The organism is Parabacteroides merdae ATCC 43184 (genome assembly GCF_025151215.1).
GTDB lineage: Bacteria > Bacteroidota > Bacteroidia > Bacteroidales > Tannerellaceae > Parabacteroides > Parabacteroides merdae.
In genome coordinates, this window is record NZ_CP102286.1 from 3,402,618 (window position 1) to 3,517,960 (window position 115,343).

A 115,343-nucleotide genomic window follows, 5' to 3' on the forward strand; every position below is an offset into this window, starting at 1 on the left:
CGTACTTTCCGCCATGACATGCAAAGCCCAGAAGGGATGAAGATACTGAAACTCCTGATCGACGAGGTTTGCGAAACGTTCGATGTCCCTTACCTGCATATCGGGACAGACGAGGTGCAGTTCACCAATCCGGATTTCGTACCCGAAATGGTCGCTTATGTCCGCTCCAAGGGGAAAAAGGTGATCTCCTGGAATCCGGGATGGTACTACAAGCCGGGAGAGATCGACATGACGCATCTGTGGAGCTACCGAGGAAAAGCCCAGAAAGGGATTCCGGCGATCGACTCCCGTTTCCACTATCTGAACCATTTCGACACGTTTGCCGACCTCTTCGCCCTCTACAACAGCCGCATCTACAACGAGCTGCAGGGCAGCGATGATCTGGCAGGCACGATCCTGGCAATCTGGAACGACCGGATGATCCAGCCGGAAGCCGATATCGTCAAACAGAATAATTTCTACCCGAATATGCTCGCCATGGCCGAACGTGCGTGGAGAGGGGGTGGAACTGAATATTTCGACAAGCAAGGAACGGTTTTACCATCGGAAGACAGCGAGTCGTTCAAGTCTTTCGCTGATTTCGAGAACCGCCTGCTCTGGCATAAGGAACATTGTTTCGGGGGATATCCGTTCGCTTACGTCAAACAAACGAACGTCAAGTGGCGTATTACGGACGCATTCCCGAACCAAGGCGACCTGACGGCATCATTCCCGCCCGAAAAGGAGTTGAAATCCCACTATACATACGAAAACAAGATGTATGGGACACAGGATGCGATCGGCGCAGGCATCTACCTCCGCCATGTCTGGGGGACGCTTGTTCCAGGGATCTACAAAGAGCCGCAAGAGAACCACACGGCGTATGCCTGGACCTGGGTCTACTCGCCTAAAGCACAGGATGTAGGCGCCTGGATAGAGTTTCAGAACTACAGCCGTTCGGAAATGGACTTGCCGCCACTTCCGGGAAAATGGGATTACCGGGAAAGCCGAGTGTGGGTCAACGACCGGGAAATCCTGCCTCCGGTATGGACGGCAACGCACCGGACCAAATCCAACGAGGTGCTGCTCGGCAACGAGAATTGTGTCGTGCGTCCTCCCATGCCTGTCCATCTGCAGAAAGGATGGAACAAGGTATTCATGAAACTTCCGGTCGGAAAGTTCACCGCGCCGGAAATCCGCTTGCCGAAGTGGATGTTCACATTCGTATTTGTCACACCGGATGGTGAAAAGGCTGTGGACGGCCTGGTCTATTCACCCGATAAGAAACGATAAGCAAATGAAAAATATCCTGCTCTGTTTATTCATCGTATTTAGTGCCACGATCCAGGCGCAAAAGATCAAGGTGGCCTGTGTAGGCAACAGCGTAACGTATGGTCACGGAATTGAGAACCGCGAAAAGAACAGTTATCCCGCCCAGCTCCAACGGATGTTGGGCAACGAATACGAAGTCGCCAACTTCGGAAAAAGCGGGGCGACGCTATTGCGAAAGGGACACCGTCCTTACAACGAGCAGGAGGAATGCAAGGCCGCCCTCGACTTTGCCGCCGACCGGGTCGTCATCCACCTCGGACTGAACGACACCGATCCGCGCGACTGGCCGAATTACCGGGATGACTTCACGAAGGATTATCTGACCCTGATCGATGCTTTCCGACAAGCGAACCCGAAGTGTGAAATCTGGATCTGCCGCCTGACGCCGATCTCCCACCGCCATACGCGCTTCAAATCGGGCACACGCAACTGGTACTGGCAGATACAACAAAACATTGAAGATATCGCAGTACTCGCCCACACCGGACTGATTGACCTGCATACAGAACTTTATGACCGCCCTGACCTCTTGCCCGACGCCTTGCATCCCACAGCCGAAGGAGCCGGAATCATCGCACGGACGGTCTACCGGGCATTGACCGGAAATTACGGTGGTCTCCAAATGCCCGTGATCTATTCGGACAATATGGTACTCCAACGGGAGAAACCGCTCCGGATAGCCGGAACAGCCAATGCCGGAGAAAAAGTGACGGTCAGCATCGCCGGACAGAAAGGTGAAGCGATAACGACCTCGGACGGGAAATGGTCGGTCATCCTGCCACCGATGAAGGCAGGAGGCCCGTACACGTTGAGTATCTCCGCCGAATCAGGGAAACTGGATTATACGAATATCCTGATCGGCGAAGTATGGCTTTGCTCCGGACAGTCGAATATGGCATTTCAGGTGAGCAGTGCCGTTGACAGCCAACGAAAGGCTTTTCTGGAATTTGCCGCAAGGAAACCGCAAATCCGTCTTTTCGATATGAAACCACGTTGGCTGACAAATGCGGTGGAATGGGACATTTCGACACTGGACTCCCTCAACAGGCTCCAATATTACCGGGATACTGAATGGAAGGAATGCAACGAGGAAACGACGAACCGTTTCTCCGCCGTAGCCTTTGCCTTCGGACAGATGTTGTCAGACAGCTTGCAGGTCCCGGTCGGACTTATCCTGAACGCTATAGGCGGTTCACCGGCGGAAGCCTGGATAGACCGCAAAACGCTGGAATTCGAATTCCCCGACATCCTCTACGACTGGAAGCAGAATAATTTTATCCAGGACTGGACGCGGGAACGCGCCGCCCTCAATATCCGTAAATCGACGAACAAACAGCAACGGCATCCTTACGAGCCTTGTTACTTGTACGAATCCGGTATCCAGCCGCTCGAAAAGTTCCCGATACGGGGTATCATCTGGTATCAGGGAGAATCGAACGCTCACAATATGGAAGCACATGAGAAGTTGTTCCATCTTTTGACAAAAAACTGGCGGGAGAACTGGGCGGAAGAATTGCCTTTCTATTATGTGCAACTATCCAGCATCGATCGTCCCAGCTGGCCTTGGTTCCGGGACAGCCAGCGCCGGATGCTCCAATCGATCCCCAACAGCGGCATGGCGGTCAGCAGCGACCATGGCGACTCCCTGGATGTCCACCCGCGCCACAAACGGGAGATAGGGGAACGCCTCGCTCACTGGGCACTCAACAAGACATACGGGCACGAGATCCTTCCTTCCGGTCCACTCTACCGATCGGTGATATTCAAGGACAGCACTGCCTATGTCACATTCGATTACGGAAAAGGCATGCACAGTTCCGACGGCGACAAACTACGTACTTTCGAGATAGCCGAACACGATGGTTTATTCGTCCCCGCGGAGGCACAAATCATCGATGGAAAGACAGTAAAAGTATGGAGCGGCCAAATCCGGAATCCGAAATTCGTCCGTTACGGCTGGCAACCTTTCACCCGTGCCAATTTAGTGAACGAAGCGGGGTTGCCGGCTTCGACATTCCGTTCGGAAGCGGCTCCGGTCAGCTGGTTTCGGCTGCCTGACCTACCCGGCACTGAAAAAAGCCCGTCATTAGGCGTATCTGCTCCGTTTACCGGTGTCAGTGGCGGGCAGTTGTTCGTGGCCGGCGGATGCAACTTCCCCGGCAAACCAGCGGCCGAAGGGGGAACAAAAGAATACTACTGCAATATATATGCATTAGATATAACCGCCCGATCTCATGCCGGATGGAAAAGGATCGGCAAACTGCCAATACCGCTTGCTTACGGGGCATCGGTCACAACCCCCGAAGGGCTCGTTTGGATCGGAGGAAATAACAATAAAAAGGTCTCCCGACAGGTCTTCTTCGTCAACTGGGACGGGGAAAAACAACAATTGCATATCACCGAACTGCCGCCACTTCCCATGCCGTTGGATAATCTCTCGGCCACATACGCCGATGGTTGCCTGTATGTCGCCGGGGGTAAGGGCAAGCCGCAAACGGTCCCAATAGGTCAGGACGGTTCGCAAACCGCCCCTACGAACCCACTCTTTTCATTACAGCTAACACCGTCGCTTCAAAAGGAATGGGTCCGGCTTCCGGATTTCCCCGGACCTGCCCGAATACAGCCTGTCCTCACGGCACAGCAATCCGAGGATGGCATACGACTTTATCTGGCAGGCGGTTTCCAGCCGGCATCCGCCCATCAGGAAGCCATTGTTTGCACAGATATGCTTTCTTATCATCCGAAGACAAAACAGTGGAGAAATGAAGGATTCCTGCCTTCTTTAGCAGGCGGTTCCCACCGTACCGTTACAGGAGGTTGCGCCATCGCATCAGGCGATAGCTCCATCCTGCTGGTAGGAGGCGTGAACTACGACCGTTTCCGCGACGCCCTAAACCACCCCGAGCCGGATTATCTGCTACATCCTGTCGACTGGTATAAATTCAATACCTCCCTGTTACAATACAATACTTTCACAAAACACTGGACCCACTTAGGCAACTACGAAGAACTGGCACGTGCCGGTGCCGGCATCGCAAACAATGCCAACACGGTAATCATAATTGGCGGAGAGTTAAAACCGGGCATCCGCACACCGGAGGTTAATGCGTTTAAACTAACGTGCCATCCCTGATTCACACCAAAGCCAATTTACGAATATTCGCATCCCAAACCGGTTCCGAAAAAATCAGTCCGACAGCTTCGGCCGGGGTAGAGGCGACCGTCCAAAGTGCTGCATGCTGCGGGCGCATGAAATGCTCGTCGACGGCCCGGCGGAACATCTCCAAAAGAGGATCGAAGTAGCCGTTTATATTCAGGATGACAATCGGGTTGAGATACAAGCCTAACTGTTTCCAGGTAATGACTTCCAACAATTCTTCGAGAGTGCCGCATCCGCCCGGAAGAGCGATCACGGCATCCGAAAGATCAGCCATTCGTTGTTTGCGCTCATGCATACTGTCGACTTCGACCAGATCGGTAAGCCCCTTGTGACACCAATCCTGTTCTACCATAAAACGAGGGATCACACCGGTCACAGTCCCGCCGGCAGCCAGCGCAGCATCCGACACGGCACACATCAGGCCTGAATTGCCAGCCCCGTTGATCACTCTCAGGTTCCGTTCGCCCAACAGATGTCCCAACTCGGTCGCAGCCTCCCGATATGCCGAAGCGACCTGCGTGCTGGAGGCACAATACACGCAAACGGAAGTTATCTTATTTCTTTCTCTTTCCATCTTTCTTTTTGCATTATGATTTTAAAACAAAGGGGATTCAACAAGCCATCAACCGAAATCATCAGACTCAGCGCCTTCCAAAACCACTTATTTTCCCTTATTTATATCATATCCGAACAAGGCGAAATCGCCCAGGCAAGGATCATCCGGGAAGATATGCGACAGGGCCTCGGTTATCTCAAGCGCCGTTTTCAGGGTGGCGGTTCGCTGCTGTGTCAAACCAAGTTCCAGTGAAATTTGGTGAACATGCGTGTCCAGCGGAATAATCAATTGGCGGGGATGAAAGACTGTCTGCCAAATCCCGAAATCGACGATTCCATCGGTCCGGACCATCCAGCGAAGGAACATAGCCAGGCGTTTACAGGCAGAAGTGCCGCCCATCACCGGAATACCGTTTATGCCGGAAAAGAGATCCTGCAATTTAAAAACCGGATTCGGGTAAGAGCTTGCAGCCAATGCATCTTCCAATGAATCATACCGCTGATATATCTCTTTCAACCGATCACAGAGGGCACAGAGGTCCGAATGCGTATAAAAGCGATAAAACGTATCGCGTTTGCCGGCTGGGACATCCGAAACCAGTTCCCAGTATCGGCCGGACAATACCCATTCGTAAGGACTTCCACCCATCCGGCTATGTAACCAGTCCGCCTTGCGGAGGATCAGTTCCCTGCGTCCATAAGAGATCCAGGAAGTGATAAAAGCGGATATTTCGATATCCCGTTTCTCCGTAAACCGATGAGGAAACTGAACCGGATCATCGGGTATAAAAGACCTCACATTATAGATCCCGGCCCATTCCTTCAATTTCGCTTTCAGTTGTTCGTCCATCCCTTACTTCATCTTTAAGAAATACTGACGCCGGTCTTCGGGATAATGCTCGATGGCATAGCGAAGAGCCGTACGCGGAAGCTGTGTCGCATAACGTTCCAGAAAGTCGGTGAGGGTATCCCGATCTCTTTTGCCCACCTCGCGGAGCATCCAGCCTACGGCTTTATGCATCAAATCATGTTTATGCGTCATCAACCGTTCGGCCAACGCCAGCGTATCGGTAAAATCCGAACGGCGGATAAACGCCCAAGTACAGACGATCGAAATCCGCTGTTCCCAAAGATTATCGCTGGCAGCCAGTTCATACAGGACGGAACGGTCCCGGTTCACCAAATATTCGCCGACAATATCCCGGCAGGACAAATCCACCAAATCCCAATTATTGCAGCGGCGGGTATTCTTCAAATAGAAACGATACATCTTTTCCCGTTCAGCTTCCGGTGTCTTCTTATCCTGAAAACGGTAGACCAAAACCAACAGGGCGCAAAGACGGGCCTCATGCCAGGGACTATCCAACAAGCGCTGCAATTCATCGAGAGGCATCGCTTTGTTAGCTTTCGCTATACTGCGAGTTTGCGGAACGACAACCCCTAAAAAGCGGTCGCCTTCGCCATATTGCCCCGGTCCGGTCTTGAAAAATCGGCTCAGATGGGCCGCCTTTTCGGGTGAACCGACCGATTGCAGTTCACTCAGCACAAACTCCGCCGTCATGGACGCAGCACCCGTGACACAGGACGGTCGCCTTCCAAGAATCCGATTACATTGTTGCAAACCGTACGCGCCATGATAATACGCGTTTCCAGTGTCTGCGTCCCAATATGGGGCGTAAGGACGACATTTTCCATTTCCAGCAACTCCGGCGAGGGATAATCGCCGAACTCGAATACATCCAGACCGGCACCATGAATCGTCCCGTCTTTCAACGCCTGCACCAAAGCCTTTTCATCGACCAAAGGACCGCGGCCAGTGTTGATCAGGACGGCCGTCGGTTTCATTTGTTTCAATTCGGCTTCACCGATGATATGGTAGGTTTCCGGTGTATAAGGGGCATTCAGAGAGACGAAATCGGATTGGGAGAGGAGCTCCTCCTTGGAAACGTATGTCACGTTCAGCTTTGTCTCTTCTTCGACATACAGTTGCCGACGGTTATGATAGAGGACTTCCATACCACAGGCATTCGCCCGGCGAGCAAGGGCCTTTCCGATACGTCCCATACCGATAATCCCCAATGTCTTCCCAGTCACATTAATGCCTAAATTCTCCAAGACGCCGACTTTCATGCCAAGACCTTCCCGGCGCAGCTTACGGTCGCATTCGGTAATGCGGCGTGCCACATCGAGCATCAGGCCGAGTGCGAGATTAGCGGTAGGGGCCGTCACGGGGTCGGGGGTATTGGCAACCGTGATTCCTTTCTCAAGGCAGTAGGCGACATCGATATTATTGTAACCGACGGCATAGTTTGCCACCATTTTCAGTTTGGAGGCATGGTCGATCAATTCCTTGTTTACCGGGAAATCGAACATCGAGCACAACACGTCATACTCCGGAATCATCTCTAAAACTTCTTCGTACGTGAAATCTCTTCCTTCGGGAAAAGTAACCTCATACTTGCTTTCCAGCTCGGTAAAACCTTCGCGGAACATGTCGTAAGTAACTAATATCTTTGTCATAACTATTCTTTTTAAATTTGCAAAAATATAAAATTATCCGATGTTCACTTCTTTTCATGGTCACGGATAAACCGGACGGCTAAAGGGAAAGCGGCGGCGCACATACTGCCGTGGTCGAAACCGCCCAACTCGTAAAGGGTCACATCAGGATGGCCGAGCAGTTTGAAAAGGCGGTAGAAATAGGCGGACTCTTCGTAACGGCCATACAATTCCTTTTCACGGTCACCGGAAAGGATCAGAATAGGGGCGCAATCATTCCGGACATGGTACAAGGGAGCCGTTTCGTCGATTGTCGGCTGCAAAGGTTTCAACCCTCGCTGGTTGCGGGTTTCGAAATGAGTGATTACCTGGCCGCTGAAAGGGATGATCCCGGCAAGCTTGTCGGCATCTTTCCCATAACGCGCCAACAGCTTCTTATCCAATCCGACCATATCGACCAGATATCCGCCTGCAGAATGGCCGGCAATATAGATGGAGGAGGTGTCGCCTCCGTATTTTCCTATATTATCGAATACCCAAGCAACGGCGGCAGCGGCATCATCGACGATCTCCATCGTCTTCACATGCGGAGACAAACGGTATTCGACACCTACGACTACCATGCCGTCCGTTAATAACCCGGAAGGGATTTCACGACTCCCGCCGGTCAAACCGCCGCCATGAAACCAAACCACGACCGGCGCATTTTGTACATCCGGCTGGTAAGCAATATCCAGACGACACATTTTAGAAGCATATTCATCACCTGTATTTCCACGGTACGGGACATTACGATCATAGGAATAATTAGCAACGATAGCCATCACAGCAAACCAGGCAAGCAGAAAGGTTAATCCGATTTTATTCGTCATATTATACACTAAATTTGAATTGATTAAACACAAAAAACATCCTCCAAATGTAATCAGCTTTTTACAACTAAACAAACAATCTGCCATTTCGCACAGGGCAACCGCATCAAAATCATAAAGCGTCCATCCGTTTTCGCCACCGATACGGACTAATCATATGAATGTTTTTGCAAAAGCAACTATCATACTATCATATCCGCATGTGTATCGGTTTAAACCAATATATTATGTTATGATAGTTACCGTTTTGAACTATCATTCATCTGTCATAACCATCATGGCAAAAAACGATAACGTGCTGTGTATTAATTGTACGATAAAAACAGGGACCGTTCGGGAACAGGTACGAAACCTGTTAAAACGGCTTCTTTTTTCATCAAGACAGGCTTTTCTTTTGTCAAAAACAGCTTGCAAAGCCGCTTGAGACCCGGGTGTACCCATCATGGAGACCCGGGTGCGGGAGAGGTGCAGACCCGGGTCTGTGCGAGACCTTTACGGGGGTGTGGGGATGTTTATCCGCCATGTTAGAAGTGTTTTTATGCCCTGTTTTTGCATCTTTTTCAAGGAAAAAAGTCGTTTTATATTTAAACGGCCCCGTTTTGTCAATGCTATTTTGGTGCGGTTAGCCTGCCATTTCCCGCCTTCTTTTTCCGATAAAGCCGATTATTTCCTATTTTTGTAACCATTAACAAGTATCTTATTACCTGTCAACAACTACTATGGTTCTAAATTATATCTGGATCGCTTTCTTTCTGATTGCTTTCGTGGTGGCGCTTTGCAAATTAGCCATCGGCGGAGACACGGAAGTTTTCACCCATATCATCAACGCTTCTTTTGCTTCGGCAAAGACAGGGTTCGAGATATCCCTCGGACTGACGGGAGTCTTGGCTCTTTGGCTCGGCATCATGAAAATCGGGGAAAAAGGGGGCGTGATACAGGCCTTTGCCCGGTTGACGGCACCCGTGTTCAGCAAGCTCTTTCCGGGAATACCGAAAGACCATCCAGCAACGGGTTCTATCTTCATGTGCATTTCCGCCAACCTGTTAGGCTTGGACAATGCCGCCACGCCGATGGGACTGAAAGCCATGAAAGAGTTGCAGGAGCTGAACACGCAGAAGGATTCAGCCAGCGATCCGATGATCATGTTCCTTTGCATCAATGCTTCAGGACTGACACTGATTCCGGTCTCCATCATGACCTACCGGGCACAGATGGGAGCGGCAAACCCGGCTGATGTCTTCCTGCCCCTCATGCTCGCGACCTTCTCTTCTACCCTGGTCGCCATATTGGCGGTCTGCTTCAAGCAACGGATCAACATCCTGCAACGGAACCTGCTGCTTTTCTTCGGCGGGATGATCGCGTTCATCGGTGGTCTGGCCTTGCTTTTCGGGATGATGAGCCAGCAATCGGTCTCCCTCTACTCCACCCTGTTTGCCAACATTTTGCTTTTCTCTATTATATGCGGATTCATTATCAGCGGTATCCGCAAAAAAATCAACGTATACGACACCTTTATCGAAGGCGCAAAAGAGGGTTTCCAGACTGCCGTGACGATCATCCCCTACCTCATCGCCGTATTGGTTGCCATTGCCGTTTTCCGGGCTTCGGGAGCGATGGATTTCCTGATCGACGGCATCCGCATGGGAGTCTCGGCAGCAGGGCTGGACACGCAGTTCGTGGAAGGTCTGCCTACCATGCTGATGAAACCGCTCAGCGGCAGCGGGGCGCGGGGTATGATGCTGGATGCGATGAACACCTACGGCGCGGATTCGTTCATCGGCCGCCTCTGTTCCATCGTGCAAGGATCGAGCGACACGACTTTCTACGTCGTCGCCCTTTATTTCGGCAGTGTCGGAATCCGCAACACCTACTATACGATCCCCTGTTCGCTACTGGCCGATTTAGCCGGGGCGGTGGCAGCGGTCACTATGACGTATCTGTTTTTTACCTAATATCAAAATGACACTCCTACCCCATGTAAATCGGATTAGTAGTGCATCTATCTTGGAATTAGCATAGCAGATAATTATTTTTAACATATCATTCGGTAAGATAAAACATAAAAAGAATAACAATATGGCAATAGCATTCTACGCGGAAGACACCAAGCTTCCGGCAATCAAAAAGAGAGCGGTCGGCAACTGGGTAAAGGAAGTTGCCGCCACATACGGTAAGAAGGTCGGCGATATCAGCTACATCTTCTGCTCCGACGAGAAGATTCTGGAAGTAAACCGCCAGTACCTCCAACATGATTATTATACAGATATCATCACGTTCGATTATACGAGCGGCGATAAGATCTCCGGCGACCTGTTTATCAGCCTCGATACGGTGAAGACTAATTCCGAAGCCTTCAACACTCCCTACAACGAGGAACTCCACCGTACCATCATCCACGGTATCCTCCACCTCTGCGGCATCAACGATAAAGGACCTGGGGAACGCGAGCTCATGGAGGCCAACGAAAACAAAGCCCTGGCGATATTGCCGGAGGAATGCCGGGAAAGTCAACTTTCCCGGTAAAAAGAAATGTCTGGAGCCGCTTCCTGTTAAGGATGCTACTGAAGAGGTTGTATGATATGTGTGCCTGATAAAAGCCTGCACATGCTCCGGTGAAAACAGAAATTACCGGAGCAATGCTCCCAAAACCGATTACTCACTATCACTACCCAAATACTCATACCAAACGGCTATTTGCTTATTTGCCGGATACTCCCCCGATGTTATCACATAGATTTGGATACCTGGGAACAGGCAAATAAGGGATTGGTAACAATAATAAATGATCCGGCATGAAAGGCACAACTATTTTCTTTCTATCTATTCTGTTAATAACGACAGGTTGTAAAAGACTGGATCAAACGGCAGACGACTTGATCACAGTAGATGTAACCAATAATTCTTTTCCCAAAAAGGAACTGGCTCTTCAAGATTTCATGGATGTAGAATATATCCCGCTGGAAACAAACGATGATTTTGTTAATCAAGGGTTTGTGCAGGCTATAGGTAAAGAATTCATATTAGCAAAGAACTATAGGGATGACGGTGATATTTTTGTGTATGACCGGACCGGAAAAGCCATTCGTAAGATAAATCGTAAAGGGCAAGGAGGAGAAGAATACATCTCTTGTAGAAGTGTTACATTGGATGAAGAAAACAATGAAATGTTTATAAACGATTTCTTGGCAAGAAAAATAAAGGTCTATGACTTGGAGGGAAATTTTAAACGAAGTATCAAACAGAAACAAGATGGTGATACCCAGTTTTATTTGGATATATTTAATTACGATAAAGAGAATCTGATTTGTTACGATGAATGCAATCAAGAGATACCATTCCTACTCGTATCGAAGCAAGACGGAAACATAACCAAAGAGATTAGAACCCCATTTAAAGAAAAGAAGCTATTTCTTCAACTTTTAAGACATGAAGGAGGAACGAGAGCTGCCGGACCGGGCGAATACAGTAGAATAATCCCATTCAATGGCAATTGGATTCTATTAGAACCCTCGTCAGACACGATCTACACATTAATGCCCGATTACAATTTGCGGCCGTTTATCGTGCGAACACCTCCTATTCACATTATGAATCCAGAATCTTTCTTGGTTTTAAAGTTGGTTTCCGATCGTTATTATTTCATGGAAAGTATAAAGAACGTATATGATTTCAGCAAAGAAGAAGGCTTTCCGAGAACCTACTTCGTGTACGATACAGAGGAAAAGGATTTCTTCAGGTATATCATATACAATGGCGATTATTCTTATAAAAAAGAATTCTATATGGTCATGCTGACCCCTATCAATTCCAAAGGTGAATTATGGGCAACTATAAATGCTTTCGACCTTTGCGAGGACTATAAAAAAGGGAAGTTGAAAGGCAAACTAAAAGAAGTCGCTGCAACATTGGAAGAGGATGACAACCGGGTGATTATGTTGGTCAAACACAAAAAGTAATCCTTAGGATATATTAAAATCAAAACCTTTAAACGGCAAAATCCCGTCCTGCCAATTTTTAGAAGCATCGGATCTTATCCGAGATTATAAAGGGGGAAAGCTAAAGGGCTAATTGAAAGAAGTGGCTGCTACAGTAATTCCATCCTTTTCACAAAGTCAGAAATAAAATAAACAATATACAACAAACTTTTATTTCAAATACTCATTCAAAACAACCATCCGCTCATTAAGTCAATAATAAGCGGTCTTTACGGGATATATTTGAAGGGTTATTCAATTATTCATCTTATTTTTACAGGTATGAAAACAACAACGCTCCTATTGCTTCTCCTTTTTCTAGTAAACAGCAGTTCGGCTGAAACGTTCATCCCCTATACCCCCGACTCTTTGAAAAAGGGCGATTGGGTGGAAATCGAGTCCGTCCACTACTATCCCTATGTGGCTCCGGGCATCGAAGAAAAGGTTCCCTGGCGGGCGGAAAACATCCGACGAGTCATCTTTAAGGCGACCGTAACGGATCTGAATGAACGTACCCTCACCCTTGATTATACGTTCAAGAGCCTGTACGATTGCAGGAACGATACCGGGAAGCCCGGTTTCTACTATTTTGACAGCCGTTATCGGCAGGACTTCACATTCGATCACGAGATGGTCGGCAAACGGTTCCTGCGCGTCACATACGATCGGGAAAGCCAGAAAGCACATACTTTAGACAGACAAGAAACGACCTTTTCTTACTCGAAAAACTATGTTCCTTTCGGAGTAAGACAGGCAGGGTTGTCTGCCTATCCGGGAACGACTATCCAGGATTCCTTACCCTTGGACAAACAGCTTGCACCGGCGGTACAGGATATCCTGACCGGCTGGCAGGAAGACGGGATGCCTCGGCTGGCACAAAACATGCGGGTCATAGACGCCTCGTTCTCCCTTCCTCCGAATACGGAATTTACGTGTAGCTATGTCAATTTCGACTTGTCTGACGATTTGACCGTCCACAAAAAGATATTCATTGCCTACCCGACAGAATACAAAGTGGGCAAACGGGTGACGATCCTGCTTACTCCGGGGGATTCCATCACGCAAGACAAAGAATTATTTACCACAACACACAAAAGACGTTATCAGGGACGGGGAAGCGAACAAAACAATTTCCAATACAGCTACCGAAGATTCGCCGACCTGTACGAATCAGACCTTTATATGTACCCTTCGGACCTCGAATCTCCCGATCAAATGAAAAAAGCCTTCCAACTCCGCGAATCTTTGTTCCAAAATGTATTAGCGAAAGATTTTAAAAACATGGATCCTTATTGGCAGATGGTATTCGAACGTTCGGAACAGTATCTTAAAGGGGCGCTTGCCCTTCATCTCTATATGTATGCCAGCGATAAAGAAGTTTGGCACAAAAGCGGCTTGGTCGACTGGCAAGCTCCCTATTTCGTCTCGGTCAATCCACTTATCGATTTTGCATACAGCATGCATCGACCGGAGGTCGCTAATTACTTTTATTTTTTGAATGTTTACACGATGTATAAGAAACAGGAATTGAAAGCAGATAACCTGAACCTAAAAACACAAAAAGCGAAGGAAAAATATTTATTGAATCCGGCAGATGATTATTATCTGAATAAACATATCCTCTCCGGCTTTCCCAAATATCAAGTAAACGGAATGAATTTACAATTTTTAATGCACGATAAAACGTTAGCTGAAACTCAAGAAGATTACAACGATTTTATCCGCTCCTGTCCGGATACCAGCCTGACAAATCAGCTTCGAAGAGCATACGATAAACTATTGCCCTTCGAAGCCGGAAAAAATATCCGGGAAAGCGGCCTTATGATAGCCGATAGCCTGCATCTGGTGAAAGGAAGCGACCGAAAATACATCCTGCTGTTTTTATCAACGAGGGAACAAGGTCTTCCAGCGCCAAGCCTTCAAAATGCACTCGATTTCAAGAAACGCCTCGAATCGGAAGGGCTGGCCTCCATCGTGCAACTCGAATTATATTCAAAATTCCAATCTAACAATGCCAAACGGGTAAAGCCTTTTAAAGCTATTTCCGATCTGCAAATAGAAGAATTAAGGCGTAAGGAACTCGGCACCGTGACTATCCTGATGCGTGAAGACGGGACCATCCTCCATCGGCAATTTACGAATTGGCAATTTGATCCCAGCCCCGCCTTGGAAATCATTCAAAACGACCTGAAACGGGAAGACGAATCTTTCAACGATTTTCTAAAAGGATTCAAAGAAGGAGTATTAGGTACGCTTTTAATCGCGGCAATCATCGGTATCGCTTATTATTCCAGGGTGAAAGGGAAGCAAAAGAAGGAACGTAACCGCCGCCGTATCCGTGAACTCGAACTACGCGCCATCCGTTCACAGATGAACCCGCATTTTATTTTTAATGCGCTCAGTTCGATCCAGAATCTGATCAACCGCTCGGCCAATCAGGAGGCGAATAAGTATTTGATCGACTTCTCACGCCTGTTGCGGAAAGTGCTGGCGACTTCCGAAAAGAAACTGGTCCCCCTCTCTGACGAGATCGAACAGTTGCAGCTCTACCTGAAGCTCGAACAGCTCCGTTTCCCCTTCTCCTACTCGCTGACGGTAGACAATAATATCGAACCGGATGCGATCGAGATTCCGGGGATGCTGATACAGCCTTTCGTCGAAAATGCCGTCAAACACGGAATCGCTCCGCGCGGTACGGGAGAAATCATAATTCGATTATCTTTGCAAGACCAGTTGTTGGTTATCGACATCATCGACGATGGTCCCGGAATGGTAACTGAAACGGAAAGCGGCTTCGGTATCCGTGCCATCAGCAACGAGTTCGAGATATTAAAGGATTTGTACAATACGGAAATCGGCATAACGATCGAAAACAGGCAGAAGAAGGAATCTGTTTCCGGTTGCCATGTCCGGCTATCCATCCCTTTATAAGACAAAATATGGACACCAAAATAACCGCAGCAATCGTAGATGACGAGCAGGGGAACCGGGAGAACCTGCTCCGCATGATCGGGAACTATTGTCCGCAGATCAGGATATCGGCCATTTGCAGCTCCGTCACCGAAGCCCGTACCGTGCTGCCCGAAGCTAAACCGGACATCCTTTTCCTGGATATCCGGTTAGGCGACGACACCGGTTTCTCCCTCTTAGGCAGCCTTCCGGAAATTCCTTTCGAAGTGATTTTCGTTACCGCCTACGATAGCTATGCAATCCAGGCCATCCGCTTCAGTGCGCTCGACTATCTGCTGAAGCCTATCGACCCGGAAGAACTGACGCATGCCGTAGACAAGGCGGTCCAGGTCGTCCTTCGGAAACAGGAGAACAAACGGATGCAGAACCTCCTGCAAAACACGCAAGCATTGGACAAACAAAAGAAAATAGCTCTGTCGGTCGCCGATAAGATAGAGTTTGTAGAAATCGGTTCCATCATCCGTTGCGAATCCGAAAGCAACTACACGACTTTCTATTTGAAATCGGGAGAAAAACTGATCGTATCGAAGACACTCAAGGAGTTTGACGAACTACTGGCCCCTTACCATTTCCTTCGCGTCCACCAATCACATCTGATCAACCTGGATGAAATCAAAAGTTTCATCAAAAGCGACGGTGGATATATACGCATGAAGGACGGAGCCTCGGTCAGCATTTCCCGCCAACGGCGAAACTATGTGATGGAAGTATTAAAACAATTATAAACCAAGCCATCTAAATAACTGCTCATTCCTTATATTTCAAATCGAAACGGCCTTCCGTAATGCGTCCTCCCTCGAAAGTGCCGCTGAACACGCCGTCCGACATACGGGAGATGTAGACCTTGCCATCTTCCATATTTTGATTTTCAAAAGAGAGATTCACATAAGGAAGCGTTTCTCCCTCCTTGGGATCGGCAATCGTAAAACGGATATACGAACCGAGACCGACCTGCGCCGAAACCGTCACGCTGGAACCCTCTTCCCGCTCCAAATATTCCGCAGAAGGCATCCCCCACCGGCCGCTTGTATACACCCAGCCGTCAACCAAGCAACCAAATGTATTCGCCCCGGTCGTAGTAGCTTCGGGCATGATCGTCGGATCGACCGATTCGTTCTCTTCACAGGCCACACAAAACAGCAACAAACAGATAAATAACAGATGTCTCATAACCGTATCTGATTAAAAGTGTAAATTCATACCGAACAATAAGGATAATTGGGAGAAACATCCTCCGCCACCACTCAATTCAGGAGATTCGACCTGCCATTTCTGACCGTGATACCTGACCGAATAGCTCTCAGAGGAGGTAACGATCCAATTCAATTTTGCAGAAATCCCCACCAGCGGAGAAAGACGATACTCGCCTCCCGCCGACAGATTATAGGCCAGTTTATTCATTGACACATCCCGCGGCTTGCCGTACACAAAACTTTTATCTTTATAATGCTGATATCCCACCCCAGTCGATAAAGACAGATTGTATTTCTGCTTCACCATAAACAAGGCAAGCTGAGGCGCGAAATAATGCATCAGGATCTTGTCGGAACTTTCGTCATGAGTGTTTTTATAACGCCCACCCTGATAGATAAGTCCGGGAGCGAGTTTAAACGAACCGAAGATATATTTGTCTCCTAAGAAATAATAATTGGCATCCCAGGCGATCCCATTCCGCAAATCATTCCGATAAGCATCGGAGTTGTTCGTGATCCCGATCATTTTCCCCAAATACCAGGAAGGCCCTGCATGAACGGAGAATATCGACTTCCCGACAGACGTCTCCTGGGCCAAAACCGACACAGCTTGTATCAACAGCCCTAACAAAAGTACATACTTTTTCATATCATTTCTTTTAGACTTATAATCATAAATATAAGATGCTCAAAACCAGTCAAACGTTGCACAGGCTGTTACGACAAGATCGTATTGTTTCTCCTATCCTATCTTCAAAGCATCGCATGGTTCAGATAATGGATAAATTCAGGATCATCGGGTGCAATGATAAAGTTACCACGGCGGGAAGTCGTAATCAGAATACGGTTATCAGAACGCCGGGCAAAAACTTTTACACGTCCGATAGCAGTAGAAGAAAAATATCCGAGATCACCAAACAACCAACCGACACCAAATGAACGGATCATTATTCCTAAATCCAGCCGGTCGACCTCGCGAGCCGAAAGGATTTCCTCTATGTTTATATACGTCTTCCGAAAATACGCATCTATCACCAGTTTTTCTCCATCCACAATAAAACGGTTTGGCATAAATCCTCGAGTAAGCATACAAAGGATCGAACTGACGGCAAACAAACCTAACAAAACAGACAGATTGCCATCCCAAGCCGGAAATATACAGATACCATATAAAAGCAGAAGCATGACAGACGTTTTTATTTTATTGGCATTGTCCATCGAAGAAGAAGATATCCGGGTTTCCATACTCTTATTCCTTTAGTATTACTTAGATATTCCAAGACTCACAAATATAACAAAAATCCCGTACAAACTATTATCTTTGCAAAAGAAACAAAGACAATTAGGACAATGACTTTCAATTACGATGTAATCGTGGTAGGTGCCGGTCATGCAGGCTGTGAAGCCGCAGCGGCAGCCGCCAATATGGGTTCAAAGACGCTTCTCATTACAATGGATATGAACAAGATTGCACAGATGAGTTGCAATCCGGCAGTCGGAGGTATCGCCAAAGGACAGATCGTCCGTGAAATCGATGCCTTAGGCGGATATATGGGAATTGTGACGGACCGGACAGCCATCCAATTCCGTATGCTGAACCAAAGCAAGGGACCGGCCATGTGGAGTCCGCGCTCCCAGAGCGACCGCGCCCGTTTCATCGAATGTTGGCGGGGAATACTGGAAAACCTTCCGAACCTGTACATCTGGCAGGATACCGTACGCGAACTGTTGCTCGACGGAAATACCGTATGCGGCGTAAAGACTTATATGGGAGTCGAGTTCCATGCGAAAAGCGTGGTTCTGACAAACGGGACTTTCCTGAACGGGCTCATGCATATCGGCCGGACACAAATCAGAGGCGGCCGCATAGCCGAGCCGGCGGCAACCGGACTGACCGAACAACTGGTCTCATTAGGCATCAAATCCGAACGGATGAAGACCGGAACACCTGTGCGTATCGATGCACGCAGCGTGCACTTCGATGAAATGGCGGAACAGCCCGGAGAAAACGACTTCCATAAGTTCTCTTATATGGACACTTCGCACCGCGTTTTGAAACAACTTAGCTGTTGGACAACGTTCACCAACGAAGCCTGTCATGCAGTCCTGCGCGAAGGTCTCCCCGACTCCCCGTTGTATAACGGACAAATCCAAAGCATCGGCCCACGTTACTGTCCGAGCATCGAGACAAAAATCGTAACGTTTGCGGACAAGCCACAACACCAACTATTCCTGGAACCGGAAGGTGAAACGACACAGGAATACTACCTGAACGGCTTCTCCTCCTCCCTTCCGTTGGATATCCAGCTACGTGCCTTGCAACAGATACCGGCATTCCGGGACATACAGATCTATCGTCCGGGATATGCTATTGAATATGATTTCTTCGATCCGACGCAGCTCCACCATAATTTGGAAACAAAACTAATCCGCAACCTCTTCTTTGCCGGACAGATCAACGGGACGACCGGATATGAGGAAGCCGGCGGACAAGGATTGGTAGCCGGCATAAACGCACATATCAATTGCCACGGCGGAGATCCGTTCGTTTTAGGACGCGACGAAGCCTACATCGGCGTACTGATCGACGATCTTGTCACAAAAGGCGTAGACGAACCCTACCGTATGTTTACCTCACGTGCAGAATATCGCATTCTGCTCCGCCAGGATGATGCGGACATGCGTTTGACGGAAAAGTCGTATCATCTCGGTTTGGCAAAGCAGGACCGCTACGATTTGTTGAAAGAGAAAAAGGCAAGCCGGGATGCGATTATTTCTTTCGCAGAAAACTACTCCATCAAACCGCAATATATAAACAGTGGTCTGGAGGCGTTGGGCACTACCCCGCTCGCACACGGATGCAAGTTGATCGAACTGATTCCACGTCCTCAGATCACCTTGGAGAATATCGCGGAACTGGTCCCGGCATTCCGGACAGAGCTGGACAAGGTCCCTGTTTCACGAAAAGAAGAGATCATCGAAGCGGCAGAAATATTAATCAAGTATAGCGGCTACATCCGCCGCGAGCAGATCATCGCCGACAAGATAAACCGCCTGGAAAATATCCATATCAAAGGCAAGTTTGACTACAATGCGATCCAGTCTTTGTCTACGGAAGCCCGCCAGAAACTGACACGGATAGACCCAGACACGATAGCCCAGGCAAGCCGTATTCCGGGTATCTCCCCAAGCGACATCAATATCCTCCTGGTGATGCTGGGACGCTAAACGTGGAATGTTCCACGTGAAACATTTACTTTAACAACAATAGCGTAAAAGACTGAAAATAGGATAGAAACAGATGCAAAAGAAATGAGCACAACCGAGGAACATATAAAAAACATCCTTTCCGTCATACCGGAATCGCCAGGCTGCTACCAATACTTTGACGAGAAGGGAACGATCATCTATGTAGGCAAAGCAAAGAACCTGAAGCGTCGCGTTTCCTCCTATTTCAACAAAGAACACGACAGCAACAAAACACGTGTCCTGGTCAAGCAGATACGAGACATCAAATATTTTGTTGTCGACACGGAAGAGGATGCACTTCTTTTGGAGAATAACCTGATCAAGCAATATCGTCCTCGGTACAACGTGTTGCTGAAAGACGACAAAACCTATCCGTCCATCGTTGTCAAGAACGAATATTTCCCGCGCGTATTCCAAACCCGGAATATCGTACGGGACGGTTCGCGCTATTACGGTCCCTACCCTTCCATCTATACGGCAAAGGTCATGCTGCAAATGCTGAAAGAACTGTATCCGCTACGTACCTGCAAATATCCTCTTACTCCCGAATCCATTGCGAAAGGCCGGTATAAGGTATGCCTCGAATACCATATCAAGCACTGCAAAGGGCCTTGTGAAGGATTGCAGACATTGGAGGAATACCAGCAAAACATTTCCGAAATAAAGGAAATCCTACGCGGGAATATCTCGCAAATAAGCAAACATCTGTATGAAGAGATGCAGAAACTGGCAGGAGAATTGCGGTTCGAAGAAGCACAGAAGATCAAAGAAAAGTATGAAGTCATCGAGAATTACCGCTCCAAATCGACAGTGGTCACCCCGATGCTCCACAATATAGACGTATTCTCACTGGCCGAAAACGAGAATTCCGCCTACATCAATTACCTGCATATCGGCAACGGAGCGATCGTGCAAGCCTATACATTCGAATATAAAAAGCGTTTGGACGAGTCGAAAGAGGAGTTGCTCAGCTTGGGGATCATCGAAATGCGCAACCGCTTTAAAAGCACTGCACGCGAAATCATCGTTCCTTTTCCGTTGGATATAGAACTGGAAAACGTTTCGATCACCGTTCCGCAGCGCGGAGATAAAAAGAAGCTGGTGGAATTATCGGAAATGAACGTGAAGCAGTATAAGGTCGACAAGCTGAAACAGGCGGAGAAACTGAACCCGGAGCAACGCAGCACACGTCTTTTAAAAGAGATACAGGAGACGCTCCATCTCCCCAAATTACCGGCTCATATCGAGTGTTTCGACAATTCCAATATACAGGGAAGCGACGCGGTAGCTGCGTGTGTCGTCTTCAAAATGGCGAAACCATCGAAAAAAGATTACCGGAAATACAACATCAAAACGGTTGTCGGCCCGGACGACTATGCCTCCATGAAAGAGGTCGTACGTCGCCGCTACCAGCGTGCCATCGTCGAAGAGACTCCCCTGCCCGACCTGATCATCACCGACGGTGGAAAGGGGCAAATGGAAGTCGTACGCGAAGTGATCCAGGACGAACTGCACTTGGACATTCCGATAGCCGGGTTGGCAAAAGACGGGAAACACCGGACTTCGGAACTCCTGTTCGGCTTCCCTCCCGAAACGATCGGCATGCCGATACAAAGTTTCATGTTCAAATTCTTCACGCAAATACAGGACGAGGTGCATCGTTTCGCCATCACTTTCCATAAGGATAAGCGCAGCAAAAGCCAGACAAAATCCGAATTGGATACGATAAAAGGGATCGGAGAAAAGACAAAAGTATTACTTTTACGTCATTTTAAGAGCGTAAAACGAATACGTGAAGCCGGCTTCGACGAACTGAAAGAGGTAATCGGAGAAGCCAAAACAAAAGCATTATTAAATGGTTTAAAATAAAGATATGAGAACATTGATACAACGGGTACAGCATGCCTCCGTAACCATAGACGGACAGCTGAAATCCAAAATCGGGAAAGGTCTGCTCGTACTGGTCGGTATTGAAGACCGCGACACGCAGGAAGATATCGAATGGTTGTGCAAGAAGATTGCCAACCTGCGCATCTTTGACGATGAAAACGGCGTTATGAACCGTTCTGTCGTCGAAACGGAAGGCGAAGTGATGGTGGTCAGCCAGTTTACCCTGCACGCCTCCACAAAGAAGGGAAACCGCCCTTCCTATATCCATGCCTCCAAACCGGACATAGCCATTCCAATGTACGAGGCTTTTTGCGCCGAGATGGGCTTGCAGATCGGAAAGGAAGTGCAGACCGGCACGTTCGGCGCCGACATGAAAGTGGAACTGGTGAACGATGGGCCTGTCACGATCTGGATCGACTCACAAAACAAAGAATGAAAAGATATGGCAGAAATTACGCTTAAACAGGCACAGGAGCAGGTGGACAGCTGGATCAAAACGTATGGTGTCCGCTACTTCAACGAACTGACGAATATGACCATTCTGACCGAAGAAGTCGGCGAACTGGCCCGCATCATGGCCCGCACATATGGTGAACAATCTTTCAAGGAGAGCGAGAAACACCGCGATTTAGGCGATGAAATGGCCGATGTCCTATGGGTATTGCTTTGCCTTGCCAACCAGACAGGCGTCGACCTGACGGCTGCTTTCGAAAAGAACCTGCAAAAGAAAACGAACCGGGATAAAGAACGACATATAAACAATAAAAAACTATAAGATTATGGTACACGAACACGATCACGAATGTGGATGCGGACATCACCATCATGATGAAGACACCGAACATCTCCACACCAATAAATACCAGCAAGCATTCGCCAAATTCGAGGCGGCCGGCACAACGGAAGAAGTGACCGGACGGGTAAAGACACTGCTCGGAAAACATGGGAACGACAACTTCACTCCCGACGTTTTGAAGCAGATTCACGGTTTCATCGACCTGACTTCCCTCACCAGTATCGACACGAAAGAGAGCATCTGGAAACTGGTCGACAAGGTGAACGATTTCGAAGGAACCCGCCCCGACGTACCCAACGTTGCCGCCATCTGCACCTATCCCCTGTTTGTTGAGACGGTAAAAGAGGCCCTCTCCGCACAGGAGGTAAAGATTGCGTCCGTAGCAGGCGGTTTCCCTTCCTCGCAGACCTTCATGGAAATAAAGATTGCCGAGACAGCGATGGCCGTCATGCAGGGAGCCGATGAAATCGACGTTGTCATGAACTTAGGCTATTTCCTCGAAGAAAATTATGACGAACTTAGCGAAGAAATTCAAGAGATCAAAGAAAGCTGCCGTGATGCCAAACTGAAGGTCATCCTTGAGACAGGTGCTCTCCAGACTCCCGAAAGCATTCAGAAGGCGGCTGTCCTCGCAGTCTATTCCGGTGCGGACTTCATCAAGACATCGACAGGGAAAGGTTATCCGGGAGCCACTCCGGAAGCCGTTTACACGATGTGCCAAGTCTTGAAAAAGTACCATTCCATCACGGGAAAACGTGTCGGTATTAAAGTTGCAGGCGGTGTCCGCACGGCAGAAGAGGCTGTCCGCTACTATACCATCGTCAAGGAAGTATTAGGAAACGATTGGTTGAATAAAGACCTGTTCCGCATAGGAGCCAGCAGTTTGGTGGAAGACATCGAACACCGTCTGGGAAAATAAGAAGAAAAGCAACGGGATATTTCTCACAAACCCATAGTCTTTTCTTCCAAAGATAACGACATAAATTCGGCTACACCCGGATGTTCCCTCCCGCTACACCCGGATCTACCCTAAACGAACACCCGGATGCAGGGATCGCCTACATCCGGGTGTCGTCGTGTTTATATAAGCAGTTCATTCATCTTTTTCCGTATCTTCCGGAAGTTTCTCCAAGGTACTATGCGCATTCAACGGAGAGATATCTTTATTTAGCTGTATTTCAAGCAATAATACTTTAACAAAAGGGGAACATGATGGTATGATAGATAAACATGATAGATGGAAAAGCAACTATCATATCTGAATCAGCTTGATATTCAAAGAATACAAGAAGAAAATGATAGTATGACAGTAAAACGTAAAAACCTATTTACGGCGTTCTACGATGTAATCGGCAAGCAGCAGCAAACCTTCGCGTGCTTCCGATTCAGGAAGTGTCATCAAAACCTCGACCGCTTTGTCATGATATACCTGCATACGCTGTTCAGCATATTCGATTCCCCCGTTCGCTTTCGCAAAATCAATCAGCAAATCTATATTCTCTGTGGTAAAGTCTTTTTCATTTATGATATGAAGGCAATGTTCTGCCTCTTCTCTCCTACCCGTCTGCAACGCGTGCAGCAAGGGGAGCGTGACCTTTCCCTCCCGGATATCGTTGCCGGTCGGTTTGCCGATATTCGCTTCTTTGAAGTAGTCGAAGATATCATCTTTGATCTGGAAACAGTAACCTAAGTATTCGCCGAACTCACGGCATTTTTCCACCATTTCACCGGATGCCCCGGCAGAGATGGAACCGATCTCGGCACAAGCGGAAAGCAGCATGGCCGTCTTTTTCCGTATCACCTGCATATAGCAGGATTCGTCGATGATGCTTTCTTCGGCCGTTTCCAACTGCTTGATCTCCCCTTCCGAAAGATCGCGTCCGAGATTGGAAACAATACCTATGATTTGCAGATTACCTGTCTGGATAGAACGGATCAACGCGGTGGAAAGGACATAATCGCCCACTAAGACAGAAATGCGGTTATCGAATATGGCATTCAAGGAAGGAACCCCGCGACGCTGTTTTGTCTCGTCGATCACATCATCATGAATCAGTGTGGCAGTATGAAGCAGTTCCAACAGAACAGCCGAATTGATCGTATTATCCGTTACCTGCCCACATGCTTTAGCCGTCAAAAGTACTAATAAGGGGCGGACATGTTTTCCGCTCGCATTCAGTATCTGGTCAATAGCTGATTGCAAACGATTCGTTTCGCTTCGCAGCGAAGCAGCAAACTCATCATTAAAACGTTTAAACTCTACGGCAACCGGTTGTTCTATTTTACTTCTATCCTTCATAATTGATCCTAAGATGCGCAAAAGTAACAAAAAGTATCGAGTAAGCGAGTTTTTTCGTACATTTACCGACAATTGTCACACTAAAACGTGTTAAAAGAGATGAAGTTATTCCTCATAGATGCATATGCATTGATTTATCGGTCTTACTACGCTTTTATCAAGAACCCGCGTATCAACTCCAAAGGCATGAACACTTCGGCCATCTTCGGTTTTATCAACAGCCTGGAAGATGTCCTGAAACGTGAAAACCCGACCCATATTGCGGTAGGCTTCGACCCGAAAGGTCCGACTTTCCGCCACGAAGCCTACGAACAGTACAAGGCGCAACGGCAAGAGACGCCGGAAGATATCCGCAAGTCGGTCCCTTTCATCAAAGACATCATAGAAGCCTACAATATCCCGATACTGGAAGTTCCGCGCTATGAGGCCGACGATGTTATCGGCACGGTTGCCAAGCAAGCCGAAAAAGAAGGTTTCGAAGTATATATGATGACACCTGACAAAGACTACGGCCAGCTGGTATCCGAACATATATTCATGTACCGCCCCCGCTTCGGCGGTGACTACGAGATTATGGGCGTACCCGAAGTACTGGACAAATACGGCCTGACATCCGTCGACCAGGTGATCGACCTTTTAGGACTGATGGGCGACAGTTCCGACAACATCCCCGGATGTCCGGGTGTCGGTGAAAAGACCGCCCAGAAATTATTGGCCGAATTCGGAACGATCGAAAATCTTTTGGAGAATACCGACAAGCTGAAAGGCTCCCTTCAAAAGAAGGTCATGGAGAACATGGAGCAGATCCGCTTCTCCAAATTCCTGGCAACAATCAAGACGGATGTACCGATCCGGTTCGATGCTGCCAAATGCATCCGTGAAAAGATGAATGAGGAACGTCTCGTAGAGATTTACACTGAATTAGAATTCAGAACATTTATTAACAGAATGAGCGGAGAGCCGGAAAAAGTCAAAACGGAGTCCAAAACAGCACCGGCGCCAGCAAAAGCCGATACAAGAAAAAAAGCAGCTCCGGCAGGCCCGATTCAAGGCTCGCTCTTTGAAGAATTTGCGACCGAACCTACGGCTGTTCCCAAATATTCGACTCTCGCGAACTTAAAGTCTACTCCTCACACCTATTATCTTGTTGATACAGAGGAAAAAAGAATAGAATTAGGGCGGTTTTTGAACGAACAGGATTTTTTTGCTTTTGACACGGAAACAGATGGTATAGATCCATTGAAGGCCGGATTGGTCGGAATGTCGTTCGCCGTGAAGGAAAACGAGGCCTGGTACGTCCCTGTTCCGGCAGCCCGCGAAGAAGCCGACAAAATTCTTGCCCACTTCTCCCCCGCCCTGCAGAATCCGAAATCTCTCAAGATCGGACAAAATATAAAATTCGACATCCTTGTCGTCCGCAAATATGGAATCCGGATAGCCGGCCCTCTATTCGACACGATGATCGCCCACTACCTTCTGAATCCCGAACTGCGTCACGGTATGGACTACCTCGCCGAAACATACCTTAAATATAAAACAGTACGGATCGAGGAACTGATCGGCCCGAGAGAAAGGAAACAACTTACCATGCGTGACGTCCCGGTTGTCCAAGTAGCCGAATATGCCGCCGAGGACGCGGACATCACGCTCAAGCTGAAAAACTATTTTACCCCCTGTCTGGAAAAAGAAGGACTCGAATCGCTTTTTTATGACATCGAGATGCCTTTAATATATGTATTGGCTGAAATGGAATATACGGGAGTGACGCTTGACACCGTCGCCTTGAAACAATCGTCCGAGGAACTGACGACCGCACTCAAGAAGTTGGAGAAAGAGATCTACGAACTGGCAGGAATGAAGTTCAACATCAATTCTGCCCGCCAGGTCGGCGAAGTCCTTTTCGATCACCTCAAGATAGAAGAGAAAGCGAGGAAGACAAAGACAGGCAGCTATAGCACGAGTGAAGAAATACTGGAAAAAATGCGTTCCAAACATCCCGTCGTGGGAAAGCTGCTCGAATATCGAGGGCTGAAGAAGCTGCTCAGCACCTATATCGATGCCCTACCCGAACTGATCAACCCGGAAACCGGCAAGATCCACACGTCCTACAACCAAGCAGTCACCTCGACCGGCCGCCTCAGTTCCACCAATCCGAACCTGCAAAACATTCCGGTACGCGATGAGTTGGGACGTGAAATCCGGAAAGCCTTTACAGCCGAAAACGAAGACTGTATTTTCTTCTCCGCCGACTATTCGCAGATCGAACTTCGCATCATGGCCCATCTGAGCCAGGATGCCCACATGATAGAAGCCTTCCGCAGCGGAGCCGACATTCATGCCGCCACAGCCGCCAAGATATACGGTATTCCGGTTGAAGAAGTCACTTCCGATATGCGTCGGAAAGCGAAAACGGCCAATTTCGGCATTATCTACGGAATCTCTGTTTTCGGGTTGGCCGAACGGCTGAGCATCCCACGCGCAGAGTCAAAAGAGTTGATCGAAGGATACTTCAAAACCTATCCGGACATCCGTGCATACATGGACGAAAGCATCGAGGTGGCGAAAGAAAAAGGATATGTAGAGACGATCTACAAGCGCAAACGTTTCCTGCCGGATATCAACTCCCATAACGCGATCGTACGGGGATATGCCGAACGAAACGCGATCAACGCTCCGATCCAGGGCAGTGCAGCCGACATCATCAAAGTTGCCATGGTTCGCATCTTCAACCGTTTCGAAACCGAAGGTCTGAAGAGCAAGATGATCCTGCAGGTACACGATGAATTGAACTTCAACGTCTACAAGGACGAATTGGAAAAAGTGAAACAAATCGTGTTGGATGAAATGGAAAATGCAATCAAACTGCAAGTTCCCTTGATCGCCGACTGCGGTGAAGGGGTAAACTGGCTGGAAGCGCATTAACAAAAACACATAAAGTTTATAAATCACAGCATTTATACACTATCTTTGTCGTGAAATTTATTGCAAGGAGTTGCAATATCACATAGTAAAACAGAAGCGTTATCATATTGTCCTTAAGCAAGAAAATCGCCAATTTTTCATCCAGCAAGGACAGTAGACAACAATTGCCTCACGTTTTTTGTATATATATACATAATATATAAACATCAAGCGTGGGCTGTTGTCTATCTGCTGGATAGGTGTTTGGCGATACCTCTTGCTTGGATAGATGGCAGTTCCCACGCTTTTATTATATTTTCCGTCTTAGGGGGACAGATGGAGCAATTGGAAAATTATGTATTTCATATTCCCTGACAATCTTCCGGTATCCGTACAAAAAGCAGCGTTCGAATTCACATCCGGACAGTTCCCCTTGTATCGTTACATAACACCGGATACAGAGATACTGAATCGGGGTATTTCAATCGCTATCCCGGATGAAGCCAGCCACATCCGTTCCATCCGCCTCACGACATCACTGAGCCATTTCACTTACTATTACCCCGAAAAAGGATATAAGATCGCGCAAGGTATCCATCTTCCCCCTTTCCGGGTTCCGGCAGTCGGAGATCTCTATGCAAACGGCGTGATCATACAGGCTGGAGCAGATTCTCCCGGTCAGCATATAGAACCCGATATAGCCCCTTATAAAGGTTCGGTAATGGAGATACGGGAACAGACACTCGATTATTTCGATGCCTTGATCTATTGCGAGTCCATTTCCGAAGGGACCTTAGACAATTGGCATTTGCCGGATATGCTCAATCTGGTATTACTGCACACCAGGCAACGGGAATTCAACATGTTCCTCGCCAAGTATCAAGGAACTTTTTTATACGACGAGGAATACTGGTGCAAAGACAACAGCGTGATCGATCTGGGAGTAGCATTCAATATGGCAAATAGCCGCCTCGCTATATGCCCCAAAAAGGAAAAGCGGCAGGTTCGGGCCATACTGGATTATTAAAAGACTCAAATTCCTCTCCCGCTTATTCGCCCAAACAATATTTTCTATATCCGGTTCGCCTGTATCCGGCAACATAAATACAAAAGATTGTATATCTTTGCAGTCTGGAAACAAAGTTTGAATAAATCATAACAACAAAATAGAATGGCATTACAATGTGGCATCGTAGGACTTCCCAACGTAGGAAAGTCTACTCTTTTCAATTGCTTATCGAATGCAAAAGCACAGTCTGCTAACTTCCCGTTCTGTACGATCGAACCGAATGTCGGCGTGATCACCGTACCGGACGAACGTTTGAACAAACTGGCAGAAATCGAACATCCCCAGCGTGTTATCCCTACTACGGTGGAAATCGTAGACATCGCCGGCCTTGTAAAAGGCGCCAGCAAAGGAGAAGGGCTGGGAAACAAATTCCTTGCCAATATTCGCGAAACAGATGCAATCCTGCATGTACTGCGTTGCTTCGATGACGACAATATTGTTCATGTGGACGGCCGTGTCGATCCGGTTCGCGACAAGGAAATCATTGACACCGAATTGCAGATCAAAGACCTGGAAACCATTGACAGCCGTATTGCCAAAGTGCAGAAACAGGCTCAGACAGGCGGTGACAAGCAGGCTAAAATCGCTTACGAAGTACTTTGCAAATATAAGGAAGCACTGGAACAGGGTAAAAGTGCCCGCACCGTTTCTTTCGATACGAAAGACGAACAGAAGATCGCACACGATCTATTCCTGTTGACCGACAAACCGGTAATGTATGTCTGTAACGTAGATGAAGCAAGCGCAGTCAACGGTAATAAATATGTGGATGCTGTCCGCGAAGCCGTAAAAGACGAAGGAGCTGAAATATTGGTCGTAGCGGCCAAGATCGAAAGCGAGATTGCCGAATTCGACACCTACGAAGAACGCCAGATGTTCTTACAGGAGATCGGTTTGGAAGAATCCGGCGTTGCCCGTCTGATCAAGTCCGCTTACAAACTCCTGAACCTGCAAACATTCCTGACCGCCGGTCCCGACGAATGTCGTGCCTGGACTTTCCATAAAGGATGGAAAGCCCCGCAATGTGCCGGTGTGATCCATACCGACTTCGAAAAAGGCTTTATCCGCGCCGAAGTCATCAAATATGAGGATTATATTTCCTACGGTTCGGAATCTGCTGTAAAAGAAGCCGGAAAGATGAGTGTCGAGGGAAAAGAATATATCGTTCAGGACGGCGATATCATGCATTTCCGCTTTAATGTGTAATTACCTAAAACAAAATACATTATGATTGATAAAACCAGTACAGTATTAATAGTGGCCTTGATAAGTATCTTAGGGCTTACCAGCTGCATACGATACAACGTTGCAGAACCATTAGACCGTTTCAGCAGTCCCGAAATGGGAACTGCCGACGGTAATGAAATAACCGTGACAGCCGGATCGACCTGGTTTGCAGAAGGAGAATATGAGAACTTTATACTTACCGGGCAAGCTCTCACCGGGGAAAATGCGGAAGCGGCCTTGTTGTTCCATCATACCGACGGGAAATCAGGCTATGAGGTAGCATTCCGGAACGGAGCCATCGACGGCACACGTAAAAGCGGCAGCCTCACATCCGTGCGTAACCTCTACCGTTCATTAGCTGAAGACGGGAAGTGGTTCGACTTTGAAATTGCTGTACGCGGGCATAACATAATGATTGCCATAAACGATACGGTAGTAGTATGCTATACCGAACCCGAACACCCCTATCGTACAAAAGAGTATGCCGGGCGCTTGCTCAGCCACGGTTCTATTGCACTAAAAGGTATGAGCGGTGATGTAACCTTTCGTAACCTCAACATGACCCGCTTGAAAAAAGACGCGGTCAATGAGGCAGACACAATGCCACGGATAGACGAACAGAACGATGCTGTGATCCGTTTCCAGCAGCAAAACTTCCCCGTGATAGATTACCACGTGCATTTGAAAGGCGGCCTGACGAAGGAGATGGCGCACGCCATGTCAATGAACTACGGTATCAACTACGGTGTGGCTCCCAATGCCGGTGAGGGTGGCGTAGGCCGTATGCTTGCCGATGACAAGGAAGTGTACGAATACTACAACGAAGTAAAAGACATGCCATTCCTGCGCGGTGTGCAAGGTGAAGGCCGTAAGTGGACAGCCACCTTCTCTCAGAAGGCTTTAGGCGTATTCGATTATCTCTTTACCGACGGAATGACCATTGTGGACCATAAAGGACGTCTGTCAAGGATATACCGCCCCGAAGAGGTACACTACGACGGTGTTACCAAAGAACAATATATGGATCACTTGGTGGACCAGACCGTCAAGATCCTTACCAATGAGCCGGCCGACATCTATGCCAATCCTACCTTCCTGCCGGAAGAGTTGAATGCAGAGTATGCCAAATACTGGACCGATGAGCGTATCGACCGCGTCCTGGATGTATTGAAAAAACATAACATTGCACTCGAAATCAACGCACGCTACAAAATTCCAAGCTTCGACATCATCCGCAAAGCGAAAGAGCGTGGAATCAAGTTCACCTTTGGGACAAACAATGTCGATGCCGATTTCGGCAAACTGGAATATTGCCTGCAAGCCGTCGACGAATGCGGTCTGACAGTAGAAGATCTCTGGTTTCCGACTATGAGCGTACGCGGTACTCGCGAAGTGGTGCTGTATAATAAGTGGTAAAATCTTCTCTTTACAAATAATTTTCATTTTCAGGTGCGCTGTCTATACTTAATCAACAGCACACCTGTTGTTTTATAGATACTCCTATCACATTCTATGGAATATTAGAAAGTGACCAAACTTATCCTCTACAGCAAAGCTGGCCATCTCCTGCTGGACGAACCGTTCAACGGCCTCTCCTATTGCTGCAGAAGAAATACGTATGCACATCACCGAAAGCGCCCGGACAAGAGGCATTATCTTGATAGACCACAATTTCAGGGTAGTGCACAAAATAGTAAACCGCACCCTGCTTCTGGATCAATGCTACCTAAAGAAAACCAAGGAAAAGAAAAAATTAATCTCTTACGGTCATTATCGTCCCGGCTAATTTTAGTATCTTTCAGCGCATATTAATTCTCAATCATTATGAAAACCTGTTGTATGATTCTCTTAGCGGCTTTCACGTCGCTCGCATCCGCCCAACAAAACGACGTAACCAGCATATTGGAAGTACTGGACGTAACAAACGGCAGGCGCACCGTAGTCAAAGAATTCCCCTACCGTGTCGAAGCCCCAAACTGGACACCCGACGGCCAGTGGCTCGTGTATAATAGCGGGGGGAAACTGTACAAACTCTCCCCCGATTCGCCCGGCGAACCTGAAATGATAAACACTGGCTTTGCCACCCGATGCAACAACGACCATGTCATAGCTGCCGACGGCAAGCAGATAGCTATCAGCCACGGGACGAAAGAAGACGGCAAATCACGCATCTATACCCTCCCGATGCAAGGAGGGACACCTCGCTTGATCACCCCGATTGCTCCCAGCTACCTACACGGATGGAGCCCGGATGGACGGCAACTTGCCTATTGTGCCGACCGGAAAGGCAATTATGACATTTACGTTATTCCAGTTGAAGGAGGAGAAGAAAGACAGCTGACGACAGCAGAAGGATTGGACGATGGTCCCGAATATTCCCCTTGCGGAGAATATATCTGGTTCAATTCCGTACGCACGGGTTTGATGCAAGTATGGAGAATGAAGAAAGACGGCTCTGAACAAACCCAGATGACGTTTGACGAAACCCGCAATTCCTGGTTTCCTCATGTCTCACCTGACGGTAAATCCGTTATCTTTATCACTTATTATAAAGGAGATCTGGAACCGGGGCAGCATCTTCCCAATAAGAACGTTGAACTTAGGATTATGCCAGCCACAGGAGGAAAGCCAAAAACATTAGTCAAGTTATTCGGAGGACAGGGCACAATCAATGTCAATTCCTGGGCTCCGGATAGTAAGCACATCGCATTCGTCAGTTACCGCCTCTCCTCTTCTTCATCCAAATAAGCATTCTTGGCGGTGTCAAAACTATTCTACCCCCACGCTTAACGCACCGCCAAGCTTTTACATTATATAGAAAAACATTATTTCTAATAAAAAAAGGAATGCCGTACCGACATTCCCTACCAAACACACATTTACCTCTTATTTCATACCATATTTCTGCATTCCATATTCACCTAATATTTCAAGGCATCTGAGGCACTTTCTAAAAAACTTCTTCATAGCTTCTCTCTTTTTGTTTAAAACGACTCATGCAAAACACACCCGCATTAGTATTGCATAATTATGTTTTACAACACAAAAATAGAGGTAAAACAGATACGTTATTCACCTCAAATGTCTATTTAACATCATTTGTACAAACAGCCGAACAATAAAAAAGCACCTTAGCCTATGATATATTTCGCATGTGGCAACTTACTCACCAGATAAGTAAATGACCATGAACAAATAAAGGTAAGAATGGTCGAAACAGGAACCAAGGCCGGAATAGGTGTTCCAATCCACTGCGCGAACATATAGGAAGGACCGACAAAGAAATAATGCACGCAATACAAGCCAAAACCACATTTGGTCAGATTGGCAAGGGCACGGCAAATAACCGGCGAAGTAATCCGTACTTTCCGTACCAACAAGAAAATGGCTGCCGTCATCAACAATGCGTTAGGCGAACAATAAGTAAAGAACAACTCCATCCCCTCCTCGCTCACGTTCGGATCGGATGTCATATAGCGAAAACCGACTAATGTAATAAAATAGCCAACTAAAAACAGCGGAACCGTCACCGAGAAAGTCTTGCCAAGCGACCAATCCGTTCTTTTCCCTAAATAATGTCCTAACAGCAAATAGCCGTTGAAACCGGCAAAATAATAAAATAGACCGAATGAATTCCATGAGCAGGTTCCGAACTGGTAATGCGAAACAAACTCCGTCAGATAAGGGATAAACAACGAAATAAACCAAAACGCCAGAAACATACGCTTCGCCTTATCCGACGCCTTTTCCACCCATGCGGAAAAGACCGGCATATACAGATAAAGTCCTATCAGCACATAGATATACCACATTGGCGTCGCATAGACCGTAAAGGTTACAGGGATCAAAGCGATCGTCTTCAACGCCTCTACAAACGAGGCCGAAGGGTTCGGTTCCCAAGGGAAAAAGTCCGTCACCAGTTCCGGGCTGCCTCCTATCCACTGGATGAACCAGGGCGCCAGATCAAACAAAACAGACCAGATCAGAAATGGAAACAACACACGTGGAATGCGTTTCTTATAAAAGGCAGAAGCCTCTTGCCTGACCGGCAACAAAAGAAATCCGGTCATCATCACAAAAAGCGGCACACTGGCACGCAGCATGGAGCCATAAACAGAACCCCAGAAATTGAACTCCGGATTGGCACGCGATTCAGGCGAAGCGTTAAACGGATCAGTGCAATGGATGGCAATCACCATCAAGATGGCGACAAGACGAAGAACATCCAGCCAAACAATATGCGGTCTGGCAGTAGTAGTTTGAACAGTGTCCATGATAGAATAAAGATCGTTATGTATTTATTTGTTATTCTTATACTCCGACGGGATCATGCCCGTACACTTCTGGAAAGCCCGCCGGAACGTACTGATCGAATGGAATCCGGAACGTTCGGCAATCTCCTGTATACTGGCATTCGGCTCGGCATCCATCAAGCGCTTGCTTTCCTCGATCCGGAACTGGTTGACATAATCGGAGAACGATTGTCCCAACTCCCGGTTAAACAATTGGGAAAGATAAGAACGGCTGATAGGGAAGATCCGTTGCAAATCCGTCAGACGTAAATCTTCGCGAAGATACGGTTTTTCTCTTTCAAACCATGCACTTACTTCCTCTGCATAGCGTTTACTGAGAACCCTGTGTTCATCATCGTCATTGTCGTCCTCTTGATACGGAAGATCCCATCCGCTTTTAAAAGAATGCTCCAAAACAACTACCTTCAGAAATAGCGCCTTATAAAAAGAAATAATACCAAACGAACAACAGGACTGTTTTGTCGATCACATACATCAATGGTGTATTGGTCAGCAATAAGACAAGATAGAAACCATACAGAACAATCAAAATTATCATGGTTTTCCTTAACCATTCCAAATCATATTCTTCCGGATCGGAAACATTCTCTGCTAAAAAAACATTGAAGTCTTTACTGTACCTTGCTATCAGATAAACGGGCAGAATCATATAAAACAAAGTCAGCAGAAAGACTGTCATACGAAGCAAAACATCCATATTCAAGTATTCGAAAACCTCCCTTATTGAATAGTAGGTATGAATTTCACCTCCCGACAAACGATAAGTCAGGTAAGCCAGTCCACCAAAAACAACCGGACTGATAAATAAGAAAAAACGTTTGCAGGTAAGAAACCCGGGCCGTAAGACCTCAATCACATAACAAGCAAGCGTTGCCGTTACCAAAGCACCCATAATCAATATATCCGGATGGAAAGCCTCTTTCGGTTTATGCAGGTAAAGATTCACAGACAACCTTATGGCAGCCAGAAAAGCCCACAAAAACATACCCCACCCTAATATCCTTTTCGCCCGGTTATCACCGGCCCGGAGCAATAGGGTAGCTCCGCCGAAGATACAGAATCCGATGATCTGTAAGCTTAATAAAAACTGAATTTTGTCCAACATAATATATCCCTCGTATCAAGTAAACAAATTGAAGCATTAAATAGTTGATCTGAACCATTAGTAGACAATTTGATGCCTGTAGATAATTTGCGCCTCGTGGTTTTATACGATTTCATCGTGGTTTTATACCGAATGCACCCTCTACCTCTCCAAACTGACTGATCTTTGTACCTGCAATCACTTCACAAAAATAATACAAAGAATGAATAAATTACTACTATTTATGATAACGGCGGTTAGTATTTTTAGTTGCACAAACGACTACGATCCGGGACTCATTGAAAATTTAGGCATGAAAGAGCAACCTTTAAGAATAATAACAAAGGTGCTGACAACAAAGTCTCCTAATTTTATGCAAGAATTTACAAGAGGATCGGTCATCGGGTTGCATGTCGTCTCGGAAAGTACCGGCAACATCTACGATAGTAATCCGGATTACAAAAACGTGCGGGCTGAAGCCTTTCTGGTAAACTACAAGCTGAACTGGCGCCAGTCACCCGATATTTATCTGAACGAGGAACCAGTCACCGTTTATGCCTATTACCCGTATCAGTCGCAGGTTAATTTCGACCCGGAGAATATCCCGGTCCGCATATCGCCAGACGCTTCCCTGACGAAAGATTACATGTACGGGATACAGGCCAGCGGGCAACGAGCGGTCAACCAGATTTCCCCAGTCGCGTTGCTTAACATGAATCATACGCTTTCGCTCCTGAGCTTCCAACTGCGAATAACACCGGAAGCAGAAGGCTGCTTCCTACTCCATGCGATACAGATCGGAAACAAAGCCGGCGGTACAGCTCTTTGCTTCAAGGGTAAGATGAACATTAAAACCGGAAATATCGGCGGATGTGCCGGAACAAATGCCTCTACCCGACTGAAACTGAATACTCCGCGCATGTTGAAAAAGATACCGGACGAGCCGCAACAACTAATGGTAATTCCCACATCGCGTATCAGAACAGACGGAGATGTGGAAGTGCTCTTCACCATCAACGAAACGACATTCAAATATAAAATTCCCGCCAATACGAAGTGGGAAAAAGGAAAAAGATATATCTACAACCTTCTTTTCAACGGTAAAGACATCACACTCGAAAATGTAAGTACCAGCGAATGGCTTCCTGTTGAAGGGAATATGAAAAATACTATTCTGTAATGTAAGTTTTATTTTATGTTCGGTTATGTCAGGTGTAACAGCCGAATATCGCCACTCAAAAGACATATGAAAGCGCCCCGCCCATTTTATCCCTTCTCAACTTATCGCCAACAACACACCTCTATTCAAATTTAACCAGGACGGGGCCGCTTTTCATCTCACTTCTCATTTACAAAAATATTTATGCATGATGAACTTGTAACTGAATGTATCATATCCCATGCACTCGTCAAGCTACGGAACCCCCAATATGTAACTGTTTGAGCACTCACATCTCCTGATACTAGTCTCTTAAATAAACAAGGGCAGTCCATACATTGTGAACTACCCTTGTTTCATTCTATAATCAATAATATTTTCAGGAAAATAATAATTTATCTCTCACTCCGGTCTCTGCCCTTAACGCTCACCAGCTTAGGCCGGAGCAAGCCTGACGGTTAGATCTTGCCTGACGTTCCGGAAGAAGATATGCCGGTTACAGTGTTGCGATCCGATGTTTTAGAAGCGGAGGACGTTGTTTCAGAAGCTATATTTGTAGCAGTCGCAGCAGTTCCTTCTACCTGTTTGTCGACTTCCCAATGGAACGGTTCAAAGGCAGTATTCGGGTCCACCCAAGACGGTTTTTTGGCAGCATAGATAATGAACGGAGCGGCTACCACCACGATAGCGCCGATAATCAGCACGGCAAACCAAACGGTATTGTTACCTGTAGAAATTTGACTGGGCGGAATAAAACTCAGTACGAAGGCAAGCAATGAACCGCAAAAACCAAGGCCGCCGATAAACCACATCAGACCGTTGCCACTCTTACCGATACGGAACGGACGACCGGCTTTCTTCATCCGATAACGCAATGCGATTGCACCAGAGAACATCAGCATATACATAATCAGGTAAAGGATAACTGTCAACTGTGACAAAATCTGATAGAAACTTTGTACGGAAGGCATAACCACGAACAACAAGCTCAGGAATGTAACAGCCAAGCCCTGAACCAGCAGGATATTTTTCTGCACACCCAACTTATTTGTTTTCTGGAAGAACGGAGGCAGATAACCGGCTTTGCCAACGGCAAAGATACCTTTTGACGGACCGGCCACCCATGTCAATACGCCTGCCAACACGCCGAAAGCCAATGCAACTGCGATAACCGGCGACAGCCAAGAAGCATGAATAAACTTAAAATAGTTGTCAAAACCGACCAACAAACTCTGAGTCAAGTTAATGTCCTTCTGCGGGATAATGATACCTAATGCAAATGTTCCCAACACGAAGATCAACACCGTGATCAGCGCACCGATAAACACGGCCTTCGGATAATTGACGGAAGGGTTTTCGACATCTTTCACATGAATACCGCCCATTTCCATACCGGCATAAAAAAGGAAGATACTGGAAGCAAGCACCAGGTTATCGAACTTCGTAAAGTCGGGGAAGAAATTGCTGTGGAAGTCCATGTTGGAATGACCGCCGGAAGCCAGGTACACGATACCTAAGATAATCAACAAGGCAGCAGGGATGATCGTACCGACGATGCCACCCACTTTAGCCACTTTACCTACCCAGCTCAGACCTTTCAAAGAGATAAACGTAGCGAGCCAGTAAATAATCAATACGACAACCAGCGTATACATTTTGTTTGAAGCCAGCGTCATATCGTGCGCATCGTTCATCCCAATAAAGGCGATGGATACAGCACCGAAAGTCAATACGGTCGGATACCAGATCGTACTCTCGATCCATTGTACCCAGATAGCCAGGAAACCCCATTTCTTTCCATAGGCCTCTCCTACCCATCGGAATACCCCGCCCTGTTTATCCTGGAACATGGCAGCCAACTCAGCTGCCACCAACGAGGTAGGAATTAAGAACACGATTGCCGCAAACAGATAATAAAAGGCTGAACTCAGTCCATACACAGCCTCAGCAGGCAACCCGCGGAGCGAGACGACTGCCGTGACATTCATAATCGCAAGAGTAAATACTCCAAGTTTTACTGCTTTTCCAATATTTGCCATGAATTTTACTATTAAAATGTGAATTTTGTTTTGTTTAGTTTTGCTTGTATTGACAGTATAACAACTCGTTTTTGTGTTAGTTTGTCAACAGGATGTCAAACTTGGTTAATTAACAGACAAGTGTTAAAAACAAAAGGTGTCATTTTGCTGTTTCATCGGATAAAATGTAAATGATGATTTACAAAATAAATACCAAATATTAAAAGACAATGAGAACTGCATTCAATGACTTTTTTTATGAAAAGCGAGGCATTTACGGAGTGCTTCATGTGATGATATTGCTACTCTCGCTTTTCCTGATTGTGGATATTTCGATCGACACGTTCAACAACATACCGTTCATCTCTCAGACTTCGTATCTGAAAACGCAGTTCTGGATCTGCATGTTCTTCATCGCCGATTTCATATTGGAGTTTTTCCTGTCAAAAGATAAAATTCATTATTTGCAAACCCATTTCCTCTTCCTGCTGGTTTCGATCCCTTATCTTAATATTATCAATTACTACGATTTCACCTTCTCGGCCGAAGTGACCTATTTCCTACGTTTCATCCCGCTCGTACGCAGCGGATGGGCACTGGCGATCGTCGTCGGCTGGCTAACTTCGAACCGGGCCTCCGGACTCTTCGTCTCCTACCTGACGATGTTGCTGGCAATGGTCTATTTCTCCAGCCTGATCTTTTTCGTGATCGAACAGAAGGTGAACCCTGAAGTAAAGGATTACAACGACGCCCTCTGGTGGGCTTTCATGGACGTGACGACTGTCGGTTCGAACATCATCGCGATCACGCCTACAGGGCGTATTTTGTCGGTCCTGCTGGCCGCTCTCGGCATGATGATGTTCCCGATCTTCACGGTCTATGTCACGAGCCTAGTACAATCGGCAAACAAGAAAAAAGAAAATTATTATAATCAAACGCATCCCGTCTCCTCCGGACAAGCATCAGAAGCCAAACCGGCCGGTTCCACTCAAACAGACAAATAAATTCAAGACTACTTATTGTAAAAAACAAGTTATTTAACAATTGGCAGGTCTGGCGATGAAAGAATTCAAATATTCTTCTTTTTGAATATAAAACGTACTTTTCCCATTTATTTGCCGATCTATTACCATGAAGACGGTCGTCATCGCCAAAATACTGCGCAACTCTTTGCTTTTCCTACTCAGGCTGACAAAACAGAAGCAATAACCGGACAAGTTGCCTATCACATACTTTCTGTTGTCAAACAAAAACCGTCAGGCCGAACAAAATGCAAGATTAAAATGAACTGGAATCTCAAATGAAAAACTATTCCCGCAAAAAACAAGCCTCCCGTCTCCCTATTATTTCAGGGGAGTGGAGGCTCGTCAACTAAAAGAATAAACCGTTTTAACCGGTGATTGTAAACCGGGTACTGCCAAAAATGGAGAGCCCCAGTTTATTCATTATATATTTGATCGCCAATTGTGCTTTCACCGAATTGCCGGAGCTATCCAATGGAGGCGCAAAGGCGGAGATTCCGAAGTGTCCGGGCATGATCCCCATGACACCGCCGCCAACACCCGTTTTGGCAGGAATACCGGAAGTGAACAACCAGTCTCCCGTACGTTCATAGAAACCGACCGTAGCCACTAAGGATGTGATTTTAGGCGACAAAGAAGCGTCAAAGATAAGTTTCTTTGTAACCGGGTTCACGCCATCGTTGGCAATCGTTGCTGCGGCGATGGAAAGTTGTTCGGCTGTGATACCCAACGAACACTGGCGAGTATACAGGTCGAGCGACATATCCGGATCGTCATAGATACGGTTGTAATTCTTCAGTAACCAGGCGATAGAACGGTTATTGAAGTTGGTGGCAGTCTCTGACTTGTACAGTTCATCGATCAATTGCGGAGCACTCCCGCAAAGGTCGGTGATGTTGGAAACGATGGCTTCCCACTTCTTGTCGGACTTACCGAGCGGCTGTACCATACTGCAAGCCGTGATCGCACCAGCATTTACCAGCGGAGTGGAAGGATGGTCATTTTCCAGCAAGATCGCCATGATGGAGTTGAAAGGAAGACCGGTGGCATCGGCACCGATCATCTTCAGCACTTTCTCGGCTCCGTACTGGCGAAGTGCCAGGATAGCCGTATGTACTTTCGAAACGGATTCGATCCCGAAACAGTAGGAAGAGTCCCCTAACGTAATGGTTCTGCCATCCAACAGGCAGATACTGATACCGAACAAGTTCTTGTCAATATTAGCCAGATAAGGGATGTAATCAGCATTCTTGCCACCCGTATTATCCTTGAACTGCTCGTAAGCCTCCTGTGCCGCTTCTTTTATCTGTGAAACGGAAATTGTTTTACTCATGATCATTTCTTTTTATGGGGCATACCCGTATGAGTAAACACAGAACCTTTCACTTCCTGATTCTTATCCTGTGCGATACGGGTAGGAGTCGGATATTCCAGTTTTTCAAGTTCCGCAACAGCTCCTGTGATATCATTCAGCAACTGGTCAGCCATGTCGCGACTAAATCCCTGACGGGCAACGATACGCATCACGACATGGTTTTCAAGATTGTTTGGCAATGTATAGGCAGGAACCATCCAACCGCTTTGTTTCAGTTTATCCTGCAGGTCGTACAGGGTCCATTTCGCTTTTTTCGCATAGTCCGGTTTCAGATACCAGATAAACAACGGGTTCACGACTTCGTTGCTGTAGTTCACGAACGGAGCCATCTTACCAATCTGATCATGTAAGTATTGGGTAACCGCCATGCTGTTTTCCTGAACTGCTTTATACCCTTCGAACCCGAGACGGATAAATTGGTAATATTGTCCGAGGATCTGGGCGGCAGGACGGGAGAAATTCAGACCTACCTGTGTGATATTGGCTCCCAAATAATTTACACTGAATGACATGGAGTCGGGCAAATATGACTTGTCTTTCCAAACAACCCAACCCAGGCCCGGATAAACCAGACCGAACTTATGTCCGGACGTACTGATGGAAAGAACCCATTTCAAACGGAAGTCCCACTTCAATTCCGGTTTCAGGAATGGGAGGATAAAACCGCCGGAAGCAGCATCCACGTGAATTGGAATATCGTAGCCGGTCTTTGCATTGTAGGCATCGAGTGCCTTATCCAAAGCCTCCACATCATCGTTCAGACCTGTCCATGTAACCCCTTGGATCGGCACAATACAGATTGTATTTTCATCACACATCTTCAATGCTTCTTCGGGATCGAGCGTAGTCTTCTCCAATGTCAGAGGCACCTGGCGCATTTCGATCTGCCAAAGCTGGGCGAATTTTTCCCATACAACCTGAAATCCGGTAGAAATAACGAAGTTCGGCTTATCCACAGGCTTACCGGCGGCTTGCCTTTTCTTACGCCAGCGCAACCAAGCTGCGACACCTCCCAACATACATGCTTCGGACGAACCGATAGCCAATGCACCGGCTTTCCATTTTGCCTGTTCGGGAGTATTCCACAAATTGGCTACGATGTTGATACATTTGGCGTTCATAACGGCAATACGCGGATATTCCGTTTCATCGATATAGTTGATGTTGATCGCCTCGTTCATAAGTTTGGTTGCATAGTCGTCCATATAGGTAGTTACGAATGTCGCCAGGTTCAAGCGGGGCTGTGTCTGTGCAAACGTTTCGTCTTTAACCATCTGATACGCGATTTCCGGGGTGGTAGGACCATCAGGGATTTTGTCTACAGGAGAGGCTTGTAGCATCTTTTCCGAGCCAAAGATTGCTGTCTTGGCATCACCTTTTCTGAAATTAGAATCTTCCATGTCTTTTTGTTTTTAATTAATAATGGCGCTATCGACTTGTTTCGGCCGATTGTATGGCAAAAACAGCTACTATCCGCAATTGTTCTGCGTTTTTCGTTAAACATACGATATTTGGGGTTTATTAAAACAATGAACTTTCACTATTCGGGATTGTTTCAATACAATAAAAAATGATGTAACGAAACGATTATGCGAATACAGACCGGACAGGGGACGATTCCTCTTATCACGCTAATAGGCATATGGTCGATATCGGCACTGAATGCACTGCCCGGCCTGGCTGTCTCCCCAATCTTAGGAAGACTTTCTGCAATCTTTCCGCATTCCACAGAACTGGACATACAGATGCTTTCATCACTTCCTTCCCTCTTGATCATCCCTTTTATCATCCTGTCGGGCAAACTGACGGAAAAGATCAATAATGTCCTTCTGTTGCAAGTGGGACTGGTGATCTTCTCGTTGAGCGGCATCCTGTACATGCTTTCCACAAAAATGTGGCAACTGATAACAGTCAGCGCATTATTGGGGATCGGTTCCGGATTGATCGTGCCGCTTTCCACCGGTTTGATTTCCCGCTTTTTTACAGGAACATACCGTACGAAACAGTTCGGGCTCAGTTCCGCCATTACGAATATAACGTTAGTGCTGGCCACCGTTCTGACGGGGTATCTGGCAGAGGTGAACTGGCATTTGCCGTTTATCGTCTACCTGTTTCCGCTGATCTCGATCGTTCTCTCGTTCTATCTGAAAAAGAATATTTCACCGTATCCCGGTATAGGCATAAACACCACTAGCCGGAGAACGGAAAGGCCTGCCGATAGCAGTTTCGGGAAGTTCGGTATACAGATTCCCCACCTGATGCAGATCATGTCGTTCTATGGGTTGGCTACTTACTTAGTGATCATCATCAGCTTCAATCTTCCTTTCCTGATGAAAGAATATCATTTTACCAGCGGTAATTCGGGTATTATGATCTCGCTGTTTTTCTTGGCTATCATGTCGCCGGGATTTATACTGAATCAAATTGTCTCCTTCTTCGGCAAAAAGACCAAATTTGCCTGTATGGTCTCGATCTCTGTCGGAATGGCGCTTATACTCGTTTCCCGCACCGAATGGTTGATCGGGCTGGGTTGTATCTTTGCCGGATTAGGCTATGGTGTCATACAACCGATAGCTTACGACAAAACGACCCGCACGGCTATTCCTGAAAAAGTGACGCTTGCACTGGCATTCGTTATGGCCATGAACTATCTGGCCATTCTTCTTTGCCCTTTCATTATAAACATACTCAAGGATATGCTCCATATCGAGACACAGCAGTTCGCTTTCATCTTCAATATGGCCATTGCCCTGATAGCTGCCGCATGGGCCTACCTGAAACAAGATTCGTTCTTGTTCGACGACCGCATCAAACAAGTATAACATAAAATCCCAAGCATCGTGAAAAATAAAATAAGAGAAGCCAATATTTACATGATTATTTCCAAAACTTTCAGCGGGTTGAATATGAATGCGTTGAAATATCTCCTACCATTATGGATAAGTCCGCTGACGGGTGTAACCCTGCGCTGTACGTTTGCCGCCCTCGCGTTTTGGATTATCAGCTTGTTCACCCAACCGGAGACTTCCACCCGCCGGGAAAAGATTCTCTTATTTCTGTTGGGGGCGCTCGGCATTTATGGCTTTATGTTCTTTTACTTGCTGGGATTGAGCAAAACGACCCCTGTGTCAAGCTCCATTTTCTCCAGTTTACAACCTATCTGGGTATTCATTCTTTCTGTCATCTTCTTTAAAGAAACAATCACAAAGATGAAAATAACCGGTATTCTGATCGGATTAGGTGGCGCATTGCTCTGCATCCTGACCCAGAAAAACGATGACCTGGCTTCCGATGCCTTCACCGGAAATCTGCTTTGCCTGCTAAGTTCCATGGCTTATGCAATCTATCTGATTGCAAGCAACCGAATATTGAAGCATGTAGGAGTTATGACAATGCTGCGGTACACCTTTTCCGGTGCGGCTTTCTCCGCCATCATCGTTTCCGGATTTACAGGATTTGAAGCAACACTTTTCACGTTCCCGATCCATTGGAAACCGATGGCAGTCTTGGCATTCGTCCTGATTTTCCCGACCGTTATCAGTTACCTGTTAATACCGGTCGGACTAAAATATCTGAAAACCACACTGGTGGCCATCTATGGTTACCTGATCCTGATTGTGGCAACCATTACCTCGCTGGCATTAGGACAAGATCGCTTCAGTTGGTCCCAATTAATAGCTGTCCTCCTGATTTGTTCGAGCGTTTATTTCGTTGAAATAGCAGAAAGTAAGGAAAAATCATAAATTTTTCTCTTTCTTTGTAACAACAGCTTTTCCGTTCCCGTCTACTTAATGAACGCTCTCCAATAGCGCGCGTTGAAGAGCCGGAACTAACGGAATAAGTAACGATTAATACATTAGAAAGATGAAAAAATACATCGCAATCCTGATCCTCATCCTATTCTGCCAAGCAGGATATAGCCAGAGCATGGACAAGCTGTTCAACGACTTTGCCAAGCAAAAAAACGTAACCCACGTAACAGTCGGCCCGTTCCTGATGAAAATAAGCAGCCTGTTCACCGAGACGATGGGTGTAAAAAGCATCGAAGTCCTTTCTTTCGAGGAATGCGGCAATACCGTCAAAGACGATCTCCGCGCTGCTATCAAGAAACTGAAAGACCCGAATTACGAAACAATGGTCAATGCCAACGAAGAGGGCAACCGCACGAAAGTAATGGTACGTATTGACAAAGACATCATCCGCGAACTGGTAATCTTGACAACCGATGGAGGCGACGATGCCCTGATCCGCATCAAAGGAAAGATCAAACCATCTGACATCGAAAAAGTAATAAACGACCACAAAGATGGATGTTGAGAACTTTAAAAGGCTGTTCCTTCCCCTCCATCCCAAGCTCTTCCGGATTGCTTATGCGCTGGTCGAAAACAAGGCCGATGCCGAAGATATCCTGCAAGATGCCTACTATAAGTTGTGGAGTCGGCGGAATGAACTGACCGATATCCAAAATCCGGAAGCTTTCTGCGTGACGCTGGTCAAGAACCTCTGCCTCGATTTCCTTCGCTCACCTCGTGCTAACAGGCGCGACGCAGATGTCACCGAAGCCGTCACTCTTTCTACCGCTTCTTCACCGGACGAAGAGTTGGAAAGACAAGACAAAGTACAGCAAATCCGCCACCTGATCGACCGCCTGCCGGAAAATCAGCGGCAAGTTCTCCGGTTGAGAGGGATCGAAGACTGTTCGATGGACGAGATAGAACAGATCACCGGCCTGAGTGCCGTCAACATACGGGTGCTACTCTCCCGGGCACGAAAAATAATCCGGGAACAACTTGAAAAATATTATACATATGAATATGGACGATAAAAAGATAGATGAACTGATCAATAAAGCCCTTCAAGAGGAACAAGCTTTACCCGAAGGACTTTCCCGTAGACTGGAAAAGCAGATCGACACCTGGGCTTCCACGGAAGAAAAGAAGACCCGTTCATTGACCCGTAGACGGACTTTATATTGGTTAAGTGGAGTTGCCGCCTCCATCCTGTTGTGCATCAGCTTTTTACAATACAAATCGTCGTATCACGCTCACGACCGGCTCAGCGACACTTACACCAATCCGAAAGATGCCGCCGCCGCTGCCGAAAAGGCTTTACTCCTACTCTCGCAGAACCTCAACAAAGGCATCAGCCAGGTGGATAACGCCGGGCAGGAGATAGATAAAGTAAACAATATTTTAAACAAACATTTAAACGATTAATCTTATGAAATTAAAGAATATATTCCTGATCCTGTTTCTTTGTTGCACCAGCTTGTGCTTTGCCCAGGATAAACTGTTCGAAAAATATGCCGATATGGATAATGTAACATCTGTCTTCATCTCCAAGAAAATGTTCGACATGATCCCTAATGTAGAAAGCGGCGGCCTCAACCTGATGAATCTGAAAGGGAAAATAAACAATCTTCAAATCGTCACTTCCGACAAGCAGGAAGTCCGGGACCAGATGCGAAAAGAATTCAGCAGCCTTATCAGCAAATCACATGAAGAACTGATGCGGGTCAAGGACAACGATACACGCGCCTCTTTCTACATCGTCCAGAACGGTGACCTAATCAACGAAATGATCATGCTGGCCGACACAGATTCAGACTATGTGGTCATCCGGATAACAGGCAAATTCACATTAGAGGATATACAAGATGTGGCGAAAAGTTTTTCCCAAAACGATAAAAAAGAGGTAACGATCAGTTACAACTAAAACCGGAAAAGTATAAATATCCCGAAAAGATAATTATGCTTTTGTGAATACCTTAGTTCTGGTAGAACTAAGGCTATTCTTGTCTGTTGTTTGCTACCGTGACAAAATTAGCTATATAAAACTACTAGATGTTTTCAAAAATGATATTAAAATTAGTCAAATTGATATTCTTTCAAAAAAGATATTCTCATTTTTCCCTTCCAGAAGACTCCAATAACCTCCACAGATAAGCCAAAACCGATAATCGAGCCTACTTTTTTACAACTATCCGTACTGTATAGTTCATAGTTCTACCAGAACAAATTCAATTGCAATCTTAAATCATTAGCCTATGGAGAGAAGTAAATAACACACCTAAAAAGTTTTTGTAGAGAAAATTAGAGTATTTCAACTGTTAAATTAAATTTTAATATTATGATCAAATCGATATACAGCAACTTATTGCCTAAAGCTGTACTATTATCAGTATTTTTAAGCCCCGGATATGTGATTTCAAAAGCTCATGCAAACACAGATTCCATCAGTGGTATAGAACAAACGAACGGTAAACTGTCCGGACGGGTTATCGATGCAAAAGGAGAACCTATACCAGGTGCAAACATATCCGTCAAAGGCACCACCATCGGTACCATTACAGACATGGACGGTAATTTTTCCATTGATGTTAACCCCAATCAAATACTCACCATCAGTTTTATCGGATATGAAACAAAAACAATCCCTGTCTCCAACCAGAAAACATTAAATGTCGTTCTGCAAGAAACTGTAAACCAACTGGACGAACTTGTTGTCGTTAGCTACGGTACACAGAAAAAAAGGGATTTGACCGGATCTGTTTCCAAGATAGATGCAGGAGAATTAGAAAGTTTTCCTGTAGGACAATTTGCCCAAAAACTTCAAGGACAGGTAGCAGGTGTACAAATTAACCAATCTACAGGACAGCCGGGTAAAGGTATGGGATTCCGTATCCGTGGTGCAGCATCTATCAATGGTGGTAGTTCACCTTTATTCGTGGTCGATGGAATCCCTATCAATATGGACCTAAGCAGTATCAATCCGGATGAAATCGAAACCTTTTCCATCTTGAAAGATGCCGCTGCCACTTCTTTGTATGGATCACGTGCCGCCAACGGTGTCGTACTGATCACAACGAAAAGAGGAAAACAAGGTAAAACTCAAGTGGATGTGAATGCTTCATTCGGTATTCAGACTTTAAAGGGACTAAAGACTCCGGATGTTATGAACGGGGAAGAATTTGCCCAATACAAAAAAGAATACTACGAAGATGCTGCCAGATATGAAGGTTATACCGGAGGAGTTCCAGAACAATATCAAAATCCATCCCAATACGGTACTGGTACCAATTGGTATGACTTACTGACACGCAATGCCGCCACACAGAATTACAGTATCAGTGTGACAGCCAATAAAGACAAGTTCAATACAGCTATCGTATTAGGCTACTTCCGCCAAGACGGTGTTATGTACAATTCTAATTTCGAACGTTACTCTTTACGTGCAAACAATGATTATCAAGTAAACGACCGCTTAAAATTAGGACTGAACATAGCTCCCACCTTGCAAATCAAAAACAACCAAAATACAGACGGAGGTTGGCAGATATTAAGTGCTGCGTTCTTGGCTGACCCAACTGTAAATCCTTACGATGAAAATGGAGAACCTATTCTTTCTCTAAACTCTCCAGGGATGTTCCCTCAACCTAACTGGATACGTGTTTTACATGAAAAAACAAGTAAAACACAGGATTTGGCCTTATTAAGCAATGCTTTTGCAGAACTGGATATATGGAACGGTATCAAATATAAATTCCAGGCTGGTTTCGATTTAGGTGCCAAGAACTATAGAGATTTTACACCTTCGACAGCCGGTGGAGCCATGTTTACTGCTCCCCCTCAAAAAGCAAGTGGACAATACAACACCAACTTCCACTATAGTTGGACTATCGAAAATATGTTGATGTATAACCATAAATTCGGAAACCATAATATAGATGCACTGGTCGGTTATAGTGCACAAAAATATTCCAACGAATATAACCAGCTAACAGCAACTGACTTTCCAAGTGATGATATTCCTTGGATGGGTGCCGGTGCTACAAAAAACGGTGACAACAACATCGAGCAATGGGCATTAGCCTCTGTCATCGCACGCGCGAATTATAGCTTCAAAGACCGCTATTTACTCCAGGCGACATTCCGCCGAGATGGTTGCTCCCGTTTTGGGGCAGGCAATAAATATGCAAATTTTCCTTCCATATCCGCCGGATGGATTGTATCTGACGAAGCCTTCATGGAACCAGTAACCAATGTTATGAACTACCTGAAAATAAGGGCCAGTTATGGACTAACTGGTAACTACAACATTGGTAATTACCGATATATTGCGGGAGTTAGCACTTATAACTATGTCTTAGGTGGCTCTTTAGCTCCGGGAAAAGGATTAGGTAATTTAGGGAACAATGCTCTTACTTGGGAAGAAACAAAGCAACTGGACTTAGGTGTCGATATCGGTTTCCTAAACGATCGTATCTATTTGATGTATGACTATTATAATAAAAAAGTCGATGGACTTTTGTATCAAGTCGATATTCCAAGAGCTTCCGGCTTTTCCAACATTTATTCCAATATCGGTGATTACAAAGCATGGGGACATGAAATCACTTTGCAATCTCGTAATCTTGTCGGTGATTTCAAATGGACTACCAACTTGAATATAGCCTTCAACCGGAATGAAATAACCAAAATGGGAACAAACAACACCCCAAAAGGTGGATATTCCAATCAGGAAGATTTCAACCGTTTAGCAGTAGGAGAACCTATCGGTATATTCATGGGATATGTATTTGACGGCGTATATATGACCGAAGAAGAGTTTAATTCCCAACCAAAGCACGCCTCATCTGAGATCGGAACGGTCCGCATGAAAGATGTCAGTGGTCCTAACGGTGTTCCTGACGGTATAATCGACAACAATGACCGTGTAAAAATTGGTGATCCGAATCCGGATTTTATTTATGGTATGACAAATGAATTTTCCTGGAAGAACTTCGATCTGAGCATTCTGATCAGTGGACAAGTAGGTGGTGACATTATCAATTCAAACTACGAACATACCTTGAATATCGACGGTTGTTTCAATGTATTGAAAAAAGTTGCCAATCGTTGGCGCTCTCCGGAAAATCCGGGTGACGGACAGGTTCCGAGAACAAAAGCCGGTACCACGGAATTATTCCGCTTCAATAATAGCAGTTGGGTATATGATGCTTCTTATTTGACCATAAAGAATATCACTCTGGGCTATACAATTCCGATTAAACCGAGTCAATACCTCTCTAAACTCCGGGTATATGTAACAGCTCAGCAATTAGTCACATTCACTAAATACCCAGGTATGAATCCGGAAATAGCCATGAATGAAGATATGGGATGGAACGGTTTAGGAGTAGATCGTACAACTTACCCGGTTCCAAGAACATTCAGTATCGGATGTAACATTTCATTCTGAAAGAAAAACAAATTATAAATTTAAAGCGAAAGATCATGAAAAAGATATTTAGTTTAGTTGTTGCATTGTTGACTTTGGTTTCTTGTTCGGAAGATTTTCTGAATCTGACGCCTCAATATTATCCGAATGATGCGACATTCTTTAAAACTCAAGAGCAATTCACTCAAGCAGTGAACGGAGCCTATTCCGCTCTACGGGGAGTATCGGCAAGACAAGGATACCTGATGGGAGAAATGCGTTCCGACAATACACATTACACCCGCTATAAAGCAGACCGTGGTCTACACATCTTGTATCGTGAAAATATCGCGGATTTTGTTGTAGATGACCAGAACCAATGGACAAATGAAATGTATTATGCATGTTATACGGGCATTTCAAGAGCCAACACCATTCTGAACCGCATTGAAGGGACGACTTTTCCCGATGATTTCAAAAATAAAACGATCGGAGAAGCTAAATTCATCCGTGCTTTCATGTATTTCCAATTGGTGCAATGCTACGGAGACGTCCCTTTGCATCTGGAAGAAGTGACAGGAGCGGACAACGCATTCTTACCTCGTTCATCTGTTAACGATATCTATACAGCCATCGTTGATGATGTGAAAGATGCCATAGAGAAACTTCCTACGGTCAAATTCCCGCAAAATGGTGCTGCAACCAAAGGAGCTGCCAAAATGCTCTACGCTTATGTATTAATGACAAAGCCAGATCGAGATTATGCAACAGCGGAAACGCAGTTAAAAGATATCATGAATATGGGATATGAATTACTTCCCAATTATGCCGATATATATGACACATCCAAAAAGAACGGAAAAGAATCGATTTTCGAAATCCAGTATCAAATGGGAGATCAGGGACAGCAAAGTGATTGGTTATACTACTTTATTCCCAAAACAACGAATGCAGAAATTATTACAGGTGTTCCGGATTGTAGTACGTTACTGACAGGAGGCTGGAATGTTCCGACACCGGAAATGATCGCTTCTTACGAACCTGGAGACCTGCGTGTCGACCCATCTATCGCTGTTGCAGTCGGTACACTGGATGCAGCAAACGCCTTAGTCGTAGCTGATGTACTAAAAGTCGGTGATCCCAAGATCAATGATTATCAAGTTAATTATCCATTTATCAATAAATACCGTCACGCACACTCCAAAATAGAAAATACAGACGATAACTGGCCTGTTTACCGCTATGCGGACTGCCTGTTATTGTTAGCTGAATGTCTGGTGGAGCAAGGACGTGCAGGAGACGCAGCACCCTATGTCAATCAAGTACGTGCGCGTGCAGGTTTACCTGCTGTTACAACAATCAATGCCGAGGTAGTTGCCAATGAGCGACGTCACGAACTCGCATTTGAGAACCATCGTTGGTATGATTTATTGAGAACAGGAAAAGCTATTGAAGTAATGACTGCCTACGGAAAATATATCAAAACGATTGATACGGAACTTCCTGAACGTACCTATCAGATAAAGCCGGAATATTTGCTTTATCCGATACCTTATAACGAGTTGCAATTAAATGACCAGCTCAAACAAAATCCAGGTTATTAATTATCATATTAACAAAAAGACCTTTACTTTTGTAGTAGAGGTCTTTTTACTATTAGCACCATGAATACACAACGTATTATCAAAAACTTTATATATACCGTCGCAGGAGGTATCCTGTCTCTCGGAACGACTGGTTGCAGTGGCAACAAAGCGGAAACGACAGACAGTTTTTCCACTTTGGAAGCCCAGTTTTCCAACCCTTCATCCGAGTACCGTACAGCCCCTTTTATGGTTTGGAACGGAAAAGTTACAGAAATTGAAATCGACCGTATGCTGAAAGACTTTAAAGATGCAGGCTGCGGAGGTGCGTTTATCCATCCCCGTCCGGGCATGATCACGGAATATATGTCGGACGAATGGTATTCCCTCTACCGTTATGCCGTCGATAAAGGAAAAGAGATGGGACTGGACATCTGGATTTACGATGAAAACTCCTATCCCAGCGGCTTTGCCGGAGGACATGTTCCCGAAGATATGCCCGAATCCTACAACCAAGGACAAGGACTTGAGTTGACAAAAACAGATCTTCTGCCTGACAAGACAGACGAATATTTCATCATCCTTAAAAAAGAAGGGGACAAATGGACAGATATCACGAACGCCCTGAGCCAGCATAAAAAAGCAAAAGGAGAATATTACCTCTACAAAAAGACCTATTTAGGCAAATCAGACTGGTACGGAGGGTATTCTTACGTAGACCTGCTCGTACCCGGTGTGACTGAAAAGTTCATCGACCTCACGATGAAAGGATACGAAAAAACAATAAAGGACGAATTTGGCAAATCTGTTTTCGGTATCTTCACAGATGAGCCCAACATCAGCAGTCCCGGAGGCTTGCGCTGGACACCAGACTTGTTCGAAGTATTCCGGAAACAGTGGGGATACGATCTAAAACCACTACTTCCCCTTCTGGACGAAGAGACGGGCAATTGGAAACAGGTACGTCATAACTATATGGAAACCCTGTTGCAAATGTTTGTCGACCGCTGGTCCAAACCTTGGCACCACTACTGCGAGACGAACAACCTGAAATGGACCGGACACTATTGGGAACACGGTTGGCCGCAAATGAACGACGGACCGGACAATATGGCAATGTACGCCTGGCATCAGGTACCCGCTATCGACATGCTGTTCAACCAGTTCGACGAAACCAACCCGCAAGCACAGTTCGGCAATATCCGTGCAGTAAAAGAATTGCGCAGTGCCGCCAACCAAACAGGTTGTAACCGTACCCTCAGCGAAACTTATGGTGGTGGAGGTTGGGACGAAACTTTTAAAGATTTCAAACGGTTAGGCGATTGGGAGTATGCACTCGGGGTCAACTTCATGAACCAACATTTAGCCCATATGACACTAACAGGAGCACGCAAATACGACTATCCGCCGGTATTCACCTATCATTCTCCCTGGTGGCCCGACTATCGCGAACTGAATGACTATTACGGACGCCTTTCATTTGTTATGAGCAAAGGCATCCAGAAAAACGATATTTTGGTTCTGGAACCCAACTCGACTTTATGGAGCTATTACGTCCATGCAGGAAGTTCCCCGAAACTCATGGAGATAGGAACCAATTTCCAAGCTTTTGTTACAACTTTGGAAAAGAACCAGGTAGAATATGACCTCGGTTCCGAAAACATCATCAAAGACCTCGGAAAGGTAGAAAACGGGCGTTTCATCGTCGGCAATGCCTCCTACTCGACTGTCGTTCTGCCTCCCATGATGGAGACCTTAAACAAGCCTACCTTCAACCTCTTGCAACAATTTGTAGAACAAGGTGGACAGATCATAACCTTCTCCGCTCCCACCCGGATAGACGGGGCTGTCAATGACGAACTGGCCGGACTGTTGACCGGTACAACCGTCACATCACTCCCGGAACTATCCAAAGATGTAATCGCCCGGTATTTCTCTTCCGATAACTTCAGGATTACTTTCAACAGTGGTAACCTGTATCACCATCGTCGCCGGTTTGCAGACGGAGAATTGGTTTTTCTCGTCAACTCTTCTATGGATGAAGTTGTTGACGGCACCCTTTCGACGCAGGGAAAAGCCATGTTGGAAATGGATGCTCTGAACGGGGAAATCTATACGTATCCGTCTTCAAAAGAAAAAGGCATACTAAGTACATCTTTCCGGATCGAACCGGCAGGAAGCCTCTTGCTTTACTGTTCTGACAAGAACCCTAAAAACTATCCGGAACGCCCCGGAAAAGCGGGAAGCAGCCCGGTGACGGCAACAAGCCGGACCACCGTCAGCCGTTTACGCGACAATGCTCTGACAATTGACTTTTGCGATGTTACGGTTAAAGGAAAGACTTACAAGAAACAACATTTCTCCCGTGCCGCCGATATCGCCTTCAAAGCGCACGGATTCACCAACGGCAATCCTTGGAATACCTCCGTACAATACAAACGGAATATCCTCGACCGCGACCACTTTAAGGATGGCGGCTTCACGGCCTCCTATCATTTTACGGTAAACGATGCTTTCGACTATTCCGGTATCAAACTGGTTTCCGAACGCCCCGAACTATTTACCGTAAAAATCAACGGAAATCTCGTGAACGCTCTTCCAGGTGAATGGTGGCTGGACCGTTCTTTCGGCGTTTATCCGATAGGCGGACAGGTGAAAAAAGGTAGCAATACGGTAGAACTCAGCATCAACCCGATGCGTATTTTTGCAGAGATAGAACCGGTCTACATCATCGGAAACTTCTCGGTCGTACCCGAACAAGAGGGATGGAGCATCGGTGCACCACAGGAATCGTTCACACTGGGTAGCTGGAAAGAACAAAAGCAACCGTTCTACTCATGGGATATGAGCTATAGCAAAGAATATACCCTCGATGACCTTACAGGCAGATATGCCGTCAAACTGAACAAATGGAACGGGACGGTAGCAGAAGTATACGTCAACGGACAGAAAGCCGGTATGATCGCCTTCGACCCCTGGCAACTGGATGTAACATCCTACCTGAAAGAAGGCAGCAACACGATCGATGTACATGTGATCGGCAGTTTGAAGAACCTGTTAGGCCCGCATTACCGGAATCCGGCTCCCGGCCTGGCATCTCCCTGGCATTGGAAAAACGTAGACAAACCGATATCCGGAAAAGAATACCAGATGATGGATTACGGGCTGATGGAAGATTTTGAATTAATTCATTAAACATACACGAAAAGAGGGTGCGTGCTTTTCCGGAAAAGCATGGCACCTTTTTCAAAAAAGGACGGCAGCATGAAAAATAGACTTTTAAACATTTGTATCTTATGTATGGTTTTTCCTTTCTTTCTACAGGCAGCGGACACACATTCCGTTTATAACCTGCGATGCGAACAGGAAGAAAACCCGTTAGGAATCGAAACAGGACAACCTTGTTTCAGCTGGCAGATACAGGCACAACAACGGAACTTCGAACAATCGGCCTGGCAGATATTAGTGGCCGATTCTCCGGAAAAACTACAGGCCGGCAATGGAAATATCTGGGACAGCGGAAAAACGCTTTCTTCCGCCTCGATCCTTGTTCCTTTCAAAGGAAAAGAATTGAAAGCAGGACAGACCTACTACTGGAAAGTAAGGAGTTGGGATAAGGAGGACAGCCCTTCCCGCTGGAGCTGTATCCATACCTTCGGCATGGGGCTTCTTTCGGAAAAAGACTGGAGCAATGCCAAATGGATTGCACTGGAAAAAGACAGGAAAGACGAAATCGTCACGATAGGGCTGCACGGACTGGCCAACGTGGACCGGGAACTCAAAGGCAAAAAGATCGGTATGTACCGCCTCCCCCAATTCCGAAAAGAATTTACGGTTCAAAAACCGGTAAAACGAGCGACCGCCTATGTCTCCGGACTCGGACATTTCGATATGTTCCTGAATGGAGAGAAGGTGGGTAACAACTTTCTCGATCCGGGATGGACAAAATATGATAAATGTGCGCTGTATGTCACTTTCGATCTGTCCGGACAGCTAAAGCAAGGCGGAAACGCAATAGGCGTCATGTTGGGAAACGGCTTTTTCAATATCCCGCGGGAACGTTATTTCAAACTGCTTGCTTCATATGGCGCTCCGCGCCTCTTGATGAAAATACAAATCGAATATGCAGACGGCAGTACGCAGGACATCGTAACCGGTACAGACTGGAAAACAACCGAAAGCCCCGTTACCTACAGCAGTATTTACGGCGGTGAAGATTACGATGCCACGAAAGAACAGACCGGATGGATGCAACCCGGTTTCGACGACCGTACCTGGAACAAAGCCCTCGACACAGGCTGGAAAACCCGGCTCCTCTCCCAACGCTCCGCACCGCTGACCGTACGTGACCGAATCCCCACCGTCCGTCTTTTCAAGACCCGGAAAGGACAATGGGTGTACGATTTGGGACAAAACTTTTCCGGCATCATACGGCTTTCCCTGCATTCAAAGGACACGCATCCGGTTAAGCTCTATCCGGCCGAACTGCTGAATCCGGACAGTACCGTAAACCAAAGCGCGTCCGGCGCTCCTTTCTGGTTCGGTTACACACCGAAAGGAAAAGGTATTGAAAGTTGGCAACCCCAGTTTACCTACTACGGTTTTCGTTACGTGCAGGTCGAAGGTGCTGTTCCCGCCGGACAACCCAATCCGGACGGACTACCTGAAATAACGGAAATTACCGGTCTTCATACTTGCTATTCGGCCGAAGATGTCGGCAGTTTCCATTGTTCCAAACCGTTGTTCAATCAGACATACGAACTGATCGACTGGGCGATCCGCAGCAATATGGCAAGCGTGCTGACCGACTGCCCGCATCGTGAGAAGTTGGGTTGGCTGGAAGAAGCGCACCTGATGCAATACTCCGTACAATACCGCTACAACCTGGCACGCCTGTACGAAAAGACATTCAACGATATGCGCTCCACACAAGCAGCCAACGGCATGATACCGACCATTGCTCCCGAACTAGTCGAATTCGAAGGAGGCTTCAAGGATACGCCGGAATGGGGAAGCACATTTGTCATCAGCCCTTGGTACATCTACCAATGGTATGGCGATACGCGCCCGATCGAAACCTATTATCCGGATATGCAACGCTACATCGACTACCTTTCCTCGAAAGCCGATAACCATATTATCGCCTACGGCTTGGGAGACTGGTTCGACATCGGTCCGGAAAGTCCGGGAGAATCGCAACTGACCTCCAATGGCGTAACGGCAACGGCTATCTACTATTACGACGTCACCCTGATGGAGAAAATGGCAAACCTTTTAGGGAAGCCGGACGATGCACGCAAGTACCAGGAACTGGCGGCCCGGATCAAACAAGCCTTCAACCGGACTTTCTGGAACCCGTCCACCCGTACCTACGACCGCAACAGCCAGGCGGCAAACGCCGTCGCACTCTACATGGGACTGACGACTCCGGAAAACAGGCAGCAGGTATTCGATAACCTGATAGCCGATATCCGCGGACGCAACAACGCCCTGACGGCAGGCGACGTCGGCTACCGCTATGTCTTGCGTGCCCTTGAAGCCGGTGGCGCTTCGGATGTCATTTACGATATGAACTGCAAGTACGACACACCGGGATACGGTTGGCAACTGGCACACGGAGCTACTGCTCTCACCGAATCCTGGCAGGCATACGGCTTCGTATCGAACAATCATTTTATGTTGGGTCATCTGATGGAATGGTTGTTCAGCGGCTTAGGAGGCATCCGTCAGAAAGAAGATTCCTTCGGGTTTAAGCATATTGTCATCAAACCCGAACCGGTCGGTGATGTCCGCGACGCACAGGTTTCCTACGAATCGCCTTACGGACAGATTGTTTCCGACTGGAAAGACAACGATAAAGAATTTATCATCCGAGTGGAAGTACCGGCAAACAGCAAAGCCTCCGTCTATCTCCCGTCTGCCGACACGAAACAAATAACCGAAAGCGGTGTACGATTGGAAGATGTCCCCGGAATCAGTTGCAAACAAGAAGGAAATCGGTATGTCGTAGCAACAACAGGTTCCGGTACTTATACTTTCAAAGTGAAGAAAAATAAATAATGAAGAATACCATGAATACAACAAAAAAGGAAGTTAAAGTCGGACTGATCGGAGTCGGATTGAACACCTATTGGAATCAATTCGAAGGGCTTCTCTCCCGATTGACGGATTACCAAAGAATGATAAAAGAACGTATGTCCGGCTTACAGGCAACCGTGATTGACGGGGGAATGGTAGACAGCCCGGAAAAGGCAGCCCAGACAGCAGAAGTTTTAAAAAGTGAAGACATAGAAATCCTCTTCATCTTTATTTCGTAAGTATTCGATAAACTCCCTCGTATATTGGGTAACGTATGTTCATAATGTCGTTTATTCATTTTATCGTTCTATGATTTATTGTTACATCAATTCAACCCAAAGATGTGCGGGTTCTATAGTAATTGATATTATCCCTACTAATGGAGCGGATAAAAGGAAGTTTTTCCCCTTTGCCCCTTATTTTCCTGTGACAAATGTGATAAAGCGATATTTTTATCCCTACTTTCCCGCCATAATTGGTATAAAAGGGTATTCTTTCCCTTATTTTCCCTATTTATCGGGGATAATGAAGATAAAAACGGCACTTTATTCCCTATTTTCCCGTCTTGATTGGCATAAAACGGTAGTTTTCCCGTGTTTAGGCGAGATTTACGAAGGTATCAGGAGTCTTTCTTGGGAGATTCCGGTGACGTAACGGATAATATCTTGCCCTTGGATAACAGATTGTCAGGTAACAATTCGGCCAGATCCATCGAGTAGTCATCGTCATAATCATGTATATGTTCAAGGAAGTAGATCAGCCACGTGCGGAAGTCAGCCCCGGCAGCCTTGCAGCAGCCGAAGAACGAGTAGAGCACCGCCGCATCTTCAGCGGCATCATTATTGCCACAGAACAGGTAATTACGTCTGCCGCACGCGACAGGCCGCACTTTATTTTCTATCTCGTTATTATCCGGTCTGTAACGACCGTCCAGATGGTACCTGGAGAGTTTGTCGAACCTTCCGTATGTATATTTTATGGCTTTTCCGATCGGACTGTCTTTCATTACTTTGGGATATTCATTGACCAGCCATTTCTCGAAGCGCACAAGTATGGGATATGCAAGACGTGCCCTAAGTTCAGCCCTCTGTTCGTAAGTCAGGCGTTCATCGTCAGCCTTACGCTCCACGTCATAAAGCAACTGTATCTGTGCGAGCGCATAGTCGGCACGCTGCATGTCATTCTTTCTTGCCTCCCAAAAATGTCTGCGTGCATGGGCCCAACAGCCAAGAAGGATAATACCTTTCTTGGCGTCCAGCATCTCGTACCTTTCGTATCCGTCCGTCTGTATGGCTCCCCGGAACTTGCCGAAGAGTTTCAGCACCACCTTTCCACTTCGGGAACCCTTGTCATAGTAAAAGAACTGACGTCCGGTCATGACACTGCGCACAAGCCAGATATAACCTTTGACCGTCTTGTGTCTCTCGTCATTCATCACGGGGATTGTCGTTTCATCCGACTGTATGTAGTCAGTCTGCATCACCAGCTCCCATAATCGGAAGTAAAGGGGCCTTAGCAAATCCGCCACATCCTTGAACCAGTCGTTGACCGTTGACGCGGGGAGATGTACCCCCACACGTTTGAACTGTTCCAGTTGCCTGTGGAACGGTATGTGATCCACATATTTCCCTATCATCATGTCTGCCAGCAATGAGGCAGAGGCATAGCTCTTTGCTATTGGCATGACGGGAAGCGGGCCGGTCTTGAACTCGTTTGTACCCTTCCGTTTGGCTGTATGGCGCACTATCCTGCGGATATAGAACTTCTCGGGCTCGTGCATAAGGATCTCGGTCACTTCCTCTCCGGGAAGGAGCGTCCACTCTTCCGGATTATACCCTTCGGGATATATATGGACCACCTCACGCTCAAGATTCTCCGGAAGGGATTTTCTCGCAGGATGCTGCTTCCCCGCTTTTTTACGGGCGATGATCGCTTCTCTGGTAGCCTTCAACTCCTTTTCTGCTTCTTCTGCGGCTTCAGCCTCCTGGGGAAGCATGTCAAAGCCTTCAAAATCCAGCCAGCGGTCCTGGGCGTCAGGCTTTATGAACTTTTCCGCCTTCTTACCGTACAACTGCCGTTCAAGATAGGATACACGTTGCTCCAGACTGTTGATTTTTGCTTCCTTTTGGGCGATTATGGCATCCTTGTCAGACAATAAAGCCTCATACACCTCTTTGTCCGCAGCTTTAAGGGGCTGCGTGGACACCATCTCCTTCAACCGGCTGTTTTCTCTATACAGACAGTCGCATTTGTGCATGAGATCCTTTATCAGTAATTCCTTATCGGTTGGCATAATCGTTTAAATATGATGCTAAGATACTAAAAAACAGCCGGAATACGGCATTGTATATGTTATAATTTGTTACAACTACAACCCATGGAAACCACTCCTTTTATAACGCCTGACCTTGCTGCCGTCCATTCCTTGAACCATCATCACAAGGTCATTCCAGAAGGTTTCAATCGCTTTAATCCGACCTTCCTCCGTATTTATGACCGGCAGATGGAAGTGCCCATGTTCCAGCCTCATATGGTATATCACCAGACCACCATATTCCATATGGAGGATTTTCATACAGGTACAATTCGCATTGATAAAAATGAAAGCGTCACCGTCCCGTACATTCTTTCCCATCTGGTTGGTCACGATGCCGCTAAGCGTATAAAAACTCTTACGCATGTCTGTCGGATACGGGTAAAGATAATATCTGTTGGATTCATTCAAAGAAAACATAGGCTAACGGTTTGAATTCAAAAATATCAGGGTTTGCAATACCTCCGGTGACAAAGGGCTGTTCAAGCGGACTGTGACGCCATTGGGATAGGAGATCTCACATAGCGGCTGGGGAATTGGCGACGGGCTGACCGGAGGGGCAGACAGCAGGGATTTCTCCTTATGGGGAAGACTGACCTGGCCCTTACTGTTTACCTTTACCGGGATAAAGCCGCCTTTGCGCAACAGCTTGGAACGCCACTCGTAGAAACGTTTGGGACGAATACATTCATTCGAACAAAAATCCATAACTGACAGTCCGCTCGACTTGAAACGGGAATAAATAGATTCAAAATCTTCCATGGTCCATTGATGTGACATAACAATTGAGCTTTTTTACTTTGATTACAAAAGTAATATCACATTTTTAGAATGAAAGGGGGAGTTTATCGAATGCTTACTTTATTTCGACCTATGCCCTTTCCTCAACGATCCTTCCGATCGCCCAGCGCATCAAGATTCCGGTTATCCTGCTCAACATACAACCCGTAGCCGCCATAAATTACGATTATATCAACGGATTAGGCGACCGTGGAAAAATGACCGGCGAATGGCTGGCTCACTGCCAAGCCTGTTCCACTCCGGAATTTGCCTGCGTATTCAACCGTGCCGGCATCAAATACGACATCCTGACCGGTTACCTCGAAGAACCATACGTATGGAACGAAATCGAAAACTGGATCGATGCGGTAAGGGCCGTACAAGGGATGCGTAACAACCGGATGGGTATTCTCGGACACTATTATTGCGGTATGCTGGACGTTTACACCGACATTACCCGGCAATCCTTCACTTTCGGCACTCACATAGAGCTTCTCGAAATGTGCGAACTCAAAGCTTACCGGGATGCTGTAACGGAAGACGAACGAACAGCAAAACGTCTGGAATTTTCCATGAAGTTTGAAGTCGACCCGCATTGTGAAGAATACGAATTGGATCGTGCTGCCCGCACCTCTGTCGCACTCGATAAACTGGCCGAAGCCCACAACCTCAGTTCAATGGCCTACTACTACGAAGGTTGGAAAGGAAACGATTATGAAAATATCGTGACTTCCGTAATAGCCGGCAATACCCTACTTACAGGACGCGGCATCCCGGTAGCAGGCGAGTGCGAAGTAAAGAACGTACAAGCCATGAAGCTCCTTTCTCTTTTAGATGCCGGAGGTTCATTCTCTGAACCGTATGCCATAGACTTCAATGACGATGTTGTTTTATGGGGACATGACGGGCCGGCTCATTTCGCCATTGCCGAGGGAAAGGTCAGCCTCGTACCGCTACCCGTATATCACGGTAAACCGGGCAAAGGATTGTCCATTCAGATGCGCGTCAAACAGGGACCTGTCACTTTTCTTTCCGTATGTGAAAATAATGATGGCGTATTTTTACTTATCGCAGAGGGAGAATCGACCGACGGACCCACCCTGCACATAGGAAACACGAACAGCCGCTACAGGTTCAGTTGCGGAGCCCGCACCTTTATGAACCGATGGAGTAAGGCGGGTCCTTCACACCACTGTGCAATCGGTATCGGACATGTTGCGGATAAACTAAAAAAGATAGCTTTCCTGTTAGACATACCTGTTATCCAGGTTTGTTAAAAGACAAGAAAAAAAGAGAGAGGCTCTTTATCTATCACGATCTTTTAGACACGGATTTCACGGATAAATTATTTTACTTCCGTGTAATCCGTACTTAAATTATGGCTATCAGTATGCAGGATTTTGTTTCGACATACCTCTCAGATAAATACCCTATGCGACATAAGAGAGACCTTATCTTTTATGGTGAGGAGATCCCCAGATAAACACCAGTAGTCGTTTTTATTTCCCAGTAATAATCCTTCGTATCTCGCTCAGCTTATTCAGGGCTTCCAGAGGTGTCAGGTTGTTTACATCCAGATTCTTGATCTCATCCCGCACCTGGCTGAGTACCGGATCATCCAATTGGAAGAAGCTGAGCTGATAGCCGTCTGCCGATGAAGCGATTCCTTTTACAGGCTTGCTTTTGATACTGCCTTTGCGTTTTTCCGTGGCAATCCCCTCCTGACGGTTTTCCGTTTCCAACTGTTTCAGGATTTCGTTGGAACGCTTTACGATGCTTTTCGGCATACCCGCCATCTTGGCCACATGGATACCGAAACTGTGTTCACTGCCTCCGGGAACCAGTTTGCGCAAGAAGATCACTTTGTTATTGACCTCCTTCACCGAAACATTGTAGTTCTTGATACGCTTGAAAGAAGCCTCCATCTCGTTCAACTCATGATAATGCGTGGCAAACAATGTCTTCGCACGGGCATTGGGATGTTCGTGGATATATTCGACAATCGCCCAGGCAATAGAAATACCGTCGTATGTGCTTGTCCCGCGTCCCAATTCGTCAAACAGGACAAGACTGCGGGAAGACATGTTGTTGAGGATATCCGAAGCCTCGTTCATCTCCACCATGAAAGTGGATTCTCCGACCGAAATGTTATCCGAAGCTCCCACACGTGTAAATATCTTATCCACAATCCCGATACGAGCGCATTCGGCTGGGACGAAACAACCGATCTGCGCCATCAGCGTAATCAGAGCCGTCTGGCGAAGCAAAGCGGACTTACCGGCCATGTTCGGTCCGGTGATAATGATAATCTGCTGCTTTTCATCGTCCAGATAGACATCATTGGCAATGTAAGGTTCGCCGATAGGCAATTGTTTTTCAATCACCGGATGGCGGCCAGCCTTAATATCGATCACCTGCGAATCATTCACATCCGGACGGATATAACGGTTGCTTTCAGCCACCTTGGCAAATGAGAGCAGACAGTCCAGACGACCGATCAGGTTCGCATTCATCTGGATAGGCGGAATATATTCGGAAAGACAAAGCACCAGTTCGTTAAAGAGACGGGCTTCCAACGAAAGTATCTTCTCTTCCGCTCCCAATATCTTTTCTTCGTATTCTTTCAGTTCTTCGGTAATATAACGTTCGGCATTCACCAAAGTCTGTTTGCGTATCCATTCGGCAGGGACTTTGTCCTTGTAGGCGTTACGCACTTCGATATAATACCCGAAAACATTGTTGAAACCGATTTTAAGGCTCGATATGCCTGTCAGATCTATTTCCCGTGCTTGTACCTTCAAAAGATAATCTTTACCCGAATAAGCGATTGCACGCAACTCGTCAAGCTCGGCGTTCACGCCTGTCGCAATCACGCCGCCCCGGTTCAGCAAAGAAGGCGGATCGTTGTTGATCTCTTTTTCTATCCGGTCACGGATCAGGGCACAGGCATTCAACTGTTCGCCGATACGGCAAAGGCTCGGCTCATCGCTTGCCGTACAAGCCTCCTTGATCGGCTCGATGGCACGAAGGGCGACTTTCAACTGTACCACTTCGCGGGGAGAGACGCGACCGACCGCTACTTTGGAAATAATACGTTCCAGATCACCGATCTGTTCCAGCTTCTCTTCCAGCAGTTCTTTCACTTCGGGATGGCGGAAAAAATATTCCACTACGTCCTGGCGCTCATGGATCGGTTTCACATCCTTCAAAGGGAACAATATCCAACGGCGCAACATACGCGATCCCATCGGGGAAACGGTCTTGTCCAGCACATCCAGCAAGCTCGTCCCCTCCTCGTTCATCGTGCTGACCAGCTCCAAGCTGCGCACCGTAAACTTATCGAGGCGCACATAGCGATCTTCTTCGATACGGGAAAGAGAGGTGATATGCGAAATATGGGTGTGTTGCGTCTGATCCAGATAATACAGGATGGCCCCCGAAGCTACGACTCCCAATTTCAAATGCTGGACACCGAAACCTTTCAGGTTCTTCGTTTCGAAATGTTTCAGAAGCCGGTCGTTGGCAGCTTCCGAAGTAAACACCCAGTCATCCAGTTCAAAAATAAAGAACCGAGGACCGAAAGCCTCTTCAAAACGTTTACGGCTACCCCGTTCGACCAATACTTCTTTCGGTGAAAAATTATTCAGCAGTTTATCCACATAATCAACGGTTCCTTCGGCTGTCAGGAACTCGCCGGTAGAGATATCGAGAAATGCAATTCCACAGACATCCTTACCAAAATGAATGGCAGCAAGGAAGTTGTTTTCCTTATGGTTGAGTATATTGTCATTGATAGAAACACCCGGAGTTACCAATTCGGTGATACCGCGTTTCACTAATTTCTTTGTGAGTTTCGGATCTTCCAGCTGGTCGCAGATAGCTACGCGCTTACCGGCACGCACCAGTTTGGGCAGATAGCTGTCCAATGCATGGTGAGGGAAACCGGCCATCTCGATCGTTTGCCCCGGTCCGTTCGCTTTTTTCGTCTGTACGATACCCAGTATTTCGGCTCCGGTCACAGCGTCTTCGCCATACATTTCGTAAAAGTCGCCTACACGGAATAACAGGATTGCATCAGGATGTTTTGCCTTTATATCGAAATACTGCTTCATTAAAGGTGTTTCCACTATCTTTGCCACTGTTCTTTTCTTTTTATCTGTTCGACTGTACAAAGGTACGATTTTTCATCTGTCAAAAAATTCACGGATTGCTTTTTCATTTATTCCTTAGAAAAAATATAACTTTGTAAGCATCCTAACAAAAAACATATATCATGAAACAGGCAATTCTAATTTCGACCGGCCTTTTGCTGACAACTCCTTTCATTCACGCAGAGAAGAATAAGGACAAGAAACCGAATGTCGTTTTTATCCTTGCAGACGATTTGGGTTATGGCGATCTAAGTTGTTACGGACAAGAAAAGTTCGAGACGCCCAACATCGATAAGTTGGCACAAAGCGGAATGCGCTTTACGCAGTGTTATTCGGGGACAACTGTCAGTGCCCCTTCCCGCTCTTGTCTGCTGACAGGCACGCACAGCGGACATACCCCTGTACGCGGTAATCTCGAACTTGATCCGGAAGGACAGTTCCCGCTTCCCGACGATGCCCGCACCATCTTCGAAGTAATGAAAGATGCAGGATATAAGACATCCGCTTTCGGCAAATGGGGACTGGGCTATATCGGTTCGACCGGCGATCCTAAAAATCAGGGTTGCGATACTTTCTACGGATATAATTGCCAATTGCTGGCACACAGTTATTACCCCGACCACCTCTGGGACAACGACAAACGAGTGGAACTCGAAGACAACAACCTGAATGTACAGTACGGAAAAGGGACTTACTCTCAAGATCTTATTCATGGAAAGGCACTAGAATATCTGGACAATATGAATCCGGACGAACCGTTCTTCATGTGGTATCCGACCATCATTCCGCATGCGGAGCTGATTGTTCCGGAAGACAGCATCATACAGAAATTTCGCGGTATGTACCCGGAAAAGCCTTACAAAGGAACCGAACCTGGCAGCCCGGCTTTCCGCAAGGGAGGTTACTGTTCGCAGTTCCATCCACATGCAACTTTCGCCGCTATGGTCTACCGTCTGGACGTCTATGTCGGGCAGATCATCCAAAAGTTAAAAGACAAAGGTTTATATGATAACACCATCATCATCTTTGCGAGCGATAACGGCCCTCATATGGAAGGGGGCGCCGATCCCGATTTCTTCAACAGCAACGGCATTTATCGCGGATATAAACGGGATCTGTACGAAGGCGGTATCCGTGTCCCGATGATCATTTCCTGGCCCGGACATGTCCAACCGAATACGGAAACCGACTTTATGTGCTCTTTCTGGGATGTATTACCGACCTTCGAAGAAATCATCCATCCGAAAGCCAAACAGAAGGAAATGGACGGCGTCAGCATGCTTCCCCTCCTGGAAAACCGGAAAGGACAGAAGGAACATGAATTCCTGTATTTCGAATTCCAGGAACTGAACGGTCGCCAAGCCGTACGCAAAGGACCGTGGAAATTGGTCCACATGAATATCCGCGGCGACAAGCCCTATTATGAACTGTATAACTTGGCGTCCGACCCGTCGGAACGGCACAATATATTGGACCAGTATCCTGAAAAAGTAGCAGAACTGAAAGATATCATGGTCCGTGAACACAGACCGGACCCGAACTGGCCGCTATTGAAAGAGGAAAAGGCGAAATAATAGGGAAAATTTATAGAAAAGGATGTCAAAATCCAAGACAACCGCATCAAAATTTTCCAAGGTTGTGATCTACATACGAAGTTTTCTGCAAATCTTCTATCACTCTATCACTACAAAAGTTTCAGATATTGATATTCAAGTGTTATAGCAGTGATACAGGATGTTTTCCTGTATCACTGCCTCTATCACTCCTAAAACAGGACATTTTATCATATGATTGGAAACCAACATATTGCTTTCTGTTACTTTTGAAAAAGCATATAAAATAATCGAATAAACAAATGTAAAAACGAATATAATAGGTATTAAATTGACAAAATACGGTTCTTCATTCCACAAAAGCCCTCTCTTTTTTTAGCAGAAACAAGCAGATAATTCCGTAAACACCCCCATGTTGCCATCCTTTACATCCGGGTGTAGGGAGCCGGTACATCCGGGTGTAAAAGGGTGTAACATGGGGGTGTCCGGCAACTAAAGTGCCTTGCCGGACAATAAAAACCACCCGGTTTCACCTATTTTATAGCCGTTTTTACACAAAATAATCGAATGATTTACAGGGATGGGAATCAAGTGTTTATTGTTTGTTTTATTTGTAATATACTAATATACAGATATGTATAAGCGGAATACCTGTTTCCCATCCAAGTTGCCAGTGATAGGGTTGTGATACCGTAGTGATAGAGAAAACGGGCATATATCACTAATCAAACAAGTTGAATATCAATTGGTAAAAAGGAATCAGTGATACAGTGACAGAGGAAATGGGAAATACTTGGTTCTTCGTCAATTTAGGGGCAATCTATTTGCCTGCATCTCTTTATTTATCGGCAATTCAAACATATGAAGGTATGTATAATTCCCTATTTTCAAAATAAGTCCGAACTCCTTTATTTCTCGGATTTTGACAATGAAATACTGCCCCGAAAGTGGCGAAGAACCCGAAAACTTTTATTAATAAGAAATTTCGTTCACATAGGCACGTTGGCCTTCCATATAGCTCACCCCAATCAAGTGCCCATCAAGGAAGAGAGCGATCTCCTCTATAACACATACCCTAAATCGTTCGTTATATGACGTAGACTATCAAAGGTTTCCACCGGGCTCGCAATCAAACAAACTTCTCCCTCTTTTGCAAGTTCAGAAGCCCGATCAGCATCCAGATGGTACTGGCGACCAGGAGGAAGATGCGACTTTTGATGATGATGCTTTCCCAGATGACCGGCAGGGAATTGCGGGGGATGGAGAAAGGATTGAGGAGGATATTCCAAAAAGAACGCTCAATAAGAGGCGTATTGCTGAAGATCAACAGGGCGATGCCGATGATAATCATCAAAACGGCAGTACCGTTACCACTGCGGGTAATGGTGGAAAACATGAAGGCGAGGTTCCCGAAAAAAAGGATCGGGAACATCAGCTGAGCCGACATCTCAAGAAGGTTGACAGGATAAAGCAAGAGCGTAGCCAACCAGGAAAAGACGATCAGGATCACGAAGATCGCCACGTAGATCATCAGTAGACGGACACCCCATACCTTATATTTATAGTCGGGGATGCCGAAAAGGATTTCCAGTATCCGGCTATCCTCATCGTTCTGGATACCAAAAACAGCAGGATAGAACACCAACAGGACACAGGGGAACATCAGGAGGTTGTAGACCACCCCTTCATTGACCTCCGATCGGCTCCAAGCAATCTGGAACATGAAATAGGCAAAGAACAGAAATGCCGCCAGGAGAAACCAGATGAATTTCCCTGCAAAGATAATCTTCAGGTTATATTTAACCAAGCGAGGCAAGAGATATATGAATTGTTTCAGTGTCATAATTATTTATGGTTTGAGATTTATGATTTACCATCGACGCATAAATCATAAATTTTTAAAGTTCTTTCAACAAGCAAAGATAAGCATCTTCCAAGTTCGGTTCCACTTGTACCGCTCCATCATACGGAGAGGTGGTCGAGAGGTAACGGACCCGGATACGGTCGTCTTTTTGGATATGGTTGACGATCCGGGACTTATCCAATGCCTGTTCAAATTCTGTCTTACCTATATCGAACTGCCAGACCTTTCCGGCCGCCATGCCGACCATATCAACCGGATCGCCAAAATACTTTAGGCTGCCTTTGTTGATCACGACCACCTGGCTACATGAACTGGATATGTCTTCGATGATATGAGTAGAGAAGATCACGATACGATCCTTGCTCAACTCCACCAACAGGTTTCGGAAACGGATGCGTTCGCGCGGGTCGAGTCCGGCAGTAGGTTCGTCTACCACTAAAATACGTGGCAGGTGCAACAGAATCAGAGCGATACCGATACGTTGTTTCATACCGCCGGAGAAAGAACCGATTTTCTCATCTTTACGGTCGAACATATGGACGGCGCGGAGGACATACTCCAACCGCTCACGGCGCAGCTCGGGATTGACGAGGCCCTTCAAGATCGCCTGATAATCGAGAAATTCCCAAGATGACATATTCTCGTATGTCCCGAACTCCTGTGGCAGGAAACCGATCAGGCTCTGCAGTTCCTCCCGGTAGACACGCGTATCCAGTCCGTTGATCCAGATACTGCCGTAGCTCTGTTCCAAAATGCCGCAGATGATACGCATCAGGGTGGACTTACCTGCTCCGTTCGGTCCCAAGAGGCCGAACATACCTGTACGGATCTCGAACGATACGCCTCGGAGTGCCTTGAACGGCTGCCGACGTTTCCCGATCAGCGGAATACTTTTCACCATACGGAACCACGAACGACGCAGCCCGGCGAAACGTCCTTTTACACGCTCGATATTGATTTCCTTCTCGTACAGATAGCCAGAAGTCACATAGATTGCTATGCAGAACGCCCACAACACCCCGATCGTCCCCACCAAGTTCGGATTATCCAATTTGTGGAACAGACCAAAAAGGATCAGTGGAGGAAGGCCCCAAAAGATGATCCGGTTAACGTATTTCACCGTCCGGCTTCCTGCAAACCGTCCATAGAGATATTCACGTACCTTGCGCCACAGGTAAAGCGTTGCGGCGTAGACTGCGAAAGAGAGAAGAAATATCCACAACCTGTTCCCGACAAAGAACCAGGTGAACCAGACACCGAAACCTAACAGGACGAACTGCCAGCCCAGTTCCATAAAGAATCCTCTTTCTCGCGTCTGAAGCGGGATCGCAGAAGCACCAGTGGTATCCACATAATCAGAGGAGGTATCAGGACTGATCTTTTGCGATCCCATGTCAGGCACGGGAACGGGACAGTCATCCGGCAATCCGGCAGGTATAAGGTAGTTTTTCTCCAAACCTAACCGTCGACGGATCAGCAGGCCACTCTTCCACTGGCGGCTGACACGTCCCGGCCAGTCGTATATCTTCACCAGGTTGCGGACGGATATATGGATGTCCGTCTCCGGATCGATCACCTTCGAACGGGCACGGCGGAGACTTGTCTGCATAAAATAGGTCACTCCCGGAATACCGGCCAACAACAACACCCCATAGACGGACTGCCACAGGAGGCCACCACCATAAAACCAGATACAGCCGGCTCCTGCCATAAAGAGCAAACCGTGCAGAACCCATACTTTCGCGGACAGCTCCTTGTACCATTGTAGCGTGTTTTCCAGTCCCATACAAACGGTAGGGATCAGGATCAGCGTCAACAATGCAGAGAAGGAAAGACCGCCGATCACAGTAATGGCAAACGGTGCACCGATCGCTCCGGCATACTCAGAGTTACCCATCGCCATCGGCAACATGGCTACGATCGTCGTGATGGAAGTAATTAGGATCGGGCGAATACGTGACAGCCCAGCCGTCATCAACGCCCTGTTGCGGCGATAACCTCGCCGGCGGAGAATGTTGGCATAATCGATCAGGATAATACCGTTGTTCACCACTACTCCCAGCAGGATCAGAAACCCGATCATCACGTTCGCATTGTTCAGCAGGCTGTTGCCCGTCAGCAACAACGCCAGCAGCGAACCGATCGCAGCCAGCGGGATGGAGAACAGCAGGACGAACGGCGTCACAAAGGACTCGAACACCGAAGCCAGGATCATAAAGATCAGGATAAAGGCAGCCAACAGCAGAAACTTGAAGTCGGCAAACATATCTTCCTCGTGAAACACTTCGACCGCCACGCCCGAAGGCAGGTTATAACCCGACACCAACTGGTCGATATCCGACCGGTAGCCTTCGAGGAGGTCTCTCGACTCTTCAACGTCGCGCGAGAAAGAATAGAACAACTCAATCTGCTTGTCCTGGTTCACACGGGTGACACGGGCACGCCCGCGGCCATAATTGACGGAGGCGATATCTTCCAGCCTGTGCAGGCTGCCGGAAGCGCTTGGTATATGCACTTCGCGCAGGTCGTCCACCGTCTTGTCCCGATTCTTGCCAGCCTCTTCCTCCTCTACCGTCCGGTTACGGATGATGATATCGTAGGTATCCTCCCCCACCTTGAAAGAAGTCCCGGACGAAATCTCCGGGTTCAGAGATGTGAGGCCGGAAGCTATGTTCTGGCGAGAGATATCGTAGGAGGTCAGCAGGATCGGGTCGAAACCGAGACGAATCTCCGGCTGCGGGCGACTGTAGGAGACACGGGTATTGCGGATGAACTCCTGTTCGTCGAGGTAATAGCGAAAATCCTCCGCCACCCGCTGCATAAGGTCAAAATCAGAGCCTTTGATCACAATGCGTTCGCGGTTCTCACCGATACCCAAAAGACGCATGAAGCTCCCCATGCCACCCATCATATCCCCGGAGCCGCCTCCCCCTCTGCCTCCACCGCTTCCGGCTTCAGAAAGTGATATTTCGGCGCCGTTGATGGTACGGAGGCGAGTTTGCACATCGGATTTAATGTCAGTGATGCTGCGCTTCCCGATCTGGCGGTAATCTTCTTTGAGAACAAGTGTCAGCTCGGCGTCCGTTTCCCGGATACGGCTGATCAGATCTTGTTTCTCCGGAAACCCGGCAAGGCGTTCCTCGATGACACGAACGACCTGGTCGGCATTCTCCAGCGTGCTGCCGGTCGGCATCGTCACATAGATGCTGAAACGGTCGCTCTCCACCTCTTTTCGGTCCTGGATATTCAGGGAGACAGAAAGGATCAAGCAAAGGAACAGCAGGATGACGGCCCCAAAGACCGTCACACCGGAATTCCTCATGCAGGTCTTCAACAACACCAGATAGATTTGTACCGGCCGCTGCGTGACAGATACTTTTTCATAAAAGACCGTGCCCCTATCCGGCTTCCTCAGTACCGTATAGGTAGCCATCGGAATGAAAAGGAGGGCGACAGCGAGAGAGATCAGGAGAGTCGAGATGATGGAAACGCCGATATGGTGTCCCATCAGCTTGATCAAAAAATTATCGGAAAAGACGAATGGAAGGAAGACCGTAACCGTTGTTAGGGTAGCGGCAAGGATGGAGCGCCAGACCTCGCGCGTACCTTGCGTCACGGAACGTTCGGGTGTATTGCCGGTAGATGAGATGCGGTAGATGTTCTCCAAGACTACCACACTGTTGTCCAGCAGCATACCAATCGCCAGCGCCATACCAACCAACGTAAGGCTATTGATCGTAATCCCTGCCCCGTAGAAGAAATTGAATGCCGTATAAACGGAAATCGGGATGGACAGAGCGATGAAGAACACCAACCGTAGGTTCTTCAGGAAAAGCCAGAGAATGACGACGGCAAGTAGACCACCCACGATCGCAAGGCGGATGATTTGGTCAATGTTATCCTCCATCGTCTCCGCTTGGTTATTCTCTACGACGATCGAGAGGTCGAGCGGGGCAAGCTGCTCGTTCAGACGGTCAATCACTCCGACCGTACGGTGAGAAAGCTGGATCAAGTTGGCCTGCGAGTCAGCAAGCAGGGAAACGGAAACGGCATCTTTGCCATTGACCCGACTGTAGCTTGTCTCCTCTTTCATGTCGAAGAAAACGGTGGCAACGTCTTTCAGCAACACGGGGCCAGAGGCAACGACGATGTTTTCGAGGTCGGAAACTTCGGTATAAGGAGAATTGACATGGACAAAGTATTTCCCGTCCGGCTCACTGGCATAGCCGACAAACGCCTTCTCTTGCGTATTCTGTGTTAAGAGGCTGCTAATAGCGGAAGGAGTCAAATTGAGGGCTTTGCAGGCATCAGGATCGAGTTGCACCTCTATGGCCTTCTCGCGACCACCATAGATATTGACGGAAGCGATGCCGTCAATGTTTTCCAGGTCGGGCCTTATCTCTTTCTCCACTAAGTTACGAACCCGGTCCGTACCACCCGATCCACGCACCTGGAGCGACATGAAGCCACCGGCAAGCATCGAAACATCGATCTTTTGTACCTGTATTGTAAAGCCTTCGGGAAGAGAAGAGGCGATTTCGTTAATCTTCTCCTGCAACTTCAGGGCAGTAATTTTGAAGTTGATATTTGACTTGAAGTCAATCTTGATGGAAGACTGGCGGCTATCGATCAGGGATTCGATTTGCTCTACTCCACCTATGGTTCCGATAGCCCCTTCGATAGGGATCACGACTTCCGACTCGACATACGACGGATCCATATCCTGTGCCGAGGTGACTTGTACAAACAGCATCGGAAGCTCCGCGTTAGGCAACAGTTCTACCGGCAACTGCTTGTACGACACGTAGCCTAATCCTGTCAAGGCTATGAACAGCATACAGATCGCAATCTTCCTATGTAGTAAAAAATTCATTTTTCCCTTTTCATTTTTTCAAATACATAATATACACACGGGATTACCATCAGACTCATGACGGTCGAAGTCACCAACCCACCGATCACTGCGATCGCCATAGGTGAACGAAGTGAAGCACCTTCGCCGAAGCCGAACGTCATCGGCAGGAGAGCTAGGATCGTCGTGAGCGTCGTCATTAGGATCGGGCGGATACGTTGCTGGCCGGATTCCACGATGGCATCCGTCAGCTCCATGCCGGATTGTTTCAACTGGTTGATACGGTCGACTAGGATAATCGAGTTGTTCACCGCAATACCGACCAACATCACGATGCCGATCACTCCCATCATATTGATCGTCGTCCCCGTCAGAAAGAACAGTAGAATCGCCCCTACCACCGCCAACGGGATCGTCAGCAAGATCGTGAAGGGATGCAACAGCGACTCAAACTGCGAAGCGAGTACCATATAGACTAGGATCACCGAAAGGGCCAAAGCAAACATCAGGCTGTTCATGGACTCCTGGCGCATCTCTTCCTCGCCGGTAACGGTAATCAAATAGTTGGCAGGCAAGTCAATATCTTTCACTGCAAAGCGTATTTCGTCCGCCACCTTGTCAAGCGAATAGCCAACATCGAGATTGGCCGTTACCTTGCTGATGCGGTTCTGTCCACGACGGAAGATTTCTTTCGGAGCCTGCGAACAGGTGATCGTTGCGATCTCCTGCAAGCGGAATTCTTTCTCACCGTTTCGTATGACCAGTCCACCGAGGTCGTGCAAGGTGATATCGGGAACCTTGATCAGGATATCCCGCATCTCTCCCCGGTACTCCATCTTGCCGGATTCGAGACCGCTGAGTTGTTGCTTCAACTGTTCGATAACGGTCGAGACGCTGACATTATGAATGCCGGCAACCGTGCGGTCGACGGAGATCGTTACCTCCGGGGCACCGTCTTCAACGGACGACTGGACATTGTAAAGTCCCGGCAGACCGGTGATCCGTCCTTTTACTTCTTCCGTGATAGACGCTATTTCGTCCAGTTCCTCTCCTTTTACCTCGACCACGATGGGGGCTCCTTCGCTTCCCAAAAGGGAGCTGAGGGAGTTCTCTTCCTGCTTCAGGGTGACCTCTAACCCTTCGGTATCTTCGGTAGCCTGTACGAACTGCGCCATCACCTCTTCGGGCGGAACGGGGCAGGAAGGCGAAAGGATCACTTTCATGACAGCCGTATTCTCCCCTTCGAATATATCATTCTCCGAACCGCTACCCGATCCGACATGGCTGTAGATCGTACACAGGGAGTCTTGCGAGATGGTGTGCATCAAATCCTCCAGGTTACCGACAGCCGAAGCGGTACGCTCCAACGGAGTCCCTTCCGGCAACTTGATAACGGCAGAGAACGCCTTGCTCCCGGCTCTCGGCATAAACTCCGTACCGATAAAGGGAACCAACAACCCCGCTATCACCAGCAACATCAAAGCGCAGCCGATCACCACCCAACGGCGGCGGAGCAGCGTGCGCAACAAGGGGCTGTAACCGGTAATCCGGATGCCGTTTCCCCCCCGTGTACCACCACCAGCACCACGATCCTGCCATCCGGTAATCCGGTCATACAACATCGGGATCACCAAGATCGCCACAAACAACGACGATACCAGCGAGAACGTCACCGTCCAGGCCTGATCTTTAAACAGTTCTCCAGAAGCGCCATGTAGATAGACAATCGGCAGAAAGACGACGATCGTCGTCAACGTCGAGGCAATGACCGCACCGGCCACTTCGGAGGTTCCCGCTATGGCAGCTTCACGTATCGTCATCCCTTTCTCCTGATTACGGAAAATACTTTCGATCACTACGATCGCATTATCCACCAACATACCGGCTCCGAGCGCCAATCCACCAAGCGTCATGATATTGAGGGTAAGATGATTAAAGAACATCAAGTTGAAAGTTGCGACAATGGAAATCGGGATAGCCAAGCTGACAATCAACGTCGTCCCCAAACGACGAAGGAAGACGAACAAGATCACCACCGCAAGGATAATCCCTAAAACGGCACTGCTCTTCACCTCTCCTATTGCATTCTTGATAAAGGTACCCTGATTCGTGATCACCTGAAAACGATAGCCGGGCAACGCCTGCTCAATAACCGCCAACCGGCGGATCACACCATCGACAACCTTCACCGTATTGAAACGCATTTCCTTGTAAACAGACAATCCGATACTGCGCTTGCCATTGATGCGGACAATATTTTCCGGACGATCATTCTCGAAGCTGACAGTAGCGACTTCACGTAGGAATATCGGAGCTTTGTCCATAGACGATGTGGAAACCGCACCGGAAGTCCCCGAAGCCGTAGCCTCAGCCGCAACCGGCTTATAACCGACAATCAGATTCTCAAAATCACTCTCCGTCGCAAACAAGCTCGAACTCTTGACCAAGTATTGCAGCCCCAACTCGCTGACACGACCGCCGGAAACGCTTTGGTTATTCGCCTCTATCTTGGAAGACAAATCATTTATCGTCAATTTAAAGGCATCCAGCTTATAAGGGTCCGTACGGATCATTAGCGTACTAACCTCATCGCCCGACAACGTAACATCCGCAACCCCTTCCAGACTGATCAACTCGTTACGAATATAGCTCTCCGCCACCTTCCGAAGCTCCGCCATATCGGTAATGCTACGGTGCGAAAGTCCAATCAGAACGACAGGAGACTGATTCGGATCATGCTGCGTGATCTTGAGTTCGGTGATATCTTTATTTTGGGCAAAAGGGTTCATAGCTTTCTGCAAGTCAAGAAAGGCCTCATCCATATCTTTCTTCCAAGTGTACTCGACCGTAATGCGGGCGGAACCGGCACGGATCACGGATGAAACCTGTATCACGTCACTCTGCCGAATCGCCATCGACTCCATGTTCTTGACAAACTGCTTCTCAATCTCCTCCGGCGGACGTTCGCCTGCCTTCAACTCGATAAAAAGACGGGGATTATTCAGGTCGGGCAACAGGTCAACCGCCAACTGGTCATAGGAAATCTTGCCCAACAGCAGGATCGCCAATACCAACATACAAATTGTGACCGGATTGCTTACCGCAAATTTGATAATACTTTTCATTTCTGAACTTTTACCTTTGCATTCTCTTTTAATGTCTCGAAACCTTTCACCACCAAATTATCGTTCTCTTTCAGCCCTTCCAGAATCTGGATGTTCTTGTCGTCTTCCAGTCCGGTCTTGAGTTCGCGAAGCAGGGCCGTGTTCTTCTCGACGATATAAACGTATTTGACACGGCGGTTGGACTGAATCACATCTTTCGGTATGATGATAGCACTGTCCGCCTTATTCACCACGATATCAGCTTTGACAAACATGCCGGGACGGAGTTTCAAACCGTCATTCTGTATCAGTATCTTCCCTTTGAAAGTACGGGTTTCGGAACTGATGGCAGGCGACAATTCGCTAATCACCCCTCGGATCGTATCTTTGGGCAACGTATAATGGGTGATATAGACCGGCTGATCCGCTTTCACATACCCGATAGCACTTTCCGGCAGATTGATATCCATGTACATACGAGCATAGTCCATGATACCGACTATCGGTTTCCCTTGTTCGATACGGACATCAGACGTATAATGGGGCAAATCCACGATCACACCGTCGAAAGGAGCTTTGACATTCATCTTCTCCAAATTGAGCTTACCGTTCTCGTAATCATAGCGGGCGTTTGTCACTTTTACCTCCGTATTACGCATTTCACTAAGCGTCACACCGCCTTTCTCATACAAGGCTTTCTGCTTCACTTGCTCCTGCTCGGCTATTTCAAGACTCAACTCTTTGGCATCGATAGCGATACCGTTTTCGTATTCCCGGTCTTCGAGGCGGACGATCAGTTGTCCTTTGGAGACGATATCTCCCAGTTTAAAGGGCTTGCCTGTACGGGGATTGGTTTGCAGTTTGTACAAGCCACTCATTTCGGAATTGAGCGTTACTCCATAGGTAGGCTGTGCCGTACCGGTCGTATTGACCAGCTTGCTGATAGAACCTTTCTTCAATTTCGTTACCGACACGGGTGTAGCAATATCGTTCTGTGTATTCTGTGGCTGATTATTACAACCTGCCGTCAACAGGACGAACAATAAGAGAGATGTGATTGTATATTTCATATTCATATTATTTTTTCGTTACTAAATCTTCCATCGGGACAATAGGCACATCGTGCTCGAAATCGTAGAGGGAAAGTATCTTAAGGTTCAATAATTCGATCTTATAATTGATAAGCGCCTGCGTATAGGCGATCTTTTTATTTGAAAGCTGGGTCTGGAATTGGTTCATGTCCATACCAGTTATATCGCCTTCCCGGTAACGGGTCAGATTCAAATCATAGGTACGCTGTGCATTTGCAACATTCTGCTTGGCTATCTTGATCTGCGAAAGCAAGTTTTCCAGGTTACGCCAGGTCTGGCGGATGTTCAGTTCAATGTTGACTTTGTCTTCATGGAATTCCAGCCTGTTGATCTTCTGGGCTACTTCCTGCGCCTTGACACGGGCTTTCTTCTCTCCCCAATCAAAGATCGGGACACTGAAGCTGATGGCAACACGCGGATTCTGCGTCGGGTTATTATAAATCTTTTCCAGATGTCGGTTATCACCGATCAGACCGAAAGAGAGAGCAATATCTCCCTTGAACTCGTTCAGAGCCTTCGTCTTAATCATATCGAAAGCTAGTTCTTTGCTCTCAATCTCACGCTGACGCAGTTCCAGACGCGATTCAAGACCATGCTGTATCGCCTTTTCCAGATTCACTTCCACCGGCTTGATCTGTACTTCGGCAAAGACCATGATATCCTCGTTCAGATCCATCCCCAACGTCTGCTTTAACTGGTCTTTCGAGTTTTCAAGCGATACTTGCTGTTCTTCTAGAGAAGAACGCGCGGAAGCGAGATTCACTTCCGCTTGAAACAACTCATCGCGGGCAGCCAGGTCGGCTTCCACCTTATTCTTGATAATCTCATAGCTTTGCTGTGCATTGGTCAGTTCTTCCCTAGTAATAGCCAATTGGCTTTGTGCCATATAGACAGAATAGAACTGTTGGGTAATATCCTTTTCCGTACTCAATCGTTGCAATGCGTAGCTGATATTGGCATTCTCATAATCGTATTCGATCTGTTGCAGTTCCATCTTACGCTTGTTATAAGTAAAGATGGGTTGCGAAAGCTGCAGGTAAAGGTCGTTGCTGAACGCCTTGTTACTGGTCTTCGTACCGTCGATATTGGAGTTATTATCCTGCCAGCCGAAACGGTTGATCAATGAGAGAACACCATCCGTCCACAAGATCGGTTGATCCACTTGGAATGTTCCAGTCGCACTGAACCTCTCATTCGTATACCACTGAGACAGGCGGTTATCGAAACTGCGGCTCTTGCTGTAATCCACCGGATTAAGGTTCAACGAGAACTTCGATTTCAGGGAAGCCCGCTGTGCAACCAAGTTCTGCTGATAACGTTCCAGATTCATGTGGGACCGGCGCAGGGAAGGACTATGCTCTTCCGCTATATCCATCGCCTTCTCGATCGTCAGCGAGACCTGCCCCTGCAACGGGACATACCCACCTAGGCAGACGGCAGCCGTCAGTATTATCTTTTTCATGGATAGTAACTCTCTTCGTATCATGTATCTAATTCTATTAATATCGTTTTACTATTTTGACCGCATCTGCCGTCACGCTTCGTAGCTTGCACTCGTTCGTCAGGGTGATCCGGACCGTATCGGAACTGAAGTAGTAGGCGCCTATAGGTTCCCAGCCTTCATTCGCTTTTTTCAGATCTATATAAGCATCTTCGTTTTCTTCGTCATACTCCACCTTAAAATGGTATTCACCGCCAGCCTGCTTATTATATTTCAGCTCATTGTCTTTGGAAACATAATAGTAGACATCATATTGTCCGGCAGAAAGAATCGGAACTTTCCAGGTTGCCGTTTGGCTGCCGTTACCACTCTTGATCACATAGGCTGACCGGATATAGCGGCCATAGTAGGCGGCATTCGTCGTAGCCGTCCACTGCAACGGGGCACGCCAGGGAGAGACACCGGCATATTTAAAAGAAGTATTTTCGACCTTATCGAGCCACTTGGGCAGAAGCCCAACCACGGCTGGTTCGGACAGGAAAAAAAGAGAATCTTCATTATCGACGATCACCTCTCCTTCCACTACGGGAGAAAAGTCTGTAACAATGAAATCTCCTTCGGTATCGACCGCCCTCTCTCGTTCTTCCCGGATGTTAGTAACAGGCAGGTTCAGTATACTCGGCAGATTTCCGGCTATCAGCGTATTCACATCCACTTGGCGAGGCGCTTCCTCCCAGACCGTTACCAGCAACTTGGTCTGTCGGGCGGCAAGAGGCAGTTTACGGCTCACACGCGGATCGATACTCGGACCATAGCCTCCGATCTGTATATTGAGTTGAAGCATACCGTCATTATCAGAATTATTGCTGACCAATTGCTTCAGCACGAAACTCTCCTGTCCCTTGTTCGTGATCTTGGTCACTTCGGGCTGCCCGATCGTATAGAAAGGAAGAGGCGTCGGACGATCCCATCCGGAAATACCTGCACGGATATCGGCCCCGCTGATCATCTCCAACGTATCTAACAGGTTCTCAAAGCGCATATTACGAAATTCGTTCCGTTCCAACAGGGCATACAGGGAATCCCTGAACAGACTGATCCCCATATTCACTTCGGCAGGAGCAAACAAGCAATACCCTTTCAGACTGATCGTGTTATTCAGCAAATCGAGATGTTTCACATCAGACAGAAGCTCTTTAAACGAATATCTCTCCATCAGCAGGTTCGCTTTCTCATTATTGCTGATCCCGTTTATCTCGCGTTCCCACCCATTATTATCGGATTTCCTCTGCAGATAAAGTTCGACCAACCGGTTCGTAACAGACCATTCGGAAGAATAGATATTATACCGGAAATTATAGAGTTCGGGAAACAGGAAATATGGATTGCTTTGGGAAGAGATATTGAACTTGCCTCGACTGCCAGAAGAGAAATTATAGTTACCTTCCGTCTGCGAAAAAATCCACAGGAAACTGTTCATCACCCGAATCTCCGCCTCTTCTTCACTGATCTCACGCCCTCCCCGCTTCGACCATTTCAACTGGTTTTTCTTGCTTCTGACAAAATCCATCTGATTGAACATACAGCCCAGTTCCGGGAAAAGAACCATTTCCGGCTGCACCACTTCCTGCGCTTGCGACCAGGAACGGACATAGCTATAGAACTGTGCCGGAACTTCCACCACTGAAAACCGGTCGAACGGGTAACTCAACTTATACGTACGTTCGAGATTCTCCCGCAGGTTGCGGATCAATCCCGGAATCGTATCACGGATCGAATCGAACGCCGCCTCGTAATAATCGTGCCCTTTTATATGCCAGATGCTATAGAGCGTACTATCACTTTCCACACTCTTCTGTTCGTATTTTCCGATAATAAGGGAAATGGACTGATAGGGATTGTTTGCTGACTGCGAAATAGCAACCAGTCCGGGAAGCGGCTTCACATCCAACCGAAAACGACTGAAATAGGTCTGTTGCCAATCAGGACTCTTGTCGCTATACCCCGTTCCGGGGCGCGGATACCAATAGGTTTCGGGCGTAAACAGCACATAATCTGATGTCTGAAAACTATATTTCTTATCGAGCTTAAGCATTTCCTTATCATACGGTTGCTGCAAGACCTCCTCCGGGATATCCAGATAACAAAAATCATCTTTTATCCTCCCTTCATAACTGACCGAAAACGAAATGGTATCACCCTTTTCTATCTCCCTTCCGAAATCCACCGCTAAAATCTGTTCCTCCCGCTTAAAATTCAACGACTTCTCTCCATCCTTTACCTCCTCGACCCTCAATCCGGGATTCAGGCAAAAGATAAATACTTCCGATGCAGCAAGCGCCGTTCCCTCCATCCCGACAACGGAACGGATTGTTTCAGACTTCTGTTCCACCGAAATATCGTAGTAATCAATCGCCATCTTTGGCTCATATACATATTTATTGTTAATACTTGTGTACAAAGCACGCATCTCCCCTTCCCTGAGAATCGAACGTACATGTCGAAAACCCGCCGTCACCATTAGCAAGAACATGCAGAACGAAAGGAACAACCACGGATAATGGCTTCTCCTAGCATTCGGCAACCGCTTGAACAAGAAGATCGTAAAGAAGATGAATCCCAAACCGGCAAAGAAATAAATCGCTCGGTGGTTTAAGATCAGCTCCAGGTTACTGAACCCGACGATCGTCGATTTGAACAACGGCAAGTTATACACCATATAATCGAACAGGTAGTAGAACTTATCCTGTATATAAAACAAGGTCAGCCCAATATACCCTAACAAAAGTATAAAAGTGAGCGCCTGGTTCTTTAACAACAACATAAGGAAAATTGAAAGTCCGATGATAAATATCAAAGTAGGAATACTGATCAGAAAGAAATAAACCAGATAAGCCGGCAAATCGACCGTCACGCCCGATGCCATAAAGTTAAAAGCCAGCACAATCGCCAATACCAGCAGGTTCAGGAACAGGAACACCCTGAGGTTTCCCCATATCTTCCCGACCACATACTCGGCATTACTGAGCGGCCGGACATAAAAGACCTCGGAAGTATCGAGCTTCTTGTCCCTTTTCAGAAATTCGGAAGAAAGGAAAACTGCGACCACCGCCTGTCCCGTATTCAACAACAAAAGGTTCAGATAGGGTATATTGGATGAAACCGATTTTGCAAACCACAGGCCGAAATTGTCCTCCATCAACATCATGGCAAAGTTGAAAAATCCTAAAAACACCACGGCAAGCAGGGTGAAGATACGGAAAAACCAACTCCTCACCAATATCTTGCTTTCGTATTTAGCTACAGATCGTATGTTCGTGATAAATGACATAGGCAAGTGATCTCTTTTAATCGTTTCTCCAACGGTTCAACTTGTTTTCCATATAATAGACATAGGCATGTTCCAGATTAGGCGGATAGGATTCCGCATCATATCCCTGTACCTCGTCAGCCACGACCTGCACTTCCCAGCCCGTACCGGAGGGAATCGTCGAGATAACCGGATACAGTTTATCCACCTCATGCAATTCGTCGCTAGTCACCCGTATACGCCACACTTTTCCTTCCGCCTGCCTCAACATATCTTGCGGGGAACCGTAAAAAGAAACTTCTCCCTTATTCATAAGCGCCATACAGTTGCATGTACTCGATATATCGCCCACGATATGGGTGGAAAGGATAATTGTCACGTCGTTTTCGCTGACTTCCGACAGGAGATTGCGAAAACGAATCCGCTCCTCAGGATCGAGCCCCGTCGTGGGTTCGTCTACAATAATCACTTTCGGGTGATGAATCAATGCCTGCGCAATCCCCAAACGGCGCTTCATACCTCCCGACAACTTATTGGCATACCGGTCGCGTACATCGAAAAGTCCGACATTCTCCAGCATCTCGTCCACTGCATTTTTCCGCAAAGACTTACAGTTCATACCGGAAAGACGCGCAGCATAATCTAAAAACTCATACGTTTTATATTTGGCGAAAAAACGGAAATCCTGTGGTAGATATCCCAATACCCCCCGTATCTCCTTGCGCTGCCGCATCAGGTCGTACCCGCAGATATTCACCTCACCCGAAGTAGGTTCCATAAGAGCCACTAAAATACGCATCAAAGTAGATTTGCCAGCCCCGTTCGGGCCCAAAAGTCCGAACATACCAGTCGGTATTTCTAGACAGACATCTTTCAATGCGTGGTTTCCGTTCGGATACACTTTATTGAGTTTTCTAATCGATATGCTCATCAACAAGTAAATTCAAATTCATATAAATAGAGAGTCTAAAGATAATAGTTATAATATAAAAACAGGCACGGATTACATGGATTTCACAGTTTTAAATCAAATTAAACCGTGCAATCCGTGTAATCCGTGCCCGAAAAACAGATAAAACTATGTAAATCTATCGATTAATAGTTCTGTTTCATCGGTTCGAAGTAAGCCTGAGGATGTTCGCATGCCGGACATTTCTGCGGAGCTTTCTTTGATTCGATAACGAAACCGCAATTACGACACTGCCATAAAATAGCTTCGGCTTTTTCAAACACCGTACCTGTTTCGATGTTAGACAACAGCTTGCGATACCGTTTTTCGTGTTCAGCCTCAACCTTGGCAATCATACGGAAAGCAACAGCAATAGTTTTAAATCCTTCTTCTTCAGCAATATCAGCGAAAGCAGGGTAAAGGTCAGCCCACTCTTCGTTTTCTCCGGCAGCAGCAGCAGCCAGGTTTTCAGCAGTTGTTCCGATCACGCCTGCCGGATAAGCTGCTGTGATTTCAACCATACCACCTTCGAGGAATTTGAAGAAACGTTTGGCGTGTTCCTTTTCCTGTTCAGCTGTTTCCATAAATACACCTGCAATTTGTTCGTAACCTTCTTTTTTGGCCACGCTTGCGAAGAACGTGTAACGACTTCTTGCCTGAGATTCACCGGCAAATGATTTCAGCAGATTCTGCTCGGTACGAGTACCCTTAATACTTTTTTCCATAATGCTAATTTATGTATATATAAAATAAGTTCATATAATCACCCCTAAATAAATAACGTTCAAAGGTAGGAAAATGTTCAAGCAAACAGCAAATTTACATATACAAAATATTTCTATAACCCAATAGATAATATTTATGCTAACCCGAAAATAAATTATTTAAGTATCTAACTGCAGATTCCTTTGCAGGAGACAGAAGGTTTCATTGCAACAACAGATTCATACAAGCTTATAAAAAAGATTAAAAACATATTTACTTTTTTTGTAACTTTGCAGCACTTTTAATCAATCAGGCAGAAAGATGAAGAACAAGTTTGATTTTCAGCCCAAGCTAGTATCAGCGCTGAAAAACTACTCTAAAGAGAAATTTATGACCGACCTGATGGCCGGTATTATTGTTGGGATCGTAGCATTACCACTCGCTATCGCTTTCGGTATCGCTTCGGGAGTAAGCCCGGAAAAAGGGTTGATCACCGCTATTCTCGGTGGATTTTTCGTATCGTTGTTAGGAGGATGCAACGTACAAATCGGCGGACCGACAGGTGCGTTTATCGTAATCGTATACGGCATTATCCAAAATTTCGGAATCGAAGGACTGGCTATCGCCACTGTTGTCGCCGGTATTATTCTAGTAATCATGGGGGCGTTGAAACTAGGAACAGTTATCAAGTTTATCCCCTACCCGATCGTTGTCGGTTTCACCAGTGGTATCGCCCTCACCATTTTCACCACGCAGATGAAAGACCTTTTTGGGCTGACAATGGATAAGGTCCCTGCGGATTTCATTTCCAAATGGATCGCCTATTTCGAACATTTCGATACGATGAACCTCTGGTCGTTACTGATCGGGCTTACCAGTATCGTGATTATCGCCATCACACCGAAGTTTTCCAAAAAGATTCCGGGTTCGTTGATTGCCATTATCCTGATGACAGTTGTCGTCTACGTCATGCGCTATCATTTAGGGATCACGGGAATCGAAACGATCGGAGACCGTTTTACGATCAATGCTTCCCTGCCCGGTCCCGAAACGATCAACTTCAATATGGAAACGATCAATCTTCTGCTTCCTTCCGCATTCACCATCGCAATGTTAGGAGCAATCGAATCGTTGCTGTCCGCTACGGTGGCCGACGGTGTGACAGGAGACAAGCATAACTCCAATACCGAACTGATTGCACAAGGGGCCGCCAATATCATCGTACCTGTCTTCGGCGGTATTCCCGTTACCGGTGCGATTGCCCGTACCATGACGAATATCAACAACGGCGGACGCACTCCGGTTGCCGGCATCATCCATGCAATCGTATTGTTGCTGATTTTACTCTTTTTGGGTCCGTTGACCAAACATATTCCGATGGCTTGCCTGGCAGGCGTGTTGATTATCGTTTCGTATAATATGAGTGAATGGCGTACGTTCCGTTCGCTGATGAAGAACCCGAAAAGCGATGTGTCGGTGTTGCTGGTAACTTTCTTTCTGACGGTTATCTTCGACCTGACGATCGCAATCGAAGTAGGATTGCTTATCGCCATGTTCCTCTTTATGAAGCGTGTAGCTGAAACGACTCATGTATCGGTAGTAAAAGACGAGATCGATCTATCGGACGATGGAGAAATCCACCATGACGAAGAAGTCCTTTCCCTTCCTAAAGGTGTGGAAGTATATGAAATCGACGGTCCGTTTTTCTTCGGGGTGGCAAGTAAGTTCGACGATATCATGCACAATATGGGAGATAAACCGAAGATCCGTATCATCCGCATGCGTAAGGTTCCCTTTATGGACTCGACAGGATTGCATAACTTAGAGAACCTGTTCCGCCTGTCACAAGCCGAACACATACATATGATTCTTTCAGGGGTGAACGAGCATGTACGTCGTGTACTTGTCAAATCTGGTTTCGACAAAAAGATCGGAACGGAAAATATTTGCAGCAATATAAACGAAGCTGTAGCAAAAGCACACGAAGCAATAAGATAAATAAAAAATAGCTCCCGTCCTCCTTTTTTCAGATGGGAGCTATTTTTTCAGATTGGAGAAAAGATAATTCCGTACGACTCAAACATCACACAAACGCTATATGAAGAAAACGGTCTCCCGATTTATCCTCCCTTGCCTCAAACACAAACTCTTTTGCAATCGTCTCTGCATCTTCAAAACTAAACCCATTCTCCGGCTGGCTCCAATACCAGAGCTGCGGGACATTTTTTTTGCTATTCGATGATTCCATTATTTTATATATTTATCCAACTTTATCCATAAGACACAGAATATGAAAAAACCCCTATCCAAATCAGAAATAAATATTACATTTGTCAATTCTGTCTATACCTTTAAATTGGATACCAGGATATTGGTTATACAAAAACAGATTTATATCCAATTATAAAATATATGAACAAAAAGGCCCTACTCCCGCTAATCGGTTTATTCCTGTTGGTAACAGGAATAGTTCTTCCCGGATCTGCCTATGCACAAATCAGCGAAGGTGGAACACCCACTTCCTTCAAGTATCAAAACACACTGAAAAGCGATCTGCCAACCGTTCAGATCCCCATCAATTTCAGCGTAGAGGACCTGAAAACAGTAGACAGATGGCAGGTCAGCCAAGGGGCACCGCTGAAAGTAGGAGTTTTACTCCCGACAGACCTGACAATAGACAATGCTGGTAGCTGGAATACCCTACCTGATGGCAAAAGAGTATGGCGACTACAAGTACAGGCAAAAGACGCCATAGCTTTAATGCTCAGTTTCAGAGATTTTTATATTCCGGAAAATGGGAAACTCTTTATTTACAGCTCCGATAAAACACACCTGATTGGTGCCTTTACCCATCATACCAATCCACCAACGAAAGAATATGCCACCGAATTTTTAGCCGGTGACAAGATCATACTCGAATATGAAGCAGGCATATCGGAAAACGAACATCCCCGCATCGCAATAGATGCTGTAGGATACGGATATAACCATTTGCATGTTTCACGTACGATGGCCGATACAGGCCCTGGCACTTCTGGATCTTGTATGGTAAATATCAATTGCGAAGAGGGGGAAGCTTGGCAAACAGAGAAAAACGGTGTTTGCCAAATGACATTGCCTATTGGAAACTACATCTATATCTGCTCCGGAGCTTTGGTAAACAACACAGCTGAAGATTTGAAACCTTACATCCTTTCTGCTTTCCATTGCATTGACTTGGATATACCAGTCACAGAAAAAAACTTAAACAAATATACTTTCTATTTCCATTTCGAACATACCGGATGTGAAAATAACTCCAGTATCGCATCTTATAGAACAATAACCGGATGCAAGAAAATAGCCGGAATCCCATTAGATGGCGGTTCAGACGGTCTGCTTCTTTTATTGAACCAAACTATCCCGGAACACTACAATGCCTACTACAACGGTTGGGATCGGAGCAACACAGCCGCCCAATCAGGAGTAGGTATCCATCATCCGTCAGGGGATTATATGAAGATATCGACTTTCAACAAGGTGGCAAGGACCTCTACTTGGTATGGTATAGACAACATCAAAGGCGCACCAAACGCACATTGGAACGTCGTGTTCGAACAAACAGCCAATGGGCATGCTGTAACGGAAGGAGGATCCTCAGGTTCTCCATTGTTCAATCAAAACAAACAGATTGTCGGTACATTGAGTGGCGGTTCATCTTCTTGCGAAAAACCGAACGGAGCCAATACTTATGGTAAACTTTATTATCACTGGGATCAATATCCAAACAAAGACAATACATCTCGTATGGATATATATTTAGATCCCAATCATACCGGCAAAACACAACTGGCCGGCCGATACGCGACAGCTCCGAAAGCAATGCCAACTGATCTGACATCGGTCTACCAAAACGGAGAGGTTCTATTGAAATGGAAAGCACCCGTCTCTGCCAGCGAAAAACCGGAACAGTATAACGTTTATCGAAACAATATATTGATCGGACGTACCTTTTCTACATCTTATATTGACAAAGAACCTGAAACCGGTATCCAATCTTACAGCGTTTCCGCATCGTATACAGACAACAAAGAGTCTGCTGTAGCCACCACATCTATTTATGTCTATGAACTGAAGATCCCAACCGATGTAACCACCTCAACTGATGGCAAGAATATCCTCGTCAAATGGAAGGAACCTATTTACCAGCAAATGATCTACTGGGGAAATGGGACAGCTTATCTTTCGTTAGGTTTCAAACAACCTTTCTATTTCGGACAAAGATGGAATAAGGAAGATCTGAAACCTCTGCACGGGCACCTTGTTGAATCTGTTTCCTTCATACCAACCTCAGGTTCATCTTATACGCTGAACATCATACAAGGAAAACGAAAATATGTACAAAAGTTGACTAATTTACCTTTTGATAAATTAATTGAAATCCCGCTTAAAGAACCATTTGTCATTGATGCTTCCCAAGAACTAATCATCGCTTTCCACGCTGAAGCTAAACTATCCACCGCCTATCCAGCAGTCATGGACGAAGGACCAGCAGTCAATGGAAAAGGTAATTTGATTTCATTCGATGGAGAAACGTGGGAATATCTGTATGAACCTTCTGAAAATGAAAATGAAAATTATGATTTCAACTTCTTTCTTGCCGCCACCGTCAGTTCAAAAACAAAGGATATACCAACTATAAAAACTGCATCCAACGACACAACATTGTTAAGTAAGTCATCAGCAATGCCCATACTCACTCGGATATCCGAAGTCGGTTCTTCACTCCGGAGCAGCCAGGCAAGTGCATTTCCGACAATAACAGGTTATAACATTTATCGTAATGGAAGCAAAATCGGCAACGTCCCCAATAAGTTTATCACCCAATATATAGACAAGCAAGCACCGACAGGTAGTATCTTGTATCAGGTTTCCACTCTATACGGAAAAGACGAAAGCAAGAAAGCGGATGCCGACAAAGAAGTAAATGTAGGAAATGAAAAGATCATCCTTTCGGAAACAACGATCTCTCCCACTGTGTTTACAGATCAGGTAGAACTATTCGGAAATGAAAAAGTGGATTTGCTAGAAGTCATCACGTTAGACGGTAAAACGGTCATTCGCCAAAAGAACCCTGGAAAGATCGTTTACACCGGCTCTCTTTCTTCCGGTATTTATATCTTCCGCATCCATACAGATGGAAAAGCTAAGACAATGAAAGCACAAAAAATAAATTGAGAATTAAAAATGGAGAATTGAAAAGCATTGTGACTTCTTACAATGCTTTTCAATTCTCCATTTTTTAATTTTTCAAGCTGACACCGTTACATCAAACCCTTCTTGACGGGCACGGTCGGCAATAGCTTCCAATTCATCTTTTGTCACCTTTTTCAAGTTTTTTACGGGAGTTTCACGGTCGATTGTATAGATCATAACCTGTCTAGGCTTGATTTGTTTTAAAGCTTCCAACCAACCGGAAATTTCGTGTTCGGTTGTATTCGTCACGCTTTCTCCATCCACTTCCCCTTTCAGAAACATGGTTTGTATAATCAGATTGCCATTAAAACGGCAAAGTTGTTCCAACAACCTATCGAAAGTAAAAGCCGGGGAATTGGGAACATTCAACTGCCCGATACGACTATCCGAAATGGAGTCGAGTTTCAATATATTATCTTCAATCTTATTCAATGCCAAGAAGACATCCTCCTTATGGAGCATGGTCGAGTTCGAGAGCACGGCAATCTTAGCCTTCGGGAAAAAACGGTTACGGGTTTCAATCGTATCATCGATAATATCGGCAAATTCAGGGTGCATGGTAGGTTCACCATTCCCAGCAAAAGTGATTACATCGGGAGCAATACCCTCTGTCTGCATGGAAGACAATTTATTTATCAAAGCCTCCTTTACCTCTGCACGGGTTGGCAGTTTACTGCGCGTACGGTGATTCTCGTTTAGTCCGCATTCACAATAAATGCAATTGAATGAACAAAGTTTCCCGTCTGTAGGAAGCAGGTTCATACCTAAAGAAATACCTAACCGACGGCTATGTATCGGTCCGAATACTATTTTATCAAAAAGAATTGTAGACATAATAATTTATATTTGAGTGCAAAGCTACAAAAGCTATCAAAATGGAGATATGAATTTCCCCAGCTTTAGGACTATTTAGCAAACCGTCAAAATTTCCAGCGCAGTAACGTATATATATCTGCTTTAATATTTCCTTCGATCTCTTCTAAGTCAGTACCGACCACGTCACGATCAGCATAATATGTGTATCCTAATTTAGCAGACACAGAAAGTTGCTTCACAATATCCCACCGGAAAGAAAGCGCCAACCGAACACCTTTTCCATAAAAGGAAGGCATATTGAAAGCATACAAGATATTTTTTTCATAAGAAGATATACGGGTCCGATAATTATCCGTATGAAATCCGGCTATATGAAAATCTGTTTGAACAGGAACATCAACCGGTTTCCAACCTACGCTTTGGGCAATCATCCACCCTCTGCTTTTTTCGTTCGCTTCTGTATAACAAATACCGTCTGCAGATGTCCGCAGCGAGACGGATGAAGAAATCGTATATAAGGCCTGCATACGCAAACGCTGTTGATGGTAAGGTGTTATATTTTCCCTTTGTTTGTATTTATAACGGACATATACGGACAAATTCCGGCTCGGCGTATAATCAAGTTGAAGCATATATTCCTTTCCCGTCGACGGCGCATCCACTCCATATTTCAGCCAGGGAAACCGGAATACATCCGCATACGCGGACAACTTCCAGCGGGCAAAAGGCGTCCATTGCATCCCTATATACATTCCCTGTTCATTCCGGACAGCCGAGTTTTGTGAAAAAGCATTCCCGAAAAAAGCCTGGTAACGTTTATCATAATAACGATACAATAACAGCAAGGAAAAATAAGAAGCAGGTGTCAACTGCAAGGCATTCAGGGAAGCAACCGCCCCATTCCGGCTTAAAGCCGTTTCACCATAAAACTTGATCAACTTATTTTTCAACAAGTAATCCACACTGATATTCAGATTCCGGTTACCGCGAAAATAGAAAAGATTATAAGGTTTCGGATCGGGCTGTATCGAATAATTTCCGAAAGAATAAGAAAGGGCAGTCAGACCTATACATAAACCGGGAGTTGCATATCGTACATTCCCACCATATGTCTGCATGGAAACTTTATGCATCTTCTCCCTGTCTCGTACCAAACGATGTAAACCGTCCGTTTTAAACGAAGTAACGATCGTACTGTCCACACCTCCATCCAACTTCCGATACGAATAGAAGAGGTTGATATCTAAATTTTTCCAATTGACAGTAGCAGCAGCTCCCCGGAAAAAGTCATTTTCATTGGTTGAAAAATGACGGCGAAATCCGTTTGTCCTTCTTTCCGTTTGTGAAACAAGAGCACTTCGGCCTGGAGAAAAGTCATTGCTGATCACCAAGCCTTGTCCAAAAGATATTTTATAATCACCTATGGCAAGACTTTTCAACCATTTATTCATTTCTTTGAGAAAAAGATGCACCGAATAATAGTCATACCCTTTATGATATTCATTCCAGAAAGGTTCTCCTGCATCTTTTTCTGTAACCAGACCGAATTGGATACGTTCATCAAATTCATACGAATAACGGACAGAATGATAGAACGGCTCTCCCAGATACTTCCGATTCGGATATTGTTGTAGTACACTATCGGGATATGAACAATAGCCTTTCTTTTGTTGAAAACATCTGTCATATCTGATTTGTAAGTTATTAGAACCTCGTTTCAACAAATTTTTCACTGTAATAGGACGTTTATCAACTATTATTTCACTTATATAAATAAACGGGACAAGCAGAGAAATCGTCTCTAAATCGAATGCTTCCACATTTTTAAGCTCATAAAGGGTTAACATTTTTCCATAACGGGAACGATATTCCAACAATTCCCTTATTTGTAGATCAGATAGGAAAGGGAGACGTTTCAATTGTCCCTCCGTCACCGTATTGAGTTCGAAAGGATGTTCGGTAAGATAGGAAAGATCAGTGTAAAGTGCTTCAATACGCTCTTCATCTTCTGTTTCCGAAGCCATTTCTTCTATATATTCCATCCACTTATCAACAGAATATAATGTCTGACTTTTAAGCTGATAACTACTTATTAACAGATATACCAACAGATTTATAAACATTCGTTTCATAGTCAAGCCTGATTAAAAAGAATAGCTCAAACCCAGTCCGGTACTGACTCCCAAAACCGGATGATAAATAGTCGCGACATCTACTGTAAATCCAGTCAGACGGTATCCGATCCCCAAAGTGGGCAGGAGGGGAGTAGTCTGTACCCCCGCCCGTATATGAAAGTTTTTGAACGGAGCATATTCAATGCCCGCATTTCCCATCCACATATGTTCTTTATTACTTTCGATAGTTCCTACTATCAACAACCTGTTAATTATCTCCCATTGAAAACCTATTTGTACTGAATAACTAGTAAAACATTTTGTTTCAGTAGTATATTTATGAATGGTAATAGAAGGAAAATTCATTATCAACATTCCAATCAACAATTTGTCAATGGGAACAAACAAGATTCCGACATCTGTGGAAAGCTGCTTCGGTACTTCTTCCCACAACTCGGTCTGCAACATTTTATATTGGAAACCAATGCCGATCCTCCACCGGCCATTCAGCTGTTTCCCTACCGATAACCGAAAAAGAGTTTCCCTATACTGATCATATCCGAAAGAAGAGATATCAACACCTGCCGACAACAACGGATTCGGATATACAAAACCTATTCCAACCGTTCCCAGTTCTTTTACTCCATAACGATTAAAGTATTCTAAATGAAGAACTTTATCCGTATACAAAGCCACCAATGCCGGATTAAACAAAACAGATTGTGTAACCCCGTTTCCTCCCATTCCCAAACTACGGATATCAGATATACGAAGGTTATCAACAGCATGAATGTTGATAGATGCCCAAAACAAAACGAATAAACTTATTGATTTCATAGCAAGGTTTTGTTTAAGTTGTCAACTTTCCGGATTATCTCTTTTCACAGCCTGAAGTTCTCTATTATCTCCATTTTGGACAATCAGATAGCATGGCTGCAACTTATTCAGAATTAATGAATATGGAAAGATGGCAAAATATTTCATAGTCTGTTGATTTTAGTTGTTTGTATTATCACAAAGATATGAATTTTCTGTAAAATCTGTAGTTGCTATTCGTAAATCAATTACTTTTGTGAACGATGTTGAGAAAAGGCAAGTATAAAATATTGATAATATTCATGTTGTGCGCAATAGGAGTCCATGCACAGAAATTGAAGATCAATACCGTTCCCGAAGGATTACAAAAGGCATATCTGGATGGAAAGGATACGGTACCTATTGTTAACCTGCGGGAAATCTACATTTACCCGCAGGTCAAGTTTAAAAACAAACGTGAACAGGCACGTTACACCAAACTGGTCCGTGACGTAAAGCGCACACTACCTTATGCCAAAATGGTTTATGAAACACTGATCGAAACATACGAATATATAGAGACACTCCCCGACGAAAAATCCCGTCAAGCTCACTTGAAACGGATGGAAAAAGAACTTTTTCAGGAATATAAACCGCAGTTGAAAAAACTGACCTTTTCCCAAGGAAAACTGCTTATCAAACTGATTGACAGAGAATGTAACCAATCGAGTTACAACCTATTGAAAGCCTATTTAGGTAGTTTCCGGGCAGGTTTCTGGAACATATTTGCCGGCATGTTCGGCGCCAGCCTGAAAACCGAATACGATCCTAAAGGAAAAGATGCCATGACGGAGCGAGTTGTCGTACTTGTTGAAAACGGATTAATCTGACAATTGCTTAAAGAAATCCCAGATGATAATACCGGTAGTCACCGAAACATTCAAAGAATGCTTGGTCCCATACTGCGGTATTTCAATACACATATCACAGTTATCAACGACACATTGTTGAACACCTTTCACCTCGTTTCCCATGATAACTGCATACTTTTTATTCTTGTCCAACAACAAATTATCCAACATCGTACTCCCTTCGGCCTGCTCAACCGCACAGACAGTATATCCCTGTTGCTTCAGTTTATCAACAGCCTCCATCGTATCTTCAAAATACTCCCAATCGACAGTTTCTTCCGCTCCCAAAGCCGTCTTATGAATCTCGGCATGAGGCGGACAAGCCGTGATACCGCACAGGTAAATACTCTCCACCCTAAAAGCATCAGACGTACGAAACACGGATCCTACATTGTTTAAGCTTCTTACATGATCGAGCACAACAACCAACGGAATCTTTTTACTATCTTTGAATGCTTCCGGAGTCAAGCGATTCAACTCTGTTATCTTTAACTTGCGCATAGCTATCGTTTCTTTACTTGCAAAAGTAGTGAATTAATGTGGATATACCGTTGAAAAGCTATTGATAAGTGGTGGACACAAAATGAAAAATAGTTCTTGCATTATTCAATTTGTTCACTATACATCCTCTAGTTTCTATTATGCAATAAAAATAACGGATTATTTATTACGCCCTATCAACAGTGGTTATACACGTATCAACAGCGCTCAACTGCCATTAACTTTTACACACAGGTTGTTTTCAACTGAATACTAATAAAGTCTATAAAGTAAAGGATATCAGTATGTAAAACGATAAATAGGATGTTGGTATCTATTTAATAAGTCATTTATATCGTTTAATAACGAACTGGACAAGTATTATAGCACAATTGTATTAACTGTTTCAACAGGATATTATATTCATCATATTTAGATTTAAAATAAAGAATAAATAAGATAATAATAATATGATTGTGGATAACTTGGGAAAAGAACGCAGACGTTTGGGTGAATATCTGCCGGAAGTCTTTGAGACTTGTTTAGCAAATTTTTTATATTACCTCCTGCTTGTTTATTCGTTTTATATGTGTTTCCTATGGGAAAATCAATAAAGTTTTTACCTTTGCACATTATCAACTTATAGTTGATAATAGGAGTAAAATAAAGATTATCAGTTATAAAGAATGATGATAACTTTGTTGATAGACTGTAAATAGCGGTTTATACTCATTAGTGATTATCGAATTTTACAATCATTTAATACAGGTAACTATGTTGACAAACCAATCGATCGGATATATAGACGCACCCATCCCAAAGGGGTTGGACCTGAAAGAAGAGATAAACAGGATGCGTAGAGAAAAAAACGCCGTTATCCTTGCTCATTATTATCAGACAGGTGATATTCAAGATATAGCAGATTTTGTGGGAGACAGTTTGGCATTGGCTCAACAGGCAGCTAAGACGACGGCCGATATCATCGTTTTCTGCGGTGTTCATTTTATGGGTGAAACGGCGAAGGTGTTGTGCCCGGACAAGAAAGTGCTGGTCCCGGACTTGAATGCCGGTTGCTCATTGGCAGATAGCTGTCCGGCTGTCGATTTTGCGGAATTTGTCAAACAGCATCCCGGTCATGTGGTTATTTCGTATGTAAATACGACTGCTGCTGTAAAAGCCGTGACGGATGTTGTGGTAACGTCTACCAATGCACGTCAGATAGTCGAAAGTTTTCCGGAAGACACGAAGATCATCTTCGGTCCAGACCGGAACTTAGGCAATTACATAAATGGCATTACCGGGCGCAAGATGTTGCTTTGGGATGGTGCCTGCCATGTGCATGAACAGTTTTCACTGGAAAAGATATTGGAATTGAAAAAACAGTATCCCGATGCGGAAGTCATTACTCACCCGGAGTGCAAACAGCCCGTTGTGCAGGTCTCGGACTTCGTAGGATCGACTGCAGCTCTTTTGAAACATACTGTCAAGTCGGATAAGAAACAATTCATTGTAGCGACAGAAAGTGGCGTTATTCACGAAATGCGTAAGCAGAGTCCCGATAAAGAATTTATCCCGGCTCCTCCCAATGACAGTACATGTGCTTGCAACGAATGTAATTTTATGCGCTTGAACACGATGGAGAAACTTTACAACTGTTTGAAATACGAACTTCCTGAAATATTTGTCGATGAACAAGTACAGGAAAAAGCGATCCGCCCGATCAAGAAGATGCTGGAGATATCGGAGAGGTTGGGGTTGTAAGAATTGTTAGATAGACGAAACAAGATAAAATGATCCACTGTGAATAAGACAAATACCACAGTGGATTTTTATTTTTTATTTTATAACTGCGATTTTAGTAACTACACTTTCTTTAGAATCTTCGGTGGCAGAGAGCACCAGATATACGCCTGAAGCAACACGGACACCTTTTGTATTCCGGCAGTTCCAGATAGCTTGACCACCTAAAGATTTAGTCTGATAGACCAGATTTCCATTCAGATCGGTGATTTTGACGATCGAGTTATCCATCAATCCCGTGATGGTTACTTTGTCCCTGTATTCAGGTCGTACGGGGTTCGGATATGCATACACGTCTGAATAGTCATCTTTACCTTTTGTCGCTTCTCCTTTGTAAGAAACCAAACCTTTGTCGGAACCGATGAACACTTCGCCAGTATTTTCATTAATTTCTATGGAATATATTTTATCTGATAGTAGCGGACTGTTGGATGTATTGAACTGATGGACGATTTCCTGATTGTCTTCGCTCAATACATAAACACCGCTACCGTCCGTTCCAATCCATTTCCGGTTTCCGTTATCTACCTTGATGGTCGTTATTATCGTATTGTCGAGAAAATAATAAGGGATTCCTTCTTCATTGATTAGTTTTACACGTGTGCAACGCATAGATTGATTGTTTTCTGTTGTTGCCAACTTTGGATTTGTTAAGTATATAGCTCCTTTATTGGTTCCTATCCATATATATCCGTTTTTATCCTCTGCCATACAAGTATAATTGTTAGGGGAAAAGTCGTTATTATCTGTGTCAATGAAGTTTTTAAATTCATATGATGTCGCTTCATCTAAAGAGTTGCTGTTGGTTACGACTGTTAGGCAGGCTTGACTGGTAGGGCGAGATATATTGATCCATTTGTCATTGTTTGAGGTGACGAGTATGTCGTTTATCGTGTATTTTCCATTTAACGACTCGACAGACAGGCTATGCCATTTTCCTTCTTTATCCAATATCTTGATAGCTTTGCTCACTTCAGAGTTAGTCATCCATAGGTTTCCTTCCTTATCGAAAGCAAGTCCGTCTACACGACAATAAAAGCCCTCATTGCCATGTGCGTTTTCAAGCGGACTGTTTGTTTTGTTATAAACGGCGGAAGGTTCTCTGTCTATGAATTGAAAAAGGCCATAACCGAAGGAAGATACGTAAATAATCTCTTTTTCAGTATCATTTTTTGTGACGACAATGCTGGTATAGTCTTTAGGCCATGTATTTAGTTTATTCTGAACGACGGAAGGTTCTAGTACACTCCATTTTTCATAGTCATATATCATGACCGATCCGGCTTTATTAAAAGAATTATCCCCTGTCAGGCTTTTTCCACCAGGTATAATATATATTTTATCGTTTTTTGATACGATATCATAAGAACTGTTGGAGTAGGGGCCATCCAAAATTATGGCTTCGTTTATGGCTTCGAACTGGTTGGCTCCTTTTCTTTGGATAGAACGTAGACCTTTGCTTCCTTCGGCTATCCAATATTTGTCAGTCTGATAAGTGCTGATATCTTTGATGGATAGATTGTTGATTTGGTCAAAAGTTTTCGTATCTGTGAAAATATAAACTTGGGATGTGGCCATGCAAGCCAGTTTTTCTCCCACAATTTTCATATTGTTCATTTGTGTGTTGCTGACCAAAGGGACTGTAGTTTCATTCGATTCATAGTAGATACCTTTATTTTGAGACAAATAGAATAGCTTATTTTTAAATGAGGATATTTTGTCTATGGAATTTTCAGATGGGAATCCCGGAATCGAATAAGTTTTCCAGTTTGATCCGTCTAACAGATTATCATTCAAAGAAGCGTATATGATCGTAGACTTTTGACCTTCCTTTGTGGAAGCATATATATTATTGTTGAAAATAGCACAGGATGTTATATTCTTAGATAAGTTATAGGTATCGGTTATTTCTTTTTTGTCCATGTTAACAACTACTATGCCCGACTGTATGGATAAATAGGCATATTCGTTATAAATCATAACGGAATTAAGTGATTTATCTCTTAAAGATGTAGTCGTGTACAGATAAGGTATGTTTTTTACTGAACCTTCTTCTAAAATGTCTATATTGCAGTTTTTGTAAACAATCAATAGTGATTTTGTTTGTTTGTTGTAGGAAATAGATTGGATATCCGTGTCACTCAATCCATTTCCTTTGTAATATTGTTTGATGCTGTTATCTTCTTTCCCATATGTGTATAAAGCACCTTCTGCTACGACAAATACTTGGTCTGCGGATTCTTCCACACAATCAGTATTATTGTAGGAGAGATATGTTTTCCATCCAAGCGTGTTGCCATTGTCATTAACTGATAAAGCAGGAAATGATAATAAGAAAAGCAAGATGACAGTTAATATATTTCTCATATTAATTACAATATTAAAATGTGTAATTCGATAAAAAAGCAGTCAATTTTTTGACAGCTTCGGCACGGTGGCTGATCTGGTTTTTTATATCATTGCCCATTTCGGCAAATGTTTGTGAGTAAGTGTCGGGGACAAATATGGGATCGTACCCGAAACCGCTTTCGCCTCTTTTTTCGTTTATGATCGTACCGTTGACAATACCTTCAAACAAATATTCTTTTCCATTCAAGATAAGAGCAATTACCGTACGGAAACGAGCTTTCCGGTTTTTCTTGTTTTCCATTTCATGGAGAAGTTTGTCCATATTGGCTTCCGAATCATGTCCGGGACCGGCATAACGTGCCGAATATACTCCGGGAGCGTTGTGTAGGGCTTCTACTTCAAGGCCAGTGTCGTCTGCAAAACAGTCATATCCGAAATGTTCTTTTATGTAACGGGCTTTTTGCAAGGCGTTGCCTTCTAATGTTTCTGCTGTTTCGGGTATATCCTCATGGCAGTTGATCTCTGAGAGGCTGACTATTTCGGTATATCCGGATGTGATTTTCCGGACTTCATCTAGCTTATGTCGGTTGTTTGTTGCGAATACAAGTTTCATGTTTGTTGAGTATGAATAAAAAAGCACTTCTATACGATGTGTATATAACGTATGGAAGTGCTTTAAATTGTTTGGATGATTGTTTTATGTTTTTATCTGGTCAAACCCTTCCCCGTATACCCCTCTGACGATACTTTGAGAGATGAAGGCCTGATGGTCGATTTGTTTTACCAGACGGAAAATGGAAACGGATTCTGATTTTTTTGCCAGCAATACAACGACCTTGACCGGTTTGCGGGAATATCCGCCTACACCGTCGAGAATGGTACAACCGCGATCCAGGTCATGGATGATCCGCTCAGCTATTTCATCGTATTTCTGAGAAAAGATCAGGAATTGGACGGATTGACGGTTCCCATTCAGTACGGCATCTATGATATAGTTGCTTACGAACATTTCGACAAAACCGAACACGATCTTTTCAACATCATGGAAAAGAAAAAATGAGGAACCGATGATAATGAAGTCACAAAACAACAATGCACGCCCGATGGAGATATTTTTGTATTTGTTTACAATAGCTCCCACGATATCCGTTCCTCCGGTACTACCGTTTGCCGAAAAGACAAGTCCGAGACCTGCCCCGCAAAGGAATGCACCAATAATAATGGACATGAACGGTTGGTCATGTAGAAGTGGCTGTCCTTTCAGAAGCCATTCAAAGAATGACAAGGAGGCTGACAGGGAAAAAACTCCGAAAATTGTTTTTATCAGAAATTTAAGTCCTAGAATTTTTAAAGCAGCCAATAATAGAACAACGTTGATAACGAAGTAAGACACAGAAACGGGAATAATCTCGTTACTGGCAAAAAAGATTAAGGCACAAATACCACTGACTCCACCGGTGATGATTTCATTCGACAGAATGAAAGCGTTGAAGCCGAAGCCGTACAAGAGAGTACCCAACAGGATCATCAGGTAATCTTGTACAGCAAAATAGACTTTGTTGTTTATAAGCTTCATATAAATAAATTTAGATTACGATGTTTACAATCTTTCCTGGAACAACGATAATCTTTTTCGGAGTCTTGCCTTCCATCCACTTAGCCGAATTTTCATGGGCAAGAGCGGCTTTCTCAATCTCTTCGCGAGGCATATCAGCTGGAAGTTCCATGCTGAAACGAGCTTTGCCGTTGAAGGAGATAGCGTAAGTAAGCGAGTTTTCTTTCAAGTATTCTTCGTTGTAGACAGGCCATTCGGCATCGCATACGGTAGTATTGTGACCGCAGGTATGCCATAATTCTTCAGCGGTATGAGGAGCGAACGGAGCAAGCAGAACGATTAACTGTTCCAGGATCGCCCGTTTGTTGCATTTCAGGCTGCTCAATTCGTTTACACAGATCATAAAGGCACTGATGGAAGTGTTGTACGAGAAATGTTCGATGTCGTATGTCACTTTCTTGATCAGTTTATGCAGTGATTTCAGTTCGTCGGCTGTCGGTTCCGCATCCGTAATCTGCAAGGTGTCCGTATTGCCGAAGAACAATCCCCAGAGCTTTTTCAGAAAGCGGTGTACACCGTCGATACCGTTCGTATCCCATGGTTTGGATTGTTCCAACGGGCCTAAGAACATTTCATACAGACGAAGTGTGTCAGCACCATATTTCTCGACAATCATATCCGGATTGACCACGTTGAACATGGATTTCGACATCTTTTCAACAGCCCATCCGCAGATGTATTTTCCATCTTCCAATACGAATTCCGCGTCGTTATATTCCGGACGCCAGTTTTTGAAGGCTTCGATATCCAGTATATCGTTTGATACGATATTTACGTCTACATGGATAGGAGTGACTTCGTACTGGTCTTTCAGGTTCAGGGATACGAATTTGTTCGTGCCGTTGATACGGTATACGAAGTTGGAACGTCCTTGGATCATACCTTGGTTGATCAGTTTCTTGAACGGTTCCTCTTCACAAACGATACCTAAGTCAAACAGGAATTTATTCCAAAAACGGCTGTAGATCAGGTGTCCGGTAGCATGTTCGGTACCACCGATATACAGGTCTACGTTGCGCCAGTATTCATCTACGTCTTTAGCTACTAAAGCTTGGTCGTTGCGCGGGTCCATGTAACGCAGGTAATAGGCGGATGAACCGGCGAATCCCGGCATCGTGCAAAGTTCCAGCGGGAAGATAGTCTTGTTGTCTATTTTGGAAACTTCCGTGACTTCCTGTTTTACGGTGTCCCATGCCCATTTTACGGCGTGTCCCAGAGGCGGTTCACCTGTTTCGGTCGGCAGGAATTTATCTACTTCCGGCAATTCTAACGGTAATTTGTCTACCGGCAACATCTGAGGCATACCGTCTGCATCGTAATAGACAGGGAACGGTTCGCCCCAGTAACGCTGGCGGCTGAAGATAGCGTCGCGCAGACGGTAGTTCACCTTTACACGTCCTAACTTATGTTCTGCCACGTATTTTTTGGTGGCGGCGATTGCTTCTTTTACGGTCAGGCCGTTCAACGACAGGTCGCAATGAGGCGTTACGTCCGGTCTCGGTGAGTTGCAGACGATTCCTTCTTTCGCATCGAAACTTTCTTTGCTTACGTCGCAACCTTCGATCAGCGGGACAATCGGCAAGTTGAAATGTTTGGCAAATGCATAGTCGCGACTGTCGTGTGCCGGAACAGCCATGATGGCACCGGTTCCGTAACCGGCCAGTACATAGTCGCTGATCCAGACAGGCACGGCGTCGCCCGTGAACGGATTGATTGCGTATGAACCGCTGAATACACCGGTAACGGAACGATCAGCGATACGTTCGCGTTCTGTACGTTTTTTAGTACGGTCCAGATAAGCGTCGACTTCTTGTTTCTGCTCCGGAGTCGTCAATTGTGCGACCAGTTCGCTTTCGGGAGCCAAGACCATGAAAGTGACACCGAACATAGTGTCGGCACGGGTTGTAAAGATGGTAAATTCGAGGTCGCTGTCTTTTACTTTGAATTGGATTTCGGCACCTTCGCTGCGGCCGATCCAGTTACGCTGTGTTTCTTTCAGCGAGTCTGTCCAGTCGATCGTCTCCAGTCCATCCAGAAGCCGTTGTGCATAGGCGGATACGCGCAGGCACCACTGACGCATGATCTTTTGTTCCACCGGATAGCCACCACGTTCGGAAACGCCGTTCACCACTTCGTCGTTGGCCAGTACCGTACCCAATGCGGCACACCAGTTTACCATCGTTTCGCCTCGATAAGCGATCCGGTAGTTCAACAGGATTTCCTGTTTTTCTTTATCATTTTTGGCTTTCCATTCGCCGGCAGTGAAATGCAATTCTTCGCTGCAAGCTACATTCAAACCTTCCGTTCCGGACTGTTCGAAAGCGGCAACCAGTTCGCTGATGGGACGTGCCTGCTTTTTATCGTTGCAGTAATAGCTGTTGAACATCTGGATGAATGCCCATTGCGTCCATTTATAATATTCGGGATCGCAAGTACGGATCTCGCGGTTCCAGTCGTAACTGAAACCTATTTTGTCCATCTGTTCCCGATAACGGGCGATGTTTTTCTTTGTCGTTACTTCAGGATGCTGTCCGGTTTGGATAGCATATTGTTCTGCCGGCAGTCCGTAGGCATCGTAGCCCATCGGATGCAAAACGTTGAAGCCTTGCAGGCGTTTGTAACGGGAATAAATATCAGAAGCGATATAACCGAGTGGGTGGCCTACATGTAGTCCTGCTCCTGATGGATAAGGGAACATGTCCAAAACGTAATACTTTGGTTTGTCGGCATTTTTTTCGACTTTATAAACCTTATTGGCAATCCAGTATTCGTGCCACTTTTTCTCAATTTCTCTGAAATTGTACTCCATGATCGTCTATCGTTTATTTTATCGTTTTCTATTTAAAGCCACAAAGTTAGTGAATTTTGTAATACATAAAGAGTTGAAGCGGCAAATTGCAAGGACGGGCAAAATAAAATTTCATTCTGGAGGTTGTGGATGTCAATCTGGAAATTACAAAATGCAAAATTTTGAAAAAGGGAAGAGTATTACAACCAATGCCGATAGAACCCTTAAAAGAAGTATGCGCCGTAATTTGTATCGTTGCAAATTACGGCGTGACGTGTTAATCGAGCTTTTGAAAAAAGTCGGGTTTATTCCTGAAAAACAATGGAAGTAAATACTCCGGGGCAGCAGTTGGAACTGTTTTAAAAAGCAAGAATCCTACTCAATGCAGGATTCTTGCCTTGAAACAACGTCTGTTTTTTATTTTTAATTTGAATTATAAATCATTGATTATGAATTGATAATAGCAATTGTGTTGTTTCTAATGGTTCAAATATACTAAAATGAAAGTAAATCACAACGCATGGCTTATTGTAGCCAGGGCAACCACACAAAATTCGGAAATCGTATGAACTATATCAAAGAAAAAACAGAACCTTATCATATAAGTATTTCCCATTTCCTCTGTCACTGTGTCACTGATTCCTTTTTACCAATTGATATTCAACTTGTTTGATTAGTGATATATGCCCGTTTTCTCTATCACTACGGTATCACAACCCTATCACTGGCAACTTGGATGGGAAACAGGTATTCCGCTTATATATATATGTATATTAGTATATTACAAATAAAACAAACAATAAACACTTGATTCCCATCCCTGCAAACCACTCGATTATTTTATGTAAAAACGGCTATAAAATAGGTGAAACCGGGTAGTTTTTATTGTCCGGCACGGTACTTTAGTTGCCGGACACCCCCATGTTACCCCCTTTTACACCCGGATGTACCGGCTCCCTACACCCGGATGTAAAGGATGGCAACATGGGGGTGTTTACGGAATTATCTGCTTGTTTCTGCTAAAAAAAGAGAAGGCTTTTGTGGAATGAAGAACCGTATTTTGTCAATTTAATATCTATTATATTCGTTTTTACATTTATTTATTCGATTATTTTATATGCTTTTTCAAAAGTAACAGAAGGTAATATGTTGGTTTCCAATCATATGATAAAAATGTCCTGTTTCAGGAGTGATAGAGGCAGTGATACAGGAAAACATCCTGTATCACTGCTATAACGCTTGAATATCAATATCTGAAACTTTTGTAGTGATAGAGTGATAGAAGATTTGCAGAAAAACTGATTCTTCGTCACTTTCAGGGTAGTTCAAGCACATGATTGCTAGACTGACCGCAGACCGGACAGCGGACTCCGTGATGCGTATCGGACAATGTTACATAATGGAACCAAGTCTGACCCTGTTACTCCTCCTTCTGGTGGTGATGGAGACGAAAACGTTACGATCTCTTTGGATGCAACGACAAAAGCTCTTCCACGTCTCGAAGAATTCGTTTTGGAAGCAACTGTTTCTCCTTCCGGTAAAACAGTGACATGGAGCAGTAGCGATCCGACGATCGCCAGCGTGACAGCCGATGGCAACAAGGTAACCGTAAAGGGGCTTAAAGTCGGAACAGCTACGATCACAGCTAAGATCGGTGACGTGACCGCTACTTGTGAAGTGACGGTAGACTTTGCAACCGGCCTTGAAGAAGCCCTTGCCAATACGGAAGTGTTTGGAAGAAAGGGAAATATTTATGTGAATCCGATTCAGTCGCTACAAGTGACCGTTGTGAACATGATCGGTAAGATCGTCTACAATGCACGTATCAGTAGCTATGCGCGAATACCGGTAACAAAAGGCATTTACATTGTGAAATTAACCAATGTCGGAAATACGAAAGTTATTAAGGTAAATGTATACTAATCCATATTTAGTATTGAATGAGAAAGGGCGTCCACGAGGATGCCCTTTTTTGTTTCTTTTCGTTTCCTGACAGTCCGGTATCCCCTCCCTGCTTATGCCAAAAAAGAAACTCTCTTCTTTTCACTCTCTTTTTAATTTATATTTTGATCAATATGAGGTTATGCCTCATTCTATTATTTTGAGAAAACAGCCTATATAGGACGCAGTCCCATGCTATGTTAATTTATCTCATCCGGCCACGGGCAAGCCTTTCCTGTCGCCTTGAAAGATGGCCGTTGGGCATCTACTTTACGGAGGTGGTCGCCGAGTTCTTTGGAGAGGCGTTTGACGATTTCCGGGTGACGGGTGCTAAGGTCGTTCTTTTCGCCGATATCGTCGGAGATGTTGAACAGTTCTTTCTTGCCGGTACCGTAATAGTAAATCAGTTTCCAGTCGCCATTGCGGACCGCACAGTTGAAGTTGATGCCCGGACCGTCGTTGCCCCAGTTGTTCGGCATATTCCAGAAGAGGGAACGCCCTTTGGAAGGATCGCCCGTCCCGGTGAGCAGAGGAACGAAGCTGATGCCGTCGATAGGTTGCACCGTCTCGTAGTCCTTCACTCCGGCCATTTCCAGGATAGTCGGGTAGAAGTCTTCTATCAGCAGGTATTTGTCGCAACGGGTATTCGGTTGGGCTACTCCCGGCCAACTGACGATCATCGGTTCGCGGATACCCCCTTCGCAAAGGGAACCTTTGCCGCTCAGCAACGGATAGTTCTGCGTGTACAACGGGCCGTCACGCCATTCGGACGTAGAGGCAAGGCCGCCGTTATCGCTCATGAAGAGGATGATCGTATTGTCTGCCTCCCCGTTCTTTTCCAACCAGTCCATCAGATCGCCCAGGCTCTTGTCCATCCCTTCGATTAGGGTGGCGTAGGCTGCCTCATGGTCTGTCATTCCCTTCTTTTTGTATTTCTCGTAGAAGCGCATGTCCTTATTCAGTGGAATATGGATGGCATAGTGGGACATGTAGAGGTAGAACGGCTGGTTGTATTTCTTCGCCTTGTCGAGCGCCTTGATCGCCTCCAATGTCAAGGCTTCGGTAGCGAATGTTTCCGTGCCCCAATACTTTTCGAGGCCGGGGATGGACATCAGCGAAGTCGGTTTGCCATCCTTCGTATGGCCGTAATTCTCTTCGCCTAAATAGCTTGCCAGACCGCCGGCGGCATGACCGGCAATGTTGACTTCGAATCCCCAGTGGTGCGGGTCCTCTCCCGGAGTGTCGATCGCGCCGAAATGGGCTTTCCCGCAGTGGATCGTATGATAACCGCTATTTTTCAAGAGCTGGACGAAAGAAGTCCCGACGAAGGTATTGTTTGTTCCCGTAACCTGACTGACGCCGTTATAGTTCCAGTCAGGTATGTCGAGCAGACTGTCTTTGCGGTCGGTCGTCTTATCCTTTTGCAGCGTCCAGTTGGTGACACGGTGGCGGGCGGCATTCGTCCCGGTGATCAGGCTGCAACGAGACGGGGAACTGATACTGCTGGCATAGGCCTGGGTGAACATGACTCCCTGGCGGGCGAGGCGTTCCATGTTGGGCGTCTCGTAGACTTCGTTATAATGCGTCTTTTCTGTCCAGAAAGGCAGGGAAGTGTCTTCCCATCCCATATCGTCAACCATAAAGAGGATGATGTTCGGCCGCTTGGCAGGCTGGTCGGCTGCCTGCATATTTCCTGTCTGGAAAGCGGGCAGGATTACTAAAGGCAATAAGATTCGTTTGTCCATCTTGTTTGTGTTTTTCGGTTTATATTCCTGTGAAAGTTACTGATATGACAAAGATACATATTGATTCGGAATATTTTTTACAATAGGAGGACAGACTGAATCTTTTATCTGGAATTATGTATCTAATACTACCAATTCATAGTTCTTGCTTCCGAGTCCGATCGTCTCGGCATAATCAACCGTGTGACGTCCATGAAGGCTTTCAATGCGATTGACCAACGGTCTATTGTCGTTGCCTTCGGTTGGCTTTACAGCATATACTAAATCTAGACAAGCCTGATCCAGAGCTACGGGGTCGGTTGAAGCAAGTATTCCGATGTCTTTCATTTCGGGATCATGAGGGTTGGAATCGCAATCGCAGTCAATTGAAAGATTATTCATTACATTAATATATAAAATATTATCACCGAAATAATCTGCTACACTTTGCGCCGAAGCTGCCATTGATTCGAGGAAAGCATCTTGTTCGGGTAGGTTATTCCATAATTCGGCAGTCTCTGCTGTTTTACCGGCCGTATGAATATAGGTTTTGCCTTTAGAAGAGGCGACACCGATGGACTGATTTTTGATTACACCTCCGAATCCACCCATTGCATGTCCTTTGAAATGCGCCAGGTTAATCATGAAATCATAGTTCTTCAGATGGGTTCCGACGATGTTATATTGGATATGTTTTTTATCTTTTACCGGAATATTGAATTCACCTTCAGAATCCATGATGTCAACCTTTGCTATGTCGAAGAAACCATGGTCTTTAGCTGCTTGGATATGCTCTTCTGTCGTAAAGCGTTTTCCGACATAGGCCGTATTGCATTCTACTATTGTCCCGCTTACTTTCTGCACTAAGTCTTTGATCAGAGACGGCTGCAGGAAATTATGTCCGCCCGGTTCGCCTGTACTGATTTTGATGGCAACTCGTCCGGATGCTTTACGCTTGAGTGCTTCGTATATTTTGACCAAAGCATCGGGAGAGATCTCTTTTGTCATCAGGACTTTTGATCTATTTTGGTTTGTTCCTCCTTTAAGAGGGATGACGGCGGGCACGATATTGCCCTTCAAATGAATTGGCAGACTGGAAGCTGCTGCTAAGGATGCTAATGTAGTCAATGAAGACCTCATCCAGGACCTTCTTGTCATTTTCTCTTCCATATAAATCTTTCCTTTTAATTATTTCTTCAAAAGTAGTGGACAAGATTTAATTGTGTAATACCTGAATTACGGATAAATATACCTTTATTACTGCATGTGTTGTTCGAGTTGTCGCTTATTCTTCCTTCAACTCAAACTTCCGGAAACTAAGGATATCGTCATTGAACTGGGGATTCAGGTAATGGCTGTCGGAAATGTATAGCCCTTCGGGACGAACCAGCATGATGGTTGGATTATAGGTATTGTCGGGAAAGAGGGTTTCGCCGAGAATACGGAAATCTTTATCGAGAATAATAATGCTGAAGTTCTTACGCCCGAATTGTACGAGTTCCATAGGACGGACGCCTTTATCCAAAGTCGAGGGCGGATAAGCAATCCGGTAATAAACCTCCCGGTAGGGATCGTACAGCAAGTTATTATACCAGGCATTCACACAGAAGTCTTCGGGGCTTGCTGTCAACTCGTCCGGCAGTTGTACTTTGTCGAAGTACTTACTTTTAACCGAGACTTTCCGTATCGAGTCGTGTTCAGGAGTAGCCACATAGATATTCTCGTCATAGTGGAACGAGTAAATGAAGCGTTGGCCGTCATAGCAACGACTGTAACTGGCTTCCATGCCGTATCGTTTCAGCTTGACTTCCGAACCGGGATAATCGGGATAATCGAAGGGCAGTTTCTTCTCCTCTTTCGTATTCATATTGATTGCGACGGAAACAGGGTCATGCTCAATCAGGCGATTTGGTTCTATGCAGGTATATAGAGTGTGTTCGATACGTACAGGTAATTGTGAGGCTGTAGCCATAAAACAAGAAGGTTTTAATCCAGGAAAAGGCTGCTTATCAAGAAGGTCGCAGTTCTTATTAATCAAGTATAGCCCACTTTCGTAAAAATTGAAGACGTAAATACTGTCGAGATTCTGAATGTAATAACCGAATATCCTTCCAACACCGTTACTTCCTTCCTGCGAAGGGGTTATCCTGAACGCCGGTTTCTGCTGTTTCAGGTCATAGAAGTGGATCGTATTGTTTTCAATATTCTGGAAAGTGAAATACTCTTTTCCGTCTTTGTCTTTATAGACTGAATAAATGTTGAAGTTGTTTTTCGTGTCCGAATCGATCGGGAAAGACAGCGTTTCGTCTGTCTCTTTCAATTAGCATGCTCCGTACTTTTTGTGCGTTGAACAGGAGATAAACAGGAATAAAAAGAATAGTAATAGATGGTGCTTTTTCATGTTCATAATAAATTATAAGGAAAGGAAGAAAATTAAAAACTCCTTGTTCCCGTGCCTCGTGTGGGAGAGTGCGGGAACAAGGTGATTTTGACATGCTTTTTCCGGGCTTTTAATCTTTCTTTAACGGCGGATAGTCGATCGTATAGTGCAACCCGCGACTTTCCTTACGTTCCATTGCCTGACGGGTGATCAGGTAACCGACGTTGATCATGTTACGCAGTTCACACAGTTCTTTGGAGGCCTTGCAACGTTTGAAGAGGCTTTCCGTCTCTTCGTACAGGATGTCCAGGCGGTTCCAGGCGCGGGTCAGGCGGGTATTACTGCGGACGATGCCGACATACGATTCCATGATCTGGTTCACTTCTTTCATGCTTTGGGTGATCAGTACGCGTTCTTCGGTGGAAATCGTACCTTCATCGTTCCATTCGGGGATGTCGGTATTGAAGTCGTAGCGTTCGAGGACGCTTAGGATATGTTTAGCGGCTGCATCCGCATATACGACTGCTTCGATCAACGAGTTGGAAGCCAGGCGATTTCCACCGTGCAACCCTGTGCAGGAACATTCGCCGATGGCATAGAGACGACGGATGCTGGATTGCCCGTTCAGATCGACACTAATACCGCCGCACAGATAATGGGCTGCTGGAGCTACCGGGATATAATCCTTCGTGATGTCGATGCCGATGCTGAGGCATTTTTTATAGATATTGGGGAAATGCTTTTTCGTCTCCTCCGGGTCTTTATGGGTCACATCCAAGTAAACGTGATCTTCACCTCGGAGTTTCATCTCGTTATCGATCGCACGTGCTACGATGTCACGCGGGGCGAGAGACAGACGTTTGTCGTATTTTTGCATGAACTCCTTTCCGTCCAGCGTACGTAAGACGCCGCCATATCCGCGCATGGCTTCGGTGATCAGAAAACAGGGACGGTCTCCCGGGTGGAAAAGAGCGGTCGGGTGGAACTGGATGAACTCCATGTTTTTGACAGCTCCTTTCGCGCGATACACCATTGCGATACCGTCGCCCGTAGCGATCAGCGGGTTGGTTGTGTTGCGGTAAACGGCTTCGCAACCACCTGTTGCCATAACTGTTACCTTGGACAGGAACGTGTCTACCTTACCGGTGTCTTCGTTCAGCACATAAGCGCCGTAACATTTGATGCCCGGCGTATGACGGGTGACGATGATACCCAAGTGATGCTGCGTGATGATCTCTACTGCAAAGTGATGGTTGAATATCGTGATGTTGGGATGTCTCTTGATCGCTTCGATAAGGCTTAGTTGGATCTCGGCGCCGGTGTTGTCCTTGTGATGTAGGATGCGGAATTCGGAATGCCCTCCTTCGCGGTGAAGATCGAACTCGCCGTTCTCCTTCTTGTCGAAGTTCACACCCCAACTTATGAGTTCCTTGATCTGATCCGGTGCGCCTCGTACAACCATTTCCACGGCTTCCCGGTCGTTGATCCAGTCGCCGGCAATCATTGTGTCTTCAATATGCTTGTCGAAATTGTCTACCAGCAGGTTTGTTACCGAAGCAATGCCTCCCTGCGCGAAATAGGTGTTCGCTTCTTCCAGCTCTGTCTTGCAGATGATGGCTACTTTCCCTTTATCGGCTACCTTCAAGGCGAGGCTCATGCCAGCGATACCGGAACCGATCACTAAGAAATCGAATTGTTGTACCATAGTTTATATCCTTTGTGGCTGACAAAGTTAGGAATTAACTTATTTAGTTGTACCTTATACAGCCCGCTTTCGTGCAAAATAGTCCGCATTACTGATTCTTTGGATATTTTAAACTTCTCGTCGTAAACATCTCAGAATGGAACCCTGTTCTATTGGGGCATTGGATATCCTGCTAATTATTAACACTTAAACGTTTTAAAATATGAAATCTAAAGTTGTATTGAATGCTCTGGCCTTGTTGTTTGCGGCTGGTGCGATGGCTCAGGATTGTACGTTCTTTTTCCCGCAGACCAAAGGTACGCAGCTCGTAAAAAAAGGCTATGATGCAAAAGGAAACCTGCAGAGTGTGATGACCTACACGGTCGATGAAGTGAAGAACATCCCGTCCGGCCTGGAAGTGGAAGCCGATTATGTGTTCAAAAATAGCGCAGGTACGGTTTATGACAAGGGTGACCTGGAAGCATTCTGCCGAGATGGTGAGTTCTTTATCGAGATGAAGGAGACTTTGTCAAATCCGTCTTTCGTGTCGACCATCCAGTCTGATTTGGCTGCTACCGAAGCAGTCATTAACTATCCGAGTGTATCGAACGCTCCGTCCAATAATGGCGACGATATGTATTTCGATGATGCAACCATTCAGATCTACTCGAAGAAGAATCGGAAGGATCGCAAAAACGTGTCTATCTACGACCGCGAATATGTGACGACCGAACAGGTAGCGACTCCCGCCGGCACGTTCGACTGCACGAAAGTAAAATATAAAATCAAATCCCGCTCCCCGAAGGAAACGATCGAGGGCTATGGATATGAATGGTACGCTCCGAATGTGGGTGTCGTAAAGAACGAACAGTATAATAACAACAATCAGTTGCAATATTATACTGTCCTCGAAGTTGTAAAGTAATGTAAGATATATTCCTTTTTGGGAATTGTTTGACCGGTTTAAGTGGATGCGTTGTTACTGAGAAGTTGCAGCGCATTTTCTTTTCCCTGAATCGCCAAAAGAAATAAAATGATTATCTTTCGGCAAAATTCAGGATATGGACAGAGTCTTTAAATCAAAAGTTGGTTGGTGGTACCATTTGGTACTGTTGGTGATGGTGGCAAGCACTGTTTTTGCATTTGTGGGCGGCAAGTCTCCCGTGACGATGGTCATGCTGCTGTTGTTTACATTGGAATGCATTCACATGCTGTTGTCGACTTGGTATAAAATAACGGCGGATGGTCACTTGATAGCCCATTGCAGTATCTTTCCGGAGAAAAAGATTCCTATCTCGGAGATTAGTGCCGTCGAGGTGACAGTGATGCCTGTCTCGAGCTACGCCCTGTCACTGGACCGTCTGATCATCTACAAAGGCGACACGCAGTGGCTATTGATTTCGCCGGTCAACAAGCAGGACTTTGTCAAGCTGTTGAAGAAGCATAATCCCGATATCCGGATAAAGGAACCGGTTATCTAAAACTTAAAAACAGATTACCATGAAAGCACGGATTCGGAAAAACCAGAAAGATTGGCATGTATACATCTTCTGGATTTTATTAGGAGTATTTGCATTGTTGGTTATTATGGATGCTTTCAGCGAGGACAAATTTGATCGACTACCCTTGATCCTTTGTTTCCTGCCGTTAACTATACTTCAGTTACGTCCGTATCAGATAACGGATAGGGACATGTTGCACGGAAACGGGCAAATCGACGTGAAACTGATCTCCCGGCTCGAGTGCAGCGGTAACAAAGTCGTCGTCTATTACTCCCGTATGGAAGGAGGCATAGAGAGGCACTCCTCTTTTTATCCGGCCGACAAGGAAGAATTTATTTCGATCTTACAACAAATTAATCCCAATATAAAATTTAATTAAATCTGAGAACATGAAATACGATGTTGCCATAATCGGAGGCGGTCCCGCCGGTTATACGGCTGCCGAGAAGGCGGCTGCGGGTGGCTTGTCCACCGTGCTTTTTGAGAAGAACGCGTTAGGCGGTGTGTGCCTGAATGAAGGATGCGTGCCGACAAAGACTTTGCTTTATTCTGCGAAAGTGTTTGATACGATCAAACACGCCCCCAAATATGCGGTAAGTGCGGAGAATCCTGCTTTCGATTTCCCGAAGATCATCGCTCGTAAAAATAAAGTCGTAAAGAAACTGACAGCCGGCATCCGCATGAAGATGAAGGAGAACGGCGTGGAAGTGGTGAGCGGCGAAGCCGAAATCAAAGGGCGGGCAGCCGACGGAACGATCACTATCGCCTCGGGCGAAGCTGTTTATGAAGCCGCCAACCTGCTTATCTGCACCGGTTCGGAAACTGTCATACCTCCCATTCCCGGATTGGCGGAAACGGAGTACTGGACAAGCCGTGAGGCGTTGCTGTCTAAAGAACTGCCGACTTCGCTGGTGATCATCGGTGGCGGTGTGATCGGCATGGAGTTCGCCTCCTTCTTCAACAGCATGGGAACGGAAGTGCATGTGGTCGAGATGCTGGATAAGATTCTCGGTCCGATGGATAGGGAGCTGTCCGAGATGTTGCAGGTCGAATATGCCAAACGGGGCGTCAAGTTCTATTTAGGACATAAGGTGACTGCCGTAAACGGCGGCGATGTGACGGTCGAGAAAGACGGCGAGACATCAGTCATCCAAGGCGAAAAAATCCTGTTGAGCGTAGGCCGTCGTCCCGTGACCAAAGGTTTCGGCTTGGAAACACTGGCCCCCGAACCTTTCCGCAACGGGATCAAAGTGAACGGATTTATGCAGACTTCCGTCCCGAATGTGTATGCCTGCGGCGATATCACCGCTTTCTCCCTGTTGGCCCATACGGCTGTCAGCGAAGCGGAAGTGGCTGTCGATCATATTTTAGGCAAGAACCGCAGCATGAGCTACAAGGCCATTCCGGGCGTTGTCTATACCAATCCCGAAATCGCAGGCGTTGGCAAGACCGAAGAGGAACTGCAGGCCGAAGGCACGCCCTACACCGTCAAGAAGATACCGATGGCGTTCTCCGGCCGCTTTGTCGCTGAAAACGAGCAGGGCAACGGCGTCTGCAAGCTGATTTTGGCTGAAGACGAAACGATCATCGGCGCCCACCTTTTGGGAAATCCGGCCTCCGAGCTGATCGTCATAGCCGGGATCGCTGTCGAAAAAGGCATGAAGGCCTCCGAGCTGAAGTCCATCGTCTTCCCACATCCGACCGTAGGCGAGATCCTTAAGGAAGCGCTCTGATATTTTATTCCCCATACATGCCCGATCCCGATCCATCCCGGCGACTGTTCGATGGATCGGGATCTTTTTGTTGAAAGTCCTGCTTTAATCAACCTGAAGTGTGGAATGTTTTATCTGTTTCCATGAGGAGAAAATAACTTTTCTCGCCAGTGAAAATTTGTTTTCTATGGGAAGAAACAAAAGATTCATGCCAATGGAACAAAATTTCCCCCTCTATGAAACTGCTCCGAAACGGGTAGCCGTTCGTCCTTACCAGGATAGGAGTTGGTTTCATTTAGCTGATGTTTCTTCGAAAATATCCTTATAAGATGCTGAAAATGCTACAGGTTACCAAAAAAATCATTTACTTTGCAAACTTAATAATGTGCCAATGCACAAAAATGGCACATTGGCACATTAATTAATTGGCAAATTATTATTATGGCACAAGAAGATGTATTTAAGAAATTAGTTTCGCACTGTAAAGAATACGGGTTTGTATTCCCCTCTTCAGAGATTTATGACGGTTTAGGAGCAGTGTACGATTATGGGCAGTATGGCGTAGAGTTGAAAAATAACATAAAGAAATACTGGTGGGACAGCATGACGTTGTTGCACGAAAATGTAGTCGGCATCGATTCGGCTATCTTTATGCACCCTACTATCTGGAAGGCATCCGGCCATGTCGACGCGTTCAATGACCCTCTGATCGATAACAAGGATTCCAAGAAACGCTATCGTGCCGATGTACTGATCGAAGATCACCTGGCGAAGATCGAGGAGAAGATAAATAAGGAAGTGGCCAAGGCTGCGAAGAAGTTTGGTGATGCTTTCGATGAAGCCCAGTTCCGCGCGACGAACGGACGCGTGCTTGAATATCAGGCTAAGTGGAACGAGATCCACGAACGCTACTCGAAAGACATGAATGATTCCAATTTCGAAGACCTGCGCCAGCTGATCCTGGATTGCGAAATCGTTTGCCCGATCTCCGGAACCCGTAACTGGACCGATGTCCGCCAGTTCAATTTGATGTTCTCTACGGAGATGGGTTCTACTTCAGACGGTGCCATGAAAGTATATCTGCGGCCGGAAACAGCACAGGGTATTTTCGTCAACTTCCTGAACGTACAGAAGACCGGCCGCATGAAAATACCTTTCGGTATCGCTCAGATCGGTAAGGCTTTCCGTAACGAGATCGTTGCCCGTCAGTTCATCTTCCGTATGCGCGAGTTCGAACAGATGGAAATGCAGTTCTTCGTTCGTCCTGGCGAAGAGATGGAATGGTTCAAGCAGTGGAAGGCTACTCGTCTGAAATGGCACCAGGCAATGGGATTGGGTAATGAAAAATATCGTTATCACGATCACGAAAAGCTGGCCCACTATGCAAATGCGGCTACTGATATCGAATTCGAAATGCCGTTCGGTTTCAAGGAAGTGGAAGGTATCCATAGCCGTACGAATTTCGACTTGAGTCAGCACGAAAAGTTTTCCGGCAAGAAAATCCAGTATTTCGACCCTGAACTGAACCAGAGCTATACTCCGTATGTAATCGAGACCTCTATCGGTGTAGACCGCGTGTTCTTGAGTG

Annotated in this window: 81 protein-coding genes and 2 pseudogenes (2 of these 83 cut by a window edge); 44 read left to right on the plus strand and 39 right to left on the minus strand. The window is 45.9% G+C overall.

From position 1 onward, the window contains the following. Together NQ542_RS14015 and NQ542_RS14020 are read left to right on the plus strand one after the other, a co-directional pair. Nucleotides 1–1,272 carry the 3' portion of a family 20 glycosylhydrolase gene (locus NQ542_RS14015; RefSeq protein WP_005633707.1) on the plus strand. 738 nt of this gene lie to the left of the window's left edge, so only the last 1,272 of its 2,010 coding nucleotides appear in the window; the start codon falls outside the window, past its left edge; its stop codon occupies nucleotides 1,270–1,272. A 4-nt stretch (nucleotides 1,273–1,276) separates the two neighbouring features. Continuing rightward, the gene (locus NQ542_RS14020) at nucleotides 1,277–4,444 is read left to right on the plus strand and encodes a cyclically-permuted mutarotase family protein (RefSeq protein WP_005633710.1); all 3,168 of its coding nucleotides are present in this window, start codon (nucleotides 1,277–1,279) and stop codon (nucleotides 4,442–4,444) included. Between the two features lies 1 nt (nucleotide 4,445). On the opposite strand, the gene NQ542_RS14025 is transcribed toward NQ542_RS14020, so the two are convergent. From NQ542_RS14025 to NQ542_RS14045, 5 genes are all read right to left on the minus strand, one after another. Beyond that, nucleotides 4,446–5,045 carry an LOG family protein gene (locus tag NQ542_RS14025; RefSeq protein ID WP_005633713.1) on the minus strand — a complete coding sequence of 200 codons (600 nt, stop codon included), beginning with the start codon at nucleotides 5,043–5,045 and terminating at the stop codon, nucleotides 4,446–4,448. Nucleotides 5,046–5,132: 87 nt separating this feature from the next. Then, nucleotides 5,133–5,876, minus strand: a complete 744-nt coding sequence (locus tag NQ542_RS14030) for a TIGR02757 family protein (protein ID WP_005633715.1) — start codon at nucleotides 5,874–5,876, stop codon at nucleotides 5,133–5,135. Nucleotides 5,877–5,879: 3 nt separating this feature from the next. Continuing rightward, a complete protein-coding gene (locus NQ542_RS14035; RefSeq protein WP_005633717.1) occupies nucleotides 5,880–6,587 on the minus strand; it encodes a DNA alkylation repair protein in 708 nt (235 codons plus the stop codon). Then, on the minus strand, nucleotides 6,584–7,546 hold the full coding sequence (locus tag NQ542_RS14040) for a 2-hydroxyacid dehydrogenase family protein (RefSeq protein ID WP_005633719.1): 963 nt from the start codon (nucleotides 7,544–7,546) through the stop codon (nucleotides 6,584–6,586). Before NQ542_RS14040 ends, NQ542_RS14035 begins: the two co-directional genes overlap by 4 nt. 44 nt (nucleotides 7,547–7,590) lie before the next feature. After that, nucleotides 7,591–8,397, minus strand: a complete 807-nt coding sequence (locus NQ542_RS14045) for an alpha/beta hydrolase (protein ID WP_005633721.1) — start codon at nucleotides 8,395–8,397, stop codon at nucleotides 7,591–7,593. Nucleotides 8,398–9,116: 719 nt separating this feature from the next. Between NQ542_RS14045 and NQ542_RS14050 the strand changes: the two genes are divergently transcribed. The 5 genes from NQ542_RS14050 (at nucleotide 9,117) to NQ542_RS14070 (ending at nucleotide 16,066) form a co-directional block, all read left to right on the plus strand. Further along, nucleotides 9,117–10,349 carry a nucleoside recognition domain-containing protein gene (locus NQ542_RS14050; RefSeq protein WP_005633795.1) on the plus strand — a complete coding sequence of 411 codons (1,233 nt, stop codon included), beginning with the start codon at nucleotides 9,117–9,119 and terminating at the stop codon, nucleotides 10,347–10,349. A 124-nt stretch (nucleotides 10,350–10,473) separates the two neighbouring features. Beyond that, complete coding sequence (gene ybeY / locus NQ542_RS14055; protein ID WP_005633797.1) at nucleotides 10,474–10,920, plus strand: rRNA maturation RNase YbeY; 447 nt, start codon at nucleotides 10,474–10,476, stop codon at nucleotides 10,918–10,920. A gap of 269 nt (nucleotides 10,921–11,189) precedes the next feature. Then, entirely contained in the window at nucleotides 11,190–12,353 is a 1,164-nt protein-coding gene (locus tag NQ542_RS14060; protein ID WP_005633799.1) for a 6-bladed beta-propeller, read from the plus strand. 300 nt (nucleotides 12,354–12,653) lie between these two features. After that, nucleotides 12,654–15,302 carry a sensor histidine kinase gene (locus tag NQ542_RS14065; RefSeq protein ID WP_005633802.1) on the plus strand — a complete coding sequence of 883 codons (2,649 nt, stop codon included), beginning with the start codon at nucleotides 12,654–12,656 and terminating at the stop codon, nucleotides 15,300–15,302. Between the two features lie 8 nt (nucleotides 15,303–15,310). Continuing rightward, nucleotides 15,311–16,066 (plus strand): LytR/AlgR family response regulator transcription factor, encoded by a 756-nt coding sequence (locus NQ542_RS14070; RefSeq protein WP_005633804.1) that lies wholly within the window; start codon nucleotides 15,311–15,313, stop codon nucleotides 16,064–16,066. Between the two features lie 22 nt (nucleotides 16,067–16,088). Here the strand turns inward: NQ542_RS14070 and NQ542_RS14075 are convergent, their stop codons facing one another. The 3 genes from NQ542_RS14075 to NQ542_RS14085 form a co-directional block, all read right to left on the minus strand. Beyond that, the gene (locus tag NQ542_RS14075; protein ID WP_005633806.1) at nucleotides 16,089–16,511 is read right to left on the minus strand and encodes a hypothetical protein; all 423 of its coding nucleotides are present in this window, start codon (nucleotides 16,509–16,511) and stop codon (nucleotides 16,089–16,091) included. A 12-nt stretch (nucleotides 16,512–16,523) separates the two neighbouring features. Continuing rightward, the gene (locus NQ542_RS14080) at nucleotides 16,524–17,183 is read right to left on the minus strand and encodes an outer membrane beta-barrel protein (RefSeq protein ID WP_005633808.1); all 660 of its coding nucleotides are present in this window, start codon (nucleotides 17,181–17,183) and stop codon (nucleotides 16,524–16,526) included. A gap of 104 nt (nucleotides 17,184–17,287) precedes the next feature. Continuing rightward, nucleotides 17,288–17,779 carry a PH domain-containing protein gene (locus tag NQ542_RS14085; RefSeq protein ID WP_005649741.1) on the minus strand — a complete coding sequence of 164 codons (492 nt, stop codon included), beginning with the start codon at nucleotides 17,777–17,779 and terminating at the stop codon, nucleotides 17,288–17,290. A gap of 105 nt (nucleotides 17,780–17,884) precedes the next feature. On the opposite strand from NQ542_RS14085, the gene mnmG reads away from it, so the two are divergent. The 5 genes from mnmG to deoC all read left to right on the plus strand — a co-directional run bounded on the left by mnmG (nucleotide 17,885) and on the right by deoC (nucleotide 23,388). Beyond that, entirely contained in the window at nucleotides 17,885–19,762 is a 1,878-nt protein-coding gene (gene mnmG / locus NQ542_RS14090) for a tRNA uridine-5-carboxymethylaminomethyl(34) synthesis enzyme MnmG (RefSeq protein WP_005633812.1), read from the plus strand. Nucleotides 19,763–19,846: 84 nt separating this feature from the next. Then, nucleotides 19,847–21,652 (plus strand): excinuclease ABC subunit UvrC, encoded by a 1,806-nt coding sequence (gene uvrC, locus NQ542_RS14095; RefSeq protein ID WP_005633813.1) that lies wholly within the window; start codon nucleotides 19,847–19,849, stop codon nucleotides 21,650–21,652. A 4-nt stretch (nucleotides 21,653–21,656) separates the two neighbouring features. Next, on the plus strand, nucleotides 21,657–22,109 hold the full coding sequence (gene dtd, locus NQ542_RS14100) for a D-aminoacyl-tRNA deacylase (RefSeq protein ID WP_005633815.1): 453 nt from the start codon (nucleotides 21,657–21,659) through the stop codon (nucleotides 22,107–22,109). Nucleotides 22,110–22,115: 6 nt separating this feature from the next. Continuing rightward, a complete protein-coding gene (locus NQ542_RS14105) occupies nucleotides 22,116–22,448 on the plus strand; it encodes a nucleotide pyrophosphohydrolase (RefSeq protein ID WP_005633817.1) in 333 nt (110 codons plus the stop codon). Between the two features lie 4 nt (nucleotides 22,449–22,452). Next, nucleotides 22,453–23,388, plus strand: a complete 936-nt coding sequence (gene deoC, locus NQ542_RS14110; protein WP_005633819.1) for a deoxyribose-phosphate aldolase — start codon at nucleotides 22,453–22,455, stop codon at nucleotides 23,386–23,388. Between the two features lie 405 nt (nucleotides 23,389–23,793). Here deoC and NQ542_RS14115 read toward each other — a convergent pair whose 3' ends face one another. After that, nucleotides 23,794–24,768 (minus strand): polyprenyl synthetase family protein, encoded by a 975-nt coding sequence (locus tag NQ542_RS14115; protein ID WP_005633823.1) that lies wholly within the window; start codon nucleotides 24,766–24,768, stop codon nucleotides 23,794–23,796. Nucleotides 24,769–24,867: 99 nt separating this feature from the next. Between NQ542_RS14115 and polA the strand changes: the two genes are divergently transcribed. From polA to NQ542_RS14140, 5 genes are all read left to right on the plus strand, one after another. Further along, nucleotides 24,868–27,690, plus strand: coding sequence for a DNA polymerase I (gene polA, locus NQ542_RS14120; protein WP_005633825.1), 2,823 nt, complete (start codon nucleotides 24,868–24,870; stop codon nucleotides 27,688–27,690). Between the two features lie 334 nt (nucleotides 27,691–28,024). Then, nucleotides 28,025–28,696, plus strand: a complete 672-nt coding sequence (locus tag NQ542_RS14125; RefSeq protein ID WP_005633829.1) for a hypothetical protein — start codon at nucleotides 28,025–28,027, stop codon at nucleotides 28,694–28,696. Nucleotides 28,697–28,840: 144 nt separating this feature from the next. Further along, the gene (gene ychF, locus NQ542_RS14130) at nucleotides 28,841–29,944 is read left to right on the plus strand and encodes a redox-regulated ATPase YchF (protein WP_005633831.1); all 1,104 of its coding nucleotides are present in this window, start codon (nucleotides 28,841–28,843) and stop codon (nucleotides 29,942–29,944) included. A 21-nt stretch (nucleotides 29,945–29,965) separates the two neighbouring features. Beyond that, nucleotides 29,966–31,381 (plus strand): DUF1080 domain-containing protein, encoded by a 1,416-nt coding sequence (locus tag NQ542_RS14135; RefSeq protein WP_005633835.1) that lies wholly within the window; start codon nucleotides 29,966–29,968, stop codon nucleotides 31,379–31,381. Between the two features lie 408 nt (nucleotides 31,382–31,789). Next, a complete protein-coding gene (locus NQ542_RS14140) occupies nucleotides 31,790–32,713 on the plus strand; it encodes a TolB family protein (protein ID WP_005649744.1) in 924 nt (307 codons plus the stop codon). Nucleotides 32,714–33,096: 383 nt separating this feature from the next. Here the strand turns inward: NQ542_RS14140 and NQ542_RS14145 are convergent, their stop codons facing one another. Together NQ542_RS14145 and NQ542_RS14150 are read right to left on the minus strand one after the other, a co-directional pair. Further along, nucleotides 33,097–34,239, minus strand: coding sequence for an acyltransferase (locus NQ542_RS14145; protein ID WP_005633845.1), 1,143 nt, complete (start codon nucleotides 34,237–34,239; stop codon nucleotides 33,097–33,099). Between the two features lie 24 nt (nucleotides 34,240–34,263). Further along, nucleotides 34,264–35,383 (minus strand): annotated as a pseudogene (locus tag NQ542_RS14150) (helix-turn-helix transcriptional regulator). Between the two features lie 202 nt (nucleotides 35,384–35,585). Here NQ542_RS14150 and NQ542_RS14155 point away from each other — a divergent pair. Then, nucleotides 35,586–36,542 (plus strand): fimbrillin family protein, encoded by a 957-nt coding sequence (locus tag NQ542_RS14155; RefSeq protein WP_005633851.1) that lies wholly within the window; start codon nucleotides 35,586–35,588, stop codon nucleotides 36,540–36,542. 437 nt (nucleotides 36,543–36,979) lie between these two features. Here the strand turns inward: NQ542_RS14155 and gadC are convergent, their stop codons facing one another. After that, on the minus strand, nucleotides 36,980–38,560 hold the full coding sequence (gene gadC, locus NQ542_RS14160; protein ID WP_005633853.1) for a putative glutamine/gamma-aminobutyrate antiporter GadC: 1,581 nt from the start codon (nucleotides 38,558–38,560) through the stop codon (nucleotides 36,980–36,982). Between the two features lie 209 nt (nucleotides 38,561–38,769). On the opposite strand from gadC, the gene NQ542_RS14165 reads away from it, so the two are divergent. Then, a complete protein-coding gene (locus tag NQ542_RS14165) occupies nucleotides 38,770–39,543 on the plus strand; it encodes a potassium channel family protein (RefSeq protein WP_005633855.1) in 774 nt (257 codons plus the stop codon). Between the two features lie 81 nt (nucleotides 39,544–39,624). After that, on the plus strand, nucleotides 39,625–39,843 hold the full coding sequence (locus tag NQ542_RS14170) for a hypothetical protein (protein ID WP_121955703.1): 219 nt from the start codon (nucleotides 39,625–39,627) through the stop codon (nucleotides 39,841–39,843). 85 nt (nucleotides 39,844–39,928) lie between these two features. Here the strand turns inward: NQ542_RS14170 and glsA are convergent, their stop codons facing one another. Continuing rightward, the gene (glsA, locus tag NQ542_RS14175; protein WP_005649750.1) at nucleotides 39,929–40,894 is read right to left on the minus strand and encodes a glutaminase A; all 966 of its coding nucleotides are present in this window, start codon (nucleotides 40,892–40,894) and stop codon (nucleotides 39,929–39,931) included. 2 nt (nucleotides 40,895–40,896) lie between these two features. Next, nucleotides 40,897–42,336, minus strand: coding sequence for a glutamate decarboxylase (locus NQ542_RS14180; RefSeq protein WP_005633862.1), 1,440 nt, complete (start codon nucleotides 42,334–42,336; stop codon nucleotides 40,897–40,899). Between the two features lie 189 nt (nucleotides 42,337–42,525). Between NQ542_RS14180 and NQ542_RS14185 the strand changes: the two genes are divergently transcribed. The 11 genes from NQ542_RS14185 (at nucleotide 42,526) to NQ542_RS14235 (ending at nucleotide 58,034) form a co-directional block, all read left to right on the plus strand. Then, nucleotides 42,526–43,758: an MFS transporter gene (locus tag NQ542_RS14185; protein ID WP_005633864.1), complete on the plus strand. Its 1,233-nt coding sequence runs from the start codon at nucleotides 42,526–42,528 to the stop codon at nucleotides 43,756–43,758. Nucleotides 43,759–43,776: 18 nt separating this feature from the next. Then, the gene (locus NQ542_RS14190) at nucleotides 43,777–44,679 is read left to right on the plus strand and encodes a DMT family transporter (RefSeq protein ID WP_005633866.1); all 903 of its coding nucleotides are present in this window, start codon (nucleotides 43,777–43,779) and stop codon (nucleotides 44,677–44,679) included. Nucleotides 44,680–44,800: 121 nt separating this feature from the next. Continuing rightward, nucleotides 44,801–45,253, plus strand: coding sequence for a DUF4252 domain-containing protein (locus NQ542_RS14195; RefSeq protein ID WP_005633868.1), 453 nt, complete (start codon nucleotides 44,801–44,803; stop codon nucleotides 45,251–45,253). Further along, nucleotides 45,243–45,761: an RNA polymerase sigma factor gene (locus tag NQ542_RS14200; protein WP_005633870.1), complete on the plus strand. Its 519-nt coding sequence runs from the start codon at nucleotides 45,243–45,245 to the stop codon at nucleotides 45,759–45,761. The genes NQ542_RS14195 and NQ542_RS14200 overlap by 11 nt, the downstream gene beginning before the upstream one ends. Beyond that, entirely contained in the window at nucleotides 45,745–46,152 is a 408-nt protein-coding gene (locus tag NQ542_RS14205) for a hypothetical protein (protein WP_005633872.1), read from the plus strand. The genes NQ542_RS14200 and NQ542_RS14205 overlap by 17 nt, the downstream gene beginning before the upstream one ends. A gap of 4 nt (nucleotides 46,153–46,156) precedes the next feature. Next, the gene (locus NQ542_RS14210) at nucleotides 46,157–46,651 is read left to right on the plus strand and encodes a DUF4252 domain-containing protein (RefSeq protein WP_005633874.1); all 495 of its coding nucleotides are present in this window, start codon (nucleotides 46,157–46,159) and stop codon (nucleotides 46,649–46,651) included. Between the two features lie 414 nt (nucleotides 46,652–47,065). Continuing rightward, the gene (locus NQ542_RS14215; RefSeq protein ID WP_005633876.1) at nucleotides 47,066–50,176 is read left to right on the plus strand and encodes a SusC/RagA family TonB-linked outer membrane protein; all 3,111 of its coding nucleotides are present in this window, start codon (nucleotides 47,066–47,068) and stop codon (nucleotides 50,174–50,176) included. Nucleotides 50,177–50,211: 35 nt separating this feature from the next. Next, entirely contained in the window at nucleotides 50,212–51,738 is a 1,527-nt protein-coding gene (locus NQ542_RS14220) for a RagB/SusD family nutrient uptake outer membrane protein (RefSeq protein ID WP_005633878.1), read from the plus strand. Between the two features lie 60 nt (nucleotides 51,739–51,798). Then, on the plus strand, nucleotides 51,799–54,912 hold the full coding sequence (locus NQ542_RS14225) for a glycosyl hydrolase (RefSeq protein ID WP_005633880.1): 3,114 nt from the start codon (nucleotides 51,799–51,801) through the stop codon (nucleotides 54,910–54,912). Nucleotides 54,913–54,981: 69 nt separating this feature from the next. After that, nucleotides 54,982–57,777 (plus strand): family 78 glycoside hydrolase catalytic domain, encoded by a 2,796-nt coding sequence (locus NQ542_RS14230; RefSeq protein WP_005645161.1) that lies wholly within the window; start codon nucleotides 54,982–54,984, stop codon nucleotides 57,775–57,777. An 11-nt stretch (nucleotides 57,778–57,788) separates the two neighbouring features. Further along, nucleotides 57,789–58,034 carry a hypothetical protein gene (locus NQ542_RS14235; protein ID WP_227945695.1) on the plus strand — a complete coding sequence of 82 codons (246 nt, stop codon included), beginning with the start codon at nucleotides 57,789–57,791 and terminating at the stop codon, nucleotides 58,032–58,034. A gap of 380 nt (nucleotides 58,035–58,414) precedes the next feature. On the opposite strand, the gene NQ542_RS14240 is transcribed toward NQ542_RS14235, so the two are convergent. The 3 genes from NQ542_RS14240 to tnpA form a co-directional block, all read right to left on the minus strand. Next, nucleotides 58,415–60,088 carry an IS66-like element ISBf10 family transposase gene (locus NQ542_RS14240; protein WP_004312011.1) on the minus strand — a complete coding sequence of 558 codons (1,674 nt, stop codon included), beginning with the start codon at nucleotides 60,086–60,088 and terminating at the stop codon, nucleotides 58,415–58,417. A gap of 75 nt (nucleotides 60,089–60,163) precedes the next feature. Then, nucleotides 60,164–60,529 (minus strand): IS66 family insertion sequence element accessory protein TnpB, encoded by a 366-nt coding sequence (gene tnpB / locus NQ542_RS14245; RefSeq protein ID WP_004312010.1) that lies wholly within the window; start codon nucleotides 60,527–60,529, stop codon nucleotides 60,164–60,166. 3 nt (nucleotides 60,530–60,532) lie between these two features. After that, nucleotides 60,533–60,889 carry an IS66 family insertion sequence element accessory protein TnpA gene (gene tnpA / locus NQ542_RS14250; protein WP_004319780.1) on the minus strand — a complete coding sequence of 119 codons (357 nt, stop codon included), beginning with the start codon at nucleotides 60,887–60,889 and terminating at the stop codon, nucleotides 60,533–60,535. Between the two features lie 80 nt (nucleotides 60,890–60,969). On the opposite strand from tnpA, the pseudogene NQ542_RS14255 reads away from it, so the two are divergent. After that, a pseudogene (locus NQ542_RS14255) lies at nucleotides 60,970–62,166 on the plus strand (arabinose isomerase); the annotation flags it as partial. 222 nt (nucleotides 62,167–62,388) lie between these two features. On the opposite strand, the gene mutS reads toward NQ542_RS14255, so the two are convergent. After that, nucleotides 62,389–65,001 carry a DNA mismatch repair protein MutS gene (mutS, locus tag NQ542_RS14260; RefSeq protein WP_005639557.1) on the minus strand — a complete coding sequence of 871 codons (2,613 nt, stop codon included), beginning with the start codon at nucleotides 64,999–65,001 and terminating at the stop codon, nucleotides 62,389–62,391. Between the two features lie 161 nt (nucleotides 65,002–65,162). Here mutS and NQ542_RS14265 point away from each other — a divergent pair, with 161 nt between their 5' ends. After that, nucleotides 65,163–66,614: an arylsulfatase gene (locus NQ542_RS14265; protein ID WP_005639561.1), complete on the plus strand. Its 1,452-nt coding sequence runs from the start codon at nucleotides 65,163–65,165 to the stop codon at nucleotides 66,612–66,614. A gap of 1,108 nt (nucleotides 66,615–67,722) precedes the next feature. On the opposite strand, the gene NQ542_RS14270 is transcribed toward NQ542_RS14265, so the two are convergent. From NQ542_RS14270 to rbr, 8 genes are all read right to left on the minus strand, one after another. Beyond that, entirely contained in the window at nucleotides 67,723–68,436 is a 714-nt protein-coding gene (locus tag NQ542_RS14270; protein WP_005639576.1) for a carbon starvation CstA family protein, read from the minus strand. Between the two features lie 55 nt (nucleotides 68,437–68,491). Continuing rightward, nucleotides 68,492–73,330, minus strand: coding sequence for an efflux RND transporter permease subunit (locus tag NQ542_RS14275; protein ID WP_005639578.1), 4,839 nt, complete (start codon nucleotides 73,328–73,330; stop codon nucleotides 68,492–68,494). Next, nucleotides 73,327–76,434: an efflux RND transporter permease subunit gene (locus tag NQ542_RS14280; protein ID WP_005639580.1), complete on the minus strand. Its 3,108-nt coding sequence runs from the start codon at nucleotides 76,432–76,434 to the stop codon at nucleotides 73,327–73,329. Before NQ542_RS14280 ends, NQ542_RS14275 begins: the two co-directional genes overlap by 4 nt. After that, entirely contained in the window at nucleotides 76,431–77,489 is a 1,059-nt protein-coding gene (locus NQ542_RS14285) for an efflux RND transporter periplasmic adaptor subunit (protein WP_005639582.1), read from the minus strand. The genes NQ542_RS14280 and NQ542_RS14285 overlap by 4 nt, the downstream gene beginning before the upstream one ends. A 1-nt stretch (nucleotide 77,490) precedes the next feature. Beyond that, nucleotides 77,491–78,966, minus strand: a complete 1,476-nt coding sequence (locus NQ542_RS14290) for a TolC family protein (RefSeq protein ID WP_005639584.1) — start codon at nucleotides 78,964–78,966, stop codon at nucleotides 77,491–77,493. Between the two features lie 37 nt (nucleotides 78,967–79,003). Continuing rightward, nucleotides 79,004–82,276, minus strand: a complete 3,273-nt coding sequence (locus NQ542_RS14295; RefSeq protein WP_005639586.1) for a golvesin C-terminal-like domain-containing protein — start codon at nucleotides 82,274–82,276, stop codon at nucleotides 79,004–79,006. A gap of 16 nt (nucleotides 82,277–82,292) precedes the next feature. Continuing rightward, nucleotides 82,293–83,186, minus strand: a complete 894-nt coding sequence (locus NQ542_RS14300) for an ABC transporter ATP-binding protein (protein WP_005639588.1) — start codon at nucleotides 83,184–83,186, stop codon at nucleotides 82,293–82,295. A 164-nt stretch (nucleotides 83,187–83,350) separates the two neighbouring features. Then, on the minus strand, nucleotides 83,351–83,929 hold the full coding sequence (gene rbr / locus NQ542_RS14305; RefSeq protein ID WP_005639590.1) for a rubrerythrin: 579 nt from the start codon (nucleotides 83,927–83,929) through the stop codon (nucleotides 83,351–83,353). 301 nt (nucleotides 83,930–84,230) lie between these two features. Here rbr and NQ542_RS14310 point away from each other — a divergent pair, with 301 nt between their 5' ends. Next, complete coding sequence (locus tag NQ542_RS14310; RefSeq protein WP_005639592.1) at nucleotides 84,231–85,907, plus strand: SulP family inorganic anion transporter; 1,677 nt, start codon at nucleotides 84,231–84,233, stop codon at nucleotides 85,905–85,907. Nucleotides 85,908–85,992: 85 nt separating this feature from the next. Here NQ542_RS14310 and NQ542_RS14315 read toward each other — a convergent pair whose 3' ends face one another. Further along, on the minus strand, nucleotides 85,993–86,157 hold the full coding sequence (locus NQ542_RS14315) for a hypothetical protein (RefSeq protein WP_005639595.1): 165 nt from the start codon (nucleotides 86,155–86,157) through the stop codon (nucleotides 85,993–85,995). 164 nt (nucleotides 86,158–86,321) lie between these two features. Between NQ542_RS14315 and NQ542_RS14320 the strand changes: the two genes are divergently transcribed. Beyond that, nucleotides 86,322–89,126, plus strand: a complete 2,805-nt coding sequence (locus tag NQ542_RS14320) for a T9SS type A sorting domain-containing protein (protein WP_005639599.1) — start codon at nucleotides 86,322–86,324, stop codon at nucleotides 89,124–89,126. Between the two features lie 72 nt (nucleotides 89,127–89,198). Here the strand turns inward: NQ542_RS14320 and NQ542_RS14325 are convergent, their stop codons facing one another. From NQ542_RS14325 to NQ542_RS14335, 3 genes are all read right to left on the minus strand, one after another. Further along, nucleotides 89,199–89,978, minus strand: a complete 780-nt coding sequence (locus NQ542_RS14325) for a radical SAM protein (protein WP_005639600.1) — start codon at nucleotides 89,976–89,978, stop codon at nucleotides 89,199–89,201. Between the two features lie 86 nt (nucleotides 89,979–90,064). Continuing rightward, nucleotides 90,065–92,092 carry a helix-hairpin-helix domain-containing protein gene (locus NQ542_RS14330; RefSeq protein WP_005639602.1) on the minus strand — a complete coding sequence of 676 codons (2,028 nt, stop codon included), beginning with the start codon at nucleotides 92,090–92,092 and terminating at the stop codon, nucleotides 90,065–90,067. A 12-nt stretch (nucleotides 92,093–92,104) separates the two neighbouring features. Beyond that, nucleotides 92,105–92,911 carry a PorV/PorQ family protein gene (locus tag NQ542_RS14335; RefSeq protein WP_005639604.1) on the minus strand — a complete coding sequence of 269 codons (807 nt, stop codon included), beginning with the start codon at nucleotides 92,909–92,911 and terminating at the stop codon, nucleotides 92,105–92,107. Between the two features lie 242 nt (nucleotides 92,912–93,153). Between NQ542_RS14335 and NQ542_RS14340 the strand changes: the two genes are divergently transcribed. Further along, the gene (locus NQ542_RS14340) at nucleotides 93,154–93,759 is read left to right on the plus strand and encodes a DUF4294 domain-containing protein (protein ID WP_005639608.1); all 606 of its coding nucleotides are present in this window, start codon (nucleotides 93,154–93,156) and stop codon (nucleotides 93,757–93,759) included. Here the strand turns inward: NQ542_RS14340 and NQ542_RS14345 are convergent. After that, entirely contained in the window at nucleotides 93,751–94,281 is a 531-nt protein-coding gene (locus NQ542_RS14345) for an RNA methyltransferase (RefSeq protein ID WP_005639610.1), read from the minus strand. The two genes, NQ542_RS14340 and NQ542_RS14345, sit on opposite strands and share 9 nt — an antisense overlap. A 753-nt stretch (nucleotides 94,282–95,034) precedes the next feature. Here NQ542_RS14345 and nadA point away from each other — a divergent pair. Then, nucleotides 95,035–96,021, plus strand: coding sequence for a quinolinate synthase NadA (nadA, locus tag NQ542_RS14350; protein ID WP_005639614.1), 987 nt, complete (start codon nucleotides 95,035–95,037; stop codon nucleotides 96,019–96,021). Between the two features lie 75 nt (nucleotides 96,022–96,096). Here the strand turns inward: nadA and porZ are convergent, their stop codons facing one another. From porZ to leuS, 4 genes are all read right to left on the minus strand, one after another. After that, complete coding sequence (gene porZ, locus NQ542_RS14355; protein ID WP_005639616.1) at nucleotides 96,097–98,427, minus strand: type IX secretion system anionic LPS delivery protein PorZ; 2,331 nt, start codon at nucleotides 98,425–98,427, stop codon at nucleotides 96,097–96,099. A gap of 13 nt (nucleotides 98,428–98,440) precedes the next feature. Continuing rightward, complete coding sequence (locus NQ542_RS14360) at nucleotides 98,441–99,022, minus strand: non-canonical purine NTP diphosphatase (RefSeq protein ID WP_005639618.1); 582 nt, start codon at nucleotides 99,020–99,022, stop codon at nucleotides 98,441–98,443. A gap of 84 nt (nucleotides 99,023–99,106) precedes the next feature. Beyond that, nucleotides 99,107–99,985, minus strand: a complete 879-nt coding sequence (locus tag NQ542_RS14365) for a YitT family protein (protein ID WP_005639620.1) — start codon at nucleotides 99,983–99,985, stop codon at nucleotides 99,107–99,109. A gap of 10 nt (nucleotides 99,986–99,995) precedes the next feature. Further along, nucleotides 99,996–102,833 (minus strand): leucine--tRNA ligase, encoded by a 2,838-nt coding sequence (gene leuS / locus NQ542_RS14370; RefSeq protein WP_005639621.1) that lies wholly within the window; start codon nucleotides 102,831–102,833, stop codon nucleotides 99,996–99,998. Here leuS and NQ542_RS14375 point away from each other — a divergent pair. After that, nucleotides 102,832–103,143 (plus strand): hypothetical protein, encoded by a 312-nt coding sequence (locus NQ542_RS14375; RefSeq protein WP_005639623.1) that lies wholly within the window; start codon nucleotides 102,832–102,834, stop codon nucleotides 103,141–103,143. The two genes, leuS and NQ542_RS14375, sit on opposite strands and share 2 nt — an antisense overlap. 1,058 nt (nucleotides 103,144–104,201) lie before the next feature. Further along, the gene (locus tag NQ542_RS14380) at nucleotides 104,202–104,735 is read left to right on the plus strand and encodes an Ig-like domain-containing protein (protein WP_005639632.1); all 534 of its coding nucleotides are present in this window, start codon (nucleotides 104,202–104,204) and stop codon (nucleotides 104,733–104,735) included. A gap of 218 nt (nucleotides 104,736–104,953) precedes the next feature. On the opposite strand, the gene NQ542_RS14385 is transcribed toward NQ542_RS14380, so the two are convergent. From NQ542_RS14385 to nadB, 4 genes are all read right to left on the minus strand, one after another. Further along, on the minus strand, nucleotides 104,954–106,498 hold the full coding sequence (locus tag NQ542_RS14385) for a sulfatase (protein ID WP_005639635.1): 1,545 nt from the start codon (nucleotides 106,496–106,498) through the stop codon (nucleotides 104,954–104,956). A 114-nt stretch (nucleotides 106,499–106,612) separates the two neighbouring features. Further along, a complete protein-coding gene (locus NQ542_RS14390) occupies nucleotides 106,613–107,647 on the minus strand; it encodes a DUF362 domain-containing protein (RefSeq protein ID WP_005639638.1) in 1,035 nt (344 codons plus the stop codon). 115 nt (nucleotides 107,648–107,762) lie between these two features. After that, nucleotides 107,763–108,797, minus strand: coding sequence for a DUF4221 family protein (locus NQ542_RS14395; protein WP_005639640.1), 1,035 nt, complete (start codon nucleotides 108,795–108,797; stop codon nucleotides 107,763–107,765). A gap of 190 nt (nucleotides 108,798–108,987) precedes the next feature. Further along, on the minus strand, nucleotides 108,988–110,562 hold the full coding sequence (nadB, locus tag NQ542_RS14400) for an L-aspartate oxidase (RefSeq protein WP_005639642.1): 1,575 nt from the start codon (nucleotides 110,560–110,562) through the stop codon (nucleotides 108,988–108,990). Between the two features lie 202 nt (nucleotides 110,563–110,764). Between nadB and NQ542_RS14405 the strand changes: the two genes are divergently transcribed. From NQ542_RS14405 to NQ542_RS14425, 5 genes are all read left to right on the plus strand, one after another. Continuing rightward, entirely contained in the window at nucleotides 110,765–111,466 is a 702-nt protein-coding gene (locus tag NQ542_RS14405; protein ID WP_005639644.1) for a TapB family protein, read from the plus strand. Between the two features lie 136 nt (nucleotides 111,467–111,602). After that, nucleotides 111,603–112,022: a PH domain-containing protein gene (locus NQ542_RS14410; RefSeq protein ID WP_005639645.1), complete on the plus strand. Its 420-nt coding sequence runs from the start codon at nucleotides 111,603–111,605 to the stop codon at nucleotides 112,020–112,022. Nucleotides 112,023–112,041: 19 nt separating this feature from the next. After that, nucleotides 112,042–112,422 carry a hypothetical protein gene (locus tag NQ542_RS14415; RefSeq protein ID WP_005639649.1) on the plus strand — a complete coding sequence of 127 codons (381 nt, stop codon included), beginning with the start codon at nucleotides 112,042–112,044 and terminating at the stop codon, nucleotides 112,420–112,422. A gap of 10 nt (nucleotides 112,423–112,432) precedes the next feature. After that, nucleotides 112,433–113,776, plus strand: coding sequence for a dihydrolipoyl dehydrogenase (gene lpdA, locus NQ542_RS14420; RefSeq protein ID WP_005639651.1), 1,344 nt, complete (start codon nucleotides 112,433–112,435; stop codon nucleotides 113,774–113,776). Between the two features lie 420 nt (nucleotides 113,777–114,196). Continuing rightward, nucleotides 114,197–115,343, plus strand: the 5' portion of a protein-coding gene (locus tag NQ542_RS14425; RefSeq protein WP_005639655.1) for a glycine--tRNA ligase. The gene runs 398 nt beyond the window's last position; the window shows 1,147 of its 1,545 coding nt (coding positions 1–1,147); the start codon lies at nucleotides 114,197–114,199; its stop codon lies off the right edge, out of view.

What these genes read in the sequence shown, in the direction of transcription:
- NQ542_RS14330 (WP_005639602.1), bottom strand. Translation starts at nt 92,092, where the DNA reads ATGAAACGAATGTTTATAAATCTGTTGGTATATCTGTTAATAAGTAGT.
- NQ542_RS14205 (WP_005633872.1), top strand. Translation starts at nt 45,745, where the DNA reads ATGAATATGGACGATAAAAAGATAGATGAACTGATCAATAAAGCCCTT.
- lpdA (WP_005639651.1), top strand. Translation starts at nt 112,433, where the DNA reads ATGAAATACGATGTTGCCATAATCGGAGGCGGTCCCGCCGGTTATACG.
- NQ542_RS14230 (WP_005645161.1), top strand. Translation starts at nt 54,982, where the DNA reads ATGAAAAATAGACTTTTAAACATTTGTATCTTATGTATGGTTTTTCCT.
- rbr (WP_005639590.1), bottom strand. Translation starts at nt 83,929, where the DNA reads ATGGAAAAAAGTATTAAGGGTACTCGTACCGAGCAGAATCTGCTGAAA.
- NQ542_RS14195 (WP_005633868.1), top strand. Translation starts at nt 44,801, where the DNA reads ATGAAAAAATACATCGCAATCCTGATCCTCATCCTATTCTGCCAAGCA.
- NQ542_RS14280 (WP_005639580.1), bottom strand. Translation starts at nt 76,434, where the DNA reads ATGAAAAGTATTATCAAATTTGCGGTAAGCAATCCGGTCACAATTTGT.
- NQ542_RS14085 (WP_005649741.1), bottom strand. Translation starts at nt 17,779, where the DNA reads ATGGAAACCCGGATATCTTCTTCTTCGATGGACAATGCCAATAAAATA.
- NQ542_RS14235 (WP_227945695.1), top strand. Translation starts at nt 57,789, where the DNA reads ATGAATACAACAAAAAAGGAAGTTAAAGTCGGACTGATCGGAGTCGGA.
- NQ542_RS14360 (WP_005639618.1), bottom strand. Translation starts at nt 99,022, where the DNA reads ATGAAACTTGTATTCGCAACAAACAACCGACATAAGCTAGATGAAGTC.
- nadB (WP_005639642.1), bottom strand. Translation starts at nt 110,562, where the DNA reads ATGGTACAACAATTCGATTTCTTAGTGATCGGTTCCGGTATCGCTGGC.
- NQ542_RS14115 (WP_005633823.1), bottom strand. Translation starts at nt 24,768, where the DNA reads ATGAAGGATAGAAGTAAAATAGAACAACCGGTTGCCGTAGAGTTTAAA.
- tnpB (WP_004312010.1), bottom strand. Translation starts at nt 60,529, where the DNA reads ATGTTTTCTTTGAATGAATCCAACAGATATTATCTTTACCCGTATCCG.
- NQ542_RS14310 (WP_005639592.1), top strand. Translation starts at nt 84,231, where the DNA reads ATGAAGAACAAGTTTGATTTTCAGCCCAAGCTAGTATCAGCGCTGAAA.
- mnmG (WP_005633812.1), top strand. Translation starts at nt 17,885, where the DNA reads ATGACTTTCAATTACGATGTAATCGTGGTAGGTGCCGGTCATGCAGGC.
- NQ542_RS14200 (WP_005633870.1), top strand. Translation starts at nt 45,243, where the DNA reads ATGGATGTTGAGAACTTTAAAAGGCTGTTCCTTCCCCTCCATCCCAAG.
- mutS (WP_005639557.1), bottom strand. Translation starts at nt 65,001, where the DNA reads ATGAAGCAGTATTTCGATATAAAGGCAAAACATCCTGATGCAATCCTG.
- ychF (WP_005633831.1), top strand. Translation starts at nt 28,841, where the DNA reads ATGGCATTACAATGTGGCATCGTAGGACTTCCCAACGTAGGAAAGTCT.
- uvrC (WP_005633813.1), top strand. Translation starts at nt 19,847, where the DNA reads ATGAGCACAACCGAGGAACATATAAAAAACATCCTTTCCGTCATACCG.
- NQ542_RS14315 (WP_005639595.1), bottom strand. Translation starts at nt 86,157, where the DNA reads ATGGAATCATCGAATAGCAAAAAAAATGTCCCGCAGCTCTGGTATTGG.
- NQ542_RS14025 (WP_005633713.1), bottom strand. Translation starts at nt 5,045, where the DNA reads ATGGAAAGAGAAAGAAATAAGATAACTTCCGTTTGCGTGTATTGTGCC.
- NQ542_RS14050 (WP_005633795.1), top strand. Translation starts at nt 9,117, where the DNA reads ATGGTTCTAAATTATATCTGGATCGCTTTCTTTCTGATTGCTTTCGTG.
- NQ542_RS14140 (WP_005649744.1), top strand. Translation starts at nt 31,790, where the DNA reads ATGAAAACCTGTTGTATGATTCTCTTAGCGGCTTTCACGTCGCTCGCA.
- NQ542_RS14380 (WP_005639632.1), top strand. Translation starts at nt 104,202, where the DNA reads ATGTTACATAATGGAACCAAGTCTGACCCTGTTACTCCTCCTTCTGGT.
- NQ542_RS14030 (WP_005633715.1), bottom strand. Translation starts at nt 5,876, where the DNA reads ATGGACGAACAACTGAAAGCGAAATTGAAGGAATGGGCCGGGATCTAT.
- NQ542_RS14035 (WP_005633717.1), bottom strand. Translation starts at nt 6,587, where the DNA reads ATGACGGCGGAGTTTGTGCTGAGTGAACTGCAATCGGTCGGTTCACCC.
- polA (WP_005633825.1), top strand. Translation starts at nt 24,868, where the DNA reads ATGAAGTTATTCCTCATAGATGCATATGCATTGATTTATCGGTCTTAC.
- NQ542_RS14080 (WP_005633808.1), bottom strand. Translation starts at nt 17,183, where the DNA reads ATGAAAAAGTATGTACTTTTGTTAGGGCTGTTGATACAAGCTGTGTCG.
- NQ542_RS14375 (WP_005639623.1), top strand. Translation starts at nt 102,832, where the DNA reads ATGATCGTCTATCGTTTATTTTATCGTTTTCTATTTAAAGCCACAAAG.
- nadA (WP_005639614.1), top strand. Translation starts at nt 95,035, where the DNA reads ATGTTGACAAACCAATCGATCGGATATATAGACGCACCCATCCCAAAG.
- NQ542_RS14040 (WP_005633719.1), bottom strand. Translation starts at nt 7,546, where the DNA reads ATGACAAAGATATTAGTTACTTACGACATGTTCCGCGAAGGTTTTACC.
- NQ542_RS14325 (WP_005639600.1), bottom strand. Translation starts at nt 89,978, where the DNA reads ATGTCTACAATTCTTTTTGATAAAATAGTATTCGGACCGATACATAGC.
- NQ542_RS14155 (WP_005633851.1), top strand. Translation starts at nt 35,586, where the DNA reads ATGAATAAATTACTACTATTTATGATAACGGCGGTTAGTATTTTTAGT.
- NQ542_RS14335 (WP_005639604.1), bottom strand. Translation starts at nt 92,911, where the DNA reads ATGAAATCAATAAGTTTATTCGTTTTGTTTTGGGCATCTATCAACATT.
- NQ542_RS14320 (WP_005639599.1), top strand. Translation starts at nt 86,322, where the DNA reads ATGAACAAAAAGGCCCTACTCCCGCTAATCGGTTTATTCCTGTTGGTA.
- NQ542_RS14390 (WP_005639638.1), bottom strand. Translation starts at nt 107,647, where the DNA reads ATGGAAGAGAAAATGACAAGAAGGTCCTGGATGAGGTCTTCATTGACT.
- tnpA (WP_004319780.1), bottom strand. Translation starts at nt 60,889, where the DNA reads ATGTCACATCAATGGACCATGGAAGATTTTGAATCTATTTATTCCCGT.
- NQ542_RS14300 (WP_005639588.1), bottom strand. Translation starts at nt 83,186, where the DNA reads ATGAGCATATCGATTAGAAAACTCAATAAAGTGTATCCGAACGGAAAC.
- NQ542_RS14270 (WP_005639576.1), bottom strand. Translation starts at nt 68,436, where the DNA reads ATGACACTGAAACAATTCATATATCTCTTGCCTCGCTTGGTTAAATAT.
- NQ542_RS14340 (WP_005639608.1), top strand. Translation starts at nt 93,154, where the DNA reads ATGTTGAGAAAAGGCAAGTATAAAATATTGATAATATTCATGTTGTGC.
- NQ542_RS14065 (WP_005633802.1), top strand. Translation starts at nt 12,654, where the DNA reads ATGAAAACAACAACGCTCCTATTGCTTCTCCTTTTTCTAGTAAACAGC.
- deoC (WP_005633819.1), top strand. Translation starts at nt 22,453, where the DNA reads ATGGTACACGAACACGATCACGAATGTGGATGCGGACATCACCATCAT.
- NQ542_RS14285 (WP_005639582.1), bottom strand. Translation starts at nt 77,489, where the DNA reads ATGAATATGAAATATACAATCACATCTCTCTTATTGTTCGTCCTGTTG.
- NQ542_RS14275 (WP_005639578.1), bottom strand. Translation starts at nt 73,330, where the DNA reads ATGAATTTTTTACTACATAGGAAGATTGCGATCTGTATGCTGTTCATA.
- NQ542_RS14405 (WP_005639644.1), top strand. Translation starts at nt 110,765, where the DNA reads ATGAAATCTAAAGTTGTATTGAATGCTCTGGCCTTGTTGTTTGCGGCT.
- NQ542_RS14105 (WP_005633817.1), top strand. Translation starts at nt 22,116, where the DNA reads ATGGCAGAAATTACGCTTAAACAGGCACAGGAGCAGGTGGACAGCTGG.
- NQ542_RS14060 (WP_005633799.1), top strand. Translation starts at nt 11,190, where the DNA reads ATGAAAGGCACAACTATTTTCTTTCTATCTATTCTGTTAATAACGACA.
- NQ542_RS14240 (WP_004312011.1), bottom strand. Translation starts at nt 60,088, where the DNA reads ATGCCAACCGATAAGGAATTACTGATAAAGGATCTCATGCACAAATGC.
- NQ542_RS14365 (WP_005639620.1), bottom strand. Translation starts at nt 99,985, where the DNA reads ATGAAGCTTATAAACAACAAAGTCTATTTTGCTGTACAAGATTACCTG.
- NQ542_RS14135 (WP_005633835.1), top strand. Translation starts at nt 29,966, where the DNA reads ATGATTGATAAAACCAGTACAGTATTAATAGTGGCCTTGATAAGTATC.
- NQ542_RS14410 (WP_005639645.1), top strand. Translation starts at nt 111,603, where the DNA reads ATGGACAGAGTCTTTAAATCAAAAGTTGGTTGGTGGTACCATTTGGTA.
- NQ542_RS14415 (WP_005639649.1), top strand. Translation starts at nt 112,042, where the DNA reads ATGAAAGCACGGATTCGGAAAAACCAGAAAGATTGGCATGTATACATC.
- NQ542_RS14165 (WP_005633855.1), top strand. Translation starts at nt 38,770, where the DNA reads ATGAGAACTGCATTCAATGACTTTTTTTATGAAAAGCGAGGCATTTAC.
- ybeY (WP_005633797.1), top strand. Translation starts at nt 10,474, where the DNA reads ATGGCAATAGCATTCTACGCGGAAGACACCAAGCTTCCGGCAATCAAA.
- NQ542_RS14020 (WP_005633710.1), top strand. Translation starts at nt 1,277, where the DNA reads ATGAAAAATATCCTGCTCTGTTTATTCATCGTATTTAGTGCCACGATC.
- gadC (WP_005633853.1), bottom strand. Translation starts at nt 38,560, where the DNA reads ATGGCAAATATTGGAAAAGCAGTAAAACTTGGAGTATTTACTCTTGCG.
- NQ542_RS14290 (WP_005639584.1), bottom strand. Translation starts at nt 78,966, where the DNA reads ATGAAAAAGATAATACTGACGGCTGCCGTCTGCCTAGGTGGGTATGTC.
- NQ542_RS14210 (WP_005633874.1), top strand. Translation starts at nt 46,157, where the DNA reads ATGAAATTAAAGAATATATTCCTGATCCTGTTTCTTTGTTGCACCAGC.
- NQ542_RS14385 (WP_005639635.1), bottom strand. Translation starts at nt 106,498, where the DNA reads ATGGACAAACGAATCTTATTGCCTTTAGTAATCCTGCCCGCTTTCCAG.
- NQ542_RS14345 (WP_005639610.1), bottom strand. Translation starts at nt 94,281, where the DNA reads ATGCGCAAGTTAAAGATAACAGAGTTGAATCGCTTGACTCCGGAAGCA.
- NQ542_RS14185 (WP_005633864.1), top strand. Translation starts at nt 42,526, where the DNA reads ATGCGAATACAGACCGGACAGGGGACGATTCCTCTTATCACGCTAATA.
- NQ542_RS14295 (WP_005639586.1), bottom strand. Translation starts at nt 82,276, where the DNA reads ATGTCATTTATCACGAACATACGATCTGTAGCTAAATACGAAAGCAAG.
- glsA (WP_005649750.1), bottom strand. Translation starts at nt 40,894, where the DNA reads ATGAGTAAAACAATTTCCGTTTCACAGATAAAAGAAGCGGCACAGGAG.
- dtd (WP_005633815.1), top strand. Translation starts at nt 21,657, where the DNA reads ATGAGAACATTGATACAACGGGTACAGCATGCCTCCGTAACCATAGAC.
- NQ542_RS14215 (WP_005633876.1), top strand. Translation starts at nt 47,066, where the DNA reads ATGATCAAATCGATATACAGCAACTTATTGCCTAAAGCTGTACTATTA.
- NQ542_RS14225 (WP_005633880.1), top strand. Translation starts at nt 51,799, where the DNA reads ATGAATACACAACGTATTATCAAAAACTTTATATATACCGTCGCAGGA.
- leuS (WP_005639621.1), bottom strand. Translation starts at nt 102,833, where the DNA reads ATGGAGTACAATTTCAGAGAAATTGAGAAAAAGTGGCACGAATACTGG.
- NQ542_RS14265 (WP_005639561.1), top strand. Translation starts at nt 65,163, where the DNA reads ATGAAACAGGCAATTCTAATTTCGACCGGCCTTTTGCTGACAACTCCT.
- NQ542_RS14145 (WP_005633845.1), bottom strand. Translation starts at nt 34,239, where the DNA reads ATGGACACTGTTCAAACTACTACTGCCAGACCGCATATTGTTTGGCTG.
- NQ542_RS14075 (WP_005633806.1), bottom strand. Translation starts at nt 16,511, where the DNA reads ATGAGACATCTGTTATTTATCTGTTTGTTGCTGTTTTGTGTGGCCTGT.
- porZ (WP_005639616.1), bottom strand. Translation starts at nt 98,427, where the DNA reads ATGAGAAATATATTAACTGTCATCTTGCTTTTCTTATTATCATTTCCT.
- NQ542_RS14045 (WP_005633721.1), bottom strand. Translation starts at nt 8,397, where the DNA reads ATGACGAATAAAATCGGATTAACCTTTCTGCTTGCCTGGTTTGCTGTG.
- NQ542_RS14220 (WP_005633878.1), top strand. Translation starts at nt 50,212, where the DNA reads ATGAAAAAGATATTTAGTTTAGTTGTTGCATTGTTGACTTTGGTTTCT.
- NQ542_RS14070 (WP_005633804.1), top strand. Translation starts at nt 15,311, where the DNA reads ATGGACACCAAAATAACCGCAGCAATCGTAGATGACGAGCAGGGGAAC.
- NQ542_RS14125 (WP_005633829.1), top strand. Translation starts at nt 28,025, where the DNA reads ATGTATTTCATATTCCCTGACAATCTTCCGGTATCCGTACAAAAAGCA.
- NQ542_RS14180 (WP_005633862.1), bottom strand. Translation starts at nt 42,336, where the DNA reads ATGGAAGATTCTAATTTCAGAAAAGGTGATGCCAAGACAGCAATCTTT.